87 protein-coding genes and 1 pseudogene (1 of these 88 only partly in view) are annotated in these 90,421 nt (G+C 56.9%); 39 read left to right on the top strand and 49 right to left on the bottom strand.

The genetic code is table 11. The features are described 5' to 3' along the window. Window positions 1-293: 293 nt before the first annotated feature. The 6 genes from pgpA to nrdR form a co-directional block, all read right to left on the bottom strand. Window positions 294-809 carry a phosphatidylglycerophosphatase A gene (pgpA, locus tag ABLV75_RS12690; RefSeq protein ID WP_004099462.1) on the bottom strand — a complete coding sequence of 172 codons (516 nt, stop codon included), beginning with the start codon at window positions 807-809 and terminating at the stop codon, window positions 294-296. Continuing rightward, the gene (thiL, locus tag ABLV75_RS12685) at window positions 790-1,764 is read right to left on the bottom strand and encodes a thiamine-phosphate kinase (protein ID WP_004099460.1); all 975 of its coding nucleotides are present in this window, start codon (window positions 1,762-1,764) and stop codon (window positions 790-792) included. The genes pgpA and thiL overlap by 20 nt, the downstream gene beginning before the upstream one ends. Before the next feature lie 74 nt (window positions 1,765-1,838). Beyond that, window positions 1,839-2,258 (bottom strand): transcription antitermination factor NusB, encoded by a 420-nt coding sequence (gene nusB, locus ABLV75_RS12680; RefSeq protein WP_004099457.1) that lies wholly within the window; start codon window positions 2,256-2,258, stop codon window positions 1,839-1,841. 19 nt (window positions 2,259-2,277) lie between these two features. Next, on the bottom strand, window positions 2,278-2,748 hold the full coding sequence (gene ribE / locus ABLV75_RS12675) for a 6,7-dimethyl-8-ribityllumazine synthase (protein ID WP_003021575.1): 471 nt from the start codon (window positions 2,746-2,748) through the stop codon (window positions 2,278-2,280). A gap of 93 nt (window positions 2,749-2,841) precedes the next feature. Next, on the bottom strand, window positions 2,842-3,945 hold the full coding sequence (ribD, locus tag ABLV75_RS12670) for a bifunctional diaminohydroxyphosphoribosylaminopyrimidine deaminase/5-amino-6-(5-phosphoribosylamino)uracil reductase RibD (protein ID WP_004099453.1): 1,104 nt from the start codon (window positions 3,943-3,945) through the stop codon (window positions 2,842-2,844). 3 nt (window positions 3,946-3,948) lie between these two features. Further along, complete coding sequence (gene nrdR / locus ABLV75_RS12665) at window positions 3,949-4,398, bottom strand: transcriptional regulator NrdR (RefSeq protein ID WP_004099449.1); 450 nt, start codon at window positions 4,396-4,398, stop codon at window positions 3,949-3,951. A gap of 147 nt (window positions 4,399-4,545) precedes the next feature. Here nrdR and ABLV75_RS12660 point away from each other — a divergent pair, with 147 nt between their 5' ends. Then, window positions 4,546-5,088 (top strand): DUF3251 domain-containing protein, encoded by a 543-nt coding sequence (locus tag ABLV75_RS12660; RefSeq protein ID WP_004099446.1) that lies wholly within the window; start codon window positions 4,546-4,548, stop codon window positions 5,086-5,088. A 296-nt stretch (window positions 5,089-5,384) separates the two neighbouring features. Next, entirely contained in the window at window positions 5,385-6,269 is an 885-nt protein-coding gene (locus ABLV75_RS12655) for a nucleoside-specific channel-forming protein Tsx (protein WP_004099436.1), read from the top strand. A gap of 43 nt (window positions 6,270-6,312) precedes the next feature. On the opposite strand, the gene ABLV75_RS12650 is transcribed toward ABLV75_RS12655, so the two are convergent. From ABLV75_RS12650 to queA, 8 genes are all read right to left on the bottom strand, one after another. After that, a complete protein-coding gene (locus ABLV75_RS12650) occupies window positions 6,313-7,002 on the bottom strand; it encodes a YafY family protein (RefSeq protein ID WP_004099434.1) in 690 nt (229 codons plus the stop codon). Between the two features lie 14 nt (window positions 7,003-7,016). Next, window positions 7,017-7,382, bottom strand: coding sequence for a VOC family protein (locus tag ABLV75_RS12645; protein ID WP_004099432.1), 366 nt, complete (start codon window positions 7,380-7,382; stop codon window positions 7,017-7,019). 64 nt (window positions 7,383-7,446) lie between these two features. After that, complete coding sequence (locus ABLV75_RS12640) at window positions 7,447-8,838, bottom strand: M24 family metallopeptidase (protein WP_004099430.1); 1,392 nt, start codon at window positions 8,836-8,838, stop codon at window positions 7,447-7,449. A 116-nt stretch (window positions 8,839-8,954) separates the two neighbouring features. Further along, complete coding sequence (gene secF / locus ABLV75_RS12635) at window positions 8,955-9,926, bottom strand: protein translocase subunit SecF (RefSeq protein ID WP_004099428.1); 972 nt, start codon at window positions 9,924-9,926, stop codon at window positions 8,955-8,957. 10 nt (window positions 9,927-9,936) lie between these two features. Then, window positions 9,937-11,784: a protein translocase subunit SecD gene (gene secD / locus ABLV75_RS12630; RefSeq protein WP_071530320.1), complete on the bottom strand. Its 1,848-nt coding sequence runs from the start codon at window positions 11,782-11,784 to the stop codon at window positions 9,937-9,939. A 27-nt stretch (window positions 11,785-11,811) separates the two neighbouring features. Next, entirely contained in the window at window positions 11,812-12,144 is a 333-nt protein-coding gene (yajC, locus tag ABLV75_RS12625) for a preprotein translocase subunit YajC (RefSeq protein ID WP_004099423.1), read from the bottom strand. A 22-nt stretch (window positions 12,145-12,166) separates the two neighbouring features. Next, window positions 12,167-13,294, bottom strand: a complete 1,128-nt coding sequence (tgt, locus tag ABLV75_RS12620; RefSeq protein ID WP_004099421.1) for a tRNA guanosine(34) transglycosylase Tgt — start codon at window positions 13,292-13,294, stop codon at window positions 12,167-12,169. A 196-nt stretch (window positions 13,295-13,490) separates the two neighbouring features. Then, window positions 13,491-14,555, bottom strand: coding sequence for a tRNA preQ1(34) S-adenosylmethionine ribosyltransferase-isomerase QueA (gene queA, locus ABLV75_RS12615; RefSeq protein WP_023320427.1), 1,065 nt, complete (start codon window positions 14,553-14,555; stop codon window positions 13,491-13,493). Window positions 14,556-14,813: 258 nt separating this feature from the next. Here queA and acpH point away from each other — a divergent pair, with 258 nt between their 5' ends. The 7 genes from acpH to fba all read left to right on the top strand — a co-directional run bounded on the left by acpH (window position 14,814) and on the right by fba (window position 20,696). Beyond that, window positions 14,814-15,395, top strand: coding sequence for an ACP phosphodiesterase (acpH, locus tag ABLV75_RS12610; RefSeq protein WP_016808650.1), 582 nt, complete (start codon window positions 14,814-14,816; stop codon window positions 15,393-15,395). 170 nt (window positions 15,396-15,565) lie between these two features. Then, window positions 15,566-16,168 (top strand): peroxiredoxin, encoded by a 603-nt coding sequence (locus ABLV75_RS12605; RefSeq protein WP_004099418.1) that lies wholly within the window; start codon window positions 15,566-15,568, stop codon window positions 16,166-16,168. A 458-nt stretch (window positions 16,169-16,626) separates the two neighbouring features. Beyond that, a complete protein-coding gene (locus ABLV75_RS12600; RefSeq protein WP_004099417.1) occupies window positions 16,627-17,070 on the top strand; it encodes a PTS sugar transporter subunit IIA in 444 nt (147 codons plus the stop codon). 5 nt (window positions 17,071-17,075) lie between these two features. Continuing rightward, window positions 17,076-17,363, top strand: coding sequence for a PTS sugar transporter subunit IIB (locus tag ABLV75_RS12595; protein ID WP_004099415.1), 288 nt, complete (start codon window positions 17,076-17,078; stop codon window positions 17,361-17,363). Between the two features lie 20 nt (window positions 17,364-17,383). Next, window positions 17,384-18,775: a PTS ascorbate transporter subunit IIC gene (locus ABLV75_RS12590; protein WP_004099414.1), complete on the top strand. Its 1,392-nt coding sequence runs from the start codon at window positions 17,384-17,386 to the stop codon at window positions 18,773-18,775. Between the two features lie 68 nt (window positions 18,776-18,843). Continuing rightward, complete coding sequence (locus ABLV75_RS12585) at window positions 18,844-19,806, top strand: PfkB family carbohydrate kinase (protein ID WP_004099413.1); 963 nt, start codon at window positions 18,844-18,846, stop codon at window positions 19,804-19,806. Between the two features lie 29 nt (window positions 19,807-19,835). Continuing rightward, entirely contained in the window at window positions 19,836-20,696 is an 861-nt protein-coding gene (gene fba / locus ABLV75_RS12580) for a class II fructose-1,6-bisphosphate aldolase (protein ID WP_004110975.1), read from the top strand. A 74-nt stretch (window positions 20,697-20,770) separates the two neighbouring features. On the opposite strand, the gene ABLV75_RS12575 is transcribed toward fba, so the two are convergent. The 3 genes from ABLV75_RS12575 to ABLV75_RS12565 form a co-directional block, all read right to left on the bottom strand. After that, a complete protein-coding gene (locus ABLV75_RS12575) occupies window positions 20,771-22,639 on the bottom strand; it encodes an amidohydrolase (protein WP_047720319.1) in 1,869 nt (622 codons plus the stop codon). A 24-nt stretch (window positions 22,640-22,663) separates the two neighbouring features. Then, window positions 22,664-23,209 (bottom strand): antibiotic biosynthesis monooxygenase, encoded by a 546-nt coding sequence (locus ABLV75_RS12570; RefSeq protein WP_004099408.1) that lies wholly within the window; start codon window positions 23,207-23,209, stop codon window positions 22,664-22,666. A 184-nt stretch (window positions 23,210-23,393) separates the two neighbouring features. Next, window positions 23,394-24,035: a hydrolase gene (locus ABLV75_RS12565; protein ID WP_004099407.1), complete on the bottom strand. Its 642-nt coding sequence runs from the start codon at window positions 24,033-24,035 to the stop codon at window positions 23,394-23,396. Between the two features lie 291 nt (window positions 24,036-24,326). Here ABLV75_RS12565 and ABLV75_RS12560 point away from each other — a divergent pair, with 291 nt between their 5' ends. Next, on the top strand, window positions 24,327-25,229 hold the full coding sequence (locus ABLV75_RS12560) for a LysR family transcriptional regulator (protein WP_004099406.1): 903 nt from the start codon (window positions 24,327-24,329) through the stop codon (window positions 25,227-25,229). On the opposite strand, the gene malZ is transcribed toward ABLV75_RS12560, so the two are convergent. The 5 genes from malZ to phoB form a co-directional block, all read right to left on the bottom strand. Then, window positions 25,226-27,043, bottom strand: a complete 1,818-nt coding sequence (malZ, locus tag ABLV75_RS12555) for a maltodextrin glucosidase (RefSeq protein WP_004099405.1) — start codon at window positions 27,041-27,043, stop codon at window positions 25,226-25,228. The genes ABLV75_RS12560 and malZ overlap by 4 nt on opposite strands. A gap of 153 nt (window positions 27,044-27,196) precedes the next feature. Further along, the gene (proY, locus tag ABLV75_RS12550; RefSeq protein ID WP_004099404.1) at window positions 27,197-28,567 is read right to left on the bottom strand and encodes a proline-specific permease ProY; all 1,371 of its coding nucleotides are present in this window, start codon (window positions 28,565-28,567) and stop codon (window positions 27,197-27,199) included. Window positions 28,568-28,690: 123 nt separating this feature from the next. Next, window positions 28,691-30,010 carry a branched-chain amino acid transporter carrier protein BrnQ gene (brnQ, locus tag ABLV75_RS12545; protein ID WP_004099403.1) on the bottom strand — a complete coding sequence of 440 codons (1,320 nt, stop codon included), beginning with the start codon at window positions 30,008-30,010 and terminating at the stop codon, window positions 28,691-28,693. 418 nt (window positions 30,011-30,428) lie between these two features. Continuing rightward, window positions 30,429-31,718 (bottom strand): phosphate regulon sensor histidine kinase PhoR, encoded by a 1,290-nt coding sequence (phoR, locus tag ABLV75_RS12540; protein WP_004099402.1) that lies wholly within the window; start codon window positions 31,716-31,718, stop codon window positions 30,429-30,431. Window positions 31,719-31,739: 21 nt separating this feature from the next. Continuing rightward, window positions 31,740-32,429 (bottom strand): phosphate response regulator transcription factor PhoB, encoded by a 690-nt coding sequence (gene phoB / locus ABLV75_RS12535; RefSeq protein WP_004099401.1) that lies wholly within the window; start codon window positions 32,427-32,429, stop codon window positions 31,740-31,742. A 304-nt stretch (window positions 32,430-32,733) separates the two neighbouring features. On the opposite strand from phoB, the gene sbcD reads away from it, so the two are divergent. The 3 genes from sbcD (at window position 32,734) to ABLV75_RS12520 (ending at window position 37,717) form a co-directional block, all read left to right on the top strand. Next, on the top strand, window positions 32,734-33,936 hold the full coding sequence (gene sbcD / locus ABLV75_RS12530; protein WP_004099400.1) for an exonuclease subunit SbcD: 1,203 nt from the start codon (window positions 32,734-32,736) through the stop codon (window positions 33,934-33,936). Beyond that, window positions 33,933-37,067 carry an exonuclease subunit SbcC gene (sbcC, locus tag ABLV75_RS12525; protein WP_004099399.1) on the top strand — a complete coding sequence of 1,045 codons (3,135 nt, stop codon included), beginning with the start codon at window positions 33,933-33,935 and terminating at the stop codon, window positions 37,065-37,067. The genes sbcD and sbcC overlap by 4 nt, the downstream gene beginning before the upstream one ends. Window positions 37,068-37,354: 287 nt before the next feature. After that, window positions 37,355-37,717: a hypothetical protein gene (locus ABLV75_RS12520; protein WP_004099398.1), complete on the top strand. Its 363-nt coding sequence runs from the start codon at window positions 37,355-37,357 to the stop codon at window positions 37,715-37,717. A 48-nt stretch (window positions 37,718-37,765) separates the two neighbouring features. On the opposite strand, the gene mak is transcribed toward ABLV75_RS12520, so the two are convergent. Beyond that, window positions 37,766-38,671 carry a fructokinase gene (gene mak, locus ABLV75_RS12515; RefSeq protein ID WP_004099397.1) on the bottom strand — a complete coding sequence of 302 codons (906 nt, stop codon included), beginning with the start codon at window positions 38,669-38,671 and terminating at the stop codon, window positions 37,766-37,768. Window positions 38,672-38,761: 90 nt separating this feature from the next. Between mak and rdgC the strand changes: the two genes are divergently transcribed. Further along, a complete protein-coding gene (gene rdgC / locus ABLV75_RS12510; RefSeq protein WP_004099396.1) occupies window positions 38,762-39,673 on the top strand; it encodes a recombination-associated protein RdgC in 912 nt (303 codons plus the stop codon). A gap of 42 nt (window positions 39,674-39,715) precedes the next feature. On the opposite strand, the gene ppnP is transcribed toward rdgC, so the two are convergent. The 4 genes from ppnP to aroL form a co-directional block, all read right to left on the bottom strand. Then, window positions 39,716-40,000: a pyrimidine/purine nucleoside phosphorylase gene (ppnP, locus tag ABLV75_RS12505; RefSeq protein WP_004099395.1), complete on the bottom strand. Its 285-nt coding sequence runs from the start codon at window positions 39,998-40,000 to the stop codon at window positions 39,716-39,718. Between the two features lie 87 nt (window positions 40,001-40,087). After that, window positions 40,088-40,768 (bottom strand): AroM family protein, encoded by a 681-nt coding sequence (locus ABLV75_RS12500; RefSeq protein ID WP_176678779.1) that lies wholly within the window; start codon window positions 40,766-40,768, stop codon window positions 40,088-40,090. A 254-nt stretch (window positions 40,769-41,022) separates the two neighbouring features. Beyond that, complete coding sequence (yaiA, locus tag ABLV75_RS12495) at window positions 41,023-41,214, bottom strand: protein YaiA (protein ID WP_004099393.1); 192 nt, start codon at window positions 41,212-41,214, stop codon at window positions 41,023-41,025. 71 nt (window positions 41,215-41,285) lie between these two features. Further along, the gene (aroL, locus tag ABLV75_RS12490) at window positions 41,286-41,813 is read right to left on the bottom strand and encodes a shikimate kinase AroL (protein WP_004099392.1); all 528 of its coding nucleotides are present in this window, start codon (window positions 41,811-41,813) and stop codon (window positions 41,286-41,288) included. Between the two features lie 334 nt (window positions 41,814-42,147). Between aroL and ABLV75_RS12485 the strand changes: the two genes are divergently transcribed. Continuing rightward, complete coding sequence (locus ABLV75_RS12485; protein WP_004099391.1) at window positions 42,148-42,846, top strand: DUF2076 domain-containing protein; 699 nt, start codon at window positions 42,148-42,150, stop codon at window positions 42,844-42,846. Here ABLV75_RS12485 and ABLV75_RS12480 read toward each other — a convergent pair. Next, window positions 42,843-43,301, bottom strand: a complete 459-nt coding sequence (locus tag ABLV75_RS12480) for a YaiI/YqxD family protein (protein WP_004099390.1) — start codon at window positions 43,299-43,301, stop codon at window positions 42,843-42,845. The two genes, ABLV75_RS12485 and ABLV75_RS12480, sit on opposite strands and share 4 nt — an antisense overlap. 115 nt (window positions 43,302-43,416) lie before the next feature. On the opposite strand from ABLV75_RS12480, the gene proC reads away from it, so the two are divergent. Then, window positions 43,417-44,226, top strand: a complete 810-nt coding sequence (gene proC / locus ABLV75_RS12475; RefSeq protein ID WP_004099389.1) for a pyrroline-5-carboxylate reductase — start codon at window positions 43,417-43,419, stop codon at window positions 44,224-44,226. A gap of 46 nt (window positions 44,227-44,272) precedes the next feature. Here proC and psiF read toward each other — a convergent pair whose 3' ends face one another. The 8 genes from psiF to ABLV75_RS12435 all read right to left on the bottom strand — a co-directional run bounded on the left by psiF (window position 44,273) and on the right by ABLV75_RS12435 (window position 52,133). Beyond that, window positions 44,273-44,593, bottom strand: coding sequence for a phosphate starvation-inducible protein PsiF (psiF, locus tag ABLV75_RS12470; RefSeq protein ID WP_004099387.1), 321 nt, complete (start codon window positions 44,591-44,593; stop codon window positions 44,273-44,275). Window positions 44,594-44,683: 90 nt separating this feature from the next. Beyond that, window positions 44,684-46,114, bottom strand: coding sequence for an alkaline phosphatase (gene phoA / locus ABLV75_RS12465; RefSeq protein ID WP_024273826.1), 1,431 nt, complete (start codon window positions 46,112-46,114; stop codon window positions 44,684-44,686). An 88-nt stretch (window positions 46,115-46,202) separates the two neighbouring features. Further along, complete coding sequence (gene iraP, locus ABLV75_RS12460) at window positions 46,203-46,463, bottom strand: anti-adapter protein IraP (RefSeq protein ID WP_004099385.1); 261 nt, start codon at window positions 46,461-46,463, stop codon at window positions 46,203-46,205. Between the two features lie 229 nt (window positions 46,464-46,692). Continuing rightward, window positions 46,693-47,685 (bottom strand): substrate-binding domain-containing protein, encoded by a 993-nt coding sequence (locus ABLV75_RS12455; protein ID WP_004099384.1) that lies wholly within the window; start codon window positions 47,683-47,685, stop codon window positions 46,693-46,695. A 66-nt stretch (window positions 47,686-47,751) separates the two neighbouring features. Then, window positions 47,752-49,041 (bottom strand): MFS transporter, encoded by a 1,290-nt coding sequence (locus ABLV75_RS12450; RefSeq protein ID WP_004099383.1) that lies wholly within the window; start codon window positions 49,039-49,041, stop codon window positions 47,752-47,754. Window positions 49,042-49,137: 96 nt separating this feature from the next. Further along, window positions 49,138-49,902: a gluconate 5-dehydrogenase gene (gene idnO / locus ABLV75_RS12445; protein ID WP_004099382.1), complete on the bottom strand. Its 765-nt coding sequence runs from the start codon at window positions 49,900-49,902 to the stop codon at window positions 49,138-49,140. A 178-nt stretch (window positions 49,903-50,080) separates the two neighbouring features. Continuing rightward, window positions 50,081-51,280 carry a multidrug efflux MFS transporter gene (locus tag ABLV75_RS12440; RefSeq protein ID WP_004099381.1) on the bottom strand — a complete coding sequence of 400 codons (1,200 nt, stop codon included), beginning with the start codon at window positions 51,278-51,280 and terminating at the stop codon, window positions 50,081-50,083. Between the two features lie 169 nt (window positions 51,281-51,449). Next, entirely contained in the window at window positions 51,450-52,133 is a 684-nt protein-coding gene (locus tag ABLV75_RS12435; RefSeq protein WP_004099380.1) for an extensin family protein, read from the bottom strand. 101 nt (window positions 52,134-52,234) lie between these two features. On the opposite strand from ABLV75_RS12435, the gene ddlA reads away from it, so the two are divergent. Further along, window positions 52,235-53,332, top strand: a complete 1,098-nt coding sequence (gene ddlA / locus ABLV75_RS12430; protein ID WP_004099379.1) for a D-alanine--D-alanine ligase — start codon at window positions 52,235-52,237, stop codon at window positions 53,330-53,332. Between the two features lie 158 nt (window positions 53,333-53,490). Here ddlA and ABLV75_RS12425 read toward each other — a convergent pair whose 3' ends face one another. Next, entirely contained in the window at window positions 53,491-53,694 is a 204-nt protein-coding gene (locus ABLV75_RS12425) for a DUF2754 family protein (RefSeq protein WP_004099377.1), read from the bottom strand. 256 nt (window positions 53,695-53,950) lie between these two features. On the opposite strand from ABLV75_RS12425, the gene ABLV75_RS12420 reads away from it, so the two are divergent. After that, window positions 53,951-54,253 carry a DUF2755 family protein gene (locus ABLV75_RS12420; RefSeq protein ID WP_004099375.1) on the top strand — a complete coding sequence of 101 codons (303 nt, stop codon included), beginning with the start codon at window positions 53,951-53,953 and terminating at the stop codon, window positions 54,251-54,253. Here ABLV75_RS12420 and ABLV75_RS12415 read toward each other — a convergent pair. The 3 genes from ABLV75_RS12415 to ABLV75_RS12405 form a co-directional block, all read right to left on the bottom strand. After that, the gene (locus ABLV75_RS12415; protein ID WP_004099373.1) at window positions 54,250-55,356 is read right to left on the bottom strand and encodes a DUF1615 domain-containing protein; all 1,107 of its coding nucleotides are present in this window, start codon (window positions 55,354-55,356) and stop codon (window positions 54,250-54,252) included. The two genes, ABLV75_RS12420 and ABLV75_RS12415, sit on opposite strands and share 4 nt — an antisense overlap. 18 nt (window positions 55,357-55,374) lie before the next feature. Beyond that, window positions 55,375-56,595 carry a peptide antibiotic transporter SbmA gene (gene sbmA, locus ABLV75_RS12410; protein ID WP_004099371.1) on the bottom strand — a complete coding sequence of 407 codons (1,221 nt, stop codon included), beginning with the start codon at window positions 56,593-56,595 and terminating at the stop codon, window positions 55,375-55,377. Between the two features lie 117 nt (window positions 56,596-56,712). Further along, window positions 56,713-57,225 (bottom strand): isochorismatase family protein, encoded by a 513-nt coding sequence (locus ABLV75_RS12405; protein WP_162098351.1) that lies wholly within the window; start codon window positions 57,223-57,225, stop codon window positions 56,713-56,715. Between the two features lie 221 nt (window positions 57,226-57,446). On the opposite strand from ABLV75_RS12405, the gene ampH reads away from it, so the two are divergent. Both ampH and hemB read left to right on the top strand, forming a co-directional pair. Next, entirely contained in the window at window positions 57,447-58,607 is a 1,161-nt protein-coding gene (gene ampH, locus ABLV75_RS12400; RefSeq protein WP_016808633.1) for a D-alanyl-D-alanine-carboxypeptidase/endopeptidase AmpH, read from the top strand. Window positions 58,608-58,713: 106 nt separating this feature from the next. Next, on the top strand, window positions 58,714-59,688 hold the full coding sequence (gene hemB / locus ABLV75_RS12395; protein ID WP_004099358.1) for a porphobilinogen synthase: 975 nt from the start codon (window positions 58,714-58,716) through the stop codon (window positions 59,686-59,688). 112 nt (window positions 59,689-59,800) lie between these two features. On the opposite strand, the gene ABLV75_RS12390 is transcribed toward hemB, so the two are convergent. Beyond that, complete coding sequence (locus ABLV75_RS12390) at window positions 59,801-60,292, bottom strand: transposase (RefSeq protein WP_004099357.1); 492 nt, start codon at window positions 60,290-60,292, stop codon at window positions 59,801-59,803. Window positions 60,293-60,535: 243 nt separating this feature from the next. Here ABLV75_RS12390 and ABLV75_RS12385 point away from each other — a divergent pair, with 243 nt between their 5' ends. Then, window positions 60,536-62,254, top strand: a complete 1,719-nt coding sequence (locus ABLV75_RS12385) for a lysophospholipid acyltransferase family protein (protein ID WP_004099355.1) — start codon at window positions 60,536-60,538, stop codon at window positions 62,252-62,254. A 233-nt stretch (window positions 62,255-62,487) separates the two neighbouring features. Here the strand turns inward: ABLV75_RS12385 and tauD are convergent, their stop codons facing one another. From tauD to tauA, 4 genes are read right to left on the bottom strand one after another with little or no spacing between them, the layout of a single operon-like run. Then, window positions 62,488-63,339 carry a taurine dioxygenase gene (gene tauD, locus ABLV75_RS12380; protein WP_004099353.1) on the bottom strand — a complete coding sequence of 284 codons (852 nt, stop codon included), beginning with the start codon at window positions 63,337-63,339 and terminating at the stop codon, window positions 62,488-62,490. After that, entirely contained in the window at window positions 63,336-64,163 is an 828-nt protein-coding gene (tauC, locus tag ABLV75_RS12375) for a taurine ABC transporter permease TauC (RefSeq protein ID WP_004099351.1), read from the bottom strand. The genes tauD and tauC overlap by 4 nt, the downstream gene beginning before the upstream one ends. Further along, window positions 64,160-64,927 carry a taurine ABC transporter ATP-binding subunit gene (gene tauB / locus ABLV75_RS12370; protein WP_004099350.1) on the bottom strand — a complete coding sequence of 256 codons (768 nt, stop codon included), beginning with the start codon at window positions 64,925-64,927 and terminating at the stop codon, window positions 64,160-64,162. Before tauB ends, tauC begins: the two co-directional genes overlap by 4 nt. An 11-nt stretch (window positions 64,928-64,938) precedes the next feature. Then, complete coding sequence (gene tauA / locus ABLV75_RS12365) at window positions 64,939-65,901, bottom strand: taurine ABC transporter substrate-binding protein (protein WP_004099349.1); 963 nt, start codon at window positions 65,899-65,901, stop codon at window positions 64,939-64,941. A 341-nt stretch (window positions 65,902-66,242) separates the two neighbouring features. Between tauA and ABLV75_RS12360 the strand changes: the two genes are divergently transcribed. The 6 genes from ABLV75_RS12360 to fbpC all read left to right on the top strand — a co-directional run bounded on the left by ABLV75_RS12360 (window position 66,243) and on the right by fbpC (window position 74,030). After that, window positions 66,243-66,872, top strand: a complete 630-nt coding sequence (locus ABLV75_RS12360) for a response regulator transcription factor (protein WP_004099348.1) — start codon at window positions 66,243-66,245, stop codon at window positions 66,870-66,872. After that, entirely contained in the window at window positions 66,872-68,413 is a 1,542-nt protein-coding gene (locus tag ABLV75_RS12355) for an MASE1 domain-containing protein (RefSeq protein ID WP_004099347.1), read from the top strand. The genes ABLV75_RS12360 and ABLV75_RS12355 overlap by 1 nt, the downstream gene beginning before the upstream one ends. 60 nt (window positions 68,414-68,473) lie before the next feature. Further along, window positions 68,474-69,793 (top strand): MFS transporter family glucose-6-phosphate receptor UhpC, encoded by a 1,320-nt coding sequence (uhpC, locus tag ABLV75_RS12350; protein ID WP_224226429.1) that lies wholly within the window; start codon window positions 68,474-68,476, stop codon window positions 69,791-69,793. Beyond that, a complete protein-coding gene (locus ABLV75_RS12345) occupies window positions 69,793-70,824 on the top strand; it encodes an ABC transporter substrate-binding protein (RefSeq protein WP_004099345.1) in 1,032 nt (343 codons plus the stop codon). The genes uhpC and ABLV75_RS12345 overlap by 1 nt, the downstream gene beginning before the upstream one ends. A 69-nt stretch (window positions 70,825-70,893) precedes the next feature. Continuing rightward, window positions 70,894-72,972, top strand: a complete 2,079-nt coding sequence (locus ABLV75_RS12340) for an iron ABC transporter permease (protein WP_004099344.1) — start codon at window positions 70,894-70,896, stop codon at window positions 72,970-72,972. Window positions 72,973-72,983: 11 nt separating this feature from the next. Then, window positions 72,984-74,030 carry a ferric ABC transporter ATP-binding protein gene (gene fbpC / locus ABLV75_RS12335; RefSeq protein ID WP_004099343.1) on the top strand — a complete coding sequence of 349 codons (1,047 nt, stop codon included), beginning with the start codon at window positions 72,984-72,986 and terminating at the stop codon, window positions 74,028-74,030. An 89-nt stretch (window positions 74,031-74,119) separates the two neighbouring features. On the opposite strand, the gene mmuM is transcribed toward fbpC, so the two are convergent. Then, window positions 74,120-75,052, bottom strand: a complete 933-nt coding sequence (gene mmuM, locus ABLV75_RS12330) for a homocysteine S-methyltransferase (protein ID WP_004099342.1) — start codon at window positions 75,050-75,052, stop codon at window positions 74,120-74,122. Next, window positions 75,039-76,448, bottom strand: coding sequence for an S-methylmethionine permease (gene mmuP, locus ABLV75_RS12325; protein ID WP_032704611.1), 1,410 nt, complete (start codon window positions 76,446-76,448; stop codon window positions 75,039-75,041). The genes mmuM and mmuP overlap by 14 nt, the downstream gene beginning before the upstream one ends. 229 nt (window positions 76,449-76,677) lie before the next feature. Here mmuP and ABLV75_RS12320 point away from each other — a divergent pair, with 229 nt between their 5' ends. From ABLV75_RS12320 to eutC, 4 genes are all read left to right on the top strand, one after another. After that, window positions 76,678-78,060: a glycosyl hydrolase family 28 protein gene (locus ABLV75_RS12320; protein ID WP_004099339.1), complete on the top strand. Its 1,383-nt coding sequence runs from the start codon at window positions 76,678-76,680 to the stop codon at window positions 78,058-78,060. Window positions 78,061-78,428: 368 nt separating this feature from the next. Further along, window positions 78,429-79,808, top strand: coding sequence for an ethanolamine permease (eat, locus tag ABLV75_RS12315; protein ID WP_004099338.1), 1,380 nt, complete (start codon window positions 78,429-78,431; stop codon window positions 79,806-79,808). Between the two features lie 11 nt (window positions 79,809-79,819). After that, window positions 79,820-81,208 (top strand): ethanolamine ammonia-lyase subunit EutB, encoded by a 1,389-nt coding sequence (locus ABLV75_RS12310; RefSeq protein WP_004099337.1) that lies wholly within the window; start codon window positions 79,820-79,822, stop codon window positions 81,206-81,208. Next, entirely contained in the window at window positions 81,205-81,981 is a 777-nt protein-coding gene (gene eutC, locus ABLV75_RS12305; RefSeq protein ID WP_004099335.1) for an ethanolamine ammonia-lyase subunit EutC, read from the top strand. Before ABLV75_RS12310 ends, eutC begins: the two co-directional genes overlap by 4 nt. 259 nt (window positions 81,982-82,240) lie before the next feature. Here the strand turns inward: eutC and ABLV75_RS12300 are convergent. Further along, window positions 82,241-82,318: pseudogene (locus ABLV75_RS12300) on the bottom strand (hypothetical protein); the annotation flags it as partial. Between the two features lie 183 nt (window positions 82,319-82,501). On the opposite strand from ABLV75_RS12300, the gene ABLV75_RS12295 reads away from it, so the two are divergent. From ABLV75_RS12295 to ABLV75_RS12275, 5 genes are all read left to right on the top strand, one after another. Beyond that, a complete protein-coding gene (locus tag ABLV75_RS12295) occupies window positions 82,502-83,608 on the top strand; it encodes an ABC transporter substrate-binding protein (protein WP_026055932.1) in 1,107 nt (368 codons plus the stop codon). A gap of 153 nt (window positions 83,609-83,761) precedes the next feature. Continuing rightward, the gene (locus ABLV75_RS12290; protein WP_004099333.1) at window positions 83,762-84,661 is read left to right on the top strand and encodes a branched-chain amino acid ABC transporter permease; all 900 of its coding nucleotides are present in this window, start codon (window positions 83,762-83,764) and stop codon (window positions 84,659-84,661) included. Next, window positions 84,661-85,710, top strand: coding sequence for a branched-chain amino acid ABC transporter permease (locus ABLV75_RS12285; RefSeq protein ID WP_004099332.1), 1,050 nt, complete (start codon window positions 84,661-84,663; stop codon window positions 85,708-85,710). Before ABLV75_RS12290 ends, ABLV75_RS12285 begins: the two co-directional genes overlap by 1 nt. After that, window positions 85,697-86,479: an ABC transporter ATP-binding protein gene (locus ABLV75_RS12280; protein ID WP_004099331.1), complete on the top strand. Its 783-nt coding sequence runs from the start codon at window positions 85,697-85,699 to the stop codon at window positions 86,477-86,479. Before ABLV75_RS12285 ends, ABLV75_RS12280 begins: the two co-directional genes overlap by 14 nt. Then, window positions 86,472-87,167, top strand: coding sequence for an ABC transporter ATP-binding protein (locus tag ABLV75_RS12275; RefSeq protein WP_004099330.1), 696 nt, complete (start codon window positions 86,472-86,474; stop codon window positions 87,165-87,167). Before ABLV75_RS12280 ends, ABLV75_RS12275 begins: the two co-directional genes overlap by 8 nt. 107 nt (window positions 87,168-87,274) lie before the next feature. Here ABLV75_RS12275 and ABLV75_RS12270 read toward each other — a convergent pair whose 3' ends face one another. Further along, window positions 87,275-87,451: a hypothetical protein gene (locus ABLV75_RS12270; protein ID WP_004099329.1), complete on the bottom strand. Its 177-nt coding sequence runs from the start codon at window positions 87,449-87,451 to the stop codon at window positions 87,275-87,277. Window positions 87,452-88,241: 790 nt separating this feature from the next. Here ABLV75_RS12270 and ABLV75_RS12265 point away from each other — a divergent pair. The 3 genes in view from ABLV75_RS12265 to ABLV75_RS12255 are tightly spaced (at most 13 nt apart) and all read left to right on the top strand, a layout consistent with a single transcriptional unit that may run on beyond the window. Beyond that, window positions 88,242-89,051: an ABC transporter substrate-binding protein gene (locus ABLV75_RS12265; protein WP_004099328.1), complete on the top strand. Its 810-nt coding sequence runs from the start codon at window positions 88,242-88,244 to the stop codon at window positions 89,049-89,051. 13 nt (window positions 89,052-89,064) lie between these two features. Next, a complete protein-coding gene (locus tag ABLV75_RS12260) occupies window positions 89,065-89,883 on the top strand; it encodes an amino acid ABC transporter ATP-binding protein (RefSeq protein WP_004099327.1) in 819 nt (272 codons plus the stop codon). Next, window positions 89,880-90,421 carry the 5' portion of an amino acid ABC transporter permease gene (locus ABLV75_RS12255; protein ID WP_004099326.1) on the top strand. 211 nt of this gene lie beyond the right edge of the window, so the window shows 542 of its 753 coding nt (coding positions 1-542); its start codon is at window positions 89,880-89,882; its stop codon lies beyond the right edge, outside the window. Before ABLV75_RS12260 ends, ABLV75_RS12255 begins: the two co-directional genes overlap by 4 nt.

The following is a 90,421-nucleotide window of genomic DNA, read 5'->3' as shown; positions in this document are numbered from 1 at the left end:
GGGAAATTATGCCACTCTGCGCTTTGCTCCCGGGGGCGGCGCAAAGCGCCTTGCCGGGCTACGAGTTTTCCACCGTCTGCGGGACAGTAGCCCGGACAGGTGCGCAGCACCGCCTCCGGGAAATTATGCCACTCTGCGCTTTGCTCCCGGGGGCGGCGCAAAGCGCCTTGCCCGGGCTACGAGTTCTCCACCGTCTGTGGGACAGTAGCCCGGACAGGTGCGCAGCACCGCCTCCGGGAAACGCCGGCTTGCACGATCTACGGGCGGTACACGTCAGGCGGGCCGGACGACCTTTAGAAAAGCCCAATTGGCCAGTGGTGGCCAATGACGTACAGCACCCCGGCGGAAATCACCCCGGCGACGATATCATCCACCATGATCCCCATCCCGCCGTGGATATTGCGGTCGAACCAGCGGATAGGCCACGGCTTCCACATATCAAAGATGCGAAAAATCACGAACCCGGCGGCAACCCACTGCCAGTCCATCGTCGGCAAAGCCATCAGCGTAATCCACATCCCGACAAACTCGTCCCAGACGATACTGCCGTGATCGTGGGTACCCATATCTTTCGCCGTACGGTGACAAATATAGACGCCGATGCAGATACTCATCATCACCACCAGCGAATAGAGCTGCCAGGGAATAAAGGTCAGCAAGTACCAGAAGGGAATCGACGCCAGCGACCCCATCGTGCCGGGGACCACGGGGCTAAGACCGCTGCCAAATCCCGTTGCCAGCAGATGCCAGGGGTTGCTCATCTTCAGCCGGCTTTTCGCCACATCTCTACTACGCGCCAAAATGGTCATACCCCTTAACGTCCAGCGTTACCGGCTTGCCCTCACGGGTGAATTGCAGGCCTTCTGATTCAGGAACGATCTGTCCAATACAGGTAAAACGCGCGCCGAGATTGGCAAGCGCCACGTCCAGCGCCCCGCGGTTGAGTTCAGGTACGGTAAAGCACAGTTCATAATCTTCACCGCCGGCGAGCGCCCAGCGCAGCGCCTGCTCCTTATCCACCTGGCGCAGCATCGCATCCGAGAACGGCATTGCATCAAGGTCGATGCGCGCGCCGCAGCCGCTGGCGTTGAGAATATGCCCCAGGTCGGAAATCAGGCCGTCGGAAAGATCGATGGCCGAATTCGCCAGATCGCGCAGCGCCTGACCCTGCAGAACCCGCGGCAGCGGGCGCAGATGACGCGCCAGGAGGTAATCCGCGTCGGTGGCATCTTCCACCTGCAGCCGATCCTGCAAAATCGCCAGGCCAGCAGCGCTGTCTCCCGGCGTGCCGGTGACGTAAATCCAGTCGCCATGCTTTGCCCCGGAACGCTTCAGCGCGCGTCCCGTTGGCACATAGCCGTGAATACCCAGCGTCATCGCCAGCGGTCCGCGAGTAGTATCGCCGCCAATGAGCTGCATATCGTAATAGTTAAGCTGTACGAACAAGCTGTCGCTAAAGGCTTCAAGCCAGGCTTCGTCCGCTTCCGGCAGGGTCAGAGCCAGCGTTAACCACGCCGGTTCGGCGCCCATCGCCGCCAGATCGCTTAAATTTACCGCCAGCGCTTTATAGGCGAGGTCGGCAGGGTCGATGTCGGGTAAAAAATGGTTTCCCGCCACCAGGGTGTCGGTGCTGATTGCCAGCGTTTTTTTCTCGGGGATATTCAGGAGCGCGCAGTCGTCGCCAATGCCGGTTTCAACATCAAGACGTGCGCTTTTTACGCGATCAAAATAACGGGCAATCAGGGAAAATTCGCCGCATGCCATACGTTATGCCTCAGAAAAAGAAAAGAATAAGGCCGGTTTGCAGAAGTGAGACTCTGCAAATCCGGCCCTGGAGTTTACTTTTTGTTGGGACGAATTACCGGGGCAGCTTTGTCCAGCACGCCGTTGACAAACTTGTGGCTATCTTCAGCGCCAAAGGTTTTCGCCAGTTCAATGGCTTCGTTAATCGCAACTTTGTACGGTACATCGCTACGCTTTGACAGCTCAAACAGCGCGATACGCAGGACCGCCTTTTCCACCTGACCCAGCTCATCCAGCAGACGAGAAAGGTACGGCTTCATCAGGCCGTCGAGATACGCGCTGTTAGTCGCCACTCCGGACAGCAGCTCGCGGAAATACAGAACGTCGACATCTTTTACATCCTGTTCCGCCAGGAACTGGTATTCGACATCAGCAATGTCGTTTTTGGACAACTGCCAGGAGTAGAGCGCCTGGACAGCACACTCACGGGCGCGGCGACGAGCAGCAGGTTTCACGGAATTCCCCTTACAAAAATCAGGCCTTGATGGCTTTCAATACGTTAATCATTTCCAGCGCGGTCAGCGCTGCTTCAGCGCCTTTGTTACCGGCTTTGGTGCCAGCGCGTTCGATGGCTTGTTCAATACTTTCTGTGGTCAAAACACCGAAGGCTACCGGGATTCCGCTGTCCTGAGCGACGTGCGCCAGGCCATTGCTTGCACCGCCAGCCACATATTCAAAATGCGCAGTGCCGCCACGGATAACGGTACCCAGCGCAATCACCGCGTCATACTTACCGGTTTTCGCCAGTGCGTCAGCCGCCAGCGGCAGTTCGTACGCGCCTGGAACCCAAACAACGGTAATGTTTTCATCTTTAACCTGGCCAATACGCTTCAGGGCGTCAATCGCACCTTCCAGCAGGCTGTCGTTGATAAAGTTGTTGAAACGCGCAATGGTGATGGCGACGCGAGCGTCCGGGGTAGCAACGTTAGCTTCAATAATGTTCATACTCTTCCTTCGGGTTCAGTTCATTTGGCCCCGCAAGGGGGGCGGATTCTATCATAATAATCGGCGCACTGCTTTCCCTTTTGACCAGGGAAATCAAGCGTTCACTAAATGCAGGCAAATATCCGGGCCTACATGACGTATCTCGTTGAATTTGAAATGGGGTGCTTGCGCTAGTTTCTCAAGCCCCGGCAGCGCGCATAATCCGCGCGCATCGCTGCCTAACAGTTTAGGCGCAATATAGACGATAAGCTCATCCACCAGCCCGGCTTGCAACAGCGCGCCGGCAAGCGTTGGCCCGGCCTCCACCCAGATCGAGTTAATTTGCTGTTTGCCCAGCTGCATCATCAATAAAACCAGATCCAGCCGACCATTATGCTCCGGCACCAGCAGAGTACGTATGCTCTCCGGCCACTGCCGTTCATCTTCACGGGTGCGGGCAAACAGCGTTTCGCCCGCCTGCTGCACGATACGGTGCTGCGGCGTGACGCGATTGTGGCTATCAATAACGATGCGTAAAGGCTGGCGCAGATTTTCCTGCGGGTACAGCGCCTGGGTTTCAGCGTTGAGCTCGTCCCAGCGTACGGTCAGCGCCGGATCGTCCGCCAGCACCGTCGCGCTGCTGGTCAGAATAGCGTGGCTTTGCGCGCGCAGGCGCTGGACATCACGCCGCGCCTGCGGTGAGGTGATCCACTGGCTCTCTCCGCTGGCCATCGCCGTGCGGCCGTCCAGCGATGCGCCCATTTTTAGCTGGATCCACGGAAAGCCGGTGCGCATGCGCTTGAGAAAACCTTTATTCAGCGCTTCGGCTTCATTCATCATCAGCCCGTGGCTGACGTCAACGCCCTCCTGCTGCAAGCGGTACAGACCGCGCCCCGCGACCTGGGGATTGGGGTCCTGCATTGCGGCAACGACGCGGGTTACCCCTGCGGCAATTAGCGCTTCGCAGCACGGCGGCGTACGCCCGTGATGGCTACAGGGTTCCAGCGTCACGTACGCCGTCGCGCCCTGGGCTTTTTCGCCCGCCATGCGCAGCGCATGCACCTCCGCGTGCGGTTCACCGGCGCGATAGTGAAAACCTTCGCCGACGATCTCGCCATCTTTGACAATCACGCAGCCGACATTCGGATTTGGGTGAGTCGTGAAGCGTCCGCGCGCAGCCAGCTTCAGCGCTCGCGCCATGTATATTTCGTCCTGCATGGATCAGTCCTGTAAGCGGGCGATCTCTTCGCCAAACTCTTTGATATCTTCGAAACTGCGATAGACGGAAGCGAAGCGGATATAGGCCACTTTATCGAGCTTTTTCAGCTGTTCCATCACCAGATTGCCGATCATTTTGCTCGGCACTTCACGTTCGCCAGTTCCGCGCAGGTGGGTTTTAATGTGGTTAAGCGCCATTTCGACGTCATCTGAGCTGACCGGACGCTTTTCCAGTGCTTTAAGCATGCCGCTGCGCAGTTTGTCCTCATTAAAAGGCTCGCGCACGTCGTTGCTTTTTACGACTCGCGGCATCACCAGCTCCGCCACTTCAAACGTCGTAAAGCGTTCGTTGCAGACCAGACACTGGCGGCGACGACGCACGGAAGAGCCTTCGCCCACCAGACGTGAGTCGATAACCTTGGTATCTACGGCGAAACAGAAAGGGCAATGCATAGCGCGTCCTGACAAGTAGTTAAACTAACAGGTAGTTTACCGCGAAGTGACCCGACAACAAAGAAAGAGCTTTTGAGACAAAGGATCTATAGTGCGTTTAGCCGAACGATCTACCATTAAGCATCCTCTGTTAACGGAATCTCGACTATGACAAGACGTTATTTAAAGCTGGCCATTGTGGGTAGCATTTTCACCCTTAGCGCCTGCGCGCAGCAAAGCGAAATTCGCCAGATGAACCAGAGCGTGAGCACTCTGAGCAAAGAGATGACCCAGCTCAATCAGCAAACGGTAAAAATTACTCAGCAAAACGTTCTGAACGCGAAATCTAACAGCGGCGTATACCTGCTGCCGGAGGCGAAAACGCCAGCTCGCCTGAAAAGCCAGATTGGTACCCTGCGCATGTCGCTGCTCAATATCGCCCCGGATGGCGACGGTACCCGCCTCACCCTGCGCATTCAGGGGGAATCAAACGATCCGCTGCCGGCCTTTAGCGCGACGGTCGCCTCCGGGCAGATCAGCGGCACAACCGATAGCTACCAGGAGGTTAATGTACAAAATCAGCTCATTAGCGCTCCGGCAAGCGTCCTGGCGCCGAGCGATGTCGACATTCCGCTGCGCCTGAATGGCGTGACGCCAGAGCAGGTTGGCTTCGTTCGCATCCACGATATTCAGCCCGCCAGTATGCAGTAATGCCGTCTGCCGGATGCGTTCAACATCCGGCTTTTTTTCCGCTGTGCAAATCCACTTACAGATTTCCCGATCGGTTCACTAAAAATTGACAGGAATTATGAATTTCGGTGGCATTTCGTCAAGAAATGCATAAAATCGTGAACGCAATCGATTACCTATGTCTTCGTTATGTGAAACAACACATATTTTTGTGAGCAATGATTCCTATAATAGACGCCACAGAAATACGAAATATTTAGAAACGCTACGGCGATTCTTTTAACGCCTTCAGGCTTAATTTAAACAGTGGCATCATTATGAAAAAAACATTACTGGCAGCTGGCGCAGCTCTGGCGCTCTCCGCATCTTTCTCTGCCAGCGCGGCAGAAAACGACAAACCGCAATATCTGTCTGATTGGTGGCACCAGAGTGTGAACGTGGTGGGCAGCTACCACACTCGTTTTGGGCCGCAGATTCGTAACGATACTTATCTGGAATATGAAGCGTTCGCTAAGAAAGACTGGTTTGATTTCTATGGCTATATGGATGCGCCGGTATTCTTCGGCGGCAACACCGACGCGAAAGGTATCTGGAACCACGGTTCTCCGCTGTTTATGGAAATTGAGCCGCGCTTCTCTATCGATAAACTGACCGGTACCGACCTCAGCTTCGGCCCGTTCAAAGAGTGGTATTTCGCCAACAACTATATCTACGACATGGGCCGCAACAAATCCGGTCGTCAGAGCACCTGGTATATGGGTCTGGGTACCGATATCGATACCGGCCTGCCGATGAGCCTCTCCCTGAACGTCTATGCGAAATATCAGTGGCAAAACTATGGCGCATCTAACGAGAACGAATGGGACGGTTACCGTTTCAAAGTGAAATACTTTGTGCCGCTGACCGATCTGTGGGGCGGTTCACTGAGCTATATCGGCTTCACCAACTTTGACTGGGGCTCCGATCTGGGCGATGACAACTCTTATGATTTGAACGGTAAGCATTCACGCACCAGCAACTCCATCGCTTCCAGCCATATCCTGGCGCTGAACTACGATCACTGGCACTACTCCGTCGTGGCGCGTTACTTCCACAACGGCGGCCAGTGGGCGGATGACGCGAAACTGAACTTCGGCGACGGCGACTTTAACGTCCGCTCTACCGGCTGGGGTGGTTATTTCGTGGTCGGTTACAACTTCTAATCGGCCCGATTATCCCCGGCAAATGCGCCGGGGATAATTAAAGCTAACGCTCTTCGCACCTTACCTTACGCAAGAAATCACTCAATGAACGATCGGCTCGTTCGCTGAAATGACGCCCGGTGGCGGAAATCTCCAGACAGCGGTCGAGACGGAAACAGCGATAATCCTCACGCAGCTCGCACCAGGTCACCAGCAGCCAGCGCTCGCCCCAGAAAAAAAGCCCCAGCGGCAGCACTTCTCGCTGCGACTGATTTCCCGCTTCATCACGATAGCGCAGCGCGAGCGCCTGCTGAGCGGAGACCGCCCGATGCACCAAATCAAACTGATCTTTGCTATAGCCCTGGGAACCAAAGTCCGGTGCGAACAGCCGCGACTGCTCGGCCTTACGTCGGCTCTCCGCGGGCAATATCGCCAGCACCTTTTCCTGCGCCGATTCCAGCGCCCGGGACAGCGACGCGCCGCCCCAGGTTTGCAGTAGCCGAATAGCGGCTATCAGCGCTTCCGATTCCTGGGTTGTCAGCATTAACGGCGGTAGATCATAGCCCGCCAGCAGCCGATAGCCGCTTCCGGCCTCTCCCTCAACCGGAACCCCGGAAAGCGAGAGATCGCGAATGTCGCGGTAAATAGTGCGCTCTGACACGCCAAGCCGCTCGGCCAACAATCCCGCGGTGGTTAATCTCCTCCCCCGCAGGATCTGCACGATTTGAAAAAGACGGTCGGCGCGTCGGCTCATTTTTGTTATCTCATTTATGCGGGTTGATGCAAACCAATCCGATTCCCCTCACTATCGATAAACAGGGCAATCGTGCCGATATCGTCCGCCAGCTCAAAGGGGCCAAAAACGCAGCTTCCGCCCGCAGAGTTGACGCGTTCTAGCGTGGCCGTCAGATTATCGGTATGCAGATAGATAATGCATCCCTGATCGGAGGGCTTAACGCTATCAAACTTTGCCAGCGCGCCGCCGGGAGCCGGGTCCTGATAAGGAAATACGGCCATTTCGGCACACTCCATATTTTCCCGTTTCAGCGTGACCTGCATCACCGGCTCGTAAAACGCCACGGCACGATCCATATCGGCAACCGGGATCTCAAACCAGTTAATGACGTTGTTCATACTTCCTCCTGTCCATTGTTTGGGTTCAGGAGGAGTGTATGACAGGCCTACTGACAGCATTGTGTCAGCATGGTGCGCAGACCAGCGCGCGCTCCGGGCTAAGCAGCCACGGACGCAGGTAGCCGACGGTACTGGAGAAAGGCAGCACCTCTTCAGGAAGCGCAATGCCAAGCCGATTGCCGATATACGATCGTCTGGCGACAATGCGCTGCCAGAGCTCGGGGTAACTTTGCGCCAGCTCCCGACGCAGCGCGCTGTCGGCAAGCGCCACGGTATCTTCAATGCTTGCGCCGCCGTAGCCCGCTCGGGAAGGAATAATGTCGATCTGCAATATCATTCCGCTTTGCAGACAGGCGGCTGAATGGGGGCCAATGGGCGAGCAGAGCCACTCTTCATCCGCGACCAGATGTCCCGGATTCAGGTGCCAGTGATATTCCGCCTTCGGCAATACTCGCTCGATCAGGGCATACATATCGCCGCCGCGCATGCCGATGCGCAGATTTTCCAGCCAGTTCACCACCGCGTTGAAATAGGGCTTCGCCACTACGTCCAGATAATCAGCCACCTCAGGCGCCAGTTCACTCTCATCGGCCACCACGTAGGCTGCGCGGCTGCTCAGGCCGCCTTTAAAACTGGTGGTGAGCGAGAATTTATCTCCGCGCTGGATAGCTTTATCGCTGGGGTAGAGATTCGCTCCGGCAAAGCGATCGCCGGTGGCGGCAATCATCACCACGCTATTCGCTTGCCCTTCCGCCGCCAGCAGCGCGCCGATTTGCTTTTCCGTTTTTCCCGGCGCAATGGCGTTAAGCGCGGTCAGAATCGCGGTTGAGGCGAGATTAGCACCGTACTCATAGTGCGCCAGCTCGTTGGCATTATTGGTGATTCGCGCTCCGCTTGCCGGGTCGATAAAAATGCCGGTGGCGTTGGTTATACTTGCCTGCGGCCCGGCTGCCTCGCGAATAGCGTCAACGATAAAGGCGGGCAGATCGAACATCCGCGCGCGGTCATCAACCGCGCCGGTAAAGAGCTTCCAGCCCGCGAGGCCAATTCTTTTTCCCCCCACAACGCCCGCCTCCTGAAACAGCTGAGCCAGCGTTTTGCGGGGTTCCATCGGTTGATTGGGCAGCGAAAACCACGGGGCGTGAATCACACGATTTTCCAGCCGCGCGTAGCTTGCCAGCTTCAGGTTCTCGTTACCCAGTACCAGCACCGCCTCACCGTCCCGATGCACTACCAGTAGCGCCTCTTCGAAACGGGGAATAAAACCGGTGAGATACTCAAAGTTGCCGCCGTGCTCTTTATCGGCATAGATGATAAGCGTATCCAGCCCTTGCTGCCGCATATTCGCCAGCACCTTCGCTTTGCGCTGGCGCAGCGTGTCGTCGTTAAGCGTGACGGAAGGCACATCGTACCAGAGCGGGGGTTGAGGAACGGTGGAAAGAGTTACGACAGCCATCGGCATTTCTCCATGTCATTTAGCGCTGATACAGGAGAGTAACCAAAATCCGGCCGGTTGTAATAAAAAAAATCCCGGCCTTACGACCGGGATTCGTTTATCAATGCACGATTGCCTTACGGCAGAATTGACGGCTGATCCGCCCCTTCTTTCTCGACTTTCTGCTGCAGCATGTGCTCGCGCTTCATGCCCAGCTTGAGCGCCAGCGCGGACGCAACGTAGATAGAAGAAGCCGTACCGATGGAGACACCGATCAGCATGGTCAGCGAGAAGCCTTCCAGAATCGGGCCACCGAAGAGATACAGCATCAGGATAACCATCAAGGTCGTCCCGGAGGTGATCAAAGTACGGTGCAGGGTCTGCGTCAACGACACGTTAAAGATTTCGTACGGCGTACCGCGGCGAATCTTGCGGAAGTTTTCACGAATACGGTCAGATACCACGATACTGTCGTTCAGCGAGTAGCCGATAACCGACATCAACGAGGCCACAATGGTCAGGTCGATCTCGATATGCAGTAGCGACAGCACGCCCATGGTGATCACCACGTCGTGCGCCAGCGCAATAACAACCCCTGCCGCCAGGCGCCACTCAAAGCGGAACCCTACGTAGATCAGGATACACACCAGCGCGGCTATCAGCGCCAGCGCACCGGTCTGCGCCAGGTCTGCGCCGACGCTCGGCCCCACAAACTCAATACGCTTGACCGTCGCATTCTGGCTGGTCGATTCGTTAATCACGTTAACGACCTTGCTGCCCAGCTCCTGGCTGCCGTTGGCGTCATGTACCGGCGGCATACGCACCATGATGTCGCGGCTGCTGCCAAAGTTTTGCAGCTGCGGCTCTTCGAAGCCCGCCTTCTGCAGCGACTGGCGCACCTGATCCATATCAACAGGCTTTTCGAGGGTGATCTCAATCACCGTACCGCCGGTGAAATCCAGACCCCAGTTAAACCCGCGCACGCCAATGATAATAATGGACAGAATCAGCAAAAAACCTGAAATGCCGAAGGCCCAGTAGTCCCAGCGCATAAAGTCCCAGACTTTACGGCCGTGGTTCAATTGTTCAACAGTATATTCCTGTGCCACAACGCACTCCTCAGATAGACAGCTTTTTAACGCGCTTGCCGCCGTACAGCAGGTTCACGATGGCACGGGTGCCGACGATAGCGGTAAACATTGAGGTCGCAATACCGATACCGGTGGTAATCGCAAACCCTTTAATGGCACCGGTACCGACCGCGTACAGGATAATGACTTTGATAAGCGTCGTAATGTTGGCATCAAAGATGGAGCTGAACGCGCCGCGATATCCTTCGTCAATCGCCTGCTGCACGGAACGCCCGTTGCTCAGCTCTTCTTTAATACGTTCGTTAATCAGAACGTTCGCATCGACCGCTACCGCAAGGGTTAACACAATCCCCGCAATCCCCGGCATAGTCAGCGTCGCCCCCGGAATCAGGGACATAATGCCGACAATCAGCACCAGGTTGGCAATCAGCGCCGAGGTCGCAATCAGGCCGAACTTCTTGTAGAAGAAGATCATGAACAGGATAGAGACCACCAGACCGGCCAGACAGGCTTCCAGGCCCTGTTTGATGTTCTGCATCCCCAGGGTTGGGCCGATAGTCCGTTCTTCAACAATCTGAATCGGCGCAATCAGCGCACCTGCACGCAGCAGCAGAGAGAGCTGACGCGCTTCGGTCGCATTGCTGATGCCGGTAATACGGAAGCTGTTACCCAGACGAGACTGGATATTGGCGATGTTAATCACCTCTTCCTCTTTCGCCAGAATCGCACGACCGTTGGCATCTTTCTTACCGCTGTCTTTGTACTCCACGAACAGGGTCGCCATCGGTTTACCGATGTTGTCCTTGGTGAAGTTAGACATGATGTTGCCACCAGCGCTATCGAGGGAGATGTTAACCTGCGCCTGGTTGTACTCATCCATGCTCGACGTCGAGTCGGTGATGTGGTCACCGGTGAGGATCACGCGCTTGTACAGCACAACCGGCTGGCCTTCGCGGGTATATTTCACTTCAGAGTCGCCCGGAACGCGACCGGAAGCCGCTGCGGCGCTATCAACGTTAGTGTTAACCAAACGGAACTCCAGCGTCGCGGTCGCGCCAAGAATCTCTTTGGCTCGCGCCGTGTCCTGGATACCCGGCAGTTCAACCACAATACGGTCGGCGCCCTGACGCTGAACCAGAGGTTCGGCAACGCCCAGCTGGTTTACACGGTTACGCAGGATATTGATGTTCTGCTGTACGGCGTATTCGCGGGCTTCTTTCAGACGGTCGTCGGTCATCACGGCTTTCAGGCCAGTGCTGCCCTGAGCGGAAATAACCAGATCGCGATGACGAGGGCTAAGGTAGGAGATAGCCTGGTCGCGCGCGGCGCTATCGCGGAAGGCGATGCTCAGGCCGTAGTTGTCTTCTTTACGCACGGTCGCGTAAGGAATGCCTTTATCACGCAGTTCGCTGCGCAGGCTGTCGATGTTTTGTTCCTGCAGCTTGCTCAGCGCGGTATCCATGTCGACTTCCATCAGGAAGTGCACGCCGCCGCGCAGGTCAAGACCCAGCTTCATTGGCTCGGCATACAGGGCCGCAAGCCAGCGCGGGGTTGCCGGAGCAAGGTTAAGCGCCACGACGTATTTGTCACCCAGCACGCCCATCAGCGCTTCGCGCGCGCGCAGCTGGATATCAGTGGTGTCGAAGCGCGCAAGAATTGCGCCCTCTTCCAGTGCCACAGACTTCGCGGTAATTTTTTCTTCTTGTAGTGTTTTCTGGACCTGGATCAGCGTTTGCTCACTGGCGGCGACGCCGCGCGCGCCAGTGATTTGAACGGCCGGATCCTCACCATACAGGTTGGGAAGCGCATACACTAAGCCGACGACAATAACGACGACCAGCATGACGTACTTCCACAAAGGATAACGGTTTAACACGGCAGTTCCCTTAGGGAAAATGGGTAATTACAGCGCCTTCATGGTGCCTTTCGGCAGAACGGCAGCTACGAAGTCACGTTTGATAACCACTTCAGTGGTGTCGTTCAGTGCGATAGCGATGTATCCGCTTTCGGCAACTTTAGTGACGCGCCCAACCAGGCCACCGTTCGTCAGCACTTCATCGCCTTTAGCGATGGAGTTCATCAGGTTTTTATGTTCTTTGGTGCGTTTCTGCTGTGGACGCAGGATCATGAAGTAAAAAATCAGACCAAACACCACCAGCATCAGGATCAGAGACATCGGGCTGCCCTGCGCCGCGCCACCGGTTGCTGCTACCGCATCAGAAATAAAAAAGCTCATTGAAATTCCCTCATTATTAAAATTAGTCAACGTTCAAAGGTGGAACGGTTCGACCCTGACGTTGGTAAAAATCGGTCACGAAGCTCTCTAATTTACCCTCTTCGATAGCCTTGCGTAAACCAGCCATTAAGCGCTGATAGTATCGCAGGTTATGAATGGTATTGAGACGCGCGCCCAATATTTCGTTGCAACGGTCAAGATGATGCAAGTAAGCGCGTGAATAGTTGCGACACGTGTAGCAATCGCACTCCGCATCCAGCGGCGAAGTATCGCTCTTATGCTTCGCGTTGCGGATTTTCACCACGCCGTCGGTGACGAACAGGTGGCCGTTGCGCGCGTTGCGCGTCGGCATGACGCAGTCGAACATATCGATCCCGCGGCGCACCCCTTCGACCAAATCTTCCGGCTTACCGACGCCCATCAGGTATCGCGGTTTGTCGGCCGGGATTTGCGGGCAGACGTGCTCCAGAATACGATGCATATCTGCCTTCGGCTCACCGACAGCCAAACCGCCGACAGCGTAGCCATCAAAGCCAATCTCTACCAGACCTTTAACAGAGATATCACGTAAATCTTCGTAAACGCTGCCCTGAATGATACCAAACAGCGCGTTTTTGTTGCCGAGGCCGTCAAAACGGTCGCGGCTGCGCTTCGCCCAGCGCAGGGACATTTCCATTGAGCGCTTCGCGTAGTCCCAGTCCGCCGGATATGGCGTGCATTCGTCGAAGATCATCACGATGTCGGAGCCGAGATCGTACTGAATCTCCATTGATTTTTCCGGATCGAGGAAAATCGGATCGCCGTTGATCGGGTTACGGAAGTGCACGCCCTGCTCGGTGATTTTGCGAATATCGCCAAGGCTGAAGACCTGGAAGCCGCCGGAGTCGGTGAGGATCGGTCCTTTCCACTGCATAAAGTCGTGCAGATCGCCGTGCAGCTTCATGATCTCCTGACCAGGACGCAGCCACAGATGGAAAGTATTACCGAGGATGATTTGCGCGCCTGTCGCTTCGACTTCCTCCGGCGTCATCCCTTTTACGGTGCCGTAGGTGCCAACCGGCATAAAGGCTGGCGTTTCAACGACGCCGCGCTCAAACACAAGACGGCCGCGACGCGCGCGACCATCGGTAGTATCTAACTCAAATTTCATTATCACTCCTGCGTCAGAAAAACAGTCTGACGTTTAACGATTCGCTACGGAATGATTCCATAGCTAATAAATTCCTGAAGGCGTCATCGGCGCAGCCAGTTTGCAATCGCTCAGCGCACAGCCACCGGAGCGTACGCCGTGTCCGTGAGAATGGCGATTACTGCCTGGCGTCAAAATGGCGAGTGAGATCGCCTTCTTAGGGACGCTCAAAAATAGCCTGCGGATTGTACGTGATAAACATCGCGTCCCCGTAGCTAAAAAAGCGATATTTTTGTTCTACCGCAGCCTTATAGGCGTTCATCGTATGCTGATAGCCGGCAAAAGCAGAGACCAGCATAATCAGCGTCGATTCAGGCAGATGGAAGTTGGTCACCAGCGCATCGATGACTTTGTACTGATAGCCCGGGTAGATGAAAATCTGCGTATCGTTGAAGAAAGGCTCAATCAGGTCGTTTTTTGCCGCCTGCGCCGCGCTTTCCAGCGAACGCACCGACGTCGTCCCGACGGCAATCACCCGGTTGCCGCGCGCTTTTGCCGCCAGCACCGCATCGACCACCTCCTGCGGCACTTCGGCATATTCAGAGTGCATGATGTGATCTTCAATGCTGTCTACGCGCACCGGCTGGAAGGTTCCGGCCCCAACGTGCAGCGTGACGAAGGCCATCTCCACGCCTTTTTCACGAAGCTTCGCCAGCAGCGGCTCATCAAAGTGCAGGCCGGCGGTTGGCGCGGCAACGGCCCCCGGTTTTTCGCTATAGACGGTCTGATAAAGCTCGCGGTCGGCGTCTTCGTCAGGACGATCGATATACGGCGGCAGCGGCATATGGCCGATAGCGTTGAGAATATCCAGCACGCTGCGCGCGTCATCGAACTCAACTTCAAACAGCGCGTCGTGACGTGCAACCATGGTCGCTTTAATACTTTCATCGTCGCCGAGCAGCAGTTCTGCGCCCGGTTTCGGCGCTTTCGAAGCGCGAATATGTGCCAGAATACGCTTATCATCGAGCATCCGCTCAACCAGCACTTCAATCTTGCCGCCGCTGGCTTTACGGCCAAACAGACGGGCTGGGATCACGCGGGTATTATTAAATACCAGCAGATCGCCAGGGTTGAGCTTATCGAGTAAATCAGTGAAAGTACCGTGCGTCAGCGCGCCTGTCGGCCCGTCTAATGACAGCAAGCGGCAGCTGCTGCGCTCAGGCATCGGATAGTGGGCAATCAGGGATTCAGGTAATTCAAAGGAAAAATCGGCAACGCGCATGACGGTAACTCAGACTTAATAAAGAGGCGGGTAGTCTAGTGCCGGGAGGTTATCCCTGCAACCTTTACCCCTCGGGATGAATAACATAATCTATACACAAAATCATTCAAGATGCATCGAAACAGCAACTGAGTGAGTGACAAATCTGCCAGGAACAGATTTGAACGCCGCGCAGCGGCGGCCCGTAAGGGCCAGTCTCATGGATGAGACGAGTAACTCAGCAGCCGACAAAGAGGCAGTTTGAAGGATGAAGTTTATATGAATTTTCTCGCGCACCTGCATCTTGCTCATCTCGCCGATAGCTCCCTTTCCGGCAATTTGCTGGCCGATTTCGTTCGCGGCAACCCCGCTGATGAGTGGCCGGCTGACGTCGTGGAGGGCATCTTTATGCACCGCCGGATCGATGTGCTGACCGATAACCTGCCGGAAGTCACCGAAGCCAAAGCGTGGTTCCGCGCCGAAACGCGCCGGGTTGCCCCCATTACGCTGGATGTGATGTGGGACCATTTTTTGTCACGCCACTGGGCGCAGCTGTCGCCGGAACTGCCGCTGCCGGAGTTTGTCCGCTACGCTCACGCCCAGGTCACGCCGATCCTCCCAGCCTCCCCGCCGCGCTTTATCAATCTCAATGAATATCTGTGGTCGGAGCGCTGGCTTGAACGTTACCGGGATATGGATTTTATTCAGCGCGTGCTGAACGGGATGGCCAGCCGCCGCCCGCGACTCGATGCCCTGCGCGACTCCTGGCAGGATCTGGATACCCACTACGATCGCCTTGAGCGGCAGTTCTGGCGCTTTTATCCGCAGATGATGACGCAGGCGGAAAAACGCGAACTATAAATGATTGCGCTTTTGGCGGAAAAGGCTATTCTGAAAAGCGTTTTTAAATAACGATTGATAGGCAAAAACTATCTCAGCGATTGTCAGCGTCGCGTTGAGTTCCCCTGCCCCTCTCCCTATACTTGCCCGCGTTGCGTTCCAATTAACCTTAGTATTAACAGGAGAATCATATGGTTCTGGTTACTCGTCAGGCTCCGGACTTCACCGCGGCGGCAGTTTTAGGTAACGGCGAAATCGTTGAGAAATTCAACTTCAAACAGCATACCAGCGGTAAAGCGACCGTTCTGTTCTTCTGGCCGATGGACTTCACCTTCGTTTGCCCGTCCGAACTGATCGCTTTTGACAAACGCTACGAAGAATTCCAGAAACGCGGCGTCGAAGTGGTTGGCGTTTCTTTTGACTCCGAGTTCGTCCATAACGCATGGCGTAACACTCCAGTGGACCAGGGCGGCATCGGCCCGGTGAAATACGCGATGGTTGCGGACATCAAACGCGAAATCCAGAAAGCGTACGGTATCGAGCACCCGGACGAAGGCGTTGCCCTGCGCGGTTCCTTCCTGATCGATGCCAACGGCGTTGTTCGCCACCAGGTCGTTAACGACCTGCCGCTGGGCCGTAACATCGACGAAATGCTGCGCATGGTTGACGCGCTGCAGTTCCACGAAGAGCACGGCGAAGTTTGCCCGGCGCAGTGGGAAAAAGGAAAAGAAGGGATGGCCGCTTCTCCGGAAGGCGTGGCTAAATACCTGACCGAGAACGTTTCCAGCCTGTAATCGGCAAACGTTCAGCAAAAGGCTCGCAGATGCGGGCCTTTTTTGTTTTTACCGCCTGGAGTTACCCGCTCGCCACAGCTTTTTAACTCATCAGCATACAAATATTGATGTCACGAATAAGTAAGATCCTCCGTCAGGGCTTTTTTTGGTATCTCGTTCAAACTTTGTAAAAAAAACCGCCCAATATTTGTGATGAGTATTACATTTCTTCATTTTAAATTCAGCGATTTAACCATTAGCTCCTGCTCCCATTTTCTTACCGGCAAAAAGAAAAAACACAACCAATTGATATTAAACAAGATAATAAAAAACCTCAGAACCGATAAAGTAATTCACTTTTGCCGTCAGTGTGATCGACTTCAATATTTAAAAATCCATCTGTGATCTAACCCATAATTTTTATTGATATATTTGGTCATGATCGAGTTCAAGAATATGAACCCAGTAAGGATCGGATGATGGATATTATTTTTAACGCTGAACTGGTTGCGCTTAAGCAGGATATTTCCAACGCCGTACAGGGTATCGAATTCGCCGGAAAGCTGCTGACTCAACAAAATATATGTCATCCGGAATATGTGAATGAAATGGTCGAGGTCTATCAGGATTTTGGTCCCGCCATTGTTATCGACTACGGCCTGGCGATGCCTCATGCCCGGCCAGAAAAAGGCGCCTTGCGCACGGGCTTCTCTTTAGTCACCAGCAGGCAGCCAATCGTCTTTGGCCATGAGGAGTTTGATCCGGTTAACGTCATCATCGCCATCGCCGGCGCGGATGCCGATAGCCACATAAAAATGATTCAGCTAATAGCCTCGCTGATTGAGTCTGACATTGTGACCTTCCTTCAGCAGGCCAATGATATCGATTCAGTATTACATTTCATCCAACAACAAATGGAGTAGTCATTATGTTAGTTATCAGAACAGTTTGTGGTAACGGTATTGGCAGTTCATTAATGGCTGCGAATAATGTCAAAAAGATCTGTGATGAATTGGGTATTAAAGCCGACGTCGCCTCCGTTGATTTTGCCAACGCTGTTGGAGAAAAAGCTGACCTTTACGTCACAATTAAAGAGCTGGCAAACCAATTTCCTGCGCATTGTAATGTCGCCATTATTCGCAGCTACGTGCATAAAGCGAAAATCGCCGAGGATATTACCGAAGCACTCACCAAAATTGCTGCGACTCACTCTTAATCATTATTGAGGGAACGATCATGCAGGCTATTCTTAGTTTCTTATCGGAAATATTTAGTCAACCCGCATTTCTGATGGGGATTATCGCATTTGTCGGTTTAGTGGCGCTGCGCTCCCCCGGAAATAAATTACTCACCGGCACCTTAAAGCCTATCCTGGGCTATTTAATGCTAAGCGCCGGCGCAGGGGTTATCGTTGCTAACCTCAATCCGCTGGGTGGGATTATCGAAGCCGGGTTTAATATCCGTGGCGTTATTCCTAACAACGAGGCCATTGTCTCCGTCGCCCAGAAGGTGCTGGGCGTAGAAACCATGAGTATTCTACTGTTAGGTTTTATTTTTAACCTGCTTATTGCCCGCTGCACTAAGTATAAATATATCTTCCTTACCGGCCATCACTCTTTCTTCCTTGCCTGTCTGTTCTCAGCGGTGCTACAGGCGGCGGAATTCCGCGGCTGGATGCTGGTGCTCATCGGCGGATTCCTGCTCGGCTCATGGTCGGCGATATCTCCGGCCATTGGCCAACGCTATACCAAGCAGGTCACCGAAGATGGCGGTATTGCGATGGGACATTTTGGTTCTCTGGGCTACTACATTTCAGCGTGGATCGCCACCAAAACCGGCAACCCGGCGAACTCGTTCGCCGATACCGAAATCTCAGAGAAATGGGGCTTTCTGCGCGATACCACGGTCACCACCGGGATCGTCATGTTCGTCATCTACTTTGTATGCAGCGCCGTCGCCGGTAGCGAGTATCTCAGCACCATTACGGATCAAAATATGCTGATCTTCTCTGTCCTGACCGGCCTGCAGTTTGCGGTTGGCGTCGCTATCGTCTACAACGGCGTGCGGCTGATCCTCGGCGATCTGGTACCTGCGTTCCAGGGAATTAGCCAGAAGCTGATCCCCAACTCCATCCCCGCCGTTGACTGCGCGGTATTCTTCACCTTTAGCCCAACCGCGGTCGTCGTCGGCTTTATCAGCTCGTTCATTGGTGGACTGGTCGGCATGCTTTTTCTTGGCGGATTGGGTATGGCGCTGATTATTCCGGGCATGGTGCCGCACTTCTTCTGCGGCGGCACCTCCGGTGTTTTCGCCGATAAGCTGGGCGGTAAACGCGGCTGCATCATCGCCTCATTTATCGGCGGTATCTTCCTTGCATTCCTTCCGGCGATGCTGCTGCCGGCGCTGGGTAATCTGGGCTTTGAAAATAGCACCTTCGCCGACTTCGACTTCGCGGTTTGGGGCATCATCATCGGCAACGCTTTCACCCAGTTTGGCCAGATTACTATCTATTTGATTTGTCTGGCACTGATCGTCGCACTGCTGGTGCCATTCTGCTTTCGTTCAGTACGCGTGGTCGGTGACACGCTCAGCTATGAGGAGCTCACTGCGGATAAGAAAAATGAATAAGCGGTTTCATTTTTCCCTGCGGGAAGGAGCCTCTCTTCCCGCAGCTGACAAAATAATCAGGAGTGGTTATGGCTATCTTGTCCATCGGGTTTTCATGTTTTGATCAGTTTTTCTTTTTAAATGAATGGCCGCAGGAGAATACCAAAAATTTCTGTCACGACTTTATTGAAAGCGGCGGCGGGCCGGCAGCGAATGCGGCATGGCTGTTGGGGCTATGGGGGGAGGATGTCTATTACATCGGCCATCTGAATCAGGATCTTTACGGCCAGCGAATTATTGCTGAATTTGCCGAAGCGGGCGTTGATACCAGTCAGGTGGTCTTTTCTGATGAAATGATCACCCCCCTGGCTTCGGTGCTGGTCAATCGCCTGACGGGTTCGCGGACGATCATCACCCGTAAAATGCAGACGCCGCCGTCGCTGACCTACGATCAGAAGCTCAAGCTCGATGATTTAGCCGAACGGCTCATCGCCGCTGAAGAACCGGTAACGCTATTAGTGGATGGCCATGAAGCCGAGATCAGCGAGTATTTAATTAAGAAACTGCCAAACGCCCGGGTAGTCATGGATGGCGGCTCACTACGCGCCAGTAATATTAAGCTGGCGGCCTGGACCGATTATTTTGTGGTGAGTGAACATTTTGCCCGGGACTATATGGGATATCGCGCCCTGAGTACAGAAGCAGAAATTAAGGCGGCGCTCATTGAGCTTAATAAAATTTGCCGCGGCGAAGCCTTTATTACTCTTGGTGAAAAAGGCTGCGCATTTTTAAAGAGCGGGATGCTGCAAATAGTTCCCTCCTGGCTGTGCAATGCTGTTGATACCACCGGCGCGGGAGACGTATTCCATGGCGCTTTTACCTACGGCGTTCACTACTCCTGGCACATTGACAATATTATTTTATTCGCCAGCCTCACCGCCGCTATTTCTATTGAGAAAAAAGGTGTACGTGAATCGATGCCGGATCTTGCCGTCGTCCACAATTCTTTAAATAGCTATGAAAGAAACTTAAAGCAATATTTTGATGAATGATTGCTATTAATTAATAACACGAGGTGACTATGTTAGTTTCTATGAAGGACATGCTTCAGCATGCCCTACGGGACGGTTATGCCGTAGGGCAATTCAATATTAATAATCTTGAGTGGGTCGGCGCTGTATTAAGTACCGGACAACAACTGCGCTCGCCCATTATTTTAGGCGTTTCCGGCGGTACGGTGAAACATATGCTGGGATTAAAATGTATTCATGACATCGTGGTCAATGCCATGGATTATTTACATATTGATATTCCGGTGGCTTTGCATCTGGACCACGGTACCACCCGCGAGGCCTGCGAGGCGGCTATCGAGGCCGGATTCAGCTCCATTATGTTTGACGGCTCGCATCTGCCGTTCAGCGAAAACCTCGCCATCACTCGCCATCTGGTTGCGCTGGCGCACAGCAAAGGCATCTCCGTCGAGGCGGAGCTGGGGACGATTGCCGGAAGCGAAGATGGCATCGTCAATTCGGCGGTCATCTACGCCGACCCTGAGGAGTGCTACACCCTGGTGAAAGAAACTCAGGTTGACTGCCTGGCGGCGGCGCTGGGTTCGACCCATGGACTGTATAAAGGCAAAGCCAAACTGGGTTTTACGGAGATGAAAGCCATTTCTGAGCGAGTCAATGTTCCGCTGGTCCTGCACGGCGGTACCGGTATTGCCGATGACGACATGCGTAAAGCCATCGCCTGCGGTACGGCCAAAATCAACGTCAATACCGAAAATATGTACGCCTGGTGTCAGGAGGTGAAAGCCCTGTTTGCCGCCGATACCGGTCATGACGTGAACGACCCGCGCAAAGTGATTAATCAGGGTCTGAAACCGGTACGCGAAATGATTGCGCGGCGCATCGCGCTTTTTGGTTCACAGAACCGCTATTAAAAAACGGAAAGACAAGCGCTTTCGTCAGGAAGGGAACCCGCCGCCGGACAATACCGGGGCGGGTTGAGCTGGTGCTAAAACGCAAAGCAGGAGCAGCCGAGTACGCCCCAGAACGCCTGCTCATCGGCAACCGGAATCGCCGACTGGCGCGCAATATCATGCTGATGCCCGTGTACGCCGCAGCTGCCGCAGCACTGGTGCATCTGAACTATCGCGCCGATTTTCGCGGCGGTCGGCGGCGCGGAACGGTAATGACCCGGCACCTTCACCACCGGTGACCACTCTGGCAGCACCGGAATGGGCGGCGGCGCCAGCGGCGAAAAGTGGCCGGCGGCGTACACCACCTTGCCGTCAACGACCGTCAGTACCGACTCGATCCCCTTAATTTCCTCTTCCGCGACGCTGAAATAGTCTTTCGACAGCACCACCAGATCGGCAAGCTGGCCTTGCTCAATGCGCCCTTTCTTACCCTGCTCGCTTGAGAACCACGCGCTTCCCGCCGTCCACAGCTCCAGCGCCACGTCGCGCGGCAGGCAGTTGCTGTCGTCGTACATCGCCATTCCGCCGACGGTACGTCCGGAAACCAGCCAGTAGAGCGCGGTCCACGGATTGTAGCTCGCCACGCGGGTAGCATCCGTCCCCAGCCCTACCGGAACGTCCAGCTCGAGCATTTTCGCCACCGGCGGCGTATGTTTGACCGCATCTTTACCGTAGCGGTCGACAAAATATTCGCCCTGGAAAGCCATACGGTGCTGAACCGCTATGCCGCCGCCCAGCGCTTTGACGCGTTCGATATTGCGTTCGGTGATGGTTTCCGCATGATCGAAGAACCAGTGCAGACCATTGAACGGAATTTCGCGATTTACCTTCTCGAAGACGTCGAGCATCCGGCTGATGGATTGATCGTAGGTGGCGTGCAGGCGAAACGGCCAGCGGTGCTCTACCAGGTGGCGCACCACCCGCTCCAGCTCATCTTCCATTCCCTCCGGGAGGTCCGGACGCGGCTGCAGGAAATCTTCAAAATCCGCCGCCGAGAAAACCAGCATCTCCCCGGCGCCGTTGGCGCGGTAAAAGTCGGTGCCCTGTCCCGGCTTGAGCATATCGGTCCAGCGCTCAAAATCTTCCAGCTCCTGCTTAGGTCGCTGGGTAAACAGGTTATAGGCGATCCGCACGGTCATCTGCTCTTTGGCGTGCAGCTGTTCAATAATTTCATAATCTTCCGGGTAGTTCTGGAAACCGCCTCCGGCATCGATAGCGCTGGTTAGCCCCAGACGATTCAGCTCGCGCATAAACTGGCGCGTTGAGTTGACCTGCAGTTCCAGCGGTAGCTTCGGCCCTTTGGCCAGCGTTGAGTAGAGGATCATCGCGTTGGGTTTGGCAATCAACATGCCGGTAGGATTACCGTTGCCGTCGCGAACGATCTCGCCGCCCGCCGGATCCGGCGTCTCTTTGGTGTAGCCCACCGCCTTCAGCGCCGCGCGGTTCAGCAGCGCGCGATCGTACAGGTGCAGGACAAATACCGGGGTATCCGGCGCCGCATCGTTAAGCTCCTCGAGCGTCGGCATCCGCCGTTCGGCGAACTGAAATTCGCTCCAGCCGCCGACCACCCGCACCCACTGCGGCGACGGCGTGCGATCGGCCTGATCTTTCAGCATCCGCAGCGCATCCGCCAGCGAGGGAACCCCCTCCCAGCGTAGCTCCAGGTTGTAGTTCAGACCGCCGCGGATCAGGTGCAGGTGGGAGTCGTTAAGACCGGGGATCACCGTATGACCTTTAAGATCGATAATTTGCGTCCCTTCCGCGGCAAAACTCATGATCCGATCGTGACTACCGGCGGCGAGGATTTTACCGTCAGCGATCGCCACCGCATCGGCCAGGGGATTTTGACGATCGAGAGTATGAACCCGACCGTGAGTCAGGATCAGTGTGGCAGTTTGCGACATAACGTTCTCCTTCAGGAGGCTGGCTCAGTTTTTCTTTAACCAACCAGCAAACAGACGGGTCACGATGGGCATCCAGAACCAGACCACCAGCGCGACCACACAGGCATCATTGATGAGGTGCAGCAGCAGGCTTCCCTTCAGCGAGGGCAACAGCATTCCGGTTATCGACGGCACCAGGTTAGTACTGGGGAAAATCACCAGCAGGGTGATTAAAAATTGCTTCCAGCGTCGCGGCTGGCGCACATTCGCCGCAGGCGGCGTAAACCAGAAGGCCGGTTCAGTCCGGACTTCGGTACGATCGCCTTCGCTCAGCAGCGGTGCGATTTCCGCCACCAGTTCGCGCCGGGTTTCCGACTGGGTCCAGGCGTAAAGATGCTCAATGGTGTCGAAGCGAATGATAATGCTCCATAAATTCTGCCCGGGAGCCGGGCGAATCACGTTTGCGCCAAGATGACCGGGAAATTCAGCCGCAATCGGCATAATTTTGCCCAGCCACGCTTCATACCGTTGGCCATGCTCCGGGTCGAGCACATGACTGATAACCAGGGTCACCGATTTCTGCTGCGCCATTAAGAGTTCCTTGCTTCAGGGGAATGGCGGGATATCCCCGCCATTAGCCATAAACAACAATGCACAAAATCGTTCATGCTGCCTCGAGGCGGCAAGGTTGTTCGTCCCCGGGAGCTGACATGAGTCAGTGACCGGGGCGGGCAAACGAAGCCAACAAAGAGGCAGCTTGAAGGATGAAGTGTATTTAAGCTTTACGCTCTGGCGCGCCATGCACCATCGTATAAGCGTAATCCACGCCCATGCCGTAAGCGCCGCTATGCTCGCGCACCAGATCCATCACCGCGTCATAGGTCTCTTTACGCGACCAGTCGCGCTGGTACTCAAGCAGCACCTGCTGCCAGGTCACCGGCACCGCACCGGCCTGCACCATACGGTCAATGGAGCGTTCGTGGGCATCAACCGAGGTGCCGCCGGAGGTATCGGTCACCACGTAAACTTCATAGCCCGCATCCAGCGCCATCAGCGCCGGGAACGTCAGGCAGACTTCAGTCCACAGAGCAGAAATAATCAGTTTCTTGCGTCCGGTCGCCTTTACCGCTTCAACAAAAGCCGCGTCTTCCCAGGAGTTCATCGAGGTACGTTCAATGGGTTTCACATCAGGATGTACGGCCAGCAATTCCGGCCAGATATAGCCGCTGAAGCTTTTGGTTTCGACGGAAGTATAAATTACCGGGACATTAAAAATTTTGCCTGCTTTGGCTAAAGCAACCGTATTATTTTTCAGGGTCTGGCGGTCAATATTTGCCACACCAAAAGCCATTTGTGGCTGGTGGTCAATAAAAATAAGCGCCGAGTTAGAGGGATCGATCAGTTCACGAATAGACATAACATATCCTGTTAATCAATGAGTTAAAAAGATACTACCGTTGCCGTTGAGCTGTCTGGATCCTGACTGATAAAGCATGGTGAGTATAGTCAGTAATTTCTAACGAGTTATTAAAGATTTTTTTCTAATTTATTTCCAAAGCGAAAAGTTATGGCGATTAGATTAACCATTACAAAACGAGCAAAATTATGTTTATCAAATTTTTACGGTTAACCGTTCTAAATTATTCACTGGAATTGAACAGGGCGCTCCGGTAAAACGGAGGCACTCATTTTTACCGGAATCTGACGCATGCGCCTGAATCTTGATGTCCTGTTAATTCTCGACGCGCTGGACAAACATGGCTCTTTTGCCACCGCCGCCGAATCGCTATTTAAGACCCCAGCTGCGCTGAGCTACATGATCCAAAAGCTGGAAAACGATCTGAATATCACTCTGCTGGATCGCTCCGGCCACCGGGCTAAATTTACCGATACGGGCAGAATGATGCTGGAGAAGGGTCGATTGCTGCTGAATGCCGCTAAGGATCTGGAAAAGCAGGCAGTGCAGCTCAGCGCCGGTTGGGAGCGGGATCTGGCTATCGCGCTGGATGACTCTTTCCCGTTTAGCGCGCTGCTGCCGCTGATCGATGCTTTCTACGCCCAGCACCCGCAAACCCGGCTTAACTTTACCCACCATACCCTCGCGGGCTCGTGGGAAGAGCTCACCCACAACGGCGCGGATATTATTCTTGGGGCGATCAATGAACCGCCAACCTCCGCCGAGTGGTCGTGGAAAATGCTCGGCGCCATGGACAATATTTTCGTCATCGCGCCGGGGCACCCGCTGGCGCAAACGACCCAACCGCTGACCAACAAGCAGCTCAGCCTGCACCGCGCGGTCGTGATCAGCGACAGCGCCCGCTACTGTCATCCGCTCAACAGCAACCTGCTCGACGAACAGCCGCAAATCCGCGTGGATGATTTCGCCAGTAAAGTTGAACTCTTGCGCGCCGGGCTGGGCTGCGGCTTTTTACCGCGCCATATTGCCCGGCGGTGGCTGGAAAGCGGCGAGCTGGTCGAAAAGGCCGTCATCTCGTGCCGCGAGAAAGATATCACCTATATGGCCTGGCGCAGCGGTAATGACGGACTGGCCCAGCGCTGGTGGCGCGAGGCCATTTTGCAGAGCGAGAGCCTGAGCCAGCTCTATGACTAACGGCTAAACCACACGCTGGCGGAGATCGCTGGCAGCGTCAGCACGCTCTCGTGCAGATCACCGGCGCCCTCTTTCAACTGCCAGCCGTGAACGTCAAGCAGCGGCGAATCTTCTACCACCACCTCGCAGGCCGCGCCGCGGTTAATCGCCACCAGCACGCGCTGTTGCTTATAGACTCGCACGAACACCACCACGTTCTCTTCAGCATAGATCACCTGACAGCCGCCGTAGCGTAGCGCCTGATTAGCCTTACGCAGTTTGCTCATGCGCTTGTACAGGTCGAGCAGTTCGCCATCCTGCAAAGCCGGATCCCACGGGAAGGGTTTACGGCAGAACGGATCGTTATTGCCATCCACGCCCACTTCATCGCCGTAGTAGATGCACGGTACCCCAGGCCAGCTGAACAGCCACACCACCGCCAACGGCAGACGCGCAACATCTTTACCCAACAGAGACTTAAAGCGCGCGGTATCGTGGCTATCAAGCTGGTTGAACATCCGCAGCTGCTGCTGATGCGACAGTCCGGCACGATAGTTGTCCATCCACGCCATGCAGGTTTGCGCATCGATTTTCTGCGGGTCGTAGGAGATATCAGTATTGGCGAGAAAGCCCCATAGCGGGAAGGTAAAGCCGCGGTAGTTCATCGCCGAGTCTTCTACGTCGGCCTGTAGCCACTGGCGCGCGTCGCCGAAATGCTCCCCGAACACGAAGGCTTCCGGCCGCTCCTGCTTCGCTGCCTGGGTAATGCCGGCGATATGGCGCAGGTTATTACGCGCCCCGCCGTCTTCACCGAGCATATGCACGACATCCAGCCGCCAGCCGTCCATGCTCCACGGCGCTTTCAGCCAGTGGCGCACCACGCTATCTTCTCCACCATAGATCTCATCGATCAGCGTCGCCGACCGGTAGTCGAGCTTAGGCAGACTGGCATATCCCAGCCAATCGTGGGCAATGCCCTCGGGAGAAAAATTATACCAGTCGCGCCACGGCGAATCGGCGTTGTGGCAGGCGCCGCCGCTACCGCGCTGATGGCGGTCGAACCAGGCATGCGAATCGCCGCTGTGGTTGAACACGCCGTCAAGGATCAGGCGCATCCCCTCTTTTTGCGTGTTGTGACGCAGGCGCAGCAGCGCCGCATCGCCGCCAAACTGCGGGTCAACGCGACGGTAATCCTCGGTATCGTATTTATGTACGCTGGGAGCGACAAATACCGGGTTCAGATAAAGCGCCGTGACGCCAAGCTGCTTCAGGTACGGCAGTTTTTCGCTGATCCCATCGAGATCGCCGCCGTAGAAGGTAGAGCCGCCCGCCTCGCCGGTTAGCGGCTCATCCCACGCCTTGCGCACAATATCGTGACCGGCGGCATGGTGGTAATAAACGTTATCCTGCCCGGCGTCGCGTGACTGGCTGCGGGCGAAGCGGTCAGGGAAGATTTGGTAAAACACCTGATCGGCCACCCACTGCGGCCCGCTGTCCGGCATATCAACCGCAAACTGCTCCAGCCGCGCCGGCGGAAAGCGATTGAACCCCTGCGGAGTGAACCACAGCTGGCGGTCGGCCCACAGCAGCTTGAAGCTGTAGCGGCGACGCGGTAGCCCGTTGACGAGGCTGATTTCCCCGCGCCATGCCACCACGCCCGGATGCGGTTCCTGCCGCAGGCGGCGCATCGGCAGCGACAGCTCCTCGTTATCTTCTTCCGCGCGTAGCGTGACCCGCGGCGGCAGATCCTCGCCGCTTAACCATAGCGTGATAATCAGTCGTTCCGGCTGCTCCTTAATAAACGGAGCAACCGGGAGGTGCCATGCCTTCAACATCATTATTCCTCTCTTTGCAGAATGGGCACACCTTGCCATAGCGTACTGGCGTATGACTCATCGTCGGCAGAATTATTGGGGGAGGATGGCGGGGGTGGAGGAACGGCTTGCCGGATAGCCCGTGCGTATCCGGCAAGTAGAGAACAAAAAGGACTAGGCTTTCGCCAGCTTACGCTCGCGGCGAGTTTTAAACTGCCAGCCAATCAGTAACAGAATAATCCACGCAAAGCCCACGTACAACGAGATGCGGGTGTCAGGATGGTAACCAATCAGACCGATAATAAAGACCAGGAATAGCAGGCCAATCACCGTGGTCGTTACTCCACCTGGCACCTTAAACTTCAGCGCCTTCGCCTCTTCCGGCGGCAGACGGCGACGGAAGGCGATCTGCGACAGCAGGATCATAATCCACACCCAGACGGTGGCGAATGTCGCCAGGGAGGCGATCACCAGAAAGACGTTCTCCGGCATAATGTAGTTAAGGTAAACGGCGAACAGCAGCGCGATAGTCATTACCATCACGGTTACCCACGGCACCCCGCGACGGGACGTTTTGGTAAACATCTTCGGTGCGCTGCCCTGCTCCGCCATACCGTGCAGCATACGCCCCACGCCAAAGACATCGGAATTAATCGCCGACAGCGAAGCGGTCAGCACCACAAAGTTCAGGATGCTGGCGGCAAAGGTAATACCCAGATGCTGGAAGGTCAGAACGAAAGGACTGCCGTTGGTTCCGACCTGGTTCCACGGATAGATAGACATAATCACGAATAGCGTACCGACGTAAAACACGAGGATACGCATCGGCACCGAGTTAATGGCGCGCGGAATGGATTTCTCCGGATCTTTCGCTTCACCGGCGGTGATGCCGATGATTTCAATCCCACCGTAGGCGAACATCACCATCTGCAGCGACATCACCATCCCCAGCCAGCCGTTGCTGAAGAAGCCGCCGTTGCTCCACAGGTTGTGGATACCCGTCGGCTGCCCGCCGTTGCCGATCCCCCAGATAATGATGCCAAAACCGGCGAGGATCATGATGATAATAGTGGCGACTTTGAAGAAGGAGAACCAAAACTCCAGCTCGCCGAAGACCTTGACGCTCAACAGGTTGACGGCGCAGATAATCAGCACCACGCTGAGTACCCAGATCCAGTGCGGCACCGCCGGGAACCAGACCCCCATATAGATGCCGAAGGCTGTGACGTCGGCTATGGCGACAATCAGGATTTCAAAACAGTAGGTCCAGCCGGTGATATAGCCCGCCAGCGGGCCAAGGTAATCCTGGGCATAGCGCGAGAACGAACTGGCGGCCGGGTTGTGTACCGACATTTCGCCCAGCGCGCGCATAATAATGTAGGCCGCGACGCCGCCGATAATATAAGCCAACAGAACGCTCGGCCCCGCCATTTTAATCGCGTCAGCCGAACCATAGAAAAGGCCGGTACCGATTGCCGACCCCAGCGCCATAAAACGAATATGCCGGGTACTTAGCCCGCGCTTAAGCTTGTTACTACTTTCCATCGTGTTCCATGCCGTTTTTCTCCTCTGGCCTTCGCGGGGGCAAAGCACCGGGGAGGATGACCAAAAAAACAAAAAACCACGGGACCTGAAGTCCCGTGGTTAAACACCTGTGTAAAGCGTCGGTTAGTGCGCGCTGGAGGCCACCTGACGCCCTGCTGCGCGATCCCAGATAACGGCCAGAATCACCATCACGGCGGTTGGCATCAACCACGCCAGCCCTTGCTCCGCCAGCGGCAGACGCGCGGTCCAGGATGGCAAAATCTCTGCAAACGCCGACGCTTTAATGCCGTCAATGATACCAAACATCAGGCTGATAAACATTGCCGGGGCAATAACGCGGGACGAATTATGCCACCAACTACGGGTAAAGCTTAATACCACGAGTGCGATACACGGCGGATAGATAGCCGTCAGCACCGGAATTGAAATCTGAATCAGGTGGCTCAGGCCAAGGTTGGAAACCGCCATCGAAAACAGGCCAAGGATAAAGACCAGCGTACGATAGGAGAACGGCAGATACTGGGCAAAAAACTCCGCACAGGCGCAGGTCAGGCCTACCGCCGTCACCAGGCAAGCGATGAAGATCAGCGCTGCCAGCAGGAAGCTCCCCGCGCCGCCGAAGGTATGCTGGACATAAGCGTGCAGAATCGCCGCGCCGTTAGCGGACTGCTCCACCAGCGTGCCGCTATCGGAACCTAAACGGAACAACGCCAGATACAGCAGCGTCAGGCCCACACCGGCCATCAGGCCAGCCCAGACGGTGTAACGGGTCAGCAGGCGGGCTTCGGTCACGCCGCGAGAACGCGCCGCGTTGACAATCACGATCCCAAAGACCATCGCCCCAAGGGTGTCCATGGTCAGATAGCCGTTGACGAAGCCGTTGGAGAATGGCGCGGTACGGTAGGCTTCCATCGCGTGGCTCAGCGGACCGGCTGGCCAGACGATCGCCGCAACGGCGAGAATAATCAGAGCGATGATTTTCAACGGCGCGAGGAAATTCCCGACGGTGTCCAGCAGCTTGCCCGGATAGAGCGAAACGAGGATCACCAGGGCAAAATAGATAACGCTGTAAATCAGCAGCGGCAGCGGGCCGTCGCCGGTCAGCGGAGCAATCCCCACTTCAAAAGAGACGGTGGCGGTACGCGGAGTCGCAAACAGCGGCCCAACGGCAAGGTAGCAGACCACCGCCAGCAGGATACCGGCAACTTTACCAATCGGCGTGCTCAGGCTCTCTACGCCGCCGCCGACTTTCGCCAGCGCCACAACCGTTAGCACCGGCAGACCCACGGCGGTAATCAGAAAGCCAATAGCCGCGGTCCAGACGTGTTCGCCGGCCTGTAAGCCAACCATCGGAGGAAAGATAATATTGCCTGCGCCGACGAACAGCGCGAAGGTCATAAAGCCCAACGCAATGATGTCGCGAGATTTTAACTGATGGGTCATAAATTCATTACAGCCTGTGGATGTGGTGTTGTAAAAACGGATAAATACCGCGCCTTTCCCCTGGGGATGATACAGCGGCCATTGTCAGTAAACTCAGCGGGATATGCTCCCAAAGCGGCGTGGAAAAGAATTGTTTTTTGAATTACCACGCAAAAACAGTCTGTCTGCGACCGTAGGGGGGCAATTTAAACGCTTATAACGTTTTAAAGCAAGGAGGGATCGCAAAAGCAGATGATTATGCTGACTCTATTTTAATGCGTAGAATTATTTACCTGATGGATGGAAAACATCTGGCTTATCATGCGAACAAAAAAGCAGCTAACGTTCGTTAATTACTCAACTTCGATTTTACTGCAAACGAAAATGACCAGCCGAAGCTGGTCATTGGCAAGTTATGCTGACACCCACATGCAGGCGTTCAATTTTTGGCAATTAAACGTTCCGGTAGCAGGAAGCTAAAGCGGGTGCCTTTACCCAGCGTACTCTCAATTTCGAGGCGGCTATCGTGATGGCTGACCGCATGTTTGACAATCGCCAGCCCCAGACCGCTGCCGCCGGTCTGTCTCGAGCGCGCTTTATCCACCCGATAGAAACGCTCGGTCAGGCGCGGAATATGTTCCGGCGCGATGCCCGGCCCGTTATCTTCGACGCTGAACATTGCCCCGTGCGGCGCTCGCTGCCAGCTTACGGTAATATCCGTTCCCGGCGGCGTATGATTGACCGCGTTATACACCAGGTTGGAAATCGCGCTGCGCAGCTGTTCTTCATTACCCAGCACTTTCAGCGATTCATCAACCGAAAAATGCAGCGCATGCTTCTGCTGGCTTAGCGTTTGCGCTTCGCGCTCAACGACCCGCAGCATCATCGGCACATCGATTTTATCGTTCATCGCCAGGACCGGCGCGGCTTCGATTCGCGACAGCGTCAGCAATTGTTTCACCAGGCCTTCCATTCGCTGAGTTTGCTCGCGCATGGTGTGCAACGCTTTTTCGCGCGTCCCCCCTTCCAGCACCTGCTCCTGCATCATCTCCAGATACCCCTGCAGCACCGTCAGCGGCGTACGCAGCTCATGGCTGACGTTAGCGAAAAAGTTTCTCCGCGCCCCTTCCAGCTGGTGCATCTGCGTAACATCGCGCGCAACCATCAGCAGCTGTTTATCGCTGTAGGGCATCACGCGAATCTCCAGATGGCGACCGTTATTCAGTACCAGGTTGAGCGGTTTAGAAAAATCCCTGTATTTCAGGTAATTGGCAAATTCAGGATAGCGCAAGAGGTTAAGGATGTTCTGCCCGTTATCGTCAGGCCAGCGCAGATTCAGGATCTGCTGCGCCAGGCCGTTACACCAGAACATCGCGCCTTCTTCGGTGGTCAGCACTACCGCATCCGGCAGAGACTCCGCCCCGCTGCGAAAGCGCTTAATCAGGTTGCCCAGCTCACGGCGACGCTTTTTATTACGCATCTGCATTTGATGCAGTCCGTACAGCAGCGGCTCCCAGCTGCCACTACCCGGCGGAGGCGTCATGCTGCGGTCAACCCACAGCCACCATGACAGGCGCATCAGATTCCAGAAATGCCAGATAAGAAGACCGGTCACTGCCGCCAATAAAAACCACGGCAGATGACCTAAAAACGCCCCGAGGATCAGGGCCGGGATACAACACAAGAAAAGCTCAAGCGCCAGCCTTTTCCATGACAGCCGTTCCAGCACGGTTCACACTCCTGTCAACATTCAGAATCGGGCGGAGAAACGATATCCCGTACCGCGAACCGTTTGTACCATCCGGTCATGGCCGCTATGTTCCAGCGCTTTGCGCAGACGGCGAATATGCACGTCTACCGTTCTGTCTTCGACATAAACGTTGGTTCCCCAGACGTGATTCAGCAGCTGTTCGCGGCTATAAACCCGTTCCGGGTGGGTCATAAAGAAGTGTAATAATTTAAACTCCGTCGGCCCCATATCCAGCGGATTTTCACCGGTCATGACCCGATGCGAAGAGGGGTCGAGGCTCAGCCCCTGCATTTCAATCACCTCTTCCACCGCCATCGGCGAAATGCGCCGCATCACGGCTTTAATTCGCGCCACCAGCTCTTTCGGGGAAAACGGCTTAGTGATGTAGTCATCGGCGCCGGTCTCCAGACCGCGGACGCGATCTTCCTCTTCGCCGCGGGCGGTGAGCATCACCACGGGAATATCGCGGGTCATCGCTTCACGCTTGAGCTGTTTAATAAACTGCAGACCCGACCCACCCGGCAGCATCCAGTCGAGGAGGATCAAATCCGGCCAGGGTTCATTGAGCTGATTAACCGCGCTGTCAAAATCTTCCGCCTCGACGGGCTGAAAGCCGTTTTGCTCCAGAACAAAGCAAACCATCTCGCGGATTGGAGCTTCATCTTCAACGACCAGAATTCTTCTCGCCATTATTTACCCTGTATTTTTTAGCCATCAGTATAGAAGTGCGCGGCCATTATGCGTCAGATTTATGACAGATTTATGAAAAAAATGACCGCCGGATGAACGCGGATTTCGAATTGTGACACGGACTTATCGCGCCTGAGAGCAGTCTTATCCCCGTAATAATTCGGCTTGCTTAAAGGCAGCAAGGGCGTAAGTCCCAAAAAAGAGATAACGATGCGACTGGGTGGGCGCGGGTAGCCAACGCATAAGCAACTTGAAGGATGACGGGTATATAATGCCGCTTTCGCTTTTACGCTATGGAACAACTATGCGCATCCTTCATACCTCTGACTGGCATCTTGGGCAAAATTTTTACAGTAAAAGTCGCGCCGCCGAACATCAGGCGTTTCTCGACTGGCTGCTGGCCAGCGCGCAGGAACATGACGTCGATGCCATTATTGTCGCGGGCGATATTTTTGATACCGGCTCCCCGCCGAGCTACGCGCGCGAGCTGTATAACCGGTTTGTCGTTCAGCTGCAGCAAACCGGCTGTCGGCTGGTGGTGCTGGCGGGCAACCATGATTCGGTCGCCACCCTCAACGAGTCGCGAGACATTCTTGCGTTCCTGAAAACCACGGTCGTGGCCAATGCCGGCCACGCCCCCTTTATTCTGCCGCTGCGCGACGGTTCGCCGGGGGCGATTTTTTGCCCGGTGCCGTTCCTGCGCCCGCGTGAACTGGTAACCAGCCAGGCCGGGCACTCCAGCGGCGAAAAGCAGCAGCAGCTCCTGAGCGCCATCAGCGACTATTACCAGCAGCAGTACCAGCAGGCCTGCGAACTGCGCGGCGACCGGGCGCTACCGATTATCGCCAGCGGCCATTTAACCACCGTCGGCGCCAGCAAAAGCGACGCGGTGCGCGAAATCTATATCGGTACGCTGGACGCCTTTCCGGCGAGCCGTTTTCCGCCTGCCGACTATATTGCGCTCGGCCATATTCACCGTGCGCAGGTGGTGGGCGGCTGCGAGCATATCCGCTACAGCGGCTCCCCCATCCCGCTGAGCTTTGATGAAGCAGGGAAAAATAAAAGCGTCAATCTGGTCACTTTTACCCACGGGCGTCTGGCGGATGTCACGCCGCTTATCGTTCCCGTCACCCAGCCGCTGGCGGTGCTAAAGGGCGATTTCGCCAGCATTAGCGAGCAGCTAAACCAGTGGCAGGATAGCGCCCTGCAGCCCGCAGTGTGGCTGGATATCGAAATCACCAGCGACGAATATATGCATGATATCCAGCGTAAAATTCAGGCGCAGACCGAAACGCTGCCGGTGGAAGTCCTGCTGGTGCGCCGCAGTCGCGCCCAGCGCAACCGCATTCTGGCCGGCGCTCAGCGAGAGACCCTCAGCGAACTGCAGGTGGAGGATGTCTTCGCCCGCCGTCTGGCGCTGGAAACGCTGGAAGCCGCGCAGCAGCAGCGCCTGGAACAGCTTTTTAATGAAACGCTGCATAGCCTGAACGGTGAGGATCGCCTGTGAAAATACTCAGCTTACGCCTGAAAAACCTCAATTCACTGAAAGGTGAATGGAAAATTGATTTCACCGTTGAGCCGTTCGCCAGCAACGGTCTGTTCGCGATTACCGGGCCGACCGGCGCCGGAAAAACCACGCTGCTGGATGCTATCTGCCTCGCGCTCTATCACGAAACCCCGCGCCTGAGCAGCGTGTCGCAATCACAAAACGATCTGATGACTCGCGACACCGCCGAATGCCTGGCGGAAGTGGAGTTCGAAGTCAAAGGCATCGCCTATCGCGCCTTCTGGAGTCAGAACCGGGCGCGAAACCAGCCGGACGGCAACCTGCAGGTGCCGCGCGTCGAGCTGGCGCGCTGCGAGGATGGCAAAATCCTCGCCGATAAGATCAAAGACAAGCTGGAAATGACCGCCTCGCTCACCGGCCTGGACTATGGCCGCTTCACCCGCTCGATGCTGCTATCGCAGGGGCAGTTCGCCGCCTTCCTGAATGCTAAACCGAAAGAGCGCGCCGAGCTGCTGGAAGAGCTGACCGGTACCGAAATTTACGGCCAGATTTCCGCGCAGGTCTTTGAAAAGCATAAGCAGGCCCGCGTCGAGCTGGAGAAAATCCAGGCTCAGGCTTCCGGCGTCCTGCTGCTAAGCGACGACCAGCAGCAGGCGCTACAGCAAAGTTTGCAAGCGCTTACTGATGAAGAAAAACAGAAGGTTAGCGAACAAAGCCGTCTGCAAAATGCCCGTCAGTGGCTGGTACGCCGCGCAGAGCTGACAGCAGAAGATCTGCAGGCGCAGAGCGCGCTACGCGAAGCCCAATCTGCGCTGGAGCAGGCGCAGCCGCAGCTGACCGTGCTGCTGAATGCCCAGCCTGCAGAGCACTTACGTCCACAGTGGACGCGTCAGCAGGAACAAACCACCGCGCTGGCGCAAACCCGTCGCCTGAGAGAAGAAGTAAATACTCGCTTACATGAAAGGCTGCGACGGCGAGCGGGGATTCGCCTCGCCGCCCGCCAGCAGTCTGAACGCCTGCAGAGCCACCAGCAAACGCTCTCCGCATGGCTAAAAGAGCATGACCGTTTTCAGCGGTGGGGCAATGCGCTGGCGGGCTGGCGGGCGGCTTTCCAGCAGCAGACTCGCGATACCCAGCAGCAAGCCGCCCTGCAGCAACGTCTGGCGGAAACCCGTCGCAGACTGGCAGACCTGCCGCCCGCCGGGCTGACGCTGGATGCCGAACAGGTCAGCGCCGGGCTGGCGCAGCACGCCGCGGCTCGCGCTCTGCGCCAGCAGCTCTCAGCGCTACATAGTCAACTTCAGCCTCTGGGCCAGCGCCTGATGCAGCTCAACGCCGCCGGGCAGGCCACCAGGCAGGAGCAGGAAAAACTGGAAGCGATACTGGCTCAGCGCCGTCAGGCTTATAAAGAGAAGAATCAGCAGCTGAGCGATGTGAAAGCCCTGTGCGAAATGGAAGCGCGCATTGCCGGTCTTGAGGCCGAGCGTGCTCGCCTGCAGCCCGGTACCCCTTGTCCGCTCTGCGGTTCCGCGCAGCATCCGGCCGTCGCCGAATATCAGGCGCTGGTTCCCGGCGTTAATCAGGCGCGGCGCGATGCGCTGGAGCGCGAAGTTAAACAGCTGGCGGAGGCTGGCGCCCTGGTGCGCGGCGAGCTGGACGCCCTGATTAAGCACCAGCAAAAAGAGGCGGCTGAGAAAGCATCGCTTCTGCAGCAGGAGCAAGCGCTTACATCACGCTGGCAGGAGACGATCGGCGGATTAAATATCGACCTGACGCCAAAGGATGATATTCCGGGCTGGATAAATGCGCAGCAGGAGCATGAACAGCGGCTCTATCAGCATCAGCAGCGTCTGGCCTGGCAGGCTCAGCAGCAGGAGTGCCAGCAGCAGCTTCAGCAGCTACAGCAGGAACAAGAGCAGCGCAGCGCCGCGCTGGCGGCCGAACTGAGCGCCTTTAGCCTGAGCCTACCGGCTGCAGAGCAGACCGCGAGCTGGCTGGCGCTGCGGGAAGAAGAGACCCGCAGCTGGCAGGCCAAACAGAATGAACTGCTCGCCCTGCAGGAACAGCTCCAGCAGCTGACCCCGCTGCTGGAGGCCTTACCGGAAACGGACTTAGCGGCAGAACCCGCGCCGCTCGACGGCTGGCGTCAGGTGCACGATGACTGCCTCGCGCTCCAGAGCCAGTGGCAAACTCTGGGGCAGCAGGAGAGCCAGCAGCAGGTTCAGTTGAAAGAGAGCGAAGCGCAGTTCAGCGCAGCGCTGGCCGCCAGCCCCTTCGCGGACCGGCAGGCATTTCTCGCCGCGCTGCTTGATGAGGAAACGCGCCAGCGTCTCGAAAACCTGAAACAGACGCTGGAGAGCAGGCTACAGCAGAATCAGGCGCTGGCGCTACGGGCTCGCGAAGCGCTCGATAACCACAGCCGGCAGCCGCCGGCGGAAATGGACTTCAGCCAGTCTCTTGAGCAGGTGCAGGAACAGCTTCAGCAGCTAACGACGCTGCTGCGGGAAAACAGCGCCCGTCAGGGAGAGATTCGCCAGCAGCTGAAACAGAATGCAGAAAACCAGCAGCGTCAGCACGCTTTACGCCAGCAGATGGAGCGCACCGCGCAGGAAGTGGAAGACTGGGGATGGCTGAACTCGCTTATCGGCTCCAGGGAGGGCGATAAATTCCGTAAATTTGCCCAGGGCCTGACGCTGGATAATCTGGTGTGGCTGGCCAACCATCAGCTTAATCGCCTGCACGGTCGCTATCTGCTGCAACGTAAAGCCAGCGATGCCCTGGAGCTTGAAGTGGTCGACACCTGGCAAGCGGACGCGGTGCGCGACACCCGGACCCTCTCCGGCGGCGAGAGTTTCCTCGTAAGCCTCGCGCTGGCGCTGGCGCTCTCCGACCTGGTGAGCCATAAGACGCGGATAGACTCGTTGTTTCTTGATGAGGGCTTCGGCACGCTGGATAGCGAAACCCTCGATACCGCGCTGGATGCGCTGGACGCGCTCAACGCCAGCGGCAAGGTTATCGGCGTCATCAGCCACGTCGAGGCGATGAAAGAGCGCATTCCGGTGCAAATTAAAGTTAAAAAGATCAACGGGCTGGGCTATAGCCGCCTGGATAAAACCTTCGCCGTCGAATAATGTTCTCCCTCCGCACCTGTCTTCAAGACCTCTCCCACGGGAGAGGTCGCTCCGTTGTCCGGGTCAGAAATTCACGATACATCTTGATATCGCACGAATATGCATGATAAGTTCAATTAAATTGCTTTAATGATGAAAATCAGGCTAATTCATGCATGAAAACGCGTTTATTATCGTCATCGCATCATTTCGTGCAAAAACGTGCATCGATAACTTTTCTGACGGGCGAACTGCGGCCTCCGGCAGCATCGTCCCATCCCCTCTGGCCCATTAAGAAGGTCTTAACCATGAAAAATTTACTAATTTTGATTGCCGGCCCGGTACGCAGCGGCACTCACAATCGCGCGGAACTAATCGACGCTAACCTGAACAATATGGCCCAGGTTGCGCTACGCGTTTATCAGAAAGGACATATCCCCGTGGTCGGCGAATGGCTGGCTCTCCCCATTGCCAAAGCCGCGGGCTCCACGGAAATTGGCGATGCGATTAGCGAGGAATATCTCTACCCCGTCGCTCACCGCTTAATTAGCCGCTGTGACGCTATTTTACGCCTGCCGGGCGAATCTCGCGGCGCGGATCTGGATATTGAGGAAGGCAAAAAAAGGGGGCTGTCGATTTATTACAGCCTGGAGGAGATCCCGGACCGATAATCCGCAGGGTACCCGCTGCACCGTTCAGGCCGCGCAGCGGGTTGAAGATTACAGCGGCCACAGCCAGGCCGCGCCGCGCACGCCACTGGAGTCCCCGTGCACCGCCCGGCGAATCGGCGTCTCGCATTCACCGCCGAATACCCATGGTTTTAGCAGATTCGGCACCGTTTGATAGAGACGATCAACGTTGCTCATTCCCCCGCCAAGCACAATGACGTCCGGATCGAGAATGTTGACCACGTGAGCCAACGACTTCGCCAGCCGCATCTCGTAGCGGCTCAGCGCCAGTTCCGCCACCGGATCCTGCTCGCTGACGCGCTGCATAATCTCGCTGCCCTTTAGCTGGTGGCCGCTTAACCGCTTGTAATCGATAGCAAAGCCGGTGCCGGAAATAAAGGTTTCGATACAGCCCTGTTTACCGCAGTAGCACGGTACTTCAGCGCGATAGCGCAGTTCATCCTCATCCATCCACGGCAGCGGATTGTGTCCCCACTCGCCCGCCGTGCCGTTGCCGCCAATATGGGCGCGTCCGTTAAGCGCCACGCCTGAACCGCAGCCGGTGCCAATGATCACCGCGAATACCGTTTGCGCCCCGGCCGCCGCGCCGTCGACCGCTTCCGACACCGCGAGGCAGTTGGCATCGTTGGCCAGACGCACTTCACGTTGCAGGCGCTGGCAAAGGTCTCTATCAAACGGCTGGCCGTTGAGCCACGTTGAGTTGGCATTTTTAACTACGCCGGTATAAGGCGAAATCGAACCGGGGATGCCGACGCCGACCGTGCCGCTCTGCCCGGTAGCCTGCTCGGCCATCTCGACCAGCGAGGCTATCGTCTCTATCGTCTGGCGATAATCCCCCCCTGGCGTAGGCAGGCGGTGGCGAAATAGCTGCTCTCCCTGGTCGCTCAGCGCGATGACTTCCGTTTTGGTCCCGCCTAAATCAATCCCAATGCGCACTGTGAATTCCTCTCCCGATTAACAATGCAAGCATAGCGACAATTCGCTATCATGCCCGCTGGATTTAACGACAAAGCCGTGGAAATTATCATGCTGTGGTTCAAAAATTTAATGGTTTATCGTCTCAGCCGCGACATTTCCCTGCGCGCCGAGGAGATGGAAAAACAGCTGGCCGAGCTGACATTTACCCCATGCGGCAGCCAGGATATGGCCAAAACCGGTTGGGTTCCGCCGATGGGCTCGCACAGTGATGCGCTGACCCATACGGCAAATGGCCAGATAGTTATCTGCGCGCGTAAAGAAGAGAAGATCCTGCCGTCTCCGGTGATCAAACAGGCGCTGGAAGCAAAGATCTTCAAGCTGGAAGCCGAACAGGGCCGTAAGCTGAAAAAAACGGAAAAAGATTCGCTGAAGGATGAAGTGCTTCATTCCCTGCTGCCGCGCGCCTTTAGCCGCTTCAGCCAGACCATGATGTGGATCGATACCGTCAACGGGTTGATCATGGTGGACTGCGCCAGCGCCAAAAAAGCGGAAGATACGCTGGCGCTGCTGCGTAAAACCCTGGGCTCGCTGCCGGTTGTTCCGCTGGCGCTGGAAACCCCGATCGAACTGACGCTGACCGAGTGGGTGCGTTCCGGTACCGTGGCTCAGGGCTTCCAGCTGCTGGATGAAGCCGAGCTGAAAGCGATGCTGGAAGATGGCGGCGTGATCCGCGCGAAAAAACAGGATCTGGTCAGCGATGAGATCGCTGTGCACATTGAGGCTGGTAAGGTGGTGACCAAGCTGGCGCTCGACTGGCAACAGCGCATTCAGTTCTTAATGTGCGATGATGGTTCGATTAAACGTCTGAAGTTCTGCGACGAGCTGCGGGACCAGAATGAAGATATCGACCGGGAAGATTTCGCTCAGCGCTTTGACGCGGACTTTATTCTGATGACCGGCGAACTGGCCGCGCTAATTCAGAATCTGGTAGAAGGGTTAGGCGGCGAAGCGCAGCGCTAATCGGGTAAATTCCTTCCTGCCTGCGCAGGAAGGAAACGAACGTTACAGATAGCGGCACAGATAAGACGTGGGTTCAGCCACCTGCAAATTAAACTCGCTATTCCCCGGAACGTTGAATACTTCCCCGGCAGCATAGACTTTCCACTCGGTTTCACCCGGCAGAAGAACGTTCAGCGCGCCGCTGACTACGGTCATCTCTTCCGGCTGCGCGGTCCCGAAGGTGTATTCCCCTTCCGCCATAACGCCCACGCTCGCACGACCGGTGCTGCTGCTGGTGAAGCCAATGGATTTTACTTTTCCGTCAAAGTATTCATTGCTTTGAAGCATAAACTCGCCCTTATGATCTTGTGTTGAAGGCACAATATAGGGGGCGCTCCTTGCCCCTGTCACGTAAAATTAACGTGTTACAACAGGTTAAACTAATAGTTCTGCCGCCAGCCGTGAAATCAGTATATTTGACAATAAAACCGGAATATCCAGCGCTTTTTGTAATATATCGCGATGCTGCTGGTGGTAACAAAGACAATCCAGCATTAATACGTCAGCGCCTTGTTCAATCAACTCCCTGCCCGCGGCCAGCAGCTGTTCTTTACTACCGTTAACCGGACTGCAGATAGCATAAAAAGGAGTATGCGTTAACACCTGCCATTTATCCCGCTGCAGCGGCAGCATCTCTTCCACCGGAACAATTACTCCCACCTGATGGCCGTCAACAATCGACGCGACCAGCGGCGGAATGATCCTTTGCGGCTCGAGCAGGATTGCATTATTTGCTTTAAATCCGCTAAAAGGATGGGTACTCATCAGTAAAATAAGGTCGTAATTTTGTTTATCGAGCATCGCAATGACGCTATGTAAATCACGTTCAACTTTCTGCCGCGAGACTTGCGCGATTTGATTATCATTGAGCAAGGTTAACAGCGCTTCATCGCCGGGTTCCACGCAGTAATCGCGCATAACATCTTCGCGCGCCATTTTGCCTAACAGGCTAATATGATTGATCTGATCTTCCCTGATATGTTCAGTTAAAAGCGGCAACATCTCCGCCACCGGTACCACCCCAATGGTCAAAATTGCCATCGATGCACTACTCATATCATTTACCTTTGTCACAACCGCTGTTTCAAAACAGGCTTCTATTTACGACTTCTGCCCCCTGGTGACCAAAATCAACCGTCGTGAAGCGTAGCAGGTTACGGCTAATATGGAATGTAAAGATTCCAGAAGCGCTTAAAACGCTCCTGAAAATCCGTATCTTAGTTAATCATTAGTACTGTTAATTAATTAAAAATGTGATATATGCCCGGTTACGACTTTTTCAGAGCGAATCCCGGACATTTATTGGGGAATTATGACTTATCAGGATCTTCGTAACGCCGTTTAGCGTCCAGCGCTTCCTGTTCTGTAGGGTGCTCACTGATAAGCGAGTCAGGCGTCGGATGGTCAGCGCGCAGTTCGTACCAGGTCACCGTTTGCCCCTCGGGGCCTTTCTCAACGGCGACAACGCGCGCTTCCCTTGGATATGGAGGTCTGGTCGGCATAGCATTTCCTTTTTTTACCTTAAGAGATTTAAAGTATAGGCGCTGCCGATCCGTTTACCCCAGGTAAAGTCTTAACTGGTATAGGTCTCACCGCAGACGGTCGTCATAATCTGTTCAACGACTTCATCCGGCGGGACGGTCGCGTTGATAATATGATGCGCGGCGGCCCGATACAGCGCTTCCCTCTGTGCCAGCACCTCCCCCACTTCATCGCGGATCGGCTTTCCGGTCAGCGTAGGGCGCTGTTCCGCCTTCGGATAGGCTTCAAGACGACCAATCAGGGCAGAAACCGTGGCCTCAAGATAGATCACGACGCCATTTTCCCGCATAAACTGACGATTGTATTCGCTGAGAATAATGCCGCCGCCGGTAGCGATGATCGTTGCGGGTTGAGCGACGCGTTCCAGCGCCTGCGTTTCCAGAGCGCGAAAGCGTTCCCAGCCTTCCTGCTGAACGATAGTCGCCACGCTGCGTTGTTCATGCTCCTGAAGCTCATGATCCGTATCGGCGAACTGGAAACCGCGAGCTTCCGCCAGCGCATGACCGATCGTCGTTTTACCGCAGCCGCGAGGCCCGACAAGAAAAATTAGCTGTGTCATTACCGAAGACCCCTTGGTTCCGCGTTTTGCGGATAAATGAAAGCGAAAAGAGAAACAATGGTACCGCAAACTTACCCGACGATAACCGTAAAATAAACGTTACACACCATCTGCAAACCCTTTCACCTTAGTATTAGAAAGGACTTTAAATGTAAACTTATCATTGCATGTGGTGTTATGCCAGCTTTACTTTTGTACAAAAGTTATTTTTTGTTCGCAGTCTGGCGTAAACAGTAACACATTTCTGCACAGCTTTACGCAGCCACATATTTACAACATCCGTGCTTCGGAGCGAATCTGAGGCTAATCAATCAGTATGACAGAGGTATGTAGTATGCAATCTGAAGAGCAACGCCTTATCGATGGACTGTTTTCCCGGTTAAAAGAGGCCGAGAGCCGCAGCGCATCGCGCGATTCCAGCGCCGAGGAGCGGATTGCCGGGCACATTAAAGAACAACCGTTCGCCCCTTACTATATGGCGCAAACGATTCTGATTCAGGAAGCGGCAATCAAGCAGCTCAACGAGCGGATTCAGGCGCTGGAAAGTCAGGTCAGCCAGCTGCAGGCCGCGAAGCCGAGCAGCGGTGGCTTTCTCTCTGGTCTGTTTGGCGGCGGTCAGTCTCGCGGTTCCGATCCCATTCCTGGGGCCGAGCAGTATGGTCGCCCTCAGGCCAGCGTCCAGCCTCAGTATGCTCCGCAGACGCAACAGCAGAGCTATGCGCCTCAGGGCGCCCGCAGCGGCGGCGGTTTTATGGCCGGTGCGCTGCAAACGGCGGCGGGCGTTGCGGGCGGGGTGGTGCTGGGAAACATGCTCACCAATATGTTTAGCGGCTCGCATCCGCAGGAGATCGTTAATATCATCGAAGAGAAACCGCAGCCGGATCTCAGCCAGGCGCAGGACAATAGCGTCGCTGACGATACCTTCCGCCAGGATGACAGTCAGTTCCTTGCCGACAACAACGACTATGATGCCGACTTCGACGCCGGTTTTGGCAACGATGATTTCGGCAGCGACGACGACAGCTGGGTTTAACCCTGCTGGCGCTTGACGTCCAGCAGCCATTTCTCCAGCGCGGCGGCAAACTGCTGTCGATCGCGCTGGGATAAGCTATCCGGGCCGCCGGTCTGCACGCCGCTGGCCCGCATCGTTTCCATAAAATCGCGCATCGTGAGGCGTTCGCGTATCGTCGCCTCACTGTAGCGTTCGCCGCGCGGGTTCAGCGCCGCCCCACCCTTCGCCAGCACTTCCGCCGCCAGCGGGATATCGGCGGTAATCACCAGATCCCCCGGTTCACATAAACGTACGATTTCGTTATCCGCCACGTCAAAACCCTGCGCCACGCGCAGCGTGCGAATAAAGCGCGACGGCGGGACGCGCAGCGGCTGGTTAGCGACCAGCGTCAGCGAGATTTGCGTACGCTCGGCGGCGCGGAACAAAATATCTTTAATGACGTTCGGACACGCGTCCGCATCAACCCAAATAGCCATTGCGGCTCCTGTCGATGAAAAAGAGATAACGTATTGTCGCCTGCTTTGGCCTTCCGCGAAAGCAACAAGATGATAAGCTATGTCGCTAACGATAAAACAAACAAGGGGATTGGTGATGGAGAAGAAAATCGGCTTTATCGGCTGCGGCAACATGGGCAAGGCCATTCTCGGCGGCCTGATCGCCAGCGGACAGGTTCAGCCGGGACAAATCTGGGTCTACACCCCGTCGCCGGATAAAGTGGCGGCCCTGCACGACCAGTACGGCATAAATGCGGCGCAAAGCGCGCAGGAAGTGGCTCAGGTAGCGGATATTATCTTTGGCGCCGTTAAGCCGGGCGTGATGGTGAAAGTTCTCAGCGACGTTGCCTCCAGCCTGAATAAAGACTCTCTGGTGGTTTCCATTGCCGCTGGCGTCACCCTCGACCAGCTGGCGCGCGCTCTGGGCCACGATCGTAAAATAGTCCGCGCGATGCCCAATACGCCTTCGCTGGTTAATGCGGGCATGACGTCGGTTACGCCAAACGCGCTGGTTAGCGCCGAAGAGACCGCGGATATCCTGACCATCTTCCGTTGCTTTGGCCAGGCGGAAATTATTGCTGAGCCGATGATCCACCCGGTGGTAGGCGTCAGCGGCTCCGCGCCGGCTTACGTCTTTATGTTTATCGAAGCAATGGCTGATGCCGCCGTACTCGGCGGAATGCCGCGCGCTCAGGCATATAAATTCGCAGCCCAGGCGGTGATGGGCTCGGCCAAAATGGTGCTCGAAAGCGGGGAACATCCGGGCGCGCTGAAGGATATGGTGTGCTCGCCGGGCGGCACGACGATCGAGGCCGTGCGCGTGCTGGAAGAGAAGGGTTTCCGTTCCGCCGTTATCGAAGCCATGGCGAAATGCATGGAAAAATCAGAGCAGCTGAGCCGTTCCTGATATCCACATCGGACAGCGGGTGGGGTATCCCTCACCCGCTCATTTTCTACACCTGTTTTTTCAGGCACGCGCTCATAAATTTGCTGCGATCGTCACCTTTCAGCGACTGCTGGGTCGCCTGACCGTTGCACTCGCGCATTTTTAGCTGCTGAGGCGTTAACCCCTTACCGTCCTGGGCCGCGCCCTCTTTCTTCAGGCAGCTGCTCATAAACGTTTTACGCTCATCCCCTTTTAGCGACTTCGCTGATGCTTCTTTATTGCAGACGCTCATCTTTTGCTGCTGAGGGGTCAACTCTTTTTCCGCGGCACTCACCGCTGTCATAAATACCAGGCCAAAAAGTAGGGTCACAAGTAATGTTATTTTCATCGCACCATCCTCTATGAGTGGAACACTGTAAGTCTGGTCGCTGATGGAGAAAAAACCAGCCGGTAACGAAAATTCATCACCGGCGTCCGGTTATTTCAGATTAAGTGCGGCTTTCATGGTGTAAAACAGGTCGGTCTGATCGGTTAAGCCCACCACGTTAGCCGCATGCGGGCCATAGGCGGCGATACGCAGCTGAGTACCGGTATGCTCCATCGACTCTTCTTCAGAGTTGCCGTAGCTCATCACCATCACCGAGCCATCTTTGGTGTTCAGCGCCTGCGTCAGGCCCGGCGCTTTGGTATCGGCGGGGATAATCTGGCTGGCGTGAGCGTGGTCGGCGGTGACGATAACCAGGGTGTTGCCCTCTTTTTTGGCAAATTCCAGCGCCTTCTGTACCGCTTCATCCAGATCGACGGTCTCGCCAATCTGGCCGCACGGATTCGCCGCATGATCCTGTTTATCGATGGAAGCGCCTTCCACCTGCAGGAAGAAGCCTTTCTCATTGCTGCTCAGCAGATCGATGGCTTTTTCAGTCATCTGCGCCAGCGTCGGCACCGATGCATCGCGTTTCGGGTTCGGAGTACAGGTTACTGCCGCCTTATCGATATTGCCGTGATAAGACGCCTTTGGGCCTTCCCAACGCACCGGCATATTGCCTTCCGCGAAGAGACCGAGCAGCGGTTTATCCTGATTTGCCTGGCTAATGGCGGCCAGTGAGCTGGCATCGGTAACGATCTGGTAGCCGCGGGCCACCGCCTGCTCGTGCAGCGTTTTGCCCTGCCATTCGCCGGCCGTCGCGCTTTCAGCGAAGGTTTTCGCTCCGCCGCCCAGCGTCACGTCGGGACGCGCGTTCAGCAGTTGTTCGGTAATGGAACCTTTCCCGCCCTTTTCCAGCGCATTGCTGGCACATTTTTCGCTGGTCACGCTCGGGCCGTAGCATTTACGCGAAGTGACGTGCGCCACCAGCGCAGCCGGCGTCGCGTCCTGCAGTTCCGCCGTTGAGACGTTACCGGTGGCTAAACCCGCCGCTTTCGCCAGCTCAAGGATAGTCTGATGATCTTTTTCATGGATATCGACGCCCAGCGCGCCGTTATAGCTTTTTACGCCGGTGGTCCATGCGGTAGCGGAAGCGGCGGAGTCGGTCACATAATTCGGCTTGCCGGTTTTCTTATCCAGCGAATAGTGGGTGTACTGGCCAGTCAGCGGCAGCGCGTCAATCCCTTTAAAAAATCCGCCCGCCCCTTCTGCATAATTTCGCGCGGCGGTAATTTCAGAATCCCCCATCCCGTCGCCAATCAGCAAAATAATATTTTTAGCTGGTTTATTGATTAACGAAGCGCGCAGCGCCTCGGTCCGATCGCCGCTTAAACGACGCGCGCCGCCCGGCGTGGTGATATCGCCCTGGGCGGCGCGATTTTCCAGAACCGGTGCGGTTGTTGTTTCTGCGTGAATAATCGGGGAGCCCAGCAGAGGTAGCAGGGCAATAAACAGGGCGCTTAATTTCACTTTTATCGTCTCCATGTAAAAAATACTTTAAAAAACAAAACGAGGGAGACTGTATAAAAGCGATGTGACAGTAAAATGACAGCATCCATACCTTGTCACGAAACTAACTACGAGGATGCCGTAACAGCTTTTTTATATATTGCTGCAGTAGCTGGGTATCGCGGTCATCGACCAGCGGGCCGGGGCTGGCCTCGTCGATCGCCTGCTCGATATCGCTGATGAGCGCCTGCTGGGCGTCCTGCGCCATATGGCGCAGCAGAGCAGTGACCACCACTTCCAGCGCCTCGACCTGGGCCGTCAGTTCCTTCGATTCTTCTTCCTTTTGGGCGAGTTTTACCAGTAGCTCAGCAATGAGATTCTTCACAGCGCTTTATCCTTATGCGAGGTCCGTAGTCTGCTATTTATGTCATACATTAGCCGTCGGTTGCCACAATTATTTTTTTAAAATGAATCGGCTCATCGATGAATAACAAGCGAAACGTTTTGCTCTTTACACCCCGCCATCCAGGAAATGACTCAATGACGGATTAATAAGCGACATAACCAAATTTAACAAATAAGAATAAAATGGAATATCGCTATTCTATCGATAACTATAACGTATCGCCATAATATATCTGGTAGGCCAGATTAACGCTGTCCGGCGCGTCTTTTCCGGCCAGACGTGCAATAAGTATTTCGCTCGCAGTTTTACCGATTTCATAACGTGGGGTAATGACGCTGGCGATTTTTTGCAGCCGGGCGCGGCCAATTTCCAGCCCGTGAAAACCGGCAATCGCCATCTCCTGCGGGACGGTTTTTCCCTGAGCCTGGCACTCCAGCAGCACGCCTACCGCCAGATCGTCGTTGGTACAAAAGATCGCATCGATATCCGGCCGCACCTGCTGCATTTGCAGAAACATCTGCCGGCCAAGCGCAACCGAGGAGATGGTGCGCGGCGCCATATGATAGGGCTTCAAACCGTGGGCCGCCAGCGCCAGTTCGGTTCCGTGAAAGCGGCTTAAATCGCGGGGATCGTCCATTGAACCAAAAAAGGCGATCGCCCGTTTACCGCTCTCAAGAAAGGCGTTCGTCATGTCCCACGCCGCCTTTTCGTTATCGAAACCTACCTGGATATCCAGTTGCTGACCGCCAAAATCCATCAGTTCAGCAACAGGAATACCGCTGGCGCGGACGTATTGCACCATGCGATCGCTATGCTGTTTTCCGGTCAAAATCAGCCCGTCAATGTTATAAGAGAGCAGGTTAAGCACCTCGCGCTCTTCACGCTGCGGATCGTATTCGTAGTTGGCAATCAGGGTCTGGTACTGGTGAGCGGAAGTGACGGATTCGATTCCGGCCAGCACATCGGCAAAAATCTGATTGCGAAAAGAGGGAATGAGCACGCCAATCGTTTTGCTGCGGGCATTAAGCAGGATTTCCGGCGCCCGATTAGGAATATAGTTGTTCTCTTCCATGACCTTCGAAATCAGCTCACGGCTGCGCTGGGAGACCTGACCGGGGTCGCGTAAATAACGACTGACCGTCATTTTATTCAACCCCGCCAGGTTGGCGATATCCTGCAATGTCATCCGGTTGTTTTTCATCAGGTTCTCTACGACAAACGACTTATGTCCTTGCAGAGAACCTTACCACAGCAGCGGCGGTTTATGTTAACCGGCGACCTTTTTTGCCGTCACCGAGGAGGTGGCGGGTTGTGGGTTAGCGCGCACGTTGTACATCAGCACGACGGAGGACAACAGCGCGATAGCCATAAAGGTATAGGATACCCCCGGTCCGCCGGTAATACCGTTCAGATACCCCACCAGCCACGCGCCAAGGAAAGCGCCGAGCGCGCCGAAGCTGTTGATCAGGCCCATCGATACCCCGGAGACGTTACGCGGCAACAGTTCAGGAATGAGCGCGAAGAACGGGCCATAGGGCGCGTACATGCACGCCGCGGCAATCACCAGCAGCAGGTAAGAGAGCCAGAACGCCTGGTTGCCCACCATCCACGAACCAAAGAAAGCGATAGCGGCAATCAGTAATAATGGCCAAATAAACAGCTTTCGATTCTGAAACTTATCCGACAGCCAGGAAACCGTCAGCATCAGGATGATTGCCGCCAGGTACGGCACCGCCGCCAGCCAGCCCACCGCCACGATATCCATCTGCGCGGCGTTTTTCAGAATTGACGGCATCCACATCATGAAGCCGTACACGCCGATGCTCCACAGCGCATGGACCGCGCAGAGCATAATGACATTGCGCGAGCGCAGCGCTTCACCGTAGTTGCGCACTGGCTTGATATGACTCTGCTCGCTGTCCATCACCTTCTGCAGGGTCTCTTTTTCCTGCTCACTCAGCCAGGAAACCTCGGACGGTTTATCGCGCACCAGAATCCACCAGCATACCGCCCACAGCACCGCCGGAATGCCTTCGATAATAAACATCTCGCGCCAGCCCCACGCCTGAATGAGGTAGCCCGAAACGATCGACATCCACAGCACCGTCACCGGATTTCCGAGGATCAGGAAAGTATTGGCGCGTGAACGTTCGGTTTTGGTAAACCAGTTACTGATATAAATCAGCATTGCCGGCATCACCGCCGCCTCGACCACGCCCAGCGTAAAGCGAATCGCCATCAGCATCGGAATATTGCTGACGAACCCGGTCGCCGCCGCGCAAAATCCCCATAAAATAAGACTGAAGAAAATCATTTTTCGCACGCTGCGTTTTACCGCATATATCGCACCGGGCACCTGGAAAAAGAAATAGCCGAGAAAAAATAGTGCGCCAATAAGCGATGCCGTTCCTTTCGTAATCCCTAAATCACTTTCAATTCCCGCCGCAGCGGCAAAACCATAATTTGCGCGGTCAAGGTAGGCCAGACTATAGGTAATAAATATAATCGGCATTAAATACCACCAGCGACGCGCGGGTAATTTCGCGAGCATTTGCATAAGTCATCCTCAGGTGTTGAATACCATCACACGGGTTTAATAATCCGTCCTTCAGGCAGTGCGTGCGCGCATGCGGTTCGAAGGACGTGAAGTGATTCAGACGGCGGCAAGCATCCCGCCATCCACGAATAACAAATGACCGTTAACAAAGTTTGCCGCTGAAGAAGCCAGATACACCGCGGCGCCAATCAGTTCTTCCGGTTTGCCCCAGCGTGCCGCCGGGGTGCGCTGATACAGCCAGGCGGAAAATGCCTCATCGTTGACCAGGGCGGTGGTCATCTCGGTAGCAAAATATCCCGGTGCGATACCGTTAACCTGAATATTGTATTCCGCCAGCTCAACGCACATGCCGCGGGTCAGCATTTTAACCGCCCCTTTCGAGGCCGCATAAGGCGTAATGGTTTTACGCCCCAGCTCGCTCTGCATTGAGCAAATATTAATTATCTTCCCGGCGCGGCGGCCGATCATATATTTCGCCACCTGCTGCGAAACCAGGAAAACGCCCTTCTGGTTGACCTCAATAACGTTATCCCACTCCTCCTCCGGAAACTCGGTAAAAGGGAAACGTCGTTGAATCCCGGCGTTATTAATTAAAATATCAATGGCGCCGACCTCCGCTTCGATGCGGGCTATCGCCTGCTCGACCTGCGTCGCCTGAGTGACATCAAACGCGTACCCTACCGCGCGGAAGCCCTGCGCCACCAGCGCCTGCGCCGCCTGGTCCGCGCGGGCCTGAGTCCGATCGTTGATGATGATTTCTGCCCCATACTCCGCAAGGCCGCCGGCCAGCAAATTGCCTATCCCCTGAGCAGACCCGGTGATCAGCGCGCGCTTCCCTGTCAAATCGAATAAATTTCGCATAAAACCTCTTTTTCAGATAACTGTTACGCGTAACTGTATACGCGTAACAGTTAATAATAGAAGAGGATGAGAGGGGAAAATGATCGTTTTGTGATCGGTGATACATTTGAAGCTGAAGGCGGTCGGCGACCGGCATTGACGCTGTGATGTCAATACCGGCGAAGGAGAAGAGAAGGGATTAAGCCGTTGTACGACGGCTGCGACGCAGCATGATGGCCAGCTGCCAGATATTGATCAGGACAATAACCGCCGTCGCGATAAACACCCAGCGGAAGCCGGCCATGGCCGAGACCGATGCGCCGATTAACGGACCGGCCACGTTGCCAAGATACATAAACGACTGGTTATAACCAAAAATCCGCCCGGTCACGCTGTCGCTGCAGTATTTCAGCAGAAGCGTTTGCACCGCCGGCAGCATTGCCCCATCGGCAAAACCGAGCAGAAAACGCAGCACGCCAAGCTGGAATGGGGTTGTGACGAACGACATGGCAAAGAACATCACCACCGCGCAGCATAGCGTCGCCAGCAGGATCCGCGAGGTGCCGATCCTGTCGCCCAGTTTCCCCAGACGGGGAGCCGAAATCAGCGCCGACACGCCCGGTACGGCGGCGATCATGCCGGCAAGAAAGGCGATGTTATTGCTATCCGGCGCCATCGACTTAATAAAGAGCGCCAGAATCGGGCCAATTGAACCATTGCACAGTTGGATCACCAGGGTGGTGAAAAACAGGCTGATTACCAGACCCGGATAAGGCAGCGAGGCAAACACCGCCTTACCGCTCAGCCGCTCCGCTTTACTCATCTGCGGGCGGACGCCCTCTTTGATCAGAAACAGCGTCACCAGGAAACTCACGGTCAGTAAAACAGCAGTGATGATAAAGACCGCGCGCAAACCGACATGGTCAGCCAGGAAACCGCCGAGCAGCGGCCCACCGATCACGCCGCTGATTTGCGCCGTTGAAAGCGTACTCAGCGCCCAGCCGCTACGCTCGCGCGGAACCTGAGACGCCACCAGCGCCATGGCGTTAGGAATATAGCCGGAGGTCAGCCCCATCACCGCACGCAGGATAAACAGTTGCCAGACGTTGGTGGCAAAGGCCTGGAGTAAAATGGCGATGGCCATCCCCAGCGAGGCGCGCAGCAGCATTAGCTTGCGCCCTTTGCGGTCGGCCAGGCTGCCCCACATCGGCGAGACGATCGCTGACACCAGAAAGGTGACGCTGAAGGTCAGCCCAGACCACATGGATAACGCTTCGTGCGAGGTTACGCCGAGTTGAGAAACGTACAGCGGCAAAAAGGGGAGAATTTGGCTGATAGCCAGTCCGGTAAAAAAACAGCCAAACCAGACGGAGATAAGATTAACCTTCCAGGATTCCATAACTACGCGTATTCATTAATTTTTTGGCAATTATTACCTAGCTTAGCAATTTCCCCGATCCGCCGTACTACCAGAGATGCGCCAGAGGTGAGTTTAGTGTTTTATGACACCATATAGCCCTGTTGCGAATGATTTCGTGGTGAAAATCGTGGTGTACAGTGAGTTATGCTTAGAAACAGAAACCCTGGCCGCGCATCCCGAAGTGAAAATGGTTGGCATGGGCCGCGTTATAGTCCGGCCCTAAAGCGTTGCCGTAATAGCGGCAACCGCCGGCCAGTAACGCCTGCAGCCAGGGGTGATACTGCGCATCGGGCCACCCTTTCAGCACGCTGACGCGTCGGCCATCGGACAGACGAAAGCCGCTGACATCCAGCGCCTCCGCGGTAGCGTGCTCACTGCGCCGCGCGTTCTGGCGATGGTAAATATTACGGCAGGCATAGCTGCCAAAATGGTCAATCTGGCGGAGCTCTTGCCCCAGCATCCGGCGAGTCAACGGTTTCGCCTGCTGTTGCAGATATAGCGCGCTGCTCAACGCCAGCGGACAACTGGCAAGAAAGCTGCTGCTGAGCTTCACCGTGCCAAAATCACGCACCCGAACCACATTCTGCAGAGGACACGCTCCTCCGCTATCGGCCACCGGCTGGCTGGAAATGAGCTTCCGCCGGTTGGCCTCCTCAAGCAGGCCAGCGCACTCGGCGGGCGTTAATCGCCGCAGTTTATAGTGGCTGAGGAGTCCCGGGGGGTCTTCCAGGCGCAGCGGCGCGAATGGATTGTACTGTGCGGGAAGATAACGATAGCCGTAATATCCGGCCGCCAGCAGCGCCAACAGAACGATAAGACCTTTTCCTTTCACGCGCCGCCTCCCAATGCTTTACCCGGTGAATATTATGGCAGCCAGGGGGCTCTTTCACATGCTATGTTATGCCCTTTGATGTAATCATGATGGAAGTTGAAATGGCTAAGATGAGGGTTGGGATCGTTTTCGGCGGTAAGTCGGCAGAACATGAAGTGTCGCTTCAGTCAGCGAAAAATATCGTGGAAGCGATCGATAAAACGCGCTTCGACGTAGTTTTGCTGGGGATTGATAAGCAGGGGCAATGGCATATTAACGACGCCAGTAACTATCTGCTCAATCCGCAGGATCCTGCCCATATTGCCCTGCGCCCGTCCGATATTACGCTGGCGCAGATTCCCGGACGCGAGGCGCAGCAGCTGATTAACGCCGATAGCGGCCAGCCGCTGGCGGCCATCGACGTCATCTTCCCGATCGTTCACGGCACTCTTGGCGAAGATGGTTCTCTGCAGGGCATGCTGCGGATGGCCAACCTGCCCTTCGTCGGCTCCGACGTCCTCGGCTCCGCCGCCTGCATGGACAAAGACGTCACCAAACGTCTGCTGCGCGATGCCGGGCTGTCGATTGCCCCTTTTATTACCCTGACCCGCGCTAACAGGAATCAGGTAAGCTTTGCCGAGGTGCAGGCGAAGCTGGGCCTGCCGCTGTTTGTTAAACCGGCGAACCAGGGCTCCTCGGTGGGCGTCAGCAAGGTCAACAGCGAAGAGCAGTATCAGCAGGCCGTCGCCCTGGCCTTCGAATTTGACCATAAAGTGGTGGTCGAACAGGGGATTAAAGGGCGTGAGATCGAGTGCGCGGTGCTCGGCAACGATAATCCGCAGGCCAGTACCTGCGGCGAAATCGTTCTTAATAGCGAATTCTACGCCTACGACACCAAGTATATTGACGATCAAGGGGCGAAGGTGGTGGTTCCGGCGGCCATCGATAGCGATGTAAACGACAAAATTCGCGAGATCGCCGTTCGTGCCTATCAGACCCTCGGCTGCAGCGGCATGGCGCGCGTCGATGTGTTCCTGACCGCTGATAACGACGTGGTGATTAACGAAATCAACACCCTGCCGGGTTTCACCAACATCAGCATGTATCCGAAGCTATGGCAGGCCAGCGGCCTGGATTACACCAGCCTGATTAGCCGCCTGATTGAACTGGCGCTGGAGCGTCACGCCGCCGATCGGGCGCTGAAAACATCGATGAATTAATCAAGGTATCGCCCGGTGGCGGCTGGTGCCTTACCGGGCCGGTAGCCCGGACAGATGCGCAGCATCGCCTCCGGGAAACCACATCCAACACGGCTTCAGGTTATCTCCCCGGGGGCGGCGCAAGCGCCTGCCCGGGCTACGGGTTCACCACCTCCGCTTTACGCTTCCTCTGGCGGACGGCGGCGAATAATAAAACCGGCGATCCAGAAGCTAATCACCCACGTCACCAGCCCAACCGCGTATGAACGCCAGCCTTCGGTTTCATACCCCAGCAGCCCGACTACGCCATTCATAATAAAAATTAACCCCAGGGCAACCGCATAGTAGTGCCAGTCGCGGCGGATTTTTTCAGTGAGTTTCATAACCACTCCGACAACAAAAAAAGCATCTTCGCATAGCCATCACCGCCGGTCTGCAGCCGCGTGGAGAATTGTCGCACATTGCGATAGCGGTCTAAATTTCACAAATTTGTAGCAAACTCACAAGCCGATGAAATCAGGAATATTCCTGGGCGGAAATTACCAGCAATCTGATACTGGAATCCCCCCGGGGTTGCCAGAATGACTCGTATGTAGCCGAAGTAAAAAATCGGCAAGAAAGCGAAGTCCGGAGGTCAATATGGCTGAGTTCACCTTTGCAAAGACCGTCAACGGCGGCAAAAAGAGGAGCGCTATTACCAGCAGCAACATCGCCTATGCTCTGTTTGTGCTGTTTTGCTTCTGGGCCGGCGCGCAAATGCTGAGCATGCTAATCCACGCGCCGGGCGTTCTTGAGCACTTGATTCAGATGCAGGACAGTAGCCGCCCCCGGGTCGAAATTGGCCTGCTGGTCGGCACCCTGTTTGGCCTGATTCCCTTCGTGGCGGCCAGCCTGTTAATTGGCATATCAGGGCTGATTTTTCGCTGGCGCAGCCGCCGTTAGCGGCGCGCCATACAGCTGGCCCGTCGGTCGTCAACGCGTTTGGCAAACCAGGCGGTGGTCAGATTACGGGTGATTTTGGGGCTCTCAAGCTGTATACCCGGCAGGACTTCCCGCGGAAGCGTTTTACCGGCTTTCTTATCGGCGATGCGAAATACCTGTTTATAAAGATCGCTTTCTTCAAACGCCAGCGTGTCGCCTTTCTTTAACTGACGATGGATCTCGTCGTCGCTCATCGCCAGCTGGGAGGATAAGCGGCGCACCGCCAGTTCGGTGGTTCCCGCCTCGTCGCTGTCGTAGCGAATTAAGTCGCCATCCAGCGCTAGCTTCACGCCCGTTGCTTTAGAGACGGCATTCTGGAAGGCGGCATTGCGGCTGGCGTACCATCCGGCGTTAAAATCAGCAAAACGGTACAGCGGTACGCTGTAGTTCGCCGGATAGTTCAGCAGATGATAGGTGCCAAACCACAGACCGCCGCGCAGACTGAACACCTCCTGGCGCACGGTACCGTCGATTTTCCACGGATAGCCGTCGGTGTGCTGCTCGGCGAAAGCAATGCTGACCTGCATCGGGCCGCCGGTATGCACCGGGTTCAACGAGCCGAACAGCTTCTGTCCCATCGGCACCATGCCGATAAAATCATCGAAAATCGCGCTCAGCTGCTTTTCGGTTTTCACGCTATCCAGACGTTCGCTATAGCTTTTGCCGTTGGGTGATTTAATTTTCAGCGCGGTATGTACCAGAAAAACCGGAATGTGCATTTTTTCCGCCCGGCGGTCTATCTCCTGCCAGGCGATTTTATTCAGCCCCGGCACCGCCGGGTCAGATTGATAGTTGGATTCCTGCTGCGCCACCGCCAGCACCGAACAGACGTTCTCTTCCGTCGGCGCCAGCTTCTGACTGGCAAAGGTTTTGGCGATGGCCTGCGCCCAGGCTTCGCGATCCTTCACGCTGGCGGGCATTTTCTGCCGCACTACCGCGGCGACATCAATCGCCTTTTCGCCCTTTTTCAGCTCCGGCTCCGGTTTGCTGGAGCAGGCGCTGAGGACAATCCCTGCCAGTAGCGTCAGGGTGAGAGAAGTGATTCTGGATTGCGCTACCGGCATGGTTCATCCTTGCGTTGATTAACTTAATGTTTGCGTCACGGTCTGCAGCTCTTTGCCATCCAGCTCGCGCTCGAAGCTGCGCAGACGTTTGTAGATAGACATCAGCTCAACCAGTGTAGTCCATGAGCTGATCAGGTACTGGAACGAACCGCGAACCTGGCCAAAGACGTTGGTTATCTGAGTCATCAGGCCCAGCGTAATCGTACCGGCAACAATCGACGGAAACAGCAGGAACAAACCGAAAACGTTATCCACCTGCAGATAAAGAATACGGGCGATATTGAAATACATATAGTGGAAATAGAGGCGGAAATAGTTGCGGCGCACGGCGCCAAAGAGTTCACGCACCGTCGGCGGCGTCGCGCGGTTAGCGTCATCTTCGCCGTAAACCAGCTCTTTACGATAGGCGGCCTCAACGCGCTGGTTTTTGAACTCCAGGCCGGGCAGCTTGATCCCAACGACCGCCAGCAGGCCGGTACCCATTAACGACCAGACGATGGCGGCAATCACCAGGCCGTAAGGCAGATGACCGACAATCGGTAAATCCGGGACGTGCGCGGAGAGCGTTACCAGCACCGGCAGGAAGGCGATAAGGGTCATCACCGCGTTAAGGAAGCTGACGCCCATGCTCTCCAGCGTGGAAGCAAAGCGCATGGTATCTTCCTGCACGCGCTGCGCGGCGCCTTCGATATGGCGCAAATGCTGCCAGTGCGCCATATAGTGTTCGTTCATCGCGGTACGCCAGCGGAAGACGTAGTGGCTGACGAAGAAGTTGTTCATCACGCCGATCACCACTGCGATTAGCGCAATGCCGAGGAAGATGCCAATTTCATGATAGAACTGGTTAATGCTGACCTTATGCGGCGTTGCCAGCGCGGCCTGGATAAGATCGTAGAACGGAGCATACCAGGCGTTAATGGCCACCCCAACCTCGACCAGAAACCAGGTAACGAAAATAATCAGCGAGGTACCGAGGATCGACCAGTACTGCCAGCGGTGCGGGCTGTAAATAAACCAGAAAAGGGCGAAAACGCCCACGCAGAATATGTAGAAGGCGTAGAACACCAGGTAGTTGAGGGACCAGAAGCGCGCCGCGCTAATCGCCACATCCTGCGATGCGCCGGTGACCCGCAGCAGCCAGTCGCCGCCGCCCGCCTGCCAAAAGATCACCGCCAGCAGCGACCAGATAAAGGCAGAAATAAAAAACGGCCCCGGTTTGGGGAAAAAGGATTTAAACATCTTGCTCTCCTGCTAACTTCTTTTTCGTTTTGCTGTGCTGTGTACCACAAAAGCGCCCGCCGCAAAGCCGCCGCAGCGAAGCAAAGTGGGCGGATGATGAGACCGGATATCAGCAGCTTAGTTCGCCTGCCATCCGCTAAGAATTGTTTCTGTCGGTTTCACCTGTAAAGGATTGCCGGGAACGGTCAGTGAACGCCACACATCGTTGTAGTGGGCGATCAGCGTGACGGCCGGCGCCGCTGGACGGTTGGCGGTAGTGTGGGCATCTTCCGCGACGGTAATCGCGTAGCCCCGGCTGGCGCCGTTTTTGATGGTGGTATCCACGCAGTAGTCGGTGGCGCAGCCGCAAATCACAAACTGCGTGATGTGATGTTCGCGCAGCACCTCTTCCAGACGGGTACGGTAAAAGGCGTCGCAGGCGGTCTTAGTCACATACAGGGAGCCTGCGGGTTGGATCAGCTCGGGGAGCAAAGCAAAACCTTCGCTCCCCTCTTCGAGGCCGCCCGCTTCGCAGTGCTGAATGAAAATTACGGTGTCCGCAGCGTTAATCAGGCGGTTAATTTGCGCCGCGCAGCGCTCGCGCTCAACTCGCGGCGTCGCGAAAACGCCGTTTTGCATATCCACTACCATCACTACCCGTTTCGCCGCCATCTTCTCTTGCCCCCCCTCTTTAGCCAAAACGATCATCATACGCGCCCGCAGGTGAATGCCGCTATCCGAAAGCAAAAAAAGGATTTTTTACGCCAGGTTACGTTTTTCCGCACAGAATCGTGCTATTAGCGCTTTGCACGGCGGCGCTTCGTAGTATAAATACGCTCTATCTTTTTTCTTCATCATGATGGATGCTCCCGTTGAAACGTAGTCTGCTCATTTTTGCTGCGCTGTGCGCGGCGTCGTTGACATCGGTCCAGGCCGCACAGCCGAGCGTCGACCCGGAATTCGCCGCTGATGTGGTCGATCGTTACGCTAACCATATCTACTACGGCAGCGGCGCAGTCGGTATGGCGCTGGTGGTTATCGACGGAAACCAGCGCGTATTCCGCAGCTTCGGCGAGACGCGCCCGGGCAATAATGAGCACCCGCAGCTCGATTCGGTGATCCGCATTGCCTCTATCAGCAAATTGATGACCAGTGAAATGCTGGTCAAACTTCTCGATCAGGGCGTGGTTAAGCTCAACGATCCGCTAAGCAAATATGCTCCGCCGGGTGCGCGGGTGCCGACTTACCAGGGGGCGCCTATCACGCTGGTAAATCTGGCGACCCATACCAGTGCCCTGCCGCGCGAGCAGCCCGGCGGCGCGGCGCACCGGCCGGTATTTGTCTGGCCAACTCGCCAGCAGCGCTGGAACTGGTTATCCACCGCAACGCTGAAAACCGCTCCCGGCACCCAGGCCGCCTACTCCAATCTGGCATTCGATTTACTCGCCGATGCGCTCTCTACCGCTGCGGGCAAGCCTTATCCGCAGCTGTTTGAAGAGCAGATCACCCGTCCGCTGGGGATGAAAGACACCACCTTTACGCCTTCGCCCGATCAGTGCCGGCGCCTGATGATTCCGGAGAAAGGAGCCAGCCCGTGCAACAATACGCTGGCGGCTATCGGCAGCGGCGGCGTCTATTCCACGCCGGGCGATATGATGCGCTGGATGCAGCAGTTCCTCTCTTCCGATTTCTTCGCCCGTGGGCAGCAGGCGGACCGGATGCAAACGCTGATTTATCAACGCAGCCAGCTGACGAAGGTGATCGGTATGGACGTGCCGGGTAAAGCCGATGCGCTGGGCCTCGGCTGGGTCTACATGAAGCCGAAAAACGGCCAGCCGGGCATTATTCAGAAGACCGGCGGCGGCGGCGGCTTTATTACTTACATGGCGATGAACCCGCAGGCCAACGTCGGCGCCTTCGTGGTGGTCACCCGCTCTTCATTGACGCGTTTCAACAACATGAGCGACGGGATCAACGAGCTGGTCAGTGAATTAAGCGGCGTCCGCACCGGAATTGAGACCGCCAGCCAGTAACCTGTGGGGATGTTTTGCCGACGATTGATAAGGATCGTTTTGGCGAAACATCCCGCCGCCAATTGAGGTAAACTCACTTTTTTCATTTCACAAAATCAGGCAAACCATGACAGATTTAATCACTCGCCCACGCCGCCTGCGCAAGTCCGCTTCGCTACGTGCCATGTTTGAAGAGACAACACTGAGTTTGAACGACCTGGTGTTGCCGATCTTTGTTGAAGAAGAAATCGACGATTACACGGCCATTGAAGCCATGCCCGGCGTGATGCGTATTCCGGAAAAACACCTGGCGCGCGAAATCGAGCGCATTGCCAACGCCGGCATCCGTTCGGTGATGACCTTCGGCATTTCCCATCATACCGATGCCGTTGGCAGCGATACCTGGAACGAAAACGGCCTGGTGGCGCGCATGTCCCGCATCTGTAAAGAGGCGGTGCCGGAGATGATCGTCATGTCCGACACCTGTTTCTGCGAATACACCTCCCACGGCCACTGCGGCGTGCTGTGCGATCACGGCGTGGATAACGACAAAACCCTTGAGAATCTCGGCAAGCAGGCGGTGGTCGCCGCTGCCGCAGGCGCAGATTTTATCGCGCCTTCCGCCGCGATGGATGGCCAGGTGCAGGCTATTCGCCAGGCGCTGGACGCCGCCGGATTTACCGATACGGCGATTATGTCCTACTCCACCAAATTCGCTTCATCGTTCTATGGCCCGTTCCGCGAAGCCGCAGGTACCGCGCTGAAAGGCGATCGTAAAACCTATCAGATGAGCCCGATGAACCGCCGCGAAGCGATTCGTGAATCGCTGCTGGACGAAGCCCAGGGCGCCGACTGCCTGATGGTCAAACCGGCGGGTCCCTATCTTGATATCCTGCGCGATCTGCGCGAGCGCACCAACCTGCCGATCGGCGCGTACCAGGTGAGCGGTGAATACGCGATGATTAAGTTCGCCGCCCAGGCTGGCGCTATCGATGAAGAGAAAGTGGTGCTGGAAAGTCTCGGCGCAATCAAGCGCGCCGGCGCAGATCTGATCTTCAGCTATTTCGCCCTCGATCTGGCCGAAAAGAAAATCCTGCGTTAATTCGGCTATTACTGCCTCCCCGGTGGCGGCTGTACGACCGGGCTACAGGCTCACAGCTATCTGTGGGTTGGTAGCCCGGACAGGCGCAGCGCGCCGCCTCCGGGAAGTCATTTTAATAACGCTCGCCGCACAATAATTCCTTCACTTCCCCACCCCAATCAACAGGATACAAACTACGGCTTACATCGCGATGAAAGGTTGAATAGGGCCAATCCCGTACCTGCCTTACCCACCCGTGCTTAATCGGATTGATATAAATATAATCAACATGGCTTCGGTAATCCTTCTGGTTGCGAATGGCGTGTTCCCAATATCTCGGTTGCCACACGTTATGCGCGCCTGTTAAACCTGAAAAATGCTTTTTAATTGCTCTCCAGCGCGATGGAAAATCGCTGTCGTTGTCAGGTAAGGTCCAGATGCAATGAAGGTGTTCGGGGAGCACCACCCAGGCATCAATATGAAAAGGTTTCTGTTTGTGGACTATTGCCACCGCCTGTCGTAACGCATCAATATGCTGAACCAGAAATCGACTCTCTCTGTCGCGTAAATTGACGGTGAAAAACCAGCTCCCACCCTTGAGGTAATAACGACGATAATCGACCATCGGATGCTCCCTGCTGAAGATATTTGCCTGTTCCCCAGGTTAAAAGAGGGGGAGACCGAAAGGCAAGAAACCGGAGATCAATCTGGAAAAGCGTTCGCAACTTTTCACCTGTGGCCTTCCCGGAGGCGGCGCTGCGCGCCTGTCCGGGCTACCCGCTCCCGCCAATCCCAAATCTTCACTCAACTGTAATCTGAACGACATCTGCGCCTTCTACTGTCTGGGCAGGACGGAGGAGGTGCCGCTATGTTTAGTCTCGACAATGTCATCGATGACCTGTGGCCTCAGGCAAAGCCAGCGCTCTGGCAGAAAAAGGTGCTGAAAAAGCTCCTGCATGAGGAAGAGTTTCAGCAGTTTGCCGCGCGTCATCATCACCTGAAAGGACTGGATACGGTCGAACAGGTGCTCGAACATCTTAATATCCGCTGCGCTATCCCGGCGCACGATCTCGAACAAATCCCCGAACATGGTCCGCTGGTCATCATCGCCAACCACCCCACCGGTACACTTGACGGCCTGGCCCTGCTCTACGCGGTGTCCCGCGTGCGCCGCGACGTCAAAGTGGTCACCAACCGCATGCTGACTCACCTTGAACCGCTGAGCTCGCTGTTTATTCCGGTCGATAATATCAATGGCCGCACCGCCAAAGCGGCGTTGCAGCAGATGGACCAGCAGTTGCAAAACGGCGGCGTGCTGATTTTCTTCCCGGCCGGCGAAGTTTCACGCCTCACCCGGCGCGGTATTCGTGATAAAAAATGGCACTCCGGATTTATTAAGCTGGCGGCGAAATACCGCGCCCCGCTGCTGCCAGCGTGGATCCGCGCGCGCAACAGCGCACTGTTTTACGCCAGTACCCTGATGTCCGAGAATCTGCCGTTACTGCTGCTGATGCAGCAAATGTTCCGTCGCCGCAACAGCAGCCTGCCGGTGAATATTGGTCAACAGATAACCTGGTCAAACTGGTTCAATCCGCAAAGCTCTTCTCGGGAACTGACCGAGCGCTGCTATCGCCACCTGGAGCTACTCGGCAAAGGGCTGCCGGGTATATTCAAAACCGAAAGCGCTATCGCCCGTCCCGAAGACCGCGCCCTGCTCAAGCGCGAGCTGGGGAAGGCTGAAACGCTGGGACACACAGCGGATGGTAAAGTCATCTATCTCTGGCAGCGCCGCGGCCAGGAAGATGCGCCGATACTGCGCGAGCTGGGCCGTCTGCGGGAAATCGCCTTCCGCGCGGTGGGGGAAGGCAGCGGCAAACGTCGCGACGTTGACGTTTATGACGACGACTATCTGCAGCTGATTCTGTGGGATGAGGAAGATCTTGAGATCGTCGGCGCTTACCGTTTTATGCCAACCGCAATACAGCTGGAAAAGCGCGGCCTGAACGGCATCTACAGCTACAGCCTGTTTCATTACGACGCGCGCATGGACGATATTCTGCAACACGGCATTGAACTGGGTCGCAGTTTTATCCAGCCGCGTTACTGGGGCCGCCGCGGGCTGGACTACCTGTGGTCCGGCATTGGCGCGTATCTGGCGCGCTATCCGCACTATCGCTATCTGTTCGGCCCGGTGTCGATTTCCGGCGGGCTGCCGCCGTCGGCGCGCGATCTGCTGGTGGCTTTTTATCGGCTGTGGTTCCCGGCGACGCATCCGCTGGCAGAGTCGCGGCGTCCTTATCCGGCCTCGCTGCCCGATGTACTGGCGCAGTTTGGCGGAGAAGATTACAACGACGACCTGGCGCGGCTAAAGTCCCTGCTCGGCAACCTCGGTTGCGCGATCCCGCCGCTGTATAAACAGTACTCAGAAGTCTGCGAGCCGGGCGGCGTGCAGTTTATCGATTTCGGCAGCGACCCGGATTTCAACAACTGCGTGGATGGGCTGGTGCTGGTGGATTTGACCTATCTGAAGGCCAACCGCTATCAGCGCTATATTGGGGTACATCTGGACGCGCAAAAATCGGCATAAAAGCCTTTTCCCGGAGGCGGCGCGTTGCGCCTGTCCGGGCTGCAGTGCGTTTATCGTAGGTTGTTTCCCGGCTTATGGCACATTGCGCCTTAGCCGGGCTACGGGTTAACCGCGTTCTGCGGAGCGGTAGCCCGGACAAGGCGCGTTAAGCGCCGCCTCCGGGAAACAGCGCACAATGCAGCGGCCACTTTCCTCCTCGGCTCGCGGCTGATGCCTTAGCCGGGCTATAGAAATTAACCAGCCCGGTAATACGGCTTGTCCCCGAGAATCGTCGCCCGGTGCATAATGCGCCGCTGCGGCAGGTAATCGGCGTTGGCGTAGTGCTGGGTGACGCGGTTATCCCAAATCGCCACGTCGTTCGGCTGCCAGCGCCAGCGCACCTGAAAGTCCGGTTTAGTGACGTGAGCAAACAGGAAGCCGAGCAGCGCCTCGCTCTCTTTCTCCGTGACGTCAACGATGCGGGTGGTAAAGCCCTCATTGACAAACAGCGCCTGTTTACCGGTCACCGGATGGGTACGCACTACCGGATGTAGCAGCGGCGGATTTTTCGCGACCGCCTCCAGCCAGCGCTGATGCTCCTCTTCGCTTTTACGATATTTATACTCCTGAAACGATTTGCGGAAATCATGCTCCGCGTGCAGGCCGCTTAACAGCTGGCGTAAAGGCCCGGAGAGTGCCTCATAGGCCGCAATGCCGCTGGTCCACAGGGTGTCGCCGCCGGTTGACGGCAGCTCTTTTGCCGCGAGGATCGCCCCGGCGGGCGGCGTCTCAATGAAGGTGACATCGGTGTGCCAGTTATCGTTATCCGGCGGGTTATCGTCGTGGGTATCAAGCACGATAATCTCATCGACGCCGGGCGCATGCGGATAGACCGGATGAATATGCAGGTCGCCAAAGCGCAGGGCGAGATCCCGCTGCTGTTCGGGAGTGATATTCTGCTCGCGCAGGAACACCACCTGATGACGCAGCACCGCGTGATACAGCTGCTCAAACTGGTTGTCGCTCAGCGGGCGGGTAATATCGACGCCGGATACCTGCGCGCCAATATACGGCCCCAGCGGGGTAATGCTTAAACGTTCGCTCATTGTACTTCTCCATGCCAGGGCGTCAGTCGACGCTGCAGCGCGCGCAGCCCCAGTTCCAGTAAAAAGGCGATGATGGCAATCACCGCGATCCCGGCCAGCACCACGTCGGTGGCGAGGAACTCACCGGCGGACTGCACCATAAAACCTAACCCGCGGGTGGCGGCAATCAGCTCCGCGGCCACCAGCGTCGACCAACCCACGCCGAGCCCAATTCGCAGGCCGGTGAGGATTTCCGGCAGCGCGCCGGGCAGGATCACCAGCCACAGCACCTGCGCCCGGCTGGCCCCTAAAGATTGCGCGGCGCGAATGCGCACCTGCTGGGCGCTCTTTACGCCCGCCAGCGCCGACATCGCCACCGGCGCGAATATCGCCAGGTAGATCAACAGGATCTTCGAGGTCTCGCCGATGCCGAACCAGATCACCATCAGCGGTAAATAGGCCAGCGGCGGCACCGGGCGATAAAGCTCGATCAGCGGGTCGAGGATCCCGCGTACCGTGGGGCTCAACCCCATGGCGATCCCGACCGGCACGCCGAGCAGTACCGCCGCCAGCAGCGCGATAACGATACGCGTCAGGCTCGCCGCCAGGTGCTGCCAGAGGGTGGCGTCCATAAAACCCTGCGGACCGGCAATAGTGATAAGTTTCTGCAATACCTGTCCCGGCGGCGGCAGAAACAGCGGGCTAATCAGCTGCAGGGCGGCAACGGCCCACCAGATAGCCAGCAGTACCGCCAGGGTCGCCGCGCTGAGAGTGAGCTGACGCGAGAACGGCCAGCGCCACTTCAGCCTCCGCTGACGCGGTTTGTCATTGATAACCACGCTCATGAGAAAGCCTCCCGTTGTTCAAATACCCGGCTGAGGACGTACTCGCGCTGTTCGATAAACCGCGGGTCCGATTTAATGCTGCGGCAGGATTCGCCGGCGATGAAGCGGCGGCCAAAATCGAGCGGCATCCGTTCGAGCACCCGACCCGGCCCCGGCGAAAGCAGTATCAGCTCGGTGGCCATAAACACCGCCTCTTCGATATCGTGGGTGATCAGCAGTACCTTCTTGCCGGTCTCATGCCACAGGCTGAGCAGAAGGGTTTGCATCTGCTCGCGGGTAAAGGCATCCAGCGCACCAAACGGCTCGTCGAGAAGCAGCAGCTGCGGATTGGCCGCCAGCGCGCGGGCAATGCCCACCCGCTGACGCTGGCCGCCGGAAAGCTGCCAGATAAAGCGCTTTTCCGCCCCTTCGAGGCCGACTTTTTTCAGCATCCGCGCGGCGGTTGCCCGGCGCTGCGTTTTGTCGACGCCCGCCAGCTGTAGCCCGAGCGCGACGTTATCCTGCACGTTGCGCCACGGCAGCAGCCCTTCATTCTGAAAGACCACGCCGCGATCGGCTCCCGGCCCTTCAACCCGCCTGCCTTCAAGAGTGATGCTGCCGTGCTGATAAGGCACGAATCCGGCGATCAGGTTCAGCAGCGTGGTTTTACCGCAGCCGGAAGGCCCGAGGACCACCAGCAGTTCACCGCTGTCCAGCGTCAGGTTGATATCCGCCAGCGCTGGTTTACCGCCGTAGTCGGCGGAAAGATGCGAGATTTGCAGCATCATGACCTCCTTTACTTCACAAAACGGTCGGTAACGTACTGGCTGTAGTCGCTTCCCGCTGCGGGGACTTTACCCTGCTCTTTCAGGAATTTAGCGGTGTCGATGATGGCTTTATTCACCGGCCCGTTCAGCTCCTGCGCCTGTTGGGCAGCGGTCAGATAGGTATTGCCTTTCACCAGCCCCGGCACGTCGGCTTCCGGTACGCCGCTCAGGCGCGCCAGCTTGCTGATGTTTTCCGGCTGCTTCAGCCACTCATCCGGGTTGGCGATATAGGGCTGCTGCGCGTCAATGGCGCTTTTGGCGAAGGCTTTGACAATATCAGGATGCTTTTCGGCAAAGTCTTTGCGTACCACCCACACGTCCAGAGTCGGCGCGCCCCACTCCCCCACCTGCGACGAGTCGGTGAGAACCGTGCCGTCTTTTTCCAGCGCGTTGACCGCCGGCGCCCAGACGTAGGCGCCGTCAATGTCGCCGCGCTGCCAGGCGGCAATAATCGCCGGCGGCTGCAGGTTGAGGATCTGCACCTGCCCCGGTTTAATCCCCCAGTGCTTCAGCGCCGACAGCAGGCTGTAGTGAGTCGTAGAGATAAATGGCACGGCGATGCGTTTGCCAATCAGATCCTGCGGTTTGGTGATGCTCTTTTTGACCACCAGCGCTTCGGAGTTACCGAGCTTTGAGGCCAGCAGAAAGACTTCAATCGGCACCTGCTGGGTGGCGGCGACCGCCAGCGGGCTGGAGCCGAGGTTGCCGATCTGCACGTCGCCGGAAGCCAGCGCCCGCACGATGCTCGCGCCGCTGTCAAACTTGCGCCAGTCGACGGTCGCTCCGCTCGCTTTGGCGAAGGTGTTGTCCGCCTGGGCGACTTTCGCCGGTTCGGCGGAGGTCTGATACGCCACGGTGACGTTCACCGCCTGGGCCTGGAATGCCGCCAGCGCCAGCGCGGCAATGAGTGTGATACGCGATGATAGTGCCATAGTGTCTGCTTCCCATAGTTGTTATGGGTGCAGTATTTCCGGCGCGATGCGTTTGATGAAGTAATTAAAAATTCTTGCTAAGAACAAAGCGTTTTTAGAAAAAAATCGGCAATGCTTATACACAAAATCATTCATGCTGCATCGAGGCGGCAAGGTTGTTCGTCCCCGGGAGCTGACATAAGTCAGTGACCGGGGCGGGCAAACGAAGCCAACAAAGAGGCAGCTTGAAGGATGAAGTGTATTGCGATTTTGTTACATTCGTTGCATAACTGCGCCTGATTGATTGCCAGCGCAGCGGCGGCAGGCATCATAGAACCATGATGCGCTAAGAGAGAAGAAACATGATTCGAGTGGTGCTGGTCGATGACCATGTGGTGGTGCGTTCAGGCTTTGCGCAGTTACTCAGCCTCGAAGAGGATCTCGAGGTGGTTGGCCAGTTCAGCAGCGCGGCGGAAGCCTGGCCGGCATTATTGCGCGACGACGTCAACGTGGCAGTCATGGATATCGCCATGCCGGATGAGAACGGCCTGAGCCTGCTAAAGCGCCTGCGCGCGCAAAAGCCGCAGTTTCGCGCCATTATTCTCAGCATTTACGACACCCCGGCCTTCGTGCAGAGCGCCCTTGATGCCGGCGCCAGCGGCTATCTGACCAAACGCTGCGGCCCGGAGGAGCTCGTGCAGGCGGTGCGTTCCGTCGGTATGGGTGGACACTACCTGTGCGCCGATGCCCTGCGGGCGCTGCGCGGCGGAGAGCAACCGGCGCAGGTGCTCGAGGTGCTCACCCCGCGTGAACGCGAAGTGTTTGATTTGCTCGTTAAAGGCGACAGCGTCAAGGAAATCGCCTTCAAGCTCGATCTCAGCCACAAGACGGTGCACGTTCATCGCGCCAACGTGCTGGGCAAACTGCAGTGCCACAGCACCATTGATCTGGTCCATTTCGCCCTCGACCACCAGCTGCTGGCGGGTCATTAATGTCGCGCAGCCTTCGCCACAGCGTCATCTCGCTGTTCATCGTGCTGGCCTGGGGAAGCGGCTGGCTGATGCTGTGGACGCTCGGGTTTTACCTGACCCATAACGGCCAGCAGGCGGCGCTGTTCCTGCCGCACGGCGTCTATCTGGCGCTGCTGATCCTGCTTTCGCGCCGCTACTGGCCCGCGCTGGTGCTGCCTCCGGTGTTGATGCTGTTCTGGCTGCACGGCGAACAGCTGCTGAACGGCTATATTCTGCTGGCCGCGCCGTTGATCGGCCTGCTTCCCGCCGGCATCGCCCAACAGTTCTGGCACCGCTTCCCCCTTTACTGGCAGCGGCTGACGCTGCTGCTGGCCACGGTCACCGCCAGCGCATTACTCAACACCGCCCTGCTCTCGCCGTTTGTGAAAAGTCCGGCGATGATGCTCGGTCTGGCCTCGTTTACCGGCGGGGTGCTGCTGACGCCGTTTGTCTATCTGATTTTTGAATTCCTGCGCCAGCAGCACCGCTACCACCTGCTGGGGCTGGATACCAATAATCCGCCGCTGCGCACCTCATTGATCATCTGGTGCAGCCTGTTCTTTATTATCGGCATCGGCACCCAAATGGTTCTGTCGCCGGAAATCGAGCGTCTGCTGTTAATTGTGGTGTTTCTGCCCAACGTGGTGATGGCGTGGAAGTTTGGCTGGCAGGGCGGCGTTCTCTCCGGTCTGCTGGGCAGCATGATGATCACCATCGCCCGCCAGGTTGGCGTCGGATTCAGCAACCTGGTGGAGCTGGAGATTTTTCTGGCGACCCAGGCGCTGCTCGGTATCGGGCTGGGGATTGCCATCAGTCGCCAGCAGCACCTGGCGCAAAACCTGCACCACTATCGCCAGCGGCTGGAGGCGGAGCTGGCGGCGCGGCGGGCGCTAACCGAAAAGCTGATCCATACCGAAGAGGATACGCGCAAAAGCCTGGCGCGCGAGCTGCACGACGAAATCGGCCAGAATATTACCGCCATTCAGATCCAGTCGCAGCTGGTGAAGCGAGCGCGCGATCCGGCGCAAACCCAGGCCGCCGCCAGCCAGATTAACGATCTCGCCCGGCGTATTCACCACTCTACCCGCCAGCTGCTGCGCCAGCTACGCCCCCCGGCCCTTGATGAACTGTCGTTTAAAGAGGCGCTGCACCATTTGCTCAATGAGTTTGCCTTTGCCGAGCGCGGTATCCGCTGCCGCTTTGACTACCGGCTCACCGCCACGCCGGAGAGCGAAACGGTACGTTTTACCCTCTATCGGCTGCTACAGGAGCTGCTTAACAACGTCTGTAAACACGCCGACGCCAGCGAGGTTGCCATTGCTCTGTATCAGCAGGGGACGCTGCTGCGCCTGGAGGTCAAGGACAACGGTATCGGTATCAGCCCCGACAAAATGGCCGGCTTCGGCATTCAGGGCATGCGTGAACGGGTCAGCGCCCTGGGCGGAGAGCTGACCCTGGAGTCGCAGCATGGGACGCGGGTAATTGTTAACTTGCCCACAAATTTGCAACAAACAGCCGGCTAACCAGGAAAAAGTCTTAGTCACTCCGGACTTTCTCTCATCTCCTTTCGATTTCACTTTCATATAGTCAGCAAAACGGAGACGGCGATGCGCTCAGCAACCGACATTAATCAACATTACCGGACGCTGCGTCCGCAGCTGCTGATGTACATGGTCATCGGATATGCGGCGTTTTACCTGACGCGCAAAAGCGTCAACTACGTATTGCCGGCGCTGCAAACGGATCTGGGTCTGGATAAAGGCGATATCGGCCTGCTGGGATCGCTGTTTTACCTGACCTACGGTCTGTCGAAGTTTACCGCCGGACTGTGGCACGACAGCCACGGGCAGCGCTGGTTTATGGGCGTGGGCCTGTTCGCCACCGGTCTGCTGAACGTGGTGTTCGCCTTCGGCGAATCGCTGACGCTGCTGCTGGCGGTCTGGACGCTGAACGGATTTTTTCAGGGCTGGGGCTGGCCTCCCTGCGCCCGCCTGCTGACCCACTGGTACTCGCGCAACGAACGCGGCTTCTGGTGGGGCTGCTGGAATATGTCGATCAATATCGGCGGAGCGATTATCCCGCTGATTAGCGCCTTTGCCGCCCACTGGTGGGGCTGGCAGGCGGCGATGCTGGCACCGGGGACGATCAGCATGGCATCAGGCATCTGGTTAACGCTGCACCTGAAAGGAACGCCACGCGAAGAGGGATTGCCGTCAGTAGGCCGCTGGCGTAACGACCCGCTGGAGCTGCGCCAGGAGCAGCAAAGCCCGCCGATGGGGCTATGGCAGATGCTGCGCACCACGATGCTGAAGAATCCGATGATCTGGCTGCTGGGCGTCTCTTACGTGCTGGTCTATCTGATCCGCATCGCGCTCAACGACTGGGGCAACATCTGGCTGACGGAGAGCCACGGCGTCAATCTGCTCAGCGCCAACGCCACGGTGATGCTGTTTGAAGCGGGCGGTCTGCTCGGGGCGTTGTTCGCCGGATGGGGCTCGGATCTGCTGTTCAGCGGCCAGCGGGCGCCGATGATTTTACTGTTCACGCTGGGGTTGATGGTCTCCGTCGCCGCGCTTTGGCTGGCGCCGGTCCATCACTACGCGCTGCTGGCGGTGTGTTTCTTTACGGTGGGCTTCTTCGTTTTTGGCCCACAAATGCTGATTGGCCTCGCGGCGGTGGAGTGCGGACACAAAGCGGCGGCGGGTTCAATTACCGGATTTCTTGGCCTGTTCGCCTATCTGGGGGCAGCGCTGGCGGGCTGGCCTCTGTCGCTGGTCATTGAACGCTACGGCTGGTCGGGCATGTTCAGTTTACTCTCGGTCGCCGCAGTTCTGATGGGTTTATTGCTGATGCCGCTGCTGATGGCGAGCATTACTACCTCTGCTGCTCAAAGGATAAAATAATGAAAAAAACGCTGGTCACTACCCTGATTGCTTCCGGCATTGCGCTGGCGACGTTAAGCGGCGCGGCGCACGCCAAAGGTCGTCTGGTGGTCTATTGCAGCGCCACCAACGAAATGTGTGAGGCGGAAACCAAAGCCTTCGGCGAAAAATATGACGTAAAAACCTCATTTATTCGCAACGGTTCCGGCAGCACGCTGGCGAAGGTCGATGCCGAGAAGAAAAACCCGCAGGCGGATGTCTGGTACGGCGGCACCCTCGACCCGCAGTCCCAGGCCGGTGAAATGGGCCTGCTGCAGCCCTATAAATCGCCCAATCTTGCGCAGGTGATGGAGCAGTTCCGCGATCCGGCGAAGCTGAAAGGCAACTACTCCTCGGCGGTGTACGTTGGCATACTCGGCTTCGGCGTGAACACCCAGCGCCTGAAAGAGAAAAATCTGCCGGTGCCGAAATGCTGGAAAGATCTGACCAAACCGGAATATAAAGGCGAAATTCAGATTGCCGACCCGCAGAGTTCCGGCACCGCCTACACCGCGCTGGCGACCTTCGCCCAGCTGTGGGGGGACGATCAGGCTTTCGATTATCTCAAACAGCTCAACGCTAACGTCTCCCAGTACACGAAGTCCGGTATCGCCCCGGCGCGCAACGCCGCCCGCGGTGAAACGGCCATCGGCATCGGCTTCCTGCACGACTATTCGCTGGAAAAAGAACAGGGCGCGCCGCTGGAGCTGATCTCGCCGTGCGAAGGCACCGGCTATGAAATTGGCGGCGTCAGTATCCTGAAGGGCGCGCGCAACCTCGACAACGCCAAACTGTTTGTCGACTGGGTGCTGTCGAAAGATGCCCAGGAGCTGGCGTGGAAGAAAGGCAAGTCTTATCAGATCCTGACCAACACTACCGCCGACACCTCGCCGAACTCGCTGAAGCTCGACGACCTGAAGCTCATCAACTATGACATGGATAAATACGGCTCAACGGACGTGCGTAAAGCGCTAATCAATAAATGGGTTAGCGAAGTGAAGATGGGTAAATAAGCCCGCATTGCGTTCATTTGCCGGGTGGCGGCATCACTGCCCTACCCGGCCTACGACACCGGAAAACTTATGTCACACACACTTGCACTCCATCCCGTGAAAAAGCGGGATGCGATATTCCTTTGGGTTTTATTCGGCTGGCTGGCGTTTGCCCTGCTGCCGAGCTGGAGCCTGGATTACGGTCTGCTGGAGTCCACGAGCGATGAAATTCTCGCGGCCTACGGCTGGTCACAGTTCAATATCAGCTGGCTGTGGTATCTGTTACCGAGCCTGCTGCTGATTCGTCCCTTTCAGGAAGCCAGGCGGGAGCAGCGCAGCCGCCACTATCTCGATGCTGGCTGGGCGTTCTGCTGTATGGCGTTTATCGTCGTCAGCGCCACCGTGGAAGGCCGCGGATTAGGCTACGCCACCATCGTGCTGTTTGTCGCGCTGGGGGCCATCATGACCCTGGCGCTCACCCGCCTGGAATGGCTGGGGGGCGACCGCTTTGTCATTGGTTCGCTGGTCACCATCGTGGCGTTAATCGGCGTCTTTATCGTCTGGCCGAGCATCGCTATTTTCATCCCGATGTTCACTAACGACGCCGGCGAGTTTGCCCCGCTGGCGTTTATGGCCGTGCTGTCGCAGGCGCATATTGTCCAGGTGATCCTCAACTCCATCGCCCTGTCGATTGCGGTAGGCATCGGCTGCACCTTCTTTGGCCTGGTGCTGGCGATTTACACCACCCGTATCGCCCAGCGCAGCGCGATTATTGGCCGCATTTTCTCGATTCTGCCGATCGTCACCCCGCCGTTTGTCGTCGGTCTCGGCGTTACCCTGATGATGGGCCGTTCCGGCTACGTCACCGAACTGATGGTCGACTGGTTTGGCTTAACCAACACCAACTGGCTGTACGGATTTACCGGCATCTGGCTGGCGCAGGTGCTGGCGTTCACCCCGATGGCGTTTATGATCCTCGACGGCGCGATTAAGACCATTCATCCGTCGCTGGAGGAGGCGTCGTACACCCTGCGCGCCAGCCGCTGGCAGACCTTCAACGGCGTCTTCGTCCCGCTGCTGAAACCGGCGCTGGCGAACGCGTTTTTAATCGTCATCGTTCAGTCGCTGGCCGACTTCAGCAACCCGCTGGTGCTCGGCGGCAACTTCGACGTACTGGCGACGCAAATCTACTTCTATATCACCGGTTCGCAGCTCGATTATCAGGCCGCCAGTACTCTCGGCGCATTCCTGCTGCTGTTCTCGCTGCTGGTGTTCTGCATTCAGTATATGTGGATCGGCAAGCGCTCTTACGTCACGGTTTCCGGCAAGTCCTACCGTGGCGACGTGCAGCCGCTGCCGGTGACCCTGGTGTGGAGCGTGATCGCCATTCTGGCGGTGTGGATCGCCTTCAACGCCCTGCTCTACGGCAGTATTTTCTACGGCAGCTTTACCGTTAACTGGGGCGTGGACTACACCCTGACGCTGGATAACTTTATCAAGCTGTTCGGCCAGGGGATGAGCGACGGCGCCTGGCCTTCGCTGCTCGATACTCTGCTTTACGCCGGGATCGCCGCGCCCATCACCGCCGCTTTCGGCCTGCTGATCGCCTGGATCGTAGTGCGGCAGCAGTTTAAAGGCAAAAAGACCATCGAGTTCACCACCATGCTGTGCTTCGCGGTGCCGGGCACCGTGGCGGGCGTCTCCTATATTCTCGCCTTTAACAGCGCGCCGGTGTACCTCACCGGAACGGCGGCGATTGTGATTATCTCGATGGTCATGCGTAACGTGCCGGTGGGCATTCGGGCAGGTATTGCCGGTTTAGGCCAGATCGACAAATCGCTGGACGAAGCGTCGCTCAGTCTGCGCGCGGGTTCCCTGCGCACCATTACGCATATCCTGCTGCCGCTGCTGCGCCCGGCGATCCTCTCGGCGCTGATCTACAGCTTTGTGCGCGCCATTACCACCGTCAGCGCCATTGTGTTCCTCGTGACGCCGGACACCCGCGTCGCTACCGCCTATATCCTCAACCGGGTGGAAGACGGCGAATACGGCGTGGCGATCGCCTACGGATCGATTCTGATCGTCGTGATGCTGGCGATTATTTTTATCTTTGACTGGCTGATCGGGGAAGCGCGTATCTCCCGGTCAAAAGCCAAAAACCAGGCGTAATGGAGCGCACTATGAGTCAGAAAAATTTTGTTGAGCTGCGCAACGTCACCAAGCGATTCGGCAGCAACACGGTTATCGACAATATCAATCTCACCATCCCTCAGGGACAAATGGTGACCCTGCTCGGCCCTTCCGGCTGCGGCAAGACCACCATTCTGCGCCTGGTCGCCGGGCTGGAAAAACCGAGCGAAGGACAGATTTTCATCGATGGCGAAGACGTTACTCATCGCTCCATTCAGCAGCGCGACATCTGTATGGTATTTCAGTCTTATGCCCTGTTTCCGCATATGTCGCTGGGGGACAACGTCGGCTACGGTCTGAAGATGCTCGGCGTGTCGCGCAGCGACGTGAAAGCGCGGGTGAAGGAGGCGCTGGCGATGGTGGATCTGGAAGGATTCGAAGATCGCTATGTCGATCAGATCTCCGGCGGTCAGCAGCAGCGCGTGGCGCTGGCGCGCGCCCTGATCCTCAAGCCAAAGGTGCTGCTGTTTGATGAGCCCTTAAGCAACCTCGACGCCAACCTGCGGCGCAGCATGCGCGATAAGATCCGCGAGTTACAGAAGCAGTTTGATATCACCTCGCTGTACGTGACCCACGATCAGAGCGAAGCCTTTGCGGTTTCCGATACCGTGCTGGTGATGAATAAGGGACATATCATGCAGATCGGCTCGCCGCAGGATCTTTACCGCCAGCCCGCATCGCGCTTTATGGCGAGCTTTATGGGCGATGCCAACCTGTTCCCGGCCGCCTTTAGCGAGGATTTTGTCGATATTTATGGCTATCGGCTGCCGAGGCCGCCGCATTTTGCCGCCCAGGGCGAGGGCAGCGTCGGCGTGCGCCCGGAGGCGATCACCTTGAGCGATCGCGGCGAGGAGAGCCAGCGCTGCACGATTCGCCACGTGGCCTATATGGGACCGCAGTACGAGGTGACGGTAGAGTGGCACGGGCAGGAAATTTTGCTGCAGGTGAACGCGACGCGGCTGCAGCCGGATGTCGGCGAGCACTATTATCTCGAAATCCACCCGTACGGGATGTTTGTGTTAGCGGATGCCGGGTGATTGATGCCGGGTAGCGCTTACGCTTACCCGGCCTACGATTCGTGCACGTTGTAGGCCGGGTAAGGCATCAGCCGCCACCCGGCGCAAACTCAACGCCGGGCGTTCAGTTCGGCAATATCCTTCGGCGTCGTGCGGCAGCAGCCGCCAATCAGCTTCGCCCCCGCCGCCAGCCACTGGGGTAAATATTCCGCCAGCGTTGCACAGGCTTCGCCGTGGCGATGCCAGGTCTTGGATACCGCGTCATAGTGCTCCCCGGAGTTAGGGTAAACCACCAGCGGCAGCACCGTCAGGCTATGCAGATGCGCCAGCGCGGCGGTGGTGTTTTCCAGCGCGATACAGTTAATGCCCAGCGCCACCACCTGCGGATAGTTTGCCAGCACACCAACCACTTCCCGCAGCGGCGTGCCGTCGCTGAGATGCTGCGCATCGCGCAGGGTAAACGAGAACCACGCCCGCGCGCGCGGATAGGCAGTCAGCAGTTCCGCCAGCGCCTTCATCTCGGCGAAATTCGGCATCGTTTCACAGGCCAGCAGATCGGCCCCGGCGTCGAGCAGCGCTTCCACGCGCGGACGATGAAATGCCTGAAATTCCTCATCGCTGCGGACATAATCGCCGCGATACTCCGAGCCGTCCGCCAGGAAGGCGCCATACGGCCCGACCGAACCGGCAACCAGCAACGCGCCCGCCTGCGGGTTTTCCGCCAGATACGCCTCCCGCGCCTTGCGAGCCAGCTCAACGCTTTTGCCGATCAGCGCTTTCGACTGCGCTTCATCAAGGCCGAGGGCAGCAAAACCTGCCGGAGTGGCCTGATAGCTGGCGGTGATCGCCACCTGCGCGCCGGCGCGGAAATAGTCGAGGTGAACTTCGCGGATAAGCTCCGGGTTGTCGACCAGCACTTTCGCCGACCACAGGCTGTCGGCAAGATTGCAGCCGCGCGCTTCCAGCTCCGTCGCCATCGCGCCGTCCAGCAGGATAAAGGGCTTTGCGTCGAGGAGGGCGGTTAACGGATTATTCTGCGACATGTTGAGGCTCCTGGGTGAGTTTCCGTGAACGAGTCAGATAATACGCACCATAACACAGTGCCACGAACGGGATCCCGCACCACAGCGCAATCCTCTGACTCGGGTCAAACGCCAGACCCACGCAGGCTACCAGACAAAGCACAAATCCCAGCACCGGCACCAGCGGATACCACGGCGCGCGATAGTGCAGTTCGCTTAGCGCCTTCCCCTGCTGCAGATGGCGACGGCGGAACATAAAGTGCGAGGCGCAAATGCTCAGCCATACCGCCACCACCGCAAAACCGGAAATCGCCGACAGCGCGACAAACACCGTATCCGGGGCCACGACGCTGGAGAAGAGCGCCAGCACGCCGCCGAGCATGCTGACCGAAATCGCCGTCAGCGGCACCCCGTTCCTGGTCAATTTGGTAAAACAGGACGGCAGCGTTTTTTCATTGGAGAGCGACCACAGCATCCGCCCGGAGGCGTAAAGGCCAGAGTTGGCCGCCGACAGAATCGCCGTCAGGATCACAAAGTTAAAGATATCCGCCGCGTAGGGAATACCGACCTTTTCGAACACCAGCACAAACGGGCTTTTCTCGACTCCCGCCTGCTGCATCGGGATCAGCGCCGCCAGCACGAAGACGGTGCCGATGAAAAAGATAATCAGCCGGGCGATGGTGGTACGAATGGCCACCGGAATGACTTTATGCGGATTCTCCGTTTCCCCCGCCGCGATGCCGATAAGCTCGGTGCCGGAGAAAGCGAAGTTAACCGCCACCATGGTCATCAGGATCGGCAGACCGCCGTGCGGGAACCAGCCTTCGGCGGTGATATTGCGCAGCCCCGGCGCCGGAGAGCCATCCTGCATCGGAATGATGCCAAAGATCGCCGCCCCGCCGAGAATAATAAAGGCGATAATGGTGACCACCTTCACCAGCGAGAACCAGAATTCACCTTCGGCAAAGAAGCGGGTGGAGATAACGTTGAGCGCGAAAATCACCGCGCAGAACACCACGCACCAGACCCATACCGGCACCTGCGGGAACCAGTACTGCATGCAGAATCCGGCGGCGGTGAAGCTTGAGCCAAGCGCGACGGTCCAGGTCAGCCAGTAGAGCCAGGCGACGGTATACCCGGTCGCCGGGCCGAGATAGCGCGCGGCGTAGACGTGAAACGCCCCGGTTTCCGGCATCGCCACCGAAAGTTCGCCCAGACACTGCATCACCAACCAGACCACCAGCGCGCCAATCAGATAGGCCAGCAGCGTGCCCGCCGCTCCGGTGGTAGAGATGATATAGCCGGTATTAAAAAATAGCCCTGTGCCAATAACGCCACCCAGCGACAGCATGATCAGGTGGCGAGTCTTCATGGTGCGCTTAAGCTGCCCACCTTGTTGTTGTTGTGTTGTTTGCATTTGACCCCATGGGCGTATAGACATCTAAACATCCAGATAAGAGGTTCCTTATACCCCGCCTGTCGCCAAATTGCAAAGCCGCCGGGCCTGTCATCTATGCATTCGCCCAAATCATCATCGCCACTTATGGGCAGAATAACGACAAAAGAGAAACCGTGATCGCCGCCCTCATTAAATCAAAACATTGGTGCTAATTTTACAAAACAAAAAACCAAAAAAGGATAATGCCATGATACCCCGCGCTTTGCCTCTGTGGGCCGCCGCTGCCGCCGTCGGCCTTCTACCGCTGCACGCAGCTCAGGCCGCGAGTTCCGTGAAGTTTCCCGATAAAGTCTGTGATATCACCCACTACGGCGCAGAAGGCCATCGGCTGCAAATCGCGCTCAACACCGATGCCATTCAAAAAGCGATTGATGACTGCGCCGCCGCCGGAGGGGGAACGGTGCTGGTGCCGAAAGGTAATTTCCTCACCAACCCGCTGTTTCTGAAAAATAATATTCAGCTTAAGCTGGAGAAAGACGCCACCCTGGTGGCCTCAACCGAAGTGGCTGCCTATCGCGGCGATGATAAAACGCGATACGCCGAAGCGGAAAACGGCTGGCTGCCGTTTATCAGCATCGCCGACGCGCAAAACGTGGCCATCGTCGGTGAAGGCACTATCGACGGCCAGGGCGCGGTGTGGTGGGAACGCTGGCGGGAAAATATCCGCGCCACCGGCAAGAAAGGCGGTACCGACCGGCCGCGGCTGATTTATATCACCCGCGCCAGCAACGTGCTTATCGACGGCGTGACCCTCACCCATTCACCCAGCTTCCACGTGGTCACCCGCTACGCGCACGATGTCGATATCAACGGCACGCGTATTCTTTCGCCGTGGCATGCGCCGAACACCGACGCCATCGATCCTATCGATAGCCAGAATATCCGTATTACCAACAACTATATCGACTGTAACGACGACCATATTGCCATCAAGGCGGAGAAAGCCGACCCGCGCTTCCCGGACGGCGTGGTGGATAACATCTATATCGCCAACAACACTCTGAAGCAGGGGCGCGGGATCTCCATCGGCAGCGAGAGCGCAGGCGGCGTGAATAACGTGCTGGTGGAAAACAATACCTTCGAAGGTTCGATGTACGGCATTCGGATTAAAAGCCCGCGCGGCAAAGGCGGCGAGGTAAAAAATATCGTCTACAGCAATACCAGAATGCATAACGTTGAGGTGCCGCTGGTGTTCTCCGCCTATTACAAAGCCGCGCCGATTGTGCAGGCCGAGGTCGATAAGCTGTTGCAGGCAGGCGGCTTTACCCTCGGCGAGCAGATCTATCCGCCGGACAGCGACCCGAAACAGCCGTTCGATAAATACAAGACTCCGCACTTCAGTAACATCACCGTTGAGAATTTAACCTCCACCGGCGACAGCAAAGCGGCGGCCTATATTATCGGTACCCCGGAAGCGCCGCTCAGCGGTTTCCATTTTAGCAACGTCAATATTGAAGCCGACCGCGGCCTGCGCATTCGCAATGCCGAGCTGGAGAGTAAAGGACTTAACCTGCAGGTGAAAGCAGGTCCGGTAATTCAACAAGACGCTGGCGCCATCGTGCACCAGTAACGCCACATTTGCGGGCAGCTGCACCACGGCGACTCTTCCGCCGGGCGCGGTCTGCCCCTTTTTTGATCCTCGTTGGCGTAGAGCCTGGCCCAACAGGCGTAATCGTTGCAGACCGTTTGGACACGGACAGCGCGCAAGAACCGGAGCGTACACGTAGTACGTGAGGGTGATTCGCTACGCTCCCCCTGCGGGCCGCCCTGAAGGGCGTTCAACACTCTGTGAGTATTGTCTGAGCACTGCCCAGGGCCAAACTGGCAAATAAGATAGCCCTAATGGGATAGGTTCTTAAACCGCCGCGTTTATCGGTGGTATGCCCTGGCATTCTCTTTGCAACCCTCCCGATATCTTTATCTGGCGAGGCAACGAACATGACAGAGCAAACCACAACGCTTAAAAGAACGCTCGGCAGTTTCCGCTTATGGGGGATCGCCGTTGGGCTGGTTATTTCCGGGGAGTACTTCGGCTGGAGCTACGGCTGGTCCCAGGCCGGGACGCTGGGCTTTCTGATCGTCGCGCTGGCCATCGCCGCGATGTACTGCGCCTTTATTTTTAGCTTCACCGAGCTGACCACCGCCATTCCGCATGCGGGCGGACCTTTTGCTTACGCCTACCGCGCCTTTGGCCCCACCGGCGGGTTTATCGCCGGCTTCGCGACCCTGATTGAATTCGTCTTCGCCCCGCCCGCCATCGCTATGGCCATCGGCGCCTATCTGAACGTGCAGTTTCCGGCGCTCGACCCCAAATGGGTGGCCTGCGGCGCCTATATTATCTTTATGACGCTGAATATTCTCGGCGTGGGGATTGCCGCCACCTTTGAGCTGGTGGTGACGTTATTAGCGATTTTCGAACTGCTGGTGTTTATGGGCGTGGTCGCGCCGGGCTTCTCCTGGAGCCATTTTACCGCTAACGGCTGGGCGGGCGCAGAAAGCTTTAGCGGCCTGGCGCTGCCGGGCATGTTTGCCGCCATCCCGTTCGCGATCTGGTTCTTTCTGGCGATTGAAGGCGCATCGATGGCCGCCGAAGAAGCTAAAGATCCGCAGCGCACTATTCCCCGGGCGCTGGGCGGCGGCATTCTGACCCTGACCGTACTGGCGATAGGCGTGATGGTCTTTGCCGGCGGCGTCGGCGACTGGCGAACCCTGGCCAATATCAACGACCCGCTACCGCAGGCGATGAAAATGGTGGTCGGCAACAGCAGCGGCTGGCTGCATATGCTGGTGTGGCTGGGGCTGTTTGGCCTGGTGGCCTCGTTCCACGGGATTATCATGGGCTACTCGCGGCAGATTTACTCTCTGGCGCGCGCGGGCTATCTCCCCGCCGGGCTGGCGACGCTGAACCGCCGCACCCGCACGCCGCATCTGGCGATCCTCGCCGGGGGCGTGGTCGGCATCGCCGCCATTTTCTCCGATTCGCTGATCACCATTAGCGGGATGCCGCTGACCGCCTGTATCGTCACGATGTCGGTATTTGGCGCTATTGTTATGTATATCACCTCGATGGCGGCGCTGTTTAAGCTGCGCCGCAGCGAGCCGAAGCTGATTCGACCGTTCCGCGCGCCGCTCTATCCGTGGGCGCCGGCCTTCGCGCTGGCCATGGCGGTGCTCTGCCTGGTGGCGATGGTCTGGTACAACACGCTGCTGGCGCTGATTTTCGCCGCCATGATGCTCGGCGGCTACCTGTGGTTTCGCAAGACCGCAGCGGCTCGCCAGCGCGCGGCGGTGGATCCGCAGCTGCGTACGGTCTCCTGAGGAGGCGGCACATGTATAAAACCACGCTATCGGGCCAGGTATGGCGCTTTGAGAGCCTGAAAACCCTACTGGCGAAGGCCTCCCCAGCGCGTTCCGGCGACGCGCTGGCGGGCGTTATCGCCGGCTCCGCCGAAGAGCGGATGGCGGCAAAAATGGCGCTGGCGGAGGTTCCGCTCACCGAGATTCTCGATAATCCGCTGATTCCCTACGAGCAGGATGAGGTGACCCGGCTGATCCTCGATACCCACGACGCCCGGGGCTTCGCGGCGATTCGCCATCTTACGGTCGGCGATTTTCGCGACTGGCTGCTCGACGACGCCACCGATGAAGCGGCGCTGCGCCAGGTCGCCCGCGCGATAACCCCGGAGATGGCCGCCGCGGTCAGCAAGCTGATGCGCAATCAGGATCTGATCCTCGCCGCCAGCAAATGCCGGGTCGTCACCCGTTTTCGCAACACTATCGGCCTGCCGGGGCGCCTGAGCGTGCGCCTGCAGCCTAATCACCCGACCGATGACCTCAAAGGCATCGCCGCCAGCATGCTCGACGGCCTGCTGTATGGCGCAGGAGACGCGGTGATCGGCATCAATCCGGCCAGCGACAGCCTGCCGGTGCTGGCGCAGCTGAACCATATGCTTGACGATATTATTCAGCGCTTCGCCATTCCGACCCAGTCGTGCATTTTGACCCACGTCACCAACACCCTGCAGCTGATTGAGCGCGGCGCGCCGGTGGATCTGGTGTTCCAGTCGGTGGCCGGTACCGAAGCCGCCAACAGCGGTTTTGGCATTAATCTGGCGCTGCTGCAGGAAGCGCGGGAAGCGGCGCTTAGCCTGAACCGCGGCACGCTGGGCAACAACGTGATGTATTTTGAAACCGGCCAGGGCAGCGCTCTTTCCGCCAACGCCCATCACGGCGTTGACCAGCAGACCTGCGAAGCCCGGGCCTACGCCGTCGCCCGCCATTTTGAGCCGCTGCTGGTCAATACGGTGGTGGGCTTTATCGGCCCGGAGTATCTGTACGATGGTAAGCAGATTATCCGCGCCGGACTGGAAGATCACTTCTGCGGCAAGCTGATGGGGCTGCCCATCGGCTGCGACGTTTGCTACACCAATCACGCCGAAGCGGATCAGGACGATATGGATACCCTGTTGACGCTGCTTTGCGCGGCCGGGCTGACCTTTTTGATCGGCGTACCGGGGGCAGACGATATTATGCTCAACTACCAAAGCACCTCGTTCCACGATGCCCTTTACGCCCGCCGACTGCTGGGTTTACAGCATGCGCCTGAGTTCGCCGACTGGCTGACGAAGATGCAGATTATTGACCGCCACGGCGCGCTGCGTCTGACCGATGCCCGCCATCCGCTGCTTTCCGTCCTGCCGCAAGGAGAACCTGTATGAATCCTCCCGACGCCTGGAACCCGCTGCGTGAGTTTACCGATGCGCGGATTGCGCTGGGGCGCAGCGGCGCCAGCCTGCCGACCCGCGAAGTGCTGAATTTCGGCCTCGCCCACGCCCGGGCGCGCGATGCTATCCACCAACCTTTCGCCAGCGACCAGCTTGTTCAGCCGCTGGCGGAGCTGGGGCTGTCGACGCTGACCGTCCGCAGCGCCGCCAGCGATCGCCATGTCTATCTGAATCGCCCGGATTTGGGGCGACAGCTGAATGAAGAGAGCCGCGCCGACCTCGCCGCCAGCGGCGCGCGCCCCGCCGACCTGCTGCTGGTGATTGGCGACGGGCTGTCGTCGTACGCCGTGCAGCGCCAGGCAGTGCCGCTGATTCGCGCCCTGCTGCCCTATCTGAAAACCCTCGGCCTGAGCCTGGCCCCGGTGGTGCTGGCGCACCAGTCGCGGGTCGCGCTGGGCGATGATATAGGCGAAACGCTGAAGGCCAGAGCGGTGGCGATATTGATTGGCGAACGGCCCGGGCTCTCTTCGCCGGACAGCCTCGGAGTGTATTTAACCTGGCAGCCGCATCGTCAGCGTCTGGAGTCGGAGCGCAACTGTATTTCTAATATCCGTCCGGAAGGGCTGAGCTTTGATGCCGCCGCTTTTAAGCTGGCCTGGCTACTGGAGCAGGCCTTTTTGCGGCGGCTTACCGGAGTGCGCCTGAAAGACGAAAGCGATAATCCTGCACTGCATGGAAAAATAAAACCGTTGAGCCAGCTAAAATAATAAACCAGGCGGACAGCAGAATAGATTTTTAATATTACCGGGCGCACCTGGATATTATTTTCGGGTGCGCGCTGGCATTGCGGATTTTGCAGGCCGGGTAAGGCGTCAGCCGCCCCCGGCATAATGCGTTCACCGTACCCAAAACAGGGTTGTCATCAGCCTTATGCCCTTTCCTGCAGGTAATAAGAATATTGCATGAGTAAAAACGAAACGGACGTTGTAAGGTAAATCTGCATACCAAATATATCTCGTTATCTATTCAATATAACAGCCAATAATTCGCCGGATATCCAGGTGAATTATTTCTCAATGTTATGCAGTCATTGATGGTTAAAGATATACCCAAAATAATTCGAGTTGCAGGAAGGCGGCGACGCAGGGAATCCCCAGGAGCTTACTCTAGTAAGTGACTGGGGTGAGCGAGGAAAGCCAACGCACATGCAACTTGAAGTATGAAGGGTATAAATAATCGACCGACGGTGAGGTAAAAATGAACAAGTTTTCCGGGAAAGCGTCTTTAATGGCCACGCTGGTTGCCGCGTGGGTCGGTGCCAGCAGCGCGCAGGCGGCTGAAATTAAAATTGGCGTGGTCTTGCCGCTGAGCGGCGCGCTGAGCGGCTACGGACAACCTTCGCAAAAAGGGCTGGATATCATCCAGAGCATTACGCCGACGTTAAAAAATGGCGACACCGTGAAGCTTATCGTGATTGACGATAAGAGCGACAAGGTCGAAGCCGCTAACGCCATGCAGCGCCTGGTCTCCAGCGATAAAGTCGACGCGGTGATCGGCGAAGTCACCTCCTCCAATACCCTGGCGATGACCAAAATCGCCGACGACAGTAAAACGCCGCTGGTCTCCTCAACCGCCACCAACGACCGCGTCACCCGCAACCACCCTTACGTCAGTCGGGTCTGCTTCTCCGACAGCTTCCAGGGCGTGGTCGGCGCTAACCTCGCCTCGCGCGATCTGAAGGCTAAAACCGCCGCCATCGTCTTCGACAGCAGCAACGACTACTCCGTTGGCCTGGCGAAAGCCTTCCGCACGCAGTTCCTGAAAAACGGCGGCACCATTCCTATCGAAGTTCAGGCTCCCGGCGGCAGCAAAGACTTTAAGGCCCAACTGGCCAGCGTGAAGGCGAAGAACGTCGACATGATCTATATGCCGATCTACTACACCGAAGGGGCGCTGATCGCCGTACAGGCGAAGCAGCTGGGGCTGAGCAAGCCGGTGGTCGGCGGCGACGGGCTGGCGGCGGATCAGGTCTTTTTTGACGTCGGCAAAGACGCGGTCAACGGCTATATGACCACCGACTACTACTCGCCGAACGCCAAAGAGCAAACGCCGGCGGGCGAGGTGTTTATCAAAGCCTGGGAAGCCAAATACCAGCAGCCGACCCATACCTGGGGCGCGATGGCGGCGGACGCCTATAACGTCATTATCAACGCCATGAACCAGTGCAGCGACCCGCGTGACCGGGTTTGCGTTAACGAAAAAATTCGCGCTACTAAGGACTTCCAGGGCGTAACCGGTACGCTGACGTTACAAAACGGCGACGCTATCCGCAGCGCGGTCATCAACGAAGTGAAGGATGGCAAGCTGGCGTTTCGTACCGTGGTTAATCCTTAACCCCGTCATACTTCAAGTTGCATGTGCGCTGGCTGTGTTACTCGGCTCATCCATGAGCCTCGCCCCTACGGGGCCAGCGCAAGCGCTGTTCAAAACGGTTAACCGTTTTGTCCTGCAACTCGAATTATTTAGGGAAAATAAGAGAGATATCAGATGGATGGTGCCATTTTTCTCCAGCAAGTGGTCAATGGAATGAGCCTTGGGGGCATGTACGCCCTGATTGCCATCGGTTATACGATGGTTTATGGGGTGCTGCGCCTGATCAACTTCGCCCATGCGGACGTAATGATGGTCGGGGCGTTTACCACCCTGTTTTTGTTTTCTTCCATTGGGCTACCCTTCGGGGTAGCCGTTTTCCTGACCCTCGCGCTGTGCGGCCTGTTCGGCATGCTGATCGACCGGGTGGCCTATCGCCCGCTGCGTCAGGCATCAAAAATCTCGATGCTGATCACCGCCATCGGCGTCAGCTTCTTCCTCGAAAACCTGTTCAACGTGCTGTTTGGCGGCAGCTCACGCTTCTTTTCCGCACCGGAATTTTTCAACAACACCCGCGCCTTTGGTGACGTGATTATCACCAACGTGGCGTGGATCGTGCCGCTGATCACCGTCCTGCTGCTGCTGGCGATCCTCTGGCTGCTGTACCGCACCCGCTACGGGATGGCGATCCGCGCGGTGGCCTTCGACGTTAATACCGTCCGCCTGATGGGCATCGACGCCAACCGCATTATCTCGCTGGTGTTCGCCCTCGGCAGCAGCCTCGCGGCGCTGGGCGGGGTGTTCTACTCCATCAGCTACCCGACTATCGACCCGCTGATGGGCGTGCTGATCGGCCTGAAGGCCTTCGCCGCCGCGGTGCTCGGCGGAATCGGTAGCGTCACCGGCGCGGTGCTCGGCGGCTTTATTCTCGGCTTTACCGAGGTGGTGGCGGTCGCCCTCTTTCCCGAGCTGGGCGGCTACAAAGACGCCTTTGCCTTTATGTTCTTGATTCTGGTCCTCTTATTCCGCCCGGTTGGCATTATGGGCGATGAACGTCTGGAAAGGAGCCGTTTCTGATGCTCAACGCTACGACTACCGCCGGGGCGCAGCTGCGCAACCTGGTCATTATTGCTCTCTGCGTCGCGCTGCTGGCCGGGATCAACGTCGTCTTCAACGACTACATTATTCGCGTCATCAGCACCATTTTCGTCTTTATGATCCTCGCAGTCAGCTATAACCTGATCAACGGCGTGACCGGCCAGCTGTCGCTGGAGCCCAACGGCTTTGTGGCGGTCGGCGCTTACGTCACCGCCCTGCTGATCCTCCCCAGCGACAGCAAGCTGGATATGTTTGAGATGGCCGCGCCCAGCCCGTGGATCCTCGTGCTGCACGCCGGGTTCCTGCCCGCGCTGCTCATTAGCGGCCTGTGCGCGGCGGCGCTGGCGGTTTGCCTTGCCCTGCCGGTCTTCCGCGTGCGCGGCGACTACCTGGCGATTGTGACCCTCGGCTTCGGCTTTATCATTAAAATCCTCGCTATCAACAATCCGCAGATCACCAACGGCGCGATTGGCCTCAACGATATTCCGCAGCAGCCGCATCTGCTGTTCTGGTGCGGGCTGTTCGCCCTGCTGGCGACCGGGATGATTTTGCAGCTGGTGTGGTCGAAGTACGGGCGAATGATGAAAGCGGTGCGCGACGACGAAGACGCCGCTATCGCCATGGGCGTGAACACGTTTCGCATTAAAACCTGCGCCTTCGCCACCAGCGCCTTCTTCGAAGGGATCGGCGGCGGCCTGCTGGCCTCGCTGCTGACCACCATCTCGCCGGGCCTGTTCGACTTTATGCTTACCTTCCAGCTACTGATTATTATCGTGCTCGGCGGCCTGGGCAGCACCACCGGCGCGCTGCTCGGCACCGTACTGGTGGTCGGCAGCGGCGAGTGGCTGCGCTTTCTCGACCAGCCGCTCCAGTTCTTCGGTCACGATCTCGGCGCGTATCCGGGCCTGCGGATGGTGGTGTTCTCGCTGCTGCTGCTGATCATCATGTTGTTCGCCCGCGAAGGTCTGTTGGGCAAAAAAGAGATTTGGCAGGTGGGCAAAAGGAGACGCGGCGATGGCGCAAAATAAGGTCATTTTACAGGTGCAGGACGTGACCATGCAGTTCGGTGGCCTGCGGGCTATCGACAGCGTCAGTTTCCACGTCGACGAGGCGGAAATTTTTGGCCTGATTGGCCCCAACGGCGCGGGCAAAACCACGATGTTCAACGTCATCACCGCCAACTATAAGCCGACCAGCGGCAGCGTGACCCTCGCGGGAAAATCGCTAAAAGGGCTGAAGCCGAACCGGGTGGTCAACGCCGGGATCGCCCGCACCTTTCAGAATATCCGCCTGTTCAACTCGATGACGGTATTAGAAAACGTGATGGTTGGCCTCGACAGCGCCAGCCGCTATTCGCTGCTGGAAGCGGCGCTGCATATCGGCCGCTACTACCCCGCCGAGCGGGCGGCAAAGGCCAAAGCGATGGCGATTCTGGACGATATCGGTATCGCCCATTTCGCCGACGTGCAGGCCACCAACCTTAGCTACGGCAACCAGCGCAAGGTGGAGATCGCCCGCGCGCTGGCGACCTCGCCAAAATTACTGCTGCTCGACGAACCCGCCGCCGGGATGAACCCGAAGGAAACGGAAGATCTGGCAGACCTGATCTTCCGCATGCGTAACGACTATCAGCTCAGCGTACTGCTGATCGAGCACGATATGCCGTTCGTCAACAAGCTGTGCGAGCGGGTGATGGTGCTGGAGTACGGCAAGCCGCTGTTTAGCGGCCTGATGTCGGAAGCCATTGAGGATCCGGGCGTGATTTCCGCTTACCTGGGGGACGTTCGTTATGCTTAGCGCGCGCGAATTAAACGTGTTTTACGGCGTGATTCAGGGACTAAAAGGCGTTGATATTGATATTTACGACCGGGAGATCGTTACCCTTATCGGCAGCAACGGCGCGGGGAAAACCTCCACCCTCAACGGGATCGTCAACCTGGTGCGCTCCACGGGGCGGGTCAATTTTCTCAACGAGGATATCTCCCGCAGCCAGACGCATCAGATTGTGCGTAAGGGGCTGGCGCTGGTACCCGAAGGACGGCGCATCTTCACCAACCTGACCATCGAAGAAAATCTGCGCATGGGGGCCTACAATAATCTCGCCGGCTTTACCCGCCTGCGCGATCGCATGTACAGCCTGTTTCCCCGCCTCAAGGAGCGGCGTGCTCAGATGGCGGGCACCATGAGCGGCGGCGAGCAGCAGATGCTGGCGATCGCCAGAGCGCTGATGAGCGAACCGGTACTGCTGATGCTCGATGAGCCAAGTCTCGGGCTGGCGCCGAAAATTGTCGGGGAGCTGTTCGCCACGATTAGGCAGCTACGGGAGGAGAATATTACCGTGCTGCTGGTGGAGCAAAACGCCACGGCGGCGTTGACCATCGCCGATCGCGCGTATGTGCTGGAGAATGGGAAGATTATGCTCTCGGGTCCTGCGCAGGAGGTGCTGGCGAATCCGGAAATCAAGCGGATGTATCTGGGGGGATAAAGCTGTTCAGGGCTGCGGCTTCGCTTCCTGCGTCGCCGCAACCGCAAACAGCCTCGCGCTACACAAAGCACACCTCGTTCCAGTAGGCTTCACGCGTCCTGCGCCGCTCAGTATGTTTTATCATGGCGAAACCACCTTGTTTCAACGTTGCCGAGCTCAATTCCATAGAGACTGGCGACCGGCAATATTGCCTCCATGATGCGTTGGGTATCCTGCTGCCCGGCTTCACCGTCAGATAAAGAAGCCAGCCAGCCCGTTATGCGTTGCCACAGCGCCACTTTCATTTTCTCCTCCGTCAGGAAGCATTTTTGCCTGGGTCTATTTCAACCACAGTTGACGGCGAGCGGGAAATATCAATTCCGGATTAGTAATGCTGCGGGATGCATATTGGGGCCTTTCCCGGATTGCGACGTAAACGTCTTATCCGGGCTACTTTTCCTCGGTTTGGTAGCCCGGACAGGCGCGTCAAGCGCCGCCTCCGGGAGAGTTTCATACAGCAGCGGAGATATCTCTGAAACAACGTGTTATGCAGCGATGCCCTGGCCCCCGCTGAAATCGGCGAACCGGAGGACCGAAGACAAGGGCTGGCCGCCAGGGATGGCGGCCAGAGGCGAATCGAGACACGACAAAATTGCCTGGAGCAATTTTGAACAGCGCTTGCGCTGGCCCCGTAGGGGCGAGTCCCAGGGATGGGACGAGTAATGTCGAGTTGAGCCGACCGCAGGCTGAGGTCCGGGAGGTGAGCGCAGTGCGCAGCACCGATTTCTTTGCGGGACCGCGGGGATTGTAAAGGGGGAGACGGTTTTCTCCCCCTTTTCCCGTTCACGTACCTCGATGAGGCATTTTCTGCGACTTGATGGTGAACGGAACCCCTCTACACCCTCCCGGAGGCGGTGCTACGCACCTGTCCGGGCTACTTTTCCCCAGCGTAGTAGCCCATCCGGTTAAACAATACCCACAGTTTTGTTAAGTTCTTTTTTGTTATAGATAAGAACTTTTTCTTCTTTGCCGCCGATGGGCGATTTGTGGGAGCGTGATAAACACAAAACAAAACAGGGATTCAGGGGAATAACAATGCGCATTGCAAAAACAAAAATCGCGCTGGCGCTGGGCATGCTGGTGCTCGCCGCGCAGGCTCAGGCCGATCAATTAGCCGATATCAAAGCCGCCGGCGTGGTCAAAGTCGCCACCTTCGACGCCAACCCGCCGTTCGGTTCGGTAGATCCGAAAACGCATAAAATCGTCGGTTACGACGTGGACTTCGCCGAAGCGCTGGCCAAATCTCTCGGCGTTAAGCTGGAGCTGGTCGCCACTAACCCGGCCAACCGCATTCCGCTGCTGCAGTCCGGCAAGGCCGACCTGATCGTCGCCGATATCACCATCACTCCGGAACGTGCACAGGTCATTGATTTCTCAACACCTTACTTTGTGACCGGCCAGCAGTTCCTCGTTCCGGCAAAATCACCGGATAAGCTCGATGATTACAGCAAAGCGCGCATTGGCGCGGTAAAAGGCACCACCGGCGAACAAGCGCTGCATCAGCGTTTCCCGCAATCGCGCGTGCTCTCTTATGATGATATTCCGCTGGCGCTGACCGCCCTGCGCAACGGCAACGTGCAGGCCATCACTCAGGACAGCACCATCCTGGCCGGACTGCTGGCGGAAGCGCCGGACAAAGCTAACTTCAAAATCATCCCCGACCTGCTGAGCAAAGAAGAGATTGGCGTCGGTGTGAAGAAAGGCGAACCGGCCCTGCTGAAAGCGGTCAATGACGAGCTGGTCAAGCTGGAGAAATCCGGTGAGGCGGCCAAAATTTACGACGTCTGGTTTGGCCCGAGCACCAAAACCCCGCAGCCGCGCGCCTTTACTATCGAAGCGAAATAAGCAGAGAAAGATGATGTTATCGGCTCTATTTTCACGCTCCGCGGCATCGTCCGCGGATTTTTCGCATCTGCAGCGCGCCAGCATTGAGTTTCGCGATGTTGCCAAAAGCTACGGCGACCATCGGGTGCTGAACGGCGTTAACTTACAGGTTGAACCCGGCGAAGTGGTGGCGATCCTCGGCCCTTCGGGATCGGGCAAATCAACCCTGATCCGCCTGATCAACCAGCTTGAATCACTCAGCGGCGGCGAAATACTGATCGACGGCAAACCGACAGCGCAGCTCACCGGCAGCGCTCTGCGCCAGCTGCGCAGCCGGGTCGGCTTTGTTTTTCAGCAGTTTAATCTCTATGCCCACCTGACGGCGCAGGAGAATATCACCCTCGCGCTGGAACGCGTTCACGGCTGGGGCAAAAGCGCCGCCCGCGAACGCTCGCTGGCGCTGCTCAACCAGGTCGGCCTTGCGGATAAAGCCCGGCAGATGCCGGCCCAGCTCTCGGGGGGCCAGCAGCAGAGGGTGGCGATTGCCCGCGCCCTCGCCTCCTCGCCGCAGATTATTCTGTTCGATGAACCCACGTCGGCGCTCGATCCGGAGATGATCGGCGAAGTACTGCAGGTCATGAAAAATCTCGCCCATAGCGGGATCACCATGGTGGTGGTGACGCATGAGATGCAGTTCGCCCGCGAGATTGCTGACCGGGTGGTGTTTATCGACGGCGGCGATATTCTCGAAGTCGCGCCGCCGGCTGAGTTTTTTGCCCGGCCGCAGCACGCCCGCACCCGCCGTTTCCTGCAAAAGGTGCTCGATCCGCTGCACCAGGAGAGTGAGGCGTGATCCCGCATCTCGACTGGCATGGCGTGCTGAGCGGGCAGCCGCTGCAATGGATCATCTCCGGTTTTCTCACCACCGTCTGGGTCAGCATCGCCGGGATGGTTCTGGCGACCGTGCTGGCCATCCTGCTGCTGGCGCTGCGTCTCGGGGGCGGCAGGCCCGGCCGCTGGCTGGTGGCGGCCTGGGTTTCACTGTTCCGCAATACGCCGCTGCTGGTCCAGCTGCTGTTCTGGTATTTTGCCGCCTGGAATCTGCTGCCGCTGGGGGCGCGGGATTTTATTAATGACGATCGCAGCTGGTCGATTCTCCCGGGCAACGTCTGGTGGCTGACGCCGGAGTTTCTCTGCTCAATGTGGGGACTCGGGGTCTTTACCTCGGCGTTTCTGATTGAAGAGATCGCCTCCGGGCTGCGCGCCGTTAGCCACGGTCAGCGGGAAGCAGCGCTGTCGCAGGGGTTTACGCCCTGGCAGGAGCTGCGCCACATTCTGCTGCCGCAGGGGCTGGCTAACGCCTGGCAGCCGATTATCGGCCAGTATCTCAA

Source organism: Klebsiella sp. CN_Kp066 (assembly GCF_040065135.1).
GTDB classification, from domain to species: Bacteria; Pseudomonadota; Gammaproteobacteria; order Enterobacterales; family Enterobacteriaceae; genus Klebsiella; species Klebsiella oxytoca.
The sequence above is the reverse complement of the archived record's forward strand: the minus strand, read 5'-3'. Positions and strand labels throughout refer to the sequence as shown.

Excerpts from the sequence above, each read along its gene's own strand:
- pgpA (WP_004099462.1), bottom strand. The coding sequence starts at position 809 with ATGACCATTTTGGCGCGTAGTAGAGATGTGGCGAAAAGCCGGCTGAAG.
- thiL (WP_004099460.1), bottom strand. The coding sequence starts at position 1,764 with ATGGCATGCGGCGAATTTTCCCTGATTGCCCGTTATTTTGATCGCGTA.
- ribE (WP_003021575.1), bottom strand. The coding sequence starts at position 2,748 with ATGAACATTATTGAAGCTAACGTTGCTACCCCGGACGCTCGCGTCGCC.
- ribD (WP_004099453.1), bottom strand. The coding sequence starts at position 3,945 with ATGCAGGACGAAATATACATGGCGCGAGCGCTGAAGCTGGCTGCGCGC.
- nrdR (WP_004099449.1), bottom strand. The coding sequence starts at position 4,398 with ATGCATTGCCCTTTCTGTTTCGCCGTAGATACCAAGGTTATCGACTCA.
- ABLV75_RS12660 (WP_004099446.1), top strand. The coding sequence starts at position 4,546 with ATGACAAGACGTTATTTAAAGCTGGCCATTGTGGGTAGCATTTTCACC.
- ABLV75_RS12655 (WP_004099436.1), top strand. The coding sequence starts at position 5,385 with ATGAAAAAAACATTACTGGCAGCTGGCGCAGCTCTGGCGCTCTCCGCA.
- ABLV75_RS12650 (WP_004099434.1), bottom strand. The coding sequence starts at position 7,002 with ATGAGCCGACGCGCCGACCGTCTTTTTCAAATCGTGCAGATCCTGCGG.
- ABLV75_RS12645 (WP_004099432.1), bottom strand. The coding sequence starts at position 7,382 with ATGAACAACGTCATTAACTGGTTTGAGATCCCGGTTGCCGATATGGAT.
- ABLV75_RS12640 (WP_004099430.1), bottom strand. The coding sequence starts at position 8,838 with ATGGCTGTCGTAACTCTTTCCACCGTTCCTCAACCCCCGCTCTGGTAC.
- yajC (WP_004099423.1), bottom strand. The coding sequence starts at position 12,144 with ATGAGCTTTTTTATTTCTGATGCGGTAGCAGCAACCGGTGGCGCGGCG.
- tgt (WP_004099421.1), bottom strand. The coding sequence starts at position 13,294 with ATGAAATTTGAGTTAGATACTACCGATGGTCGCGCGCGTCGCGGCCGT.
- queA (WP_023320427.1), bottom strand. The coding sequence starts at position 14,555 with ATGCGCGTTGCCGATTTTTCCTTTGAATTACCTGAATCCCTGATTGCC.
- acpH (WP_016808650.1), top strand. The coding sequence starts at position 14,814 with ATGAATTTTCTCGCGCACCTGCATCTTGCTCATCTCGCCGATAGCTCC.
- ABLV75_RS12605 (WP_004099418.1), top strand. The coding sequence starts at position 15,566 with ATGGTTCTGGTTACTCGTCAGGCTCCGGACTTCACCGCGGCGGCAGTT.
- ABLV75_RS12600 (WP_004099417.1), top strand. The coding sequence starts at position 16,627 with ATGGATATTATTTTTAACGCTGAACTGGTTGCGCTTAAGCAGGATATT.
- ABLV75_RS12595 (WP_004099415.1), top strand. The coding sequence starts at position 17,076 with ATGTTAGTTATCAGAACAGTTTGTGGTAACGGTATTGGCAGTTCATTA.
- ABLV75_RS12590 (WP_004099414.1), top strand. The coding sequence starts at position 17,384 with ATGCAGGCTATTCTTAGTTTCTTATCGGAAATATTTAGTCAACCCGCA.
- ABLV75_RS12585 (WP_004099413.1), top strand. The coding sequence starts at position 18,844 with ATGGCTATCTTGTCCATCGGGTTTTCATGTTTTGATCAGTTTTTCTTT.
- fba (WP_004110975.1), top strand. The coding sequence starts at position 19,836 with ATGTTAGTTTCTATGAAGGACATGCTTCAGCATGCCCTACGGGACGGT.
- ABLV75_RS12575 (WP_047720319.1), bottom strand. The coding sequence starts at position 22,639 with ATGTCGCAAACTGCCACACTGATCCTGACTCACGGTCGGGTTCATACT.
- ABLV75_RS12570 (WP_004099408.1), bottom strand. The coding sequence starts at position 23,209 with ATGGCGCAGCAGAAATCGGTGACCCTGGTTATCAGTCATGTGCTCGAC.
- ABLV75_RS12565 (WP_004099407.1), bottom strand. The coding sequence starts at position 24,035 with ATGTCTATTCGTGAACTGATCGATCCCTCTAACTCGGCGCTTATTTTT.
- ABLV75_RS12560 (WP_004099406.1), top strand. The coding sequence starts at position 24,327 with ATGCGCCTGAATCTTGATGTCCTGTTAATTCTCGACGCGCTGGACAAA.
- malZ (WP_004099405.1), bottom strand. The coding sequence starts at position 27,043 with ATGTTGAAGGCATGGCACCTCCCGGTTGCTCCGTTTATTAAGGAGCAG.
- proY (WP_004099404.1), bottom strand. The coding sequence starts at position 28,567 with ATGGAAAGTAGTAACAAGCTTAAGCGCGGGCTAAGTACCCGGCATATT.
- brnQ (WP_004099403.1), bottom strand. The coding sequence starts at position 30,010 with ATGACCCATCAGTTAAAATCTCGCGACATCATTGCGTTGGGCTTTATG.
- phoB (WP_004099401.1), bottom strand. The coding sequence starts at position 32,429 with ATGGCGAGAAGAATTCTGGTCGTTGAAGATGAAGCTCCAATCCGCGAG.
- sbcD (WP_004099400.1), top strand. The coding sequence starts at position 32,734 with ATGCGCATCCTTCATACCTCTGACTGGCATCTTGGGCAAAATTTTTAC.
- ABLV75_RS12520 (WP_004099398.1), top strand. The coding sequence starts at position 37,355 with ATGAAAAATTTACTAATTTTGATTGCCGGCCCGGTACGCAGCGGCACT.
- rdgC (WP_004099396.1), top strand. The coding sequence starts at position 38,762 with ATGCTGTGGTTCAAAAATTTAATGGTTTATCGTCTCAGCCGCGACATT.
- ppnP (WP_004099395.1), bottom strand. The coding sequence starts at position 40,000 with ATGCTTCAAAGCAATGAATACTTTGACGGAAAAGTAAAATCCATTGGC.
- ABLV75_RS12500 (WP_176678779.1), bottom strand. The coding sequence starts at position 40,768 with ATGAGTAGTGCATCGATGGCAATTTTGACCATTGGGGTGGTACCGGTG.
- yaiA (WP_004099393.1), bottom strand. The coding sequence starts at position 41,214 with ATGCCGACCAGACCTCCATATCCAAGGGAAGCGCGCGTTGTCGCCGTT.
- aroL (WP_004099392.1), bottom strand. The coding sequence starts at position 41,813 with ATGACACAGCTAATTTTTCTTGTCGGGCCTCGCGGCTGCGGTAAAACG.
- ABLV75_RS12485 (WP_004099391.1), top strand. The coding sequence starts at position 42,148 with ATGCAATCTGAAGAGCAACGCCTTATCGATGGACTGTTTTCCCGGTTA.
- ABLV75_RS12480 (WP_004099390.1), bottom strand. The coding sequence starts at position 43,301 with ATGGCTATTTGGGTTGATGCGGACGCGTGTCCGAACGTCATTAAAGAT.
- proC (WP_004099389.1), top strand. The coding sequence starts at position 43,417 with ATGGAGAAGAAAATCGGCTTTATCGGCTGCGGCAACATGGGCAAGGCC.
- psiF (WP_004099387.1), bottom strand. The coding sequence starts at position 44,593 with ATGAAAATAACATTACTTGTGACCCTACTTTTTGGCCTGGTATTTATG.
- phoA (WP_024273826.1), bottom strand. The coding sequence starts at position 46,114 with ATGGAGACGATAAAAGTGAAATTAAGCGCCCTGTTTATTGCCCTGCTA.
- ABLV75_RS12455 (WP_004099384.1), bottom strand. The coding sequence starts at position 47,685 with ATGAAAAACAACCGGATGACATTGCAGGATATCGCCAACCTGGCGGGG.
- ABLV75_RS12450 (WP_004099383.1), bottom strand. The coding sequence starts at position 49,041 with ATGCAAATGCTCGCGAAATTACCCGCGCGTCGCTGGTGGTATTTAATG.
- idnO (WP_004099382.1), bottom strand. The coding sequence starts at position 49,902 with ATGCGAAATTTATTCGATTTGACAGGGAAGCGCGCGCTGATCACCGGG.
- ABLV75_RS12440 (WP_004099381.1), bottom strand. The coding sequence starts at position 51,280 with ATGGAATCCTGGAAGGTTAATCTTATCTCCGTCTGGTTTGGCTGTTTT.
- ddlA (WP_004099379.1), top strand. The coding sequence starts at position 52,235 with ATGGCTAAGATGAGGGTTGGGATCGTTTTCGGCGGTAAGTCGGCAGAA.
- ABLV75_RS12425 (WP_004099377.1), bottom strand. The coding sequence starts at position 53,694 with ATGAAACTCACTGAAAAAATCCGCCGCGACTGGCACTACTATGCGGTT.
- ABLV75_RS12420 (WP_004099375.1), top strand. The coding sequence starts at position 53,951 with ATGGCTGAGTTCACCTTTGCAAAGACCGTCAACGGCGGCAAAAAGAGG.
- ABLV75_RS12415 (WP_004099373.1), bottom strand. The coding sequence starts at position 55,356 with ATGCCGGTAGCGCAATCCAGAATCACTTCTCTCACCCTGACGCTACTG.
- sbmA (WP_004099371.1), bottom strand. The coding sequence starts at position 56,595 with ATGTTTAAATCCTTTTTCCCCAAACCGGGGCCGTTTTTTATTTCTGCC.
- ABLV75_RS12405 (WP_162098351.1), bottom strand. The coding sequence starts at position 57,225 with ATGGTAGTGGATATGCAAAACGGCGTTTTCGCGACGCCGCGAGTTGAG.
- hemB (WP_004099358.1), top strand. The coding sequence starts at position 58,714 with ATGACAGATTTAATCACTCGCCCACGCCGCCTGCGCAAGTCCGCTTCG.
- ABLV75_RS12390 (WP_004099357.1), bottom strand. The coding sequence starts at position 60,292 with ATGGTCGATTATCGTCGTTATTACCTCAAGGGTGGGAGCTGGTTTTTC.
- ABLV75_RS12385 (WP_004099355.1), top strand. The coding sequence starts at position 60,536 with ATGTTTAGTCTCGACAATGTCATCGATGACCTGTGGCCTCAGGCAAAG.
- tauD (WP_004099353.1), bottom strand. The coding sequence starts at position 63,339 with ATGAGCGAACGTTTAAGCATTACCCCGCTGGGGCCGTATATTGGCGCG.
- tauC (WP_004099351.1), bottom strand. The coding sequence starts at position 64,163 with ATGAGCGTGGTTATCAATGACAAACCGCGTCAGCGGAGGCTGAAGTGG.
- tauB (WP_004099350.1), bottom strand. The coding sequence starts at position 64,927 with ATGCTGCAAATCTCGCATCTTTCCGCCGACTACGGCGGTAAACCAGCG.
- tauA (WP_004099349.1), bottom strand. The coding sequence starts at position 65,901 with ATGGCACTATCATCGCGTATCACACTCATTGCCGCGCTGGCGCTGGCG.
- ABLV75_RS12360 (WP_004099348.1), top strand. The coding sequence starts at position 66,243 with ATGATTCGAGTGGTGCTGGTCGATGACCATGTGGTGGTGCGTTCAGGC.
- ABLV75_RS12355 (WP_004099347.1), top strand. The coding sequence starts at position 66,872 with ATGTCGCGCAGCCTTCGCCACAGCGTCATCTCGCTGTTCATCGTGCTG.
- ABLV75_RS12345 (WP_004099345.1), top strand. The coding sequence starts at position 69,793 with ATGAAAAAAACGCTGGTCACTACCCTGATTGCTTCCGGCATTGCGCTG.
- ABLV75_RS12340 (WP_004099344.1), top strand. The coding sequence starts at position 70,894 with ATGTCACACACACTTGCACTCCATCCCGTGAAAAAGCGGGATGCGATA.
- fbpC (WP_004099343.1), top strand. The coding sequence starts at position 72,984 with ATGAGTCAGAAAAATTTTGTTGAGCTGCGCAACGTCACCAAGCGATTC.
- mmuM (WP_004099342.1), bottom strand. The coding sequence starts at position 75,052 with ATGTCGCAGAATAATCCGTTAACCGCCCTCCTCGACGCAAAGCCCTTT.
- mmuP (WP_032704611.1), bottom strand. The coding sequence starts at position 76,448 with ATGCAAACAACACAACAACAACAAGGTGGGCAGCTTAAGCGCACCATG.
- ABLV75_RS12320 (WP_004099339.1), top strand. The coding sequence starts at position 76,678 with ATGATACCCCGCGCTTTGCCTCTGTGGGCCGCCGCTGCCGCCGTCGGC.
- eat (WP_004099338.1), top strand. The coding sequence starts at position 78,429 with ATGACAGAGCAAACCACAACGCTTAAAAGAACGCTCGGCAGTTTCCGC.
- ABLV75_RS12310 (WP_004099337.1), top strand. The coding sequence starts at position 79,820 with ATGTATAAAACCACGCTATCGGGCCAGGTATGGCGCTTTGAGAGCCTG.
- eutC (WP_004099335.1), top strand. The coding sequence starts at position 81,205 with ATGAATCCTCCCGACGCCTGGAACCCGCTGCGTGAGTTTACCGATGCG.
- ABLV75_RS12295 (WP_026055932.1), top strand. The coding sequence starts at position 82,502 with ATGGCCACGCTGGTTGCCGCGTGGGTCGGTGCCAGCAGCGCGCAGGCG.
- ABLV75_RS12290 (WP_004099333.1), top strand. The coding sequence starts at position 83,762 with ATGGATGGTGCCATTTTTCTCCAGCAAGTGGTCAATGGAATGAGCCTT.
- ABLV75_RS12285 (WP_004099332.1), top strand. The coding sequence starts at position 84,661 with ATGCTCAACGCTACGACTACCGCCGGGGCGCAGCTGCGCAACCTGGTC.
- ABLV75_RS12280 (WP_004099331.1), top strand. The coding sequence starts at position 85,697 with ATGGCGCAAAATAAGGTCATTTTACAGGTGCAGGACGTGACCATGCAG.
- ABLV75_RS12275 (WP_004099330.1), top strand. The coding sequence starts at position 86,472 with ATGCTTAGCGCGCGCGAATTAAACGTGTTTTACGGCGTGATTCAGGGA.
- ABLV75_RS12270 (WP_004099329.1), bottom strand. The coding sequence starts at position 87,451 with ATGAAAGTGGCGCTGTGGCAACGCATAACGGGCTGGCTGGCTTCTTTA.
- ABLV75_RS12265 (WP_004099328.1), top strand. The coding sequence starts at position 88,242 with ATGCGCATTGCAAAAACAAAAATCGCGCTGGCGCTGGGCATGCTGGTG.
- ABLV75_RS12260 (WP_004099327.1), top strand. The coding sequence starts at position 89,065 with ATGTTATCGGCTCTATTTTCACGCTCCGCGGCATCGTCCGCGGATTTT.